This window comes from Hymenobacter sp. UYAg731 (assembly GCF_054061335.1).
Map to the genome: position 1 here is coordinate 1 of NZ_JBSSEC010000004.1, position 115,343 is coordinate 115,343.

General features: G+C 62.2%; 93 protein-coding genes and 1 tRNA gene (1 of these 94 running past the window's edge). 45 read left to right on the plus strand and 49 right to left on the minus strand.

Annotated features, from left to right (window positions below; translation table 11 throughout):
• Positions 1–169 precede the first annotated feature (169 nt).
• From ACVWYF_RS12045 to ACVWYF_RS12060, 4 genes are all read right to left on the minus strand, one after another.
• Complete coding sequence (locus tag ACVWYF_RS12045) at positions 170–505, minus strand: four-helix bundle copper-binding protein (RefSeq protein ID WP_457068230.1); 336 nt, start codon at positions 503–505, stop codon at positions 170–172.
• Positions 506–569: 64 nt separating this feature from the next.
• Positions 570–1,193 (minus strand): helix-turn-helix domain-containing protein, encoded by a 624-nt coding sequence (locus ACVWYF_RS12050; protein ID WP_457068233.1) that lies wholly within the window; start codon positions 1,191–1,193, stop codon positions 570–572.
• 186 nt (positions 1,194–1,379) lie between these two features.
• Positions 1,380–1,541, minus strand: a complete 162-nt coding sequence (locus tag ACVWYF_RS12055) for a hypothetical protein (RefSeq protein ID WP_457068236.1) — start codon at positions 1,539–1,541, stop codon at positions 1,380–1,382.
• A gap of 129 nt (positions 1,542–1,670) precedes the next feature.
• Positions 1,671–2,132: a hypothetical protein gene (locus ACVWYF_RS12060; protein ID WP_457068238.1), complete on the minus strand. Its 462-nt coding sequence runs from the start codon at positions 2,130–2,132 to the stop codon at positions 1,671–1,673.
• A gap of 424 nt (positions 2,133–2,556) precedes the next feature.
• Between ACVWYF_RS12060 and ACVWYF_RS12065 the strand changes: the two genes are divergently transcribed.
• The 9 genes from ACVWYF_RS12065 (at position 2,557) to bglX (ending at position 16,875) form a co-directional block, all read left to right on the plus strand.
• On the plus strand, positions 2,557–4,821 hold the full coding sequence (locus ACVWYF_RS12065) for a heavy metal translocating P-type ATPase (RefSeq protein WP_457068240.1): 2,265 nt from the start codon (positions 2,557–2,559) through the stop codon (positions 4,819–4,821).
• A 12-nt stretch (positions 4,822–4,833) separates the two neighbouring features.
• A complete protein-coding gene (locus ACVWYF_RS12070; protein ID WP_457068243.1) occupies positions 4,834–5,211 on the plus strand; it encodes a cupredoxin domain-containing protein in 378 nt (125 codons plus the stop codon).
• Positions 5,212–5,222: 11 nt separating this feature from the next.
• Complete coding sequence (locus tag ACVWYF_RS12075) at positions 5,223–5,846, plus strand: helix-turn-helix domain-containing protein (protein WP_457068245.1); 624 nt, start codon at positions 5,223–5,225, stop codon at positions 5,844–5,846.
• Positions 5,847–6,223: 377 nt separating this feature from the next.
• Positions 6,224–6,835, plus strand: a complete 612-nt coding sequence (locus ACVWYF_RS12080; protein WP_457068247.1) for a sigma-70 family RNA polymerase sigma factor — start codon at positions 6,224–6,226, stop codon at positions 6,833–6,835.
• A 140-nt stretch (positions 6,836–6,975) separates the two neighbouring features.
• Positions 6,976–8,019, plus strand: coding sequence for a FecR family protein (locus tag ACVWYF_RS12085; protein WP_457068249.1), 1,044 nt, complete (start codon positions 6,976–6,978; stop codon positions 8,017–8,019).
• A 131-nt stretch (positions 8,020–8,150) separates the two neighbouring features.
• Positions 8,151–11,450, plus strand: a complete 3,300-nt coding sequence (locus ACVWYF_RS12090) for a SusC/RagA family TonB-linked outer membrane protein (RefSeq protein WP_457068252.1) — start codon at positions 8,151–8,153, stop codon at positions 11,448–11,450.
• A 9-nt stretch (positions 11,451–11,459) separates the two neighbouring features.
• A complete protein-coding gene (locus ACVWYF_RS12095; protein ID WP_457068254.1) occupies positions 11,460–13,013 on the plus strand; it encodes a RagB/SusD family nutrient uptake outer membrane protein in 1,554 nt (517 codons plus the stop codon).
• Positions 13,014–13,149: 136 nt separating this feature from the next.
• Positions 13,150–14,502, plus strand: a complete 1,353-nt coding sequence (locus ACVWYF_RS12100) for a glucoamylase family protein (RefSeq protein ID WP_457068256.1) — start codon at positions 13,150–13,152, stop codon at positions 14,500–14,502.
• Between the two features lie 66 nt (positions 14,503–14,568).
• Positions 14,569–16,875 carry a beta-glucosidase BglX gene (gene bglX / locus ACVWYF_RS12105; protein WP_457068258.1) on the plus strand — a complete coding sequence of 769 codons (2,307 nt, stop codon included), beginning with the start codon at positions 14,569–14,571 and terminating at the stop codon, positions 16,873–16,875.
• 1 nt (position 16,876) lies between these two features.
• Here bglX and ACVWYF_RS12110 read toward each other — a convergent pair whose 3' ends face one another.
• The gene (locus tag ACVWYF_RS12110; protein ID WP_457068260.1) at positions 16,877–17,485 is read right to left on the minus strand and encodes an efflux RND transporter periplasmic adaptor subunit; all 609 of its coding nucleotides are present in this window, start codon (positions 17,483–17,485) and stop codon (positions 16,877–16,879) included.
• 198 nt (positions 17,486–17,683) lie between these two features.
• Between ACVWYF_RS12110 and ACVWYF_RS12115 the strand changes: the two genes are divergently transcribed.
• The gene (locus tag ACVWYF_RS12115) at positions 17,684–20,758 is read left to right on the plus strand and encodes an FG-GAP-like repeat-containing protein (protein WP_457068263.1); all 3,075 of its coding nucleotides are present in this window, start codon (positions 17,684–17,686) and stop codon (positions 20,756–20,758) included.
• 110 nt (positions 20,759–20,868) lie between these two features.
• On the opposite strand, the gene ACVWYF_RS12120 is transcribed toward ACVWYF_RS12115, so the two are convergent.
• Together ACVWYF_RS12120 and ACVWYF_RS12125 are read right to left on the minus strand one after the other, a co-directional pair.
• The gene (locus tag ACVWYF_RS12120) at positions 20,869–21,564 is read right to left on the minus strand and encodes a hypothetical protein (RefSeq protein WP_457068266.1); all 696 of its coding nucleotides are present in this window, start codon (positions 21,562–21,564) and stop codon (positions 20,869–20,871) included.
• A gap of 972 nt (positions 21,565–22,536) precedes the next feature.
• Positions 22,537–25,290 (minus strand): MGH1-like glycoside hydrolase domain-containing protein, encoded by a 2,754-nt coding sequence (locus tag ACVWYF_RS12125; RefSeq protein WP_457068268.1) that lies wholly within the window; start codon positions 25,288–25,290, stop codon positions 22,537–22,539.
• A gap of 96 nt (positions 25,291–25,386) precedes the next feature.
• Here ACVWYF_RS12125 and ACVWYF_RS12130 point away from each other — a divergent pair, with 96 nt between their 5' ends.
• Positions 25,387–25,824 carry a DUF4174 domain-containing protein gene (locus tag ACVWYF_RS12130; RefSeq protein WP_457068270.1) on the plus strand — a complete coding sequence of 146 codons (438 nt, stop codon included), beginning with the start codon at positions 25,387–25,389 and terminating at the stop codon, positions 25,822–25,824.
• Between the two features lie 11 nt (positions 25,825–25,835).
• Here the strand turns inward: ACVWYF_RS12130 and ACVWYF_RS12135 are convergent, their stop codons facing one another.
• The 5 genes from ACVWYF_RS12135 to galK form a co-directional block, all read right to left on the minus strand.
• On the minus strand, positions 25,836–27,749 hold the full coding sequence (locus ACVWYF_RS12135; RefSeq protein WP_457068273.1) for a DUF294 nucleotidyltransferase-like domain-containing protein: 1,914 nt from the start codon (positions 27,747–27,749) through the stop codon (positions 25,836–25,838).
• Positions 27,750–27,917: 168 nt separating this feature from the next.
• The gene (locus ACVWYF_RS12140) at positions 27,918–28,646 is read right to left on the minus strand and encodes a 3'-5' exonuclease (protein WP_457068276.1); all 729 of its coding nucleotides are present in this window, start codon (positions 28,644–28,646) and stop codon (positions 27,918–27,920) included.
• Between the two features lie 17 nt (positions 28,647–28,663).
• A complete protein-coding gene (locus ACVWYF_RS12145; protein ID WP_457068278.1) occupies positions 28,664–29,695 on the minus strand; it encodes a LacI family DNA-binding transcriptional regulator in 1,032 nt (343 codons plus the stop codon).
• A 193-nt stretch (positions 29,696–29,888) separates the two neighbouring features.
• On the minus strand, positions 29,889–30,941 hold the full coding sequence (locus tag ACVWYF_RS12150; protein WP_457068280.1) for a UDP-glucose--hexose-1-phosphate uridylyltransferase: 1,053 nt from the start codon (positions 30,939–30,941) through the stop codon (positions 29,889–29,891).
• A 147-nt stretch (positions 30,942–31,088) separates the two neighbouring features.
• Complete coding sequence (galK, locus tag ACVWYF_RS12155; protein WP_457068283.1) at positions 31,089–32,255, minus strand: galactokinase; 1,167 nt, start codon at positions 32,253–32,255, stop codon at positions 31,089–31,091.
• A 300-nt stretch (positions 32,256–32,555) separates the two neighbouring features.
• Here galK and ACVWYF_RS12160 point away from each other — a divergent pair, with 300 nt between their 5' ends.
• The 4 genes from ACVWYF_RS12160 (at position 32,556) to ACVWYF_RS12175 (ending at position 39,547) form a co-directional block, all read left to right on the plus strand.
• Complete coding sequence (locus ACVWYF_RS12160; protein WP_457068285.1) at positions 32,556–35,138, plus strand: cellulase family glycosylhydrolase; 2,583 nt, start codon at positions 32,556–32,558, stop codon at positions 35,136–35,138.
• A 163-nt stretch (positions 35,139–35,301) separates the two neighbouring features.
• Complete coding sequence (locus ACVWYF_RS12165) at positions 35,302–37,047, plus strand: glycosyl hydrolase 53 family protein (RefSeq protein WP_457068287.1); 1,746 nt, start codon at positions 35,302–35,304, stop codon at positions 37,045–37,047.
• 66 nt (positions 37,048–37,113) lie between these two features.
• A complete protein-coding gene (locus ACVWYF_RS12170; protein WP_457068290.1) occupies positions 37,114–38,220 on the plus strand; it encodes a T9SS type A sorting domain-containing protein in 1,107 nt (368 codons plus the stop codon).
• 202 nt (positions 38,221–38,422) lie between these two features.
• Positions 38,423–39,547: a T9SS type A sorting domain-containing protein gene (locus tag ACVWYF_RS12175; protein WP_457068292.1), complete on the plus strand. Its 1,125-nt coding sequence runs from the start codon at positions 38,423–38,425 to the stop codon at positions 39,545–39,547.
• A gap of 83 nt (positions 39,548–39,630) precedes the next feature.
• Here ACVWYF_RS12175 and ACVWYF_RS12180 read toward each other — a convergent pair whose 3' ends face one another.
• The 5 genes from ACVWYF_RS12180 to ACVWYF_RS12200 form a co-directional block, all read right to left on the minus strand.
• Positions 39,631–39,846 carry a heavy-metal-associated domain-containing protein gene (locus ACVWYF_RS12180; RefSeq protein ID WP_457068295.1) on the minus strand — a complete coding sequence of 72 codons (216 nt, stop codon included), beginning with the start codon at positions 39,844–39,846 and terminating at the stop codon, positions 39,631–39,633.
• Between the two features lie 138 nt (positions 39,847–39,984).
• A complete protein-coding gene (locus tag ACVWYF_RS12185) occupies positions 39,985–40,218 on the minus strand; it encodes a heavy metal-binding domain-containing protein (protein WP_457068298.1) in 234 nt (77 codons plus the stop codon).
• Between the two features lie 95 nt (positions 40,219–40,313).
• Positions 40,314–42,803: an outer membrane beta-barrel protein gene (locus ACVWYF_RS12190; protein ID WP_457068301.1), complete on the minus strand. Its 2,490-nt coding sequence runs from the start codon at positions 42,801–42,803 to the stop codon at positions 40,314–40,316.
• 145 nt (positions 42,804–42,948) lie between these two features.
• The gene (locus ACVWYF_RS12195; protein WP_457068304.1) at positions 42,949–44,094 is read right to left on the minus strand and encodes a cytochrome-c peroxidase; all 1,146 of its coding nucleotides are present in this window, start codon (positions 44,092–44,094) and stop codon (positions 42,949–42,951) included.
• A gap of 128 nt (positions 44,095–44,222) precedes the next feature.
• The gene (locus ACVWYF_RS12200) at positions 44,223–46,205 is read right to left on the minus strand and encodes a PAS domain-containing sensor histidine kinase (RefSeq protein ID WP_457068306.1); all 1,983 of its coding nucleotides are present in this window, start codon (positions 46,203–46,205) and stop codon (positions 44,223–44,225) included.
• Positions 46,206–46,304: 99 nt separating this feature from the next.
• Between ACVWYF_RS12200 and ACVWYF_RS12205 the strand changes: the two genes are divergently transcribed.
• A complete protein-coding gene (locus tag ACVWYF_RS12205) occupies positions 46,305–46,829 on the plus strand; it encodes a hypothetical protein (protein ID WP_457068308.1) in 525 nt (174 codons plus the stop codon).
• A gap of 260 nt (positions 46,830–47,089) precedes the next feature.
• On the opposite strand, the gene ACVWYF_RS12210 is transcribed toward ACVWYF_RS12205, so the two are convergent.
• Both ACVWYF_RS12210 and ACVWYF_RS12215 read right to left on the minus strand, forming a co-directional pair.
• Positions 47,090–47,509: a hypothetical protein gene (locus tag ACVWYF_RS12210; RefSeq protein WP_457068311.1), complete on the minus strand. Its 420-nt coding sequence runs from the start codon at positions 47,507–47,509 to the stop codon at positions 47,090–47,092.
• A gap of 40 nt (positions 47,510–47,549) precedes the next feature.
• Positions 47,550–50,324 carry a class I SAM-dependent DNA methyltransferase gene (locus ACVWYF_RS12215; RefSeq protein ID WP_457068313.1) on the minus strand — a complete coding sequence of 925 codons (2,775 nt, stop codon included), beginning with the start codon at positions 50,322–50,324 and terminating at the stop codon, positions 47,550–47,552.
• 201 nt (positions 50,325–50,525) lie between these two features.
• Here ACVWYF_RS12215 and ACVWYF_RS12220 point away from each other — a divergent pair, with 201 nt between their 5' ends.
• Positions 50,526–50,990, plus strand: a complete 465-nt coding sequence (locus ACVWYF_RS12220; RefSeq protein ID WP_457068316.1) for a BLUF domain-containing protein — start codon at positions 50,526–50,528, stop codon at positions 50,988–50,990.
• A 147-nt stretch (positions 50,991–51,137) separates the two neighbouring features.
• Positions 51,138–53,753 (plus strand): PAS domain-containing sensor histidine kinase, encoded by a 2,616-nt coding sequence (locus ACVWYF_RS12225; protein ID WP_457068319.1) that lies wholly within the window; start codon positions 51,138–51,140, stop codon positions 53,751–53,753.
• A gap of 111 nt (positions 53,754–53,864) precedes the next feature.
• On the opposite strand, the gene ACVWYF_RS12230 is transcribed toward ACVWYF_RS12225, so the two are convergent.
• Positions 53,865–56,906, minus strand: coding sequence for a CheR family methyltransferase (locus ACVWYF_RS12230; protein WP_457068322.1), 3,042 nt, complete (start codon positions 56,904–56,906; stop codon positions 53,865–53,867).
• A gap of 131 nt (positions 56,907–57,037) precedes the next feature.
• Here ACVWYF_RS12230 and ACVWYF_RS12235 point away from each other — a divergent pair, with 131 nt between their 5' ends.
• A complete protein-coding gene (locus ACVWYF_RS12235) occupies positions 57,038–58,054 on the plus strand; it encodes a chemotaxis protein CheB (protein ID WP_457068324.1) in 1,017 nt (338 codons plus the stop codon).
• Positions 58,055–58,087: 33 nt separating this feature from the next.
• Here the strand turns inward: ACVWYF_RS12235 and ACVWYF_RS12240 are convergent, their stop codons facing one another.
• Positions 58,088–58,450: a hypothetical protein gene (locus ACVWYF_RS12240; RefSeq protein WP_457068326.1), complete on the minus strand. Its 363-nt coding sequence runs from the start codon at positions 58,448–58,450 to the stop codon at positions 58,088–58,090.
• A gap of 448 nt (positions 58,451–58,898) precedes the next feature.
• Here ACVWYF_RS12240 and ACVWYF_RS12245 point away from each other — a divergent pair, with 448 nt between their 5' ends.
• From ACVWYF_RS12245 to ACVWYF_RS12255, 3 genes are all read left to right on the plus strand, one after another.
• The gene (locus ACVWYF_RS12245) at positions 58,899–59,270 is read left to right on the plus strand and encodes a DoxX family protein (RefSeq protein ID WP_457068328.1); all 372 of its coding nucleotides are present in this window, start codon (positions 58,899–58,901) and stop codon (positions 59,268–59,270) included.
• Positions 59,271–59,485: 215 nt separating this feature from the next.
• Entirely contained in the window at positions 59,486–61,276 is a 1,791-nt protein-coding gene (locus ACVWYF_RS12250) for an ABC transporter ATP-binding protein (protein WP_457068330.1), read from the plus strand.
• Positions 61,277–61,325: 49 nt separating this feature from the next.
• Positions 61,326–62,141, plus strand: a complete 816-nt coding sequence (locus tag ACVWYF_RS12255) for a hypothetical protein (RefSeq protein WP_457068332.1) — start codon at positions 61,326–61,328, stop codon at positions 62,139–62,141.
• Positions 62,142–62,162: 21 nt separating this feature from the next.
• Here the strand turns inward: ACVWYF_RS12255 and ACVWYF_RS12260 are convergent, their stop codons facing one another.
• Both ACVWYF_RS12260 and ACVWYF_RS12265 read right to left on the minus strand, forming a co-directional pair.
• Positions 62,163–62,993, minus strand: coding sequence for a polyphosphate kinase 2 family protein (locus tag ACVWYF_RS12260; RefSeq protein WP_457068334.1), 831 nt, complete (start codon positions 62,991–62,993; stop codon positions 62,163–62,165).
• A gap of 144 nt (positions 62,994–63,137) precedes the next feature.
• Positions 63,138–63,866 carry a VIT1/CCC1 transporter family protein gene (locus ACVWYF_RS12265; RefSeq protein WP_457068336.1) on the minus strand — a complete coding sequence of 243 codons (729 nt, stop codon included), beginning with the start codon at positions 63,864–63,866 and terminating at the stop codon, positions 63,138–63,140.
• A 117-nt stretch (positions 63,867–63,983) separates the two neighbouring features.
• Here ACVWYF_RS12265 and ACVWYF_RS12270 point away from each other — a divergent pair, with 117 nt between their 5' ends.
• A complete protein-coding gene (locus ACVWYF_RS12270; RefSeq protein ID WP_457068338.1) occupies positions 63,984–64,685 on the plus strand; it encodes a Dps family protein in 702 nt (233 codons plus the stop codon).
• Positions 64,686–64,763: 78 nt separating this feature from the next.
• Here the strand turns inward: ACVWYF_RS12270 and ACVWYF_RS12275 are convergent, their stop codons facing one another.
• A complete protein-coding gene (locus tag ACVWYF_RS12275) occupies positions 64,764–65,183 on the minus strand; it encodes a low affinity iron permease family protein (protein WP_457068340.1) in 420 nt (139 codons plus the stop codon).
• Between the two features lie 243 nt (positions 65,184–65,426).
• Here ACVWYF_RS12275 and ACVWYF_RS12280 point away from each other — a divergent pair.
• Positions 65,427–65,508: transfer RNA gene (locus tag ACVWYF_RS12280), tRNA-Leu, on the plus strand.
• 127 nt (positions 65,509–65,635) lie between these two features.
• On the opposite strand, the gene ACVWYF_RS12285 is transcribed toward ACVWYF_RS12280, so the two are convergent.
• The 4 genes from ACVWYF_RS12285 to ACVWYF_RS12300 form a co-directional block, all read right to left on the minus strand.
• On the minus strand, positions 65,636–67,237 hold the full coding sequence (locus ACVWYF_RS12285) for an NFACT RNA binding domain-containing protein (protein ID WP_457068342.1): 1,602 nt from the start codon (positions 67,235–67,237) through the stop codon (positions 65,636–65,638).
• Between the two features lie 89 nt (positions 67,238–67,326).
• On the minus strand, positions 67,327–68,094 hold the full coding sequence (locus tag ACVWYF_RS12290) for an MBL fold metallo-hydrolase (protein WP_457068344.1): 768 nt from the start codon (positions 68,092–68,094) through the stop codon (positions 67,327–67,329).
• Between the two features lie 116 nt (positions 68,095–68,210).
• Complete coding sequence (locus ACVWYF_RS12295) at positions 68,211–68,597, minus strand: response regulator (protein WP_457068346.1); 387 nt, start codon at positions 68,595–68,597, stop codon at positions 68,211–68,213.
• Between the two features lie 56 nt (positions 68,598–68,653).
• The gene (locus tag ACVWYF_RS12300; RefSeq protein WP_457068348.1) at positions 68,654–72,313 is read right to left on the minus strand and encodes a PAS domain S-box protein; all 3,660 of its coding nucleotides are present in this window, start codon (positions 72,311–72,313) and stop codon (positions 68,654–68,656) included.
• A gap of 132 nt (positions 72,314–72,445) precedes the next feature.
• On the opposite strand from ACVWYF_RS12300, the gene ACVWYF_RS12305 reads away from it, so the two are divergent.
• The 4 genes from ACVWYF_RS12305 to miaA all read left to right on the plus strand — a co-directional run bounded on the left by ACVWYF_RS12305 (position 72,446) and on the right by miaA (position 78,421).
• On the plus strand, positions 72,446–73,603 hold the full coding sequence (locus ACVWYF_RS12305) for a glycosyltransferase (RefSeq protein ID WP_457068350.1): 1,158 nt from the start codon (positions 72,446–72,448) through the stop codon (positions 73,601–73,603).
• Positions 73,600–75,279 (plus strand): amidase, encoded by a 1,680-nt coding sequence (locus ACVWYF_RS12310; RefSeq protein ID WP_457068352.1) that lies wholly within the window; start codon positions 73,600–73,602, stop codon positions 75,277–75,279. Before ACVWYF_RS12305 ends, ACVWYF_RS12310 begins: the two co-directional genes overlap by 4 nt.
• Positions 75,280–75,424: 145 nt before the next feature.
• Positions 75,425–77,392: an OmpA family protein gene (locus tag ACVWYF_RS12315; RefSeq protein ID WP_457068354.1), complete on the plus strand. Its 1,968-nt coding sequence runs from the start codon at positions 75,425–75,427 to the stop codon at positions 77,390–77,392.
• Between the two features lie 111 nt (positions 77,393–77,503).
• Positions 77,504–78,421, plus strand: a complete 918-nt coding sequence (gene miaA / locus ACVWYF_RS12320) for a tRNA (adenosine(37)-N6)-dimethylallyltransferase MiaA (protein ID WP_457068356.1) — start codon at positions 77,504–77,506, stop codon at positions 78,419–78,421.
• Between the two features lie 81 nt (positions 78,422–78,502).
• On the opposite strand, the gene pfkA is transcribed toward miaA, so the two are convergent.
• A complete protein-coding gene (pfkA, locus tag ACVWYF_RS12325) occupies positions 78,503–79,474 on the minus strand; it encodes a 6-phosphofructokinase (RefSeq protein WP_457068358.1) in 972 nt (323 codons plus the stop codon).
• 233 nt (positions 79,475–79,707) lie between these two features.
• Between pfkA and ACVWYF_RS12330 the strand changes: the two genes are divergently transcribed.
• On the plus strand, positions 79,708–80,166 hold the full coding sequence (locus ACVWYF_RS12330) for a tellurite resistance TerB family protein (RefSeq protein ID WP_457068359.1): 459 nt from the start codon (positions 79,708–79,710) through the stop codon (positions 80,164–80,166).
• A 130-nt stretch (positions 80,167–80,296) separates the two neighbouring features.
• Here the strand turns inward: ACVWYF_RS12330 and ACVWYF_RS12335 are convergent, their stop codons facing one another.
• From ACVWYF_RS12335 to ACVWYF_RS12350, 4 genes are all read right to left on the minus strand, one after another.
• Positions 80,297–81,514, minus strand: coding sequence for an aspartate aminotransferase family protein (locus tag ACVWYF_RS12335; protein WP_457068361.1), 1,218 nt, complete (start codon positions 81,512–81,514; stop codon positions 80,297–80,299).
• 160 nt (positions 81,515–81,674) lie between these two features.
• Positions 81,675–82,154 carry a hypothetical protein gene (locus tag ACVWYF_RS12340; protein ID WP_457068363.1) on the minus strand — a complete coding sequence of 160 codons (480 nt, stop codon included), beginning with the start codon at positions 82,152–82,154 and terminating at the stop codon, positions 81,675–81,677.
• Between the two features lie 24 nt (positions 82,155–82,178).
• Positions 82,179–82,646, minus strand: a complete 468-nt coding sequence (locus tag ACVWYF_RS12345; protein ID WP_457068365.1) for a hypothetical protein — start codon at positions 82,644–82,646, stop codon at positions 82,179–82,181.
• A gap of 65 nt (positions 82,647–82,711) precedes the next feature.
• A complete protein-coding gene (locus ACVWYF_RS12350) occupies positions 82,712–83,260 on the minus strand; it encodes an RNA polymerase sigma factor (RefSeq protein WP_457068367.1) in 549 nt (182 codons plus the stop codon).
• 126 nt (positions 83,261–83,386) lie between these two features.
• Between ACVWYF_RS12350 and ACVWYF_RS12355 the strand changes: the two genes are divergently transcribed.
• Both ACVWYF_RS12355 and ACVWYF_RS12360 read left to right on the plus strand, forming a co-directional pair.
• On the plus strand, positions 83,387–84,034 hold the full coding sequence (locus ACVWYF_RS12355) for a hypothetical protein (RefSeq protein WP_457068369.1): 648 nt from the start codon (positions 83,387–83,389) through the stop codon (positions 84,032–84,034).
• A gap of 72 nt (positions 84,035–84,106) precedes the next feature.
• Entirely contained in the window at positions 84,107–84,496 is a 390-nt protein-coding gene (locus tag ACVWYF_RS12360) for an RDD family protein (RefSeq protein WP_457068371.1), read from the plus strand.
• A gap of 64 nt (positions 84,497–84,560) precedes the next feature.
• On the opposite strand, the gene ACVWYF_RS12365 is transcribed toward ACVWYF_RS12360, so the two are convergent.
• The 7 genes from ACVWYF_RS12365 to ACVWYF_RS12395 all read right to left on the minus strand — a co-directional run bounded on the left by ACVWYF_RS12365 (position 84,561) and on the right by ACVWYF_RS12395 (position 92,244).
• Positions 84,561–85,517, minus strand: coding sequence for a transketolase family protein (locus tag ACVWYF_RS12365; RefSeq protein ID WP_457068373.1), 957 nt, complete (start codon positions 85,515–85,517; stop codon positions 84,561–84,563).
• A gap of 46 nt (positions 85,518–85,563) precedes the next feature.
• Complete coding sequence (locus ACVWYF_RS12370) at positions 85,564–86,199, minus strand: hypothetical protein (RefSeq protein WP_457068375.1); 636 nt, start codon at positions 86,197–86,199, stop codon at positions 85,564–85,566.
• A 2-nt stretch (positions 86,200–86,201) separates the two neighbouring features.
• Positions 86,202–87,611: a vWA domain-containing protein gene (locus ACVWYF_RS12375; RefSeq protein WP_457068377.1), complete on the minus strand. Its 1,410-nt coding sequence runs from the start codon at positions 87,609–87,611 to the stop codon at positions 86,202–86,204.
• A 16-nt stretch (positions 87,612–87,627) separates the two neighbouring features.
• Complete coding sequence (locus ACVWYF_RS12380; RefSeq protein WP_457068379.1) at positions 87,628–88,512, minus strand: transketolase; 885 nt, start codon at positions 88,510–88,512, stop codon at positions 87,628–87,630.
• Between the two features lie 310 nt (positions 88,513–88,822).
• Positions 88,823–89,272, minus strand: coding sequence for a thioredoxin-dependent thiol peroxidase (gene bcp, locus ACVWYF_RS12385; protein ID WP_457068381.1), 450 nt, complete (start codon positions 89,270–89,272; stop codon positions 88,823–88,825).
• 198 nt (positions 89,273–89,470) lie between these two features.
• Positions 89,471–91,474, minus strand: a complete 2,004-nt coding sequence (locus ACVWYF_RS12390; protein ID WP_457068383.1) for a M23 family metallopeptidase — start codon at positions 91,472–91,474, stop codon at positions 89,471–89,473.
• 155 nt (positions 91,475–91,629) lie between these two features.
• On the minus strand, positions 91,630–92,244 hold the full coding sequence (locus ACVWYF_RS12395) for a fumarylacetoacetate hydrolase family protein (protein ID WP_457068385.1): 615 nt from the start codon (positions 92,242–92,244) through the stop codon (positions 91,630–91,632).
• A gap of 211 nt (positions 92,245–92,455) precedes the next feature.
• Between ACVWYF_RS12395 and ACVWYF_RS12400 the strand changes: the two genes are divergently transcribed.
• Positions 92,456–93,253: a M48 family metallopeptidase gene (locus ACVWYF_RS12400; protein WP_457068387.1), complete on the plus strand. Its 798-nt coding sequence runs from the start codon at positions 92,456–92,458 to the stop codon at positions 93,251–93,253.
• Positions 93,254–93,339: 86 nt separating this feature from the next.
• Positions 93,340–93,900 carry a hypothetical protein gene (locus tag ACVWYF_RS12405; RefSeq protein WP_457068389.1) on the plus strand — a complete coding sequence of 187 codons (561 nt, stop codon included), beginning with the start codon at positions 93,340–93,342 and terminating at the stop codon, positions 93,898–93,900.
• Positions 93,901–94,076: 176 nt separating this feature from the next.
• Here ACVWYF_RS12405 and ACVWYF_RS12410 read toward each other — a convergent pair whose 3' ends face one another.
• The gene (locus tag ACVWYF_RS12410) at positions 94,077–95,489 is read right to left on the minus strand and encodes a UDP-N-acetylmuramate--L-alanine ligase (RefSeq protein ID WP_457068391.1); all 1,413 of its coding nucleotides are present in this window, start codon (positions 95,487–95,489) and stop codon (positions 94,077–94,079) included.
• A gap of 308 nt (positions 95,490–95,797) precedes the next feature.
• On the opposite strand from ACVWYF_RS12410, the gene dnaB reads away from it, so the two are divergent.
• Genes dnaB through ACVWYF_RS12425 form a run of 3 tightly spaced genes read left to right on the plus strand, consistent with a single transcriptional unit; the run spans position 95,798 to position 98,632 of the window.
• The gene (gene dnaB / locus ACVWYF_RS12415; RefSeq protein ID WP_457068393.1) at positions 95,798–97,408 is read left to right on the plus strand and encodes a replicative DNA helicase; all 1,611 of its coding nucleotides are present in this window, start codon (positions 95,798–95,800) and stop codon (positions 97,406–97,408) included.
• A gap of 3 nt (positions 97,409–97,411) precedes the next feature.
• Complete coding sequence (locus ACVWYF_RS12420) at positions 97,412–97,831, plus strand: hypothetical protein (protein WP_457068395.1); 420 nt, start codon at positions 97,412–97,414, stop codon at positions 97,829–97,831.
• A gap of 12 nt (positions 97,832–97,843) precedes the next feature.
• Complete coding sequence (locus ACVWYF_RS12425) at positions 97,844–98,632, plus strand: sulfite exporter TauE/SafE family protein (protein WP_457068397.1); 789 nt, start codon at positions 97,844–97,846, stop codon at positions 98,630–98,632.
• A gap of 38 nt (positions 98,633–98,670) precedes the next feature.
• Here ACVWYF_RS12425 and ACVWYF_RS12430 read toward each other — a convergent pair whose 3' ends face one another.
• From ACVWYF_RS12430 to ACVWYF_RS12440, 3 genes are all read right to left on the minus strand, one after another.
• Entirely contained in the window at positions 98,671–99,906 is a 1,236-nt protein-coding gene (locus ACVWYF_RS12430; protein ID WP_457068399.1) for a PepSY-associated TM helix domain-containing protein, read from the minus strand.
• A 47-nt stretch (positions 99,907–99,953) separates the two neighbouring features.
• Complete coding sequence (locus ACVWYF_RS12435) at positions 99,954–102,503, minus strand: TonB-dependent siderophore receptor (protein ID WP_457068401.1); 2,550 nt, start codon at positions 102,501–102,503, stop codon at positions 99,954–99,956.
• A gap of 303 nt (positions 102,504–102,806) precedes the next feature.
• Positions 102,807–103,856 carry an LLM class flavin-dependent oxidoreductase gene (locus ACVWYF_RS12440; protein WP_457068403.1) on the minus strand — a complete coding sequence of 350 codons (1,050 nt, stop codon included), beginning with the start codon at positions 103,854–103,856 and terminating at the stop codon, positions 102,807–102,809.
• A gap of 135 nt (positions 103,857–103,991) precedes the next feature.
• Between ACVWYF_RS12440 and ACVWYF_RS12445 the strand changes: the two genes are divergently transcribed.
• Complete coding sequence (locus ACVWYF_RS12445) at positions 103,992–104,705, plus strand: dienelactone hydrolase family protein (RefSeq protein ID WP_457068405.1); 714 nt, start codon at positions 103,992–103,994, stop codon at positions 104,703–104,705.
• Positions 104,706–104,833: 128 nt separating this feature from the next.
• Here ACVWYF_RS12445 and ACVWYF_RS12450 read toward each other — a convergent pair whose 3' ends face one another.
• Positions 104,834–105,877 carry a bile acid:sodium symporter family protein gene (locus ACVWYF_RS12450; RefSeq protein ID WP_457068407.1) on the minus strand — a complete coding sequence of 348 codons (1,044 nt, stop codon included), beginning with the start codon at positions 105,875–105,877 and terminating at the stop codon, positions 104,834–104,836.
• 194 nt (positions 105,878–106,071) lie between these two features.
• Positions 106,072–106,575: a hypothetical protein gene (locus ACVWYF_RS12455; protein ID WP_457068409.1), complete on the minus strand. Its 504-nt coding sequence runs from the start codon at positions 106,573–106,575 to the stop codon at positions 106,072–106,074.
• Positions 106,576–106,764: 189 nt separating this feature from the next.
• On the opposite strand from ACVWYF_RS12455, the gene ACVWYF_RS12460 reads away from it, so the two are divergent.
• From ACVWYF_RS12460 to ACVWYF_RS12495, 8 genes are all read left to right on the plus strand, one after another.
• Positions 106,765–107,808, plus strand: coding sequence for an SDR family NAD(P)-dependent oxidoreductase (locus ACVWYF_RS12460; protein ID WP_457068411.1), 1,044 nt, complete (start codon positions 106,765–106,767; stop codon positions 107,806–107,808).
• Positions 107,809–107,901: 93 nt separating this feature from the next.
• A complete protein-coding gene (locus tag ACVWYF_RS12465) occupies positions 107,902–108,678 on the plus strand; it encodes a prolipoprotein diacylglyceryl transferase (protein ID WP_457068413.1) in 777 nt (258 codons plus the stop codon).
• A 46-nt stretch (positions 108,679–108,724) separates the two neighbouring features.
• Positions 108,725–109,297, plus strand: a complete 573-nt coding sequence (locus ACVWYF_RS12470; protein WP_457068415.1) for a hypothetical protein — start codon at positions 108,725–108,727, stop codon at positions 109,295–109,297.
• Positions 109,269–110,165 (plus strand): tetratricopeptide repeat protein, encoded by an 897-nt coding sequence (locus tag ACVWYF_RS12475; protein ID WP_457068417.1) that lies wholly within the window; start codon positions 109,269–109,271, stop codon positions 110,163–110,165. Before ACVWYF_RS12470 ends, ACVWYF_RS12475 begins: the two co-directional genes overlap by 29 nt.
• 94 nt (positions 110,166–110,259) lie before the next feature.
• Entirely contained in the window at positions 110,260–111,666 is a 1,407-nt protein-coding gene (locus tag ACVWYF_RS12480; RefSeq protein ID WP_457068419.1) for a radical SAM protein, read from the plus strand.
• Positions 111,666–111,935, plus strand: coding sequence for a hypothetical protein (locus tag ACVWYF_RS12485; protein ID WP_457068421.1), 270 nt, complete (start codon positions 111,666–111,668; stop codon positions 111,933–111,935). The genes ACVWYF_RS12480 and ACVWYF_RS12485 overlap by 1 nt, the downstream gene beginning before the upstream one ends.
• A 53-nt stretch (positions 111,936–111,988) precedes the next feature.
• A complete protein-coding gene (locus ACVWYF_RS12490) occupies positions 111,989–112,306 on the plus strand; it encodes a hypothetical protein (protein ID WP_457068423.1) in 318 nt (105 codons plus the stop codon).
• Positions 112,307–112,409: 103 nt separating this feature from the next.
• Positions 112,410–112,706, plus strand: coding sequence for a hypothetical protein (locus tag ACVWYF_RS12495; protein ID WP_457068425.1), 297 nt, complete (start codon positions 112,410–112,412; stop codon positions 112,704–112,706).
• On the opposite strand, the gene mutM is transcribed toward ACVWYF_RS12495, so the two are convergent.
• The 3 genes from mutM to ACVWYF_RS12510 form a co-directional block, all read right to left on the minus strand.
• Positions 112,662–113,528 (minus strand): DNA-formamidopyrimidine glycosylase, encoded by an 867-nt coding sequence (gene mutM / locus ACVWYF_RS12500; protein ID WP_457068427.1) that lies wholly within the window; start codon positions 113,526–113,528, stop codon positions 112,662–112,664. The two genes, ACVWYF_RS12495 and mutM, sit on opposite strands and share 45 nt — an antisense overlap.
• A gap of 195 nt (positions 113,529–113,723) precedes the next feature.
• Positions 113,724–114,638, minus strand: coding sequence for a PhzF family phenazine biosynthesis protein (locus ACVWYF_RS12505; RefSeq protein ID WP_457068429.1), 915 nt, complete (start codon positions 114,636–114,638; stop codon positions 113,724–113,726).
• A 131-nt stretch (positions 114,639–114,769) separates the two neighbouring features.
• Positions 114,770–115,343, minus strand: the 3' portion of a protein-coding gene (locus ACVWYF_RS12510; RefSeq protein WP_457068431.1) for a membrane-binding protein. Its footprint extends 368 nt past the window's final position; the window shows 574 of its 942 coding nt (coding positions 369–942); its start codon lies beyond the right edge, outside the window; its stop codon occupies positions 114,770–114,772.

A 115,343-nucleotide genomic window follows, 5' to 3' on the forward strand; every position in this document is an offset into this window, starting at 1 on the left:
GCGTTCGGAAAGCCGAAAACGAGTCACTTCTTTGTCGAGAAATAGCTTTTTGCCTTGCATCTCCCTTCTACGACCCCGGGTTCTGCAACAGCCACCACCGTTAAAAACGACAGACAAAGCCCGGTCACTGAACGACCAAGCTTTGCTAAGCATGAAGGCGGGGCAGTAGCTAGGCGGCCATTCCGGCGCGGCAGGCTGCTTCGCAACGGCGGCAGGCCTCAGCGCACTCCTGGCAGTGCTGCATGTGGGCCCCGTGCTTGGCGCACTCATCACCGCAGGCTTTGCATATCTCGGCGCACTCTTTCAGCAAATGCGCGGCATGTTCCGAGCCGCGGGCCACGAAGCGGGCCGTGAGGGCGCAGATGTCGGCGCAGTCACGGTCGATGCTGATGCAGCGGGCCATCATTTTGACGTCATCTTCCTGGAGGCAGGCGGTGGCGCACTGCTCGCAGGCGGCGATGCAGGCATTGAGGGCGTCGAGCAGGGATTGGTTTTGAGCGTGCATGCGGGAAGGGGTTAAAAGTGAATAAGGGTTGAGCCTGAGCTACCCCTTCTTATACCCGTCGTGCTCAACCTGGTTTTACATCAATTTCTTCTGGGCTTGCATCATTTGGCGTTGCGGCTGCGGGCTGGGTCCGGGCTGCCTCCTGCTGGCGGTAGGCGGAGGGGGAGCACTGCGCAAACCGCCTAAACTGGGCAGAGAAGTGCGCCAGGCTGCCGTAACCCAGCTCCCGGGCAATGTGCCCGATGTCCAGCTTTGAGGTCAGTAGCAGCTCCTGCGCGTAGGCCAGCCGCTGCCCCGTGACGTAGCTAATGAGGGTGGCGTGGCCAGGCAGGCGGGCGAAGCTGGCGTGCAGGCGACGGCTATCCAGGCCCATTTCTCGGGCCAGGGTGGGAATAAAATCCCGGTGCCGGAGCGTATCGGCGCGGCGCAACAGGGCGGCGACTGTTTGCTGCACCTGGTCGGCCAGCGCTTGTTCGGGGCTTTCCAGCAGGGCAAAGCCCGCCACGGCCAGCACGTCCCGGATGCGCGCCCAATCCAACTGCGGCCCCGCTTCGGCCACGGTGGCAGCCCCCAAGCGCACGTCGAGTACCCGCAGGCCCAGGCTTTCCAGTTCCTGCCGCACCACCCGGACACCCCGCGCACAGACCATGTGCTTGATGTAAAGCACACAGCCGGCATTATTGGGCATAAGGGAGTGGTCTGAAGACATGGGTAATCTAGTAAATGCCTGGCCTACCGGGTTCTGGTCGGCGTGGTCACGGTGTTAATGGGGCTGCTATTTGACGTATCCGAAGAGCAGCTGGCAACGGTTAAAATATTGGCAACGGCCAGCCGCGGAACAAGAAAGCATTTCATAAAAACCGGTCATGGATGGTTAACACAGGCCCTGAAAGCCCAGTGGGGCCCACGCCTGCCACTGCTGCCAGCACACGAAGCCCCGCGCGGCAGCCAGCCCGGCGTAGAGCCGGTAGGACAGCCCGCGACGGCCCGGCCCAGGCGGGGACGACGCGCCAGCCTTCTGACCGCAATGCTGCATTGCGAGGGAGAAAAAAACCAGGAAGTTGGGTGGAAGGGGCGCAGTCTGGCCACGCAAACGAGCAACTGAAAAGGCCCGCCCCGGACATAGCAGCGCTATGCCGGCGCGAGCCCTAGCGCGTCGGAACAATCAGACAGTCAGTGACCGAATAAAAATACGGATGTCGGGTATTTTGGGCTTTAAGTGCCGGGGCGGCACCAGGACCACGGTAGCCATGCGGTCCCACTGGCTAGTCAGGGGCCGGAAGTGAAACGCTATTGCCATCGGTAGCACGGCCGGAGCAGCGATGAATAAATGCTTTTGCGCGGGCGCCGTCAGCGACGAGAGTAGCGCGGCCGACTTGTCCTTACAGCAGTCGTGGTTGCGGGTCGACTTGGCCGGGTGGCCATCGTGCCCGACCACGGCCCCGTGGCCATGACAGCCCGGATGCGCGGGCTTCTCTACTTCGTGGTGGCACCTAGCCGCCATCGATGGGGCTGCCGGTGCTGGGTTCACCGTCGCGCACCAGCACTGGCCCACGAACACGTTGACGAAGACGAGCAGGAAACTCGTCGCCAGCAAACGGCGGAAGGGGAACAGATTACGGAACATAACGGGCACTAAGCAGCCGCAAAAACAGGCTTATCTCCGGGAGAGAGTACGACTGTGTCTTTACCGCAAAAGCCCGCAAAGGGTTCCGGCGGCCGGCCATCCGGAGCGGCAAATCGAAAGGCAACGCGGCATTGCGGACTGTTTCAGGGCATTCTGCGAGGGAACAAAGCTATTATTACAGGTTAGTCACTGTCTGAATTATGCAAGTGCAGGGGGTAATTTCATAGACTCGTCCGGGATAGCAATGATGGAATGGCCCGGAATTTTGGCGGTTCTGAGCGGCAGCACCGTCTGTCAAATTATGCTATTTAGCGGCGGTATTTAGTACCAACTTCGCCCTTCGGTAGCCGTTCCTTTGTAAAGTGATTATGAACTTTTGCCAGTTGGCTAAACTGCTCAAAAATCACTTATTACGCCGATTTTTATGGAACCTGCCACCAAAACCGAAACCCTCGACATCGAAGGCATGACCTGCGCCTCGTGCGCGTCGGCCGTCGAAAAGTCGCTGAGCCGTACCCCCGGCGTGCAGAGCGCATTGGTCAATTTCGCCACCGAAAAGGCCACCGTGCAGTACCTGCCCGGCCAGGCCAGCACTGCTACCCTGAAAGAAGCCGTGGTCAACGCCGGCTACGGGGTGATGGAGCGCGCCCCCGATACCAGCGCCGCCGAGCGTGCCGCCGAAATCGACCTCCAGAAAGCCCTGGCTTATCAGAAGCTCAAGCGCCGCTTCTGGGTGGCCGTGGGCCTAGTCGTCATCATCATGCCCCTGAGTATGCTGATGCTCTGGCCTGCGATGATGCAGCGCATCAACGTGCAGTGGCTCAACTATGCCCTGCTGCTGCTCACGCTGCCAGTGCTGCTGTATAGCGGGCGCGAGTTTTACGTGTCGGCCTGGAACGGCTTCAAACACCGGTCGGCCAACATGGACACGCTCATTGCGGTGGGCACCGGCGCGGCCTTTTTGTATAGCTTGGCGGCGACGGTGGCACCCGGCTTTTTCACCAGCCGGGGCCTGATGCCGGAAGTATATTATGACACCACGGCCACCATCATTGCCCTGATTCTGCTGGGCAAGGTGATGGAGCTGCGGGCCAAAACCCAGACGTCGGCCGCCATGCGCAGCCTCATCGGCCTGCAAGCCAAAATGGCCCGCGTGGTGCGGTCTGACGGCGCGGAAGTGGACGTGCCCATCGAGCAGGTGCAGTTCGGCGACATCGTGGTGGTGCGGCCCGGCGAAAAGGTGGCCACCGATGGCCGCATTACAGAAGGTCAGTCGGCCGTGGACGAAGCCATGCTCACCGGCGAAAGCCTGCCCGTGGAGAAGAAAACCGGCGACCCGGTATTCGGGGCCACGCTCAACAAGACCGGTTCTTTTCGCTTTGAGGTAACCAAAGTTGGTTCCGATACCATGCTGTCGCAGATTGTGAAGCTGGTGGAAGACGCCCAGGGCAGCCGCGCCCCCATTCAGCGGCTGGCCGACAAGGTCAGCGCCATCTTCGTGCCTACGGTGGTCGTCATTGCCATTCTCACCTTTGTGATTTGGTTTGATTTGGCCCCGGCGAATACCCGCCTGCCGCTGGCGCTGGTCAACTTCGTGGCCGTGCTTATCATTGCCTGCCCCTGCGCGCTGGGGCTGGCCACGCCCACGGCCATCATGGTCAGCACCGGCAAGGGCGCGGAGCACGGCGTGCTGATTCGCAACGCCGAAGCGCTGGAAAAGGCCTACCAGGTGAACACCGTGTTGCTGGATAAAACCGGCACCATCACCAAGGGCGAGCCGGCCGTGACGGACTTCTTGCCCCCCGGTCAGGACAGCCCGCGCCTGTTGCAACTGGTAGCCGCCGTGGAGCGGCAGAGCGAGCACCCGCTGGCCGAGGCCGTGGTGCGCTACGCCGACGAGCAGGGCGGCGAGAAGCTGACGGCCAACGGCTTCCGGGCCGTGGAAGGCAAGGGCGCGGCCGCCACCGTGGACGGCCAGGCCGTGCTCATCGGCAACCGCCGCCTGCTCACGGACGAGGGCGTTACCCTCTCGCCCGAGCTGACGGCCCAGGCCGAACAATTGCTGAGCCAAGCCAAAACGGTGCTATACGTGGCCGTGGCCGGGCAGGCGGTGGGCCTGGTCGGTGTGGCCGACACGGTGCGCGACACGTCGGTGGCCGCCATCAAAAAGCTGCAGGCCCTGGGCATTGAGGTGGTGATGATGACGGGCGACAATCCGCAGACCGCCGCCCAGGTGGCCGGGCAGGTGGGCATCACGCGCTACTTTGCCGAGGTGCTCCCGGCCGATAAGGCCGGCAAGGTGAAGGAGCTGCAAGGCGAGGGCCGCATCGTGGCCATGGTGGGCGACGGCATCAACGACGCGCCGGCGCTGGCCCAGGCCGACATCGGCCTCGCCATCGGTTCGGGTACCGACGTGGCCATGGAAGCCGCCGGCATCACGCTCATGCGCTCGGATTTGAACGGCGTGGTGACGGCCATTGAGCTGAGCCGTCAGACCATCCGGACTATCAAGCAGAACCTGTTTTTCGCGTTCATTTACAACACGCTGGGCATTCCCGTGGCGGCCGGGTTGCTATATCCCTTCTTCGGCATTCTGCTCTCGCCCATGCTGGCGGCCGGCGCCATGGCCCTCAGCTCGGTGTCGGTGCTGAGCAACTCCCTGCGCCTGCGCTCTTTCGATAATCATTAATCATTGCTACCTATGGATACGACCGCCATCATTGTTACCGTCATCGGCCTGGGCCTGGCCGCCTTCGTGCTCTGGTACTTCTTCTTTTCGGCCCGCCAGACGGCCAGTGCCGTTTCCTCCTCCGGCGGCGTGCAGGAAGTGGCCATCACCGTGAAGGGCGGCTACTCGCCCGATATCATCGAGGTGGAACGCGGCAAGCCCGTGCAGCTGAGCTTTTACCGCGACGAGGAAAACAGCTGCTCGGAGGAGCTGCTGATGCCCGATTTCAACGTCCGCCGCGACCTGCCCGCTTTCAAAACCACCTTGGTGGAGCTGCTGCCGAAAGAAGCCGGCACATTTACGTTTACCTGCGGCATGGGCATGCTGCGGGGTAGTTTAGTGGTGAAATAATGGTGCATCCCATGAAAGCCGACGTCAGTATCGTTCATGTTCTGCCGCCGCCGGGCTCGCACCGGCTGCTGATTAAGAACATGGTCTGTCCCCAGTGCATCCGGGTGGTAGGCGAAGACCTGGCGGCGCTGGGCCTGGTGGTGCATCGCGTGGCACTGGGCGAAGCCGACGTGTCCATGCCCGATGGCGCGCCCCCCGATTTGGCCGCCGTCCGGAGCCGCTTGCACAACGCGGGTTTTGAGCTGCTGGAAGATGCGCGCGACCAACTCGTGGACCGCATCAAAACCTTGCTGGTCGCCCTGATTCACTACCCTCCGGACGGCCCGCGCCTGCTCAACTACTCCGATTACCTGGCCGAGCACCTCGGGAAGGACTACCACTACCTTTCCCACTTGTTCTCCGCTTCCGAAGGCCTGACGATTGAGAAGTTCATCATTCGCCAGAAGGTGGAGCGGGCCAAGGAGTTGATTGGCTACGGCGAGCTGCCCATGGCCGAGGTGGCGCAACGGCTAGGCTACAGCAGCCCGGCGCACCTCTCGCGGCAGTTCCGGCAGCTGACCGGCCTCACCCCGACCGAGTTTCAGCGCCTGGGGCCGGCCAGCCACGCCCGCCGCAGCCTGGATTCGCTGATTTGAGGAAGCGGCAGCAAATCTGCCGGTTTGCGCCCGGCACCAGCCGCGTGGCATCTTGCGCCTGACGAACTCAGCATTTTCGGGGCCGGAGACAAGACCTGAAAATCAACCTGCCTTAGCTCACTGTGGGTTTTGACTAGACCACCCCATGCTGCCGTGGCCTGCCCATACGCCACGGCCGAAGCTGGTTCCCGTGGCTTCGCTCCAGTTACCAGGCATGGCGGCTGCCGGCTCGGTTAAGGGAAAAATCGTTAATATTCCGCCCGGTCCGGCTTTAATCAAGCGCCCCCTTTTATCGTTGAGGGCGCTTGGCTCGTATCTGCTGTGGCGGTCAAGACAGCGCGGACTTTCGGCTGCGCTGTTATGCTTATTTGCTGACGATGCAATACTCTGACAACGAAACACCATCAAAGCCGAAACCCTGCACCAGCTGGGACGATGCGGCTTTGGTGCAGGCCTTGCGCGGCGGAAGTGAGCCGGCCTTTGCCGAGATATACCGGCGCTATGGCTTTGGCCTGATTGAGCAGGCCTACCGGAAAGTGGGTTCGCGCGAGGCGGCCGAGGAAATCGTGCAGGATTTGTTTGCCGCCCTCTGGCATAAGCGCGATGGAGTTGATATTCAGAAGCTGCCCGAATACCTGGGCACGGCCGTGAAATACCGCGTCATCAACCTCATTAAAACCAAGCTTACCCACGCCGACTACCTGACCTACTACCGCGCCCAAGGCCCTCGCGCCGACCACCGTACCGAGCAGGAACTGGCCGCCACCGACCTGGCCGGAGCCCTGCGGCGGGGCCTGACCCTGCTACCAACCCACACCCGGGAGATTTTTCAACTCAGCCGCTTGGAGCACCAAACCGTGCCGGAAATTGCCGGCCGGCTCAAGCTCTCCACCAAAGCCGTGGAGTACCACATCACCCGCGCCCTGAAGCAGCTGCGCGTTTCGCTGAAAGATTTTCTGGTGGTGCTGGCCTTGTTGATATTTTGTTAATTTATTGCTTGTCAATTTATTGTATGTTTAATAACTTAAAGCATTGGGACAAATAGCTGCCTGAATGCAGAATTATTTTTGGCGGGTTTAGGGGTGCGGGCGGGTTCGTTGACTACTGTTTCAAGCACCACTTCTGAGGTATGGCCACCGACAAATCCGAATTCCGCCAGCTGCTGCAACGTTACCAGGAAGGCAACTGCACTCCGGCGGAAGAGCAGCGCATTGAGGCCTGGTATCGCCACCTCGGGGCCGAGCAACAGTTCAACCTCTCCCCCACCGAAAAAGATGCGCTGATGGCCACGGTGTGGCAGCGCATCAGTCGGCAAACGGCTCCGGATGCGGGGCCGCAGAGGGCCCTACCGGGCGGGTGGCCGTCGTGGCCAGCCCGGGTGCGCTGGGCGGCGGCCGCCGCGCTAGTGCTGGGCGCTGGCTTGGTGGGCTTGCAGGTGGCGCACATGCCCGCGAAATGGGCCGCTCTTATCCCGACCCCACCCACTGCTACCACAGAGCAGACCGCATGGCAGGTTTACGCGAATCCGTCAGCTTACGAAAACCAGGTGGCCCTACCCGATGGCAGCGCCGTGATACTGGCTCCAGCCAGCACGCTCCGATACCGGCGGATGCTGCGGAGTGGCCGCCGCGAGGCCTACCTCACGGGCGCGGCTTTTTTCGATGTTTTTCATGACAGGCACCACCCCTTTTCGGTCTTTACCGATAAGGTGGTGACTACCGTGCTGGGTACGAGCTTCCGGGTGCAGGCGTATGGCGGGCCGGCCGATGTGCAGGTGCAGGTGCGGACTGGGGCCGTGCGGGTGAGCCAGCGCCGCGCCCCGGCCGGCGTGGCGGCGGCCACCGTCGTGGTGCTGCCCAACCAGCAGGCCGTGTACTCGGCGGGGGGGCAGCAACTGCGCCGCGAGCTGGTGGCGCAGCCGGCGCTGCTGGCCCCGCAGTCGTTCGTGTTCGCCGACCGGCCGGTGGCCGAGGTGCTGGCGGCCCTGGAAAAGGCGTATGGCGTGCCCATTGAGTACGATGCAACGGCGGTGCGCAACTGCACCCTCAACCTGAGCCTGGGTAACGAGCCCCTGTTTGCGAAGCTCGACATCATCTGCGAAACACTGGGCGCGACCTACGAAAAGGCCGGCGACCACCTCCGTTTTCACAGCCCAGCCTGCCAGGCCGAATAGCCCCTTCATCGTCCGCTAAATCAGCTGCCTATGCTTCCACCTTCCGCAATCGATTCCAGGACTGTTACGGAGCAGCTGCGCTGACGCCGCCGGACCGTCATTCACTAATTCCCACCAAACCATTTCCCTTTATGCCTACTCCCTTACAATTCCCACCGCTGCTGAGGCGTTGCCAGCGGTTTGCGCTGGTGCCCGGGCTGGCACTTTGCCTGCTGGCTAATGTCGGCACGGCGCAGGCCTCGCCGGGGCAGCCCCTCATGGAGCAGCCCATTACGCTACAGGCCCGTGGCGAGCGCATGGCCACCGTGCTCAGCAAGATTGAAACCCAGGCCAACGTGCATTTTCAGTACAGCCGGCAGCTCATCGGGGCCAGCCGGCGGGTGTCGGTCGATGCCGTGGGGCAGCCCCTGGCCCAACTGTTGGCGCAGCTGCTGGAGCCGCTGCACATCAGTTACAAGGTGATTGACGACGGCATTATTCTGCGGCCGGCGCTGGCGGCCACGGTCGATGAAACCCGGGCCGATGCGACCGTAACGGGCCGCGTGGTGGACGAGAAAGGCGCGGGCTTGCCCGGCGTGAACGTCGTCATCAAGGGCGGGACCAACGGGGCCCAGACGGATATTGACGGCAAGTTTACGCTGGCCGTGCCGGAGGGTTCCACGCTGGTATTCAGCTTTGTGGGCTACACACCGCAGGAGGTAGTGGTGGGCAGCCAGACGACCATCAACGTGGCGCTGGTGCCCGATACCAAGGCCCTGAGCGAAGTGGTAGTGGTGGGCTACGGCACCCAGCGCCGCCAGGACCTGACCGGGGCCGTGGCCCGCGTGGAGGGCACCGAAATCGTGAACCAGCCGGTGCAAACGGCCACCCAGGCCCTGCAAGGCAAGATTGCGGGGGTACAAATCATCAGCGACGGCACGCCGAACTCGCAGCCCAAGGTGCGCATCCGGGGCACGGGCACGCTGCTGGGCGGGGCCGAGCCGCTCTATGTGGTGGACGGGGTGCAAACCACCGACATCCGCAACCTGAGCAACGCTGACATTGCCACAATTGACGTGCTGAAAGACGCTTCGGCCGCCGCCATTTACGGCGTGCGCGGGGCCAACGGCGTGATTATCGTGACCACCAAGCAGGGCAAGCTGGGCAAACCGGTGCTGAGCTACAGCGGCACGGCGGGCTTCAAAGAAGCGGCGCATTTAGTGAAAATGGCCGATGCCGGCCAGTACGTAAGCTACCTGAAGGACACCGCGCCCACGACGGTGCTGCCGGACTATTCGGGCTCGACCAACTGGTACAATGAAATCCTGAAGCGCGGCACCTACCAGAACCACAACCTGGCCGTATCGGGGGCGTCGGAGAACGTGAAGTACTACTTCTCGGGCAACCTGTTGCAGGACGATGGCACGGTGATTAACAACAAGTTTCAGCGGCTGACCATTCGCTCGAACACGTCGTTTATGCTGTCGGACAAGGTCACGATTAGCTCGAACGCCTCGTTCAGCCACGCCGATACGCGGGACGTGAACATCGCCACGGCGTATGGCAACGCCTACCGGGCGGCCCCGATTATTCCGGCTAAGGTGGACGGATTGTACGGCAATACGTCGGCCTTTGGCGGCGTTGGCAACCCGGTGTTGGACATTGAGAACACCGACAACAAGTCGCTGGAAAACCGCTTGCAGGGCAACATCGGCATCGACGTGCGGCCCGTGGAGGGCCTGACGCTGCGTTCGGCCATCAACGTGGACCTGAACGCCGACAACCGCCGCGTGTACCAGTACCAGTTCGCCAACGACAATACCACTTTCCTCACTACCGGCGGGGCGCAGCGCAATCCGCAAAGCCAGTTGGCCGTGACCCAGGTGAACGGCTACCGCTACCTCTGGGAAAACACGGCCACCTACCAGCGCACCTTCAACGAGAAGCACAACCTGACGCTGCTGGCCGGCACTGTGACCGAGGAAGGCCTGCGCAACCAGTTTTCGGGCATCCGCAAGGACGTGCCCGCCGACCCCAACCTGTGGTACTTGAACACCGGCGACCCCAACTCGGCCACGAACGACGCCACCGCCGCCAAGGACCGCCGCCTCTCGCTGCTGGGCCGCATTAACTACGCCTACGACAACCGCTACCTCTTCACCACCAACCTGCGCTACGACGGCACTTCCAAGTTCAACAGCACGCAGCGCTGGGGCTTTTTCCCGTCATTGGGTCTGGGCTGGGTGATTTCGCAGGAGGACTTTCTGCGCGATAACAAGACGCTGAGCTTCCTGAAGCTACGCGCCAGCTACGGCCAGCTCGGCAACGACCAGATTCCGGCCGACACCTACATTCTGACCACGGATTCCAATATTCCCTACGTCTTCAACGGCAAGCCCGTGCTGGGCTCGGCCATCCGGCAGATTAAGGACCGCAACGTGCATTGGGAAACCACCACGGAGTACGACGCGGCCCTGGAGTTTGGCCTGCTCGACAACCACCTGACCGGCGAGGTGACGTACTACGACAAGCGCACGACCAACGCTCTGATTCCAGTGAACATCCAAGCCGTGTTTGGCGACCCTGATGGCCAGTACATTACCAACGCGGCCGACATCACGAACCGGGGCGTGGAAGCAGCCCTGAACTGGCGCGCCAGCATCGGCAGCAGCACCGACTGGAGCTACAACATTGGCGCGAACGTGACCTTCAACACCAACCGCATTGCCAACCTCAACGGCGGGCAGGCCCTGTTTGGGGGCGACAATCTGGTGACCAAATCCGACAACGGCGTGGCCGCCGGCAGCTTCTACCTGCTCAACGTGATTGGGGTGTACCAGAGCGCCGATGAAATTAAGAATTCGCCCACGTCCAACGTCGGCCCGCGCGAAATCGGCACCCTGAAATACCAAGACACCAACGGCGACGGCGTGATTGACCAGGATGACCGGCAGTTCTTCGGCTCATACCAGCCGCCGGTGTATTTCGGCATCAACGGCGGCCTGAATTTCCGCAACGTGGACTTCTCGTTCGTGTTCTCGGGCAACCTCAACAACAAGGTTTTCAATGCCAAGAAGCGGGTCCGCAACGATGTAAAGAACAACGTGGAGGCCAGCTTCGCCGCCGACCGCTGGACGGCCGCCAACCCGTCCAACACCAACCCCAAGTCGCTGGTTAGCGGCATGCCGAACTCGACGTACTTCCTGGAATCGGGCTCCTACCTGCGCCTCACCAACCTGGTGCTGGGCTACACCGTGCCCGGCACGGCCCTTGAGAAGGCCCACCTGGCCTCGGTGCGCGTGTTTGCGGCCGCCCAGAACGTGTTTACGGTCACGAAATACACCGGCTTTACGCCGGAGCTGCCCGGCGGCCCGCTCGATTCGGGCATCGAGCTGAGCTCCTACCCCACCAGCCGCACCGTGACCCTGGGGCTGAACGTTAACTTCAAATAAGCTACGCCGATGAAACCTCATTTCTCCGCCATTTCCCGCCGCGCCGGCACGGCCGCGCTGGCCCTGACGCTGGCCGTGGCCAGTGGTTGCAAAGATTACCTCGACGTGCCGCCCCAGGGCCAGCTCAGCGGTGATACCATTGACCCCGGCACGGCCCAGAAGCTGGTCGACGGCGTATATAACTCCATGTACCTGGGCGGTTTCGGCTCCGATGTACACGGGTTGCAATTCGTCATCCTCACCGATATTGCCTCCGACGATTCCGACAAAGGCAGCACGCCCACCGACTACGGCGACGCACTGGCCGTGGACAACCTCACGCTGACTTCGGCCAACGGCAACGTCAACAACAGCTGGAAGGGCTACTACCAGGCCATCTCCACCGCCAACCAGGCCCTCGATAAAATCCCTCTCAGCACCGCCCCCACCGCCACCAAGAACCGGCTGATTGGCGAGGTGCGTTTCCTGCGCGGCTACTTTTACTTCAACCTGGTGCGCCTGTTTGGCGGCGTGCCCAAGCTCGACCGCGTGCCGCTGCCCTCCGAAGCCAACAGCCCGGAGTTTAAGCAGCGCGCCACGGCGGCCGACATCTACGCCTTCATCATCGGCGACCTACAGTTTGCCGTGGACAACCTGCCCCTGAAAAGCGCCACCGACGTGGGCCGCGCCACCAAGGCCGCCGCGCAGGGTATGCTGGCCAAGGTGTACCTCTACCAGAAAAACTACCAGAAGGCCTACGACCTGACCGATGAAATCGTGAAGGGCAAGTCGGGCACCTACGGCCTGTTTACTCCCTACGCCGACATCTGGCGCACGGCCGGGGCCAACAGCGTCGAGTCGATATTCGAGGTGCAGACCGGCATCAACGCGGCGTGCAACAACTCGGCCGTGGAGCTCTACACCGTGAGCCAGGGGCCGCGCTCCGGCGGGCGCGGTGGCTGGGCCGATTTGGGCTTCGGCTTCAACAACCCGACCATCGAGTTGGCCAATGCCTACGAGCCCGGCGACGTGCGCAAGGCCGGCAGCATCATCTTCATTCAGCCCACGGCACCGGCCGGGCAGCGCTCCACGGGCACCGTGCTCTGGGACGGTTTCCGCATCCCGAGCAAGGACTCGGTGGAGAACTTCCGCTATAGCTACAAGGCCTACCACAGCCGCACCAAGGAAGCCAACTGCGGCAACAACGACTTCCTGCCCAAGAACATCCGCATCCTGCGCTACGGCGAGGTGCTGCTCATTCACGCCGAAGCCGCCGCCCAGCTGGGCAACGCCGCCGCCGCCCAAACCGACCTCGACGCCGTGCGCGTGCGGGCCGGGCTCACGGCCGGCTCGCGCATTGCTACCGTGCCCAACATCTGGCTGGAGCGCCGCGTGGAGCTGGCTTTGGAACACGACCGGTACTTCGACCTCGTGCGCCAGGAAAGCGTGACGCCGGGCCGCATCGTGCCGCTGTTTGCGGCCCAGGGCAAGACGTTTACCAAGGGCAAGAATGAGCTATTCCCCATTCCGCAGCCGCAGATTGACCTGAGCGGTGGCCTGCTGAAGCAGAACCCGGGGTACTAGGCGCTGGGGCTAATTCAAGAACGTCATGCTGAGCGTAGCCGAAGTATCTCGCGTGCAGTAGTAATCAAATACCATTGCAAAGAAGCGAGCGAGATGCTTCGGCTACGCTCAGCATGACGTTCAATCATGCTGACCTATGAACGCAAAAATCCTGCTCCTCGCGCTGCTTCTGCTGCCCGGCTACTGCCAGGCCCAGCAAAAGCCCGCGCCCAAAAAGCCCACCGCCTTCGACCCGCGCCAACGCCCCCGCACCCTCACCGACGACCAGCTGCTGGACCTCGTGCAGCGCCAGACCTTCCGCTACTTCTGGGATTTCGGCCACCCGGTTTCGGGCATGGCCCGCGAGCGCAGCAACGTGGCTTACGACTACGGCAACGAGGTGGTGACCACCGGCGGCACGGGCTTCGGCATCATGGCCATTGTGGTGGCCGCCGACCGCAAGTGGATTACCCGCGAGCAGGCCGCCACGCGCATCTACAAAATGGTGCGCTTCCTGGAAAAAGCCGACCAGTTCCACGGCGTATTTCCGCACTGGCTGAACGGGGAAACGGGCAAGGTCATCCGCTTCGGGGCGAAGGATGACGGCGGCGACATCGTGGAAACCTCTTTCCTGATGGAAGGCCTGATTTGCGCCCGCCAGTACTTCACCGGCGAAAGCGCCGTGGAGCGCGACCTGCGCAACCACATTGGCTGGATGTGGGAAAACGTGGAGTGGAGCTGGCAAACCCAGGGCGGCCAGAACGTAATCTACTGGCACTGGAGCCCCAACAACGGCTGGAGCATGAACCACCAGATTCACGGCTGGAACGAGTGCCTGATAACCTACGTGCTGGCCGCGTCGTCGCCGAAATACGCCATCGACAAGCCCGTGTATGACCAGGGCTGGGCCGTGGGGCCGGAGTTCAAGAACGGCAAGGAATACTACGGCATCAAGCTGCCGCTGGGGCCGGATTTGGGCGGCCCGCTGTTCTTCACGCACTACTCCTTCCTGGGCCTGAACCCCCACGGCCTCAAAGACCAGTACGCCGATTACTGGACGCAAAATCAGAACCACACGCTTATCAACTACCAGTACTGCGTCGAGAACCCCAAGCACTTCAAAGGCTACGGTCCCAACACCTGGGGCCTCACCGCCTCGGACAGCTACCAGGGCTACGCCGCCCACAACCCCAAGGAGGATTTGAGCGTGATTTCGCCCACCGCCGCGCTCTCGGCCTTCCCCTACACGCCCGAGCAATCGATGAAGGCGTTGAAGCATTTCTACTTCGACCTCGGCGATAAAATCTGGGGCGAATACGGCTTTGTCGACGGCTTCAGCGAGGAGCACGACTGGCAGGCGAAATCCTACCTGGCTATTGACCAAGGCCCCATCGTAGGCATGATTGAGAACTATCGGACGGGGCTTTTGTGGAAGCTCTTTATGAGCTCGCCCGACGTGCAGCGCGGCCTGGGCAAGCTAGGCTTTGAGAGCCCGGCGCTGAAGAAGTAGTTTTTTGAACATCTATAAAATACCCGGCTTATCCTGCTGAAAACTCCCATTACACCGCTCTTCCGCATGAAACGAATTCCCCTGCTCCTCCTCGCGCTCGCCCTGACTCCCGCCGCTCACGCCCAGAAAAAGCCCGCCCCTGCTGCCTCCACTTCCGACCAGAAGATGAAGCAGTACCTCGACGGCCTGATGGCGAAGATGACGACGGAGGAAAAAATCGGCCAGCTCAACCTTGTGTCCGTAGGGTTTGATGTGACCGGGCCGGTGGTGAGCAAGGACGTGGACGCCAACATCCGCAAGGGCTTAGTGGGCGGCGTGTTCAATACCTACACGCCAATTGCCGTGCGTAAGCTCCAGGAAATGGCCCTGAAGGAGTCGCGGCTGCATATTCCGCTCATGTTTGGGTACGATGTCATTCACGGGCACCGCACCATTTTTCCCACTGCGCTGGGCCTTTCGGCGAGCTGGGATTTGAAAGCCATTGAGCAGAGCGCCCGTATCGCGGCTGAAGAAGCCTCAGCTGACGGCCTGGACTGGGTGTTCTCGCCAATGGTGGACATTGCCCGCGACGCCCGCTGGGGCCGCATTTCGGAAGGTGCCGGCGAAGACCCCTACCTCGGCTCGCGCATTGCCGAAGCCATGGTGCGCGGCTACCAGGGCCCCGGCAACGACCTCACCAACGCCACCAGCGTCATGGCCTGCCTCAAGCACTTCGCCCTATATGGGGCCGCTGAGGCCGGCCGCGAATACAACACCACCGACATGAGCAAGCAGCGCATGTACAACGAGTACCTGCCGCCCTACAAAGCGGCGGTGGATGCCGGCGTGGGCTCCGTCATGTCGTCGTTCAACGACATCAACGGCACGCCCGCCACCGCCAACAAGTGGCTCATGACCGACCTGCTGCGCAAGCAATGGGGCTTCCAGGGCTTCGTGGCCACGGACTACACCGCCATCCCCGAGCTGATTGACCACGGCATGGGCAATGCCGAGCAAGTAGCGGCCCTGGCTCTGAACGCGGGCATCGACCAAGACATGGTGGGCGAGGAATTCTTGAAATACACCGCCCTGAACCTGAAATCCGGCGCGGTGGCCCCGGCCCAGCTCGATGCCGCCTGCCGCCGCATTCTGGAGGCCAAGTACAAGCTCGGCCTCTTCACCGACCCCTACCGCAAGGTGAGCGCCGAGCGCGCCACCAGCACCCTGATGAAGCCCGAATTCATCGCTGCCGCCCGCGACATTGCCCGCCGCAGCATGGTGCTCCTGAAGAATGAGCGCAGCGCCCTGCCACTGAAGAAAACCGGCAGCATCGCCCTCATCGGCCCGCTGGCCAACCGGCAGCGCGACGTAATCGGCAGCTGGAGCGGGGCCGGCGACTGGCACCAGGCTGTATCCGTGGAGCAGGGCCTGCGTGCCGCCGCGCCCGGCCTCAAAATCACCTACGCCAAGGGCGCTAACATCGCCGACGACCAGCAGATGCTGGACCGCCTGCAAGCCCACGGCGGCGAGCTGGAGCTGGATAAACGCAGCACCGAGGACATGATAAAAGAAGCCGTGCAGGTGGCCCAGGCCGCCGACGTGGTAGTGGCCGTGGTAGGCGAAAGCCAGGGCATGACCGGCGAGGCCGCCGCCCGCGCCGACATCGGCCTGCCCGGCCAGCAGCTGGCCCTGCTCAAGGCTCTGAAAGCCACCGGCAAGCCGCTGGTGTTGGTGCTCATGAACGGCCGCCCGCTGGCCCTGCCCTGGGAAAACCAGAACGCCGACGCCATCCTCGAAACGTGGTTTGCGGGCACGCAGGCGGGCAATGCCATCGCCGACGTGCTGTTTGGCGACTACAACCCGAGCGGTAAAATCACGGCCTCTTTCCCCTTGACTGTGGGTCAGGAGCCCATTTACTACAACCACAAAAACACTGGCCGGCCCTACGGCGGCGTGAAGCTCGACAAGTACAAGTCGCGCTACCTCGACGCGCCCAACGACCCGCTCTACCCCTTTGGCTTCGGCTTGAGCTACACCAGCTTCACCTACGGCAAGCCCACGGTAAGCAAAGCCACCATCGGCCCGGCCGAAACCCTGACCGTGAGCGTGACCGTGCAGAACACCGGAAACATGGACGGCGAGGAAGTGGCCCAGTTCTACCTGCGCGATATGGTAGGCTCTATCTCACGCCCGGTTTCGGAGCTGAAAGGCTTCCAGAAAGTGCTGCTGAAAAAGGGCGAGAGCAAAACCCTCACCTTCCGCCTCGCCCCCGACGCGCTCAAGTTCTACAACAACGACCTAAAATTCGCCGCCGAACCCGGCGACTTCCAGGTGATGGTGGGCGGCAACTCGCGCGACGTGCAGATGGCCACCTTCAAGCTGGCGGCGAAGTAGCCTAGCGTTTCAGTTGCACGCTGGCCACCTCGCCCAGGCGCAGCGGGGCGCGGGAGGGCAGCCGGATTTCGAGAGTGATGCCGCCGGTGGTGTCGGTGGCGGGCGCGGCCACGCCGGTCACCACACGGGTGGGCCGGCTGGTGGCCCACACGCGCACCGAGTCGCCGGGCTGCACGTGGGACGCTTTTTTGGCCATGATGCCCACCGGCACCTGCAGGTAGCCATGCTTCGAAATGGAGCTGACCACGGTGGCGGGCGTCACGTACTGGCCCACCGTTACCTGCCGCTCGCCCAGGAAGCCGTCGTGCGGGGCCGTCACAAAGTTGTAGTCGGCCAGCTTGGCCATCACGGCTCCCCGGCGCACGTACTCGCCGGGGCTGAAATACACGTTGCGGATGCGGCCGCGCTTATGGGCCAGCACCGGCTCGGTACCGCCAGCCCCCACGCGCCCCGTGAGTACGATAACCGTCGAATCGGGCACAACAGCGGCGGGCGCGGGGCCGGCGGCCAGGGCCGCAACCTCATCCGTGGATTTCCACCACCAGCGGCGGCTCACCACGGCGGCCACAATTAACAACAGGACCAGGGCAATGAGGAGTGGTTTTTTCATAAAGTGAACTGGACCATGAAGGCTGAAACGACGCAAAGAACGGACTCAGCGGGCTGGTGTTACTCTCATACGTAAAAGGAGGCCTTACCGCCAGGGCAGCCAAAACCACATGCTTCCTTGCGGCTCCTTGAACACGCTCACTGCGAGGGTGTGCTTTCTGCTACATTAGCGGAGATTTAGCTACTTCTTTTCCTTTTTATGACGCATTTGCTACCCTTTTCAATCCGTCGTCGCGGCCCCTTCCTGACAACGGCTTTTTGCCTGCTGAGTGCTGCGGTGGCCGCCCAGCCCACCGTCACCGGCCTGACGCCGACCCGCAATGGCCAGGTGGCCCGCGCCGCCGCCGTGGGTGCCACCTTCTCGCAGCCGCTGGATGCCCGCTCTGCGCGGGCGCTGCACGTTTTCAGCAGCCAGGCGGGCGGGAAGAAAGCGGGCACGGCCACGCTCAGCGGCAACGGGCTCGCCTTTGCCCCGGCCGCGGGCTTCAAGGCCGGCGAAACGGTGTGGGCCACCCTCGACACGGCCGCCCGCGACGCCAGCCGCCAGCGCCTGACCCGGCCCCAGGTGTGGCAACTCACGGCGGCCACCACGCCCAGCACGGGCGGGTTTAGCGGGGGCAGTGTTATCAGCGTGCCCACAGATGCGGTCAGTCTGGCGATGGGCGACGTGGACGGCGACGGCGACATTGACCTGCTCACCGGCCATGCGCGGGCGCTCAGCATTCGCCTGAACGACGGCACCGGCGAGTATTACAGCACAGCCGATATTCCGATAAGCAACAGCGTTAGAAATGCCAAGCTGGGGGATGTGGACGGCGACGGCGACCTGGACTTGGTGACGCTGGAAGCCACCGTGTCGTACACCACGCCAGGGTTCTACACCGTGCGCCGCAACGACAGCAGCGGCAGCTTTGGCAGCCCCGTGAGCGTGAGCGGGGGCAGCGTGGCCCCCGACGACTTTGTGCTGGTGGACGTGGATGGCGACAGCGACCTGGACCTGGTGGCCCAGGCCAAGCTCAGCGGCGTCGACATTCGCCTGAACAACGGCGCGGGCGTTTTTTCTACCGGGCCCTTTATTTCGGCGCAGTCGCTGGGCGTGGCCGCCATCGCGGTGGGCGACGTGGACGGCGACGGCGACCTGGACGTGCTGTATTCCAACATCACCAACAGCACCGTGGCGGTGCGCCTCAACAACGGCCCGGCCACCAGCTTTGCCACCGGCACCTCCGTGACTGGGGCGGGCACCCGGCCCTCGCGGGCGCTGCACCTTGCCGATGTGGACCAGGACGGCGACCTGGACCTGCTCTTCGTGGCCGACACCAACGGCACCACCTATTCGGTGGCCGTGTGCCTCAACAACGGCACCGGCGTCTTCGGCGCGAGCACGGCGCTGGCCGTGCCTTCCGAGCTAAGGGACATTGAAACCCGCGACGTGGACGGCGACGGCGACCTCGACCTGCTGGTGCTGCAGTTGTTCCCGGCCAAGGCCACGATATGGCTCAACAACGGCGCGGGCACCTTCGCGGCCAACCCCGTCCCGAGTCTGACGCTGGATGCCAACGCCGCCTTTATAGCCCTAGCTGACATTGAAGACGACGGCGATGCCGACCTGGTGGTGGTGAACGACCAGGGCGACGTAGTGCTGCTGCGCAACGGCGGCAATGCCCCGGCCCCGTATGCCGTAACGGCCGTGGCCCCGCTTCGCAATGCCCTCACGGCGGCCCGCACCAGCAGCGCCACGGCCACTTTCGGCACGCCCATGAGCGCGGCGGCCGGCACCACGGGGGCGCTGCGCGTGTTCAGCAGCCGCACGGGGGGCCGCAAGGCGGGGGCAGCTGCTGTGGCCGGCGCGGCGCTCAGCTTTGCGCCGGCCACAGCCTTTTTGCCCGGCGAAACCGTGAATGTTACCGTAACCAAAGCGGCGCGCAGCGCGGCCGGCATCCCCCTGGCGCGGCCCTACGTGTGGCAGTTCACCACGGCGGCCACGGGCACCGGCCAGTTCGGCCCCAGCGCCGACCTGAGCTACACGGGCTTCCCCTACACCCTGCGGCTGGTGGACATCGATGGCGACCGCGACCTGGATATGGTGACCAGCTTCGTTATGCCGACCGGGTACTGGTCCCCGCTGCTGGTGCGGCGCAACGACGGGAACGGGACCTTTGGGGCCCCCACGCCGCTGCTTGGGGCCACGGTTGGGGCGCCGTTCTTCGACCTGGCCGACGTGGACAACGACGGCGACCTGGATTTTGTGGGCAAAACTTACTCCACCGTCAACAACCTGGTGCTGGCCAACAATGTGTACCTGAACGATGGCACGGGCACGTTTGCCCCGGGCGGCGGCGTGGCCAACCTCATTGAAGGAGCCCTCACGCTCGGCGACGTGGACGGCGACGGCGACTTGGACGTGGTGAACGGCATGGTGCGCCTCAACGACGGGCACGGCAATTTCTACGGCTCCGCGATTTTTCATCCGGCCGTTACCAACTTTCCCGCGCCCATGTCGGGCGCGGCGCTGGCCGACCTGGACAACGACGGCGACCTGGATTTTGTGGGCAGCATTCGCAGCCGGTTCATCAAAGGGTTCAACGATGGGTTCGGCAACTTCACCACCGGCACCGATTTCAGCCCGGTTAGCAACCTGGACGATGTACTGCTGCACGATTTGGACGGCGACGGCGACGCGGACCTAGCCATCGGCGGCAGCATCTGGTTCAACAACGGGGCGGGGGAATTTGCGGCCGGTCCGGTCTTTGCCACCGGCTTTGCCGTGGCCCTGGGCGATGTGGACGGCGACGGCGATGCGGACTTGGTAACGGGTGGTCAATCGGGCGGCCAGCTGTTTCTGAACAATGGCCGGGGCGTGTTCACACTTGGCCCCGTGCTAGCGTTTGGCGCGGCCTACCAGGCCAGCTTTGGCGACCTCGACGGCGACGGCGACCTGGACCTGGTGACCGTTCGCCAAGCCCCCTTCGGGTGGCGCGTGACGTTCAACGGCACCACTACGGCTACGGCCGTGCCCCGGGCCGCCCAGCTCGGCTTCGCCACCTGGCCCAGCCCCGGCCCGGCCGGCGGGGTGTTGCATGTGGGCCTGGCCCAGCAGGCCTTGGCCGCCACCCTCACCCTGCGCACCCTACTGGGCCAGGCGCTGCGCACCCAAGCCTTCAGCGGCACGGATACCACGGTGCCCACCACAGGCCTGGCGGCGGGCGTGTACCTGCTGGTGGTGCAAGTGACAGGACAGCCGCCCATCACCCAGCGCGTGGTTATCGAGTAGCGACGCGCGGTGCTCAGTGGCGTCATTAAAAAAGGCCCTGCCGGAATTGGCAGGGCCTTTTTTAATGACTGCGGTGCGCTGAAACCCCATTCACAAACGCAGCCGCGCTCCTAGTTATACTCTTTCAGATAGCCCAACTCGCGGCGCTTGGCGGGCAGCTCGGCGGCGTCGTACTGGGCCTCCAGCAGCACCAGCATCTTGCTGAGCACCTTGTCGACCTGGGTTTCGAGGGTGTCTTTGGTGCCCATGAGGGTGCCCGTGGCCGACTCGTGGGCTTTGGCCTCCTGGGTGGCCGTGCGGTAAGCGGCTTCGATGGGCTGCCAGAAATCCAGGCCGTAGTCGCCGGCCGTGAGGACGTGGGTGGCGAGGGCCTTCACGAGCAGGCCCAGGGCATCGCGGCGCTCGGTCTGGCCCTTGGGCAGGTCGTAGCCCTTATTGCGGCTGATGATGCCGAACTGCGGGTACATGGCCTTGTCACTGCCCTTTTTGAATTTGGTGAGCAGGGCGGCTTTGAGGTAGGGCAGGCCTTCGGCGATTTTATCGTCGGCCTCGCCGAGGCTCAGCGTGAGGGCGGGGCGCAGCACGTCAACGGCCGCTTTGTCTAGAATAACCTTCTGGAAGGCTTTGGCCACGGCTTCGAAGGCCGCCTGCGTGGTCCAGATGAAGGTGAGCTGGGGGTTCAGCTTCCAGGCCTGGGCCAGGCGCACGGCTAGGTCGGCCTTCTCATTCTGGTCGCGGGGGATGAGTGGGGTGCGGTGTACAGCTGGTGCCGCAACGCTGGGAGTGGTGGTAGCAGTAGAATCCATTGTGGAAATCGAGAGGGGTTCGTGAGCCCCAAAGCTATTGATTTCCCGCAACATCCAAGCCCTGTCCCACCCCTGCCCGCAAAACTCCTCCGGCCCCGGAATCCGGATTCCGAAGCCGGGGGAATTTCCCCGAATAACGGAATCCGGATTCCGAAGCCGGAGGATTTCCCCGAATAACGGAATCCGGATTCCGAGCCTCGGGGAACCTCCCGTAAGGACGGAATGCGGATTCCGGGGCTCCGGGAGATTCCCCCAAGGGTGGAATTGGGATTCCGGGGCGGTGGGAGGCTTTTGTGGCTGGGGAAGCCAGATGCCGGCGCGAGTTTTCCCAATGCTGGCCGGCAATTTATACCTTCGTTTATCATCCAATCTGTTAAGATTGCAGCACTGCTTCCTTCACCCAATGAAAAAATGTCTGCTTTGGTTTTTTTACACTGTGTGGCTGGCCCAGCCCTGTTTAGCCCAGCGTCCCCTCCGCAAACAAGTCATTGTAGGCTCTATTAAGGATTCGGTAGCATCCACACTGACTTCTTTACAGCACAAGGCAGACGCCATTTTAACATTTCAGCGTTATTCTGGCTACGGAGAAACGCTATCGGCGACGGTTATATGGCAAGCAGCGGGAAAGAGTTACGCCAAAACCTTTCGAGGTCATAACCCCGCCTTACCAACATAAAACGTCAACAAAACTAGCCACGCTCTTCACTTTCTATCGGCAGGAACATATTGCCCTATTGCGAAAAGAAATGGTGCTCCCATCTAGCTGCCCTTATGACGGCTTGGCTTACAACATCGGGGTATATTTACCAGGTACGACCCGGTTCTATAACATTCGGGATTGTCAACGCCACTTGTTACTCAATTTCAATGGGGCTGAACTATTGCCAGGCGAAGGAACTTCCCACATTCTCGAAGACCCCCGTAGCATTTGGCTCGATTTATTCGAGAAAGCAGTACAGTAATTCCCCATTACTACTCCACCCGGCGCACGCGCAGGTAGTCCAGCATGGCCTCGTTTACCTCGATGTTCATGTTCTGGTTGGCGGGCTCGTAGGTCAGGGTGAGGGCGTGGGTGCCTTTTTCGAGGCGCACCATGATGGGGTTTGAGAAGCCCCAGCTGCTCCACTCCTGCACGCCGCGCTGGGGCAGCACCACGGTGCCCAGCAGCGCCGCCCCGCGCCGCAGCGTGCGGATGGCGCACTGGTTGTTGGTGTTGATGGGGCCGTTGCCATTGGCGTAGCGAAAATCGAGGGCGTAGAGGCCGCTTTCAGGCACGGTAACGGGGATGTTAAGAGTCAGGTTTTTGGTGGTTGAGATTTCCACGAAGCCCTTGCCGGAGTAGCCTTTGTAGGGCTGGGTGGCTTTGGGGGCCAGGGCTTCTAGCTGTATCTGCTGTTGAGCGGGATTACGGTCGTAATCAATCTCAATGGGTTCGCTGGCAAAAGACTCCTGACCGGCGGCATTCACCGCAACTACTTGATAAACCATCCCCATTCTTGGAGGAAAAGTCATAGCGGTGCCCTGTGACACTGTTTCTAATAAGGACCCATTTGCTAATACTTTATACTTCTGGGCACCTTCAATTTCATTCCAACCCAATAGTGATACATACCCAAGCATCATTCCAGCAACAGGCGTTTCGGGGGCCACGGCATCGGCCACGCGGTTCACCGGTTGGGCGGCCGGAACCTCGCTGCTGAGCACAATGCGCACCGCGTGCCGCCCGCTGAGGCCGGCCGGAACGGCGGCTTCGGCCAGCGGCTGGCCATCCAGCGTAATGCTTTTGATGACGTTGCCGAAGCCCGTCATCTCCACATCGAGCACGGCCCGGCGGTATTTGAAACCAGTGAGGCGGCGCTGCCCCGCAAACGCCTGCGGCACGAAGGGCCGGAACACCAGCCGGTCGCCCTCATACCGCATTCCAAACAGCACCTTATACACCAGCCCCAGGCTGCCGGAAAGGCTCCAGAGCATGTTGCTGGAGTTGATTTGGGTGCCCGCGTAGTCGCCGGTGCGGGCCACGAAGTTTTCTTTGTTGGTGAGGAACAGCGCCGCCGGCCGGTAGATGGCGGCCATGCTCTCGGTGAGCGACGCCTCGTTGCCGACCTGCGCGGCCGCCAGCGCCCAAAAGCTCTGCACAAAGGGCCACACGGCATCATTATGATACGGCGGGATGCCCGGAATCTGGGGGTAAATGCACGGCACGCCGAAGGGCACGGTGGGCGTTTTGCTCACCACCTGCTGCGCCCGTTCGCCCTCGGCAATGCCGAACAGCACGCACAGGGCCTCGCCCAGCGCCTCGGCTTTGGGCGAGAGCACCAGGGTGGTGCGGCCGTAGAGGTATTGGCCGTAGTAGCCCTTATCGGCCTGCCACAGGTGCAGGTTGATGGCGTCCTTGATGTTGGCGGCCTGGCGCTTGTACTGCGCCGCCACGCCGGGCTGGCCGAGGCGGGCGGCCATCTGGGCCAGCACGACGTTGCCCTGGTAATGCACGGCGTTGGTGCCTAGGTTTTCAGACTGGTAGATGTCCACGGGCTGCATCCAGCGGGGGTAGGTCTGCTCGCGCCAGTCGAGGAACGACGACTCGCCGCGCACCAGGCCGGTGGCCGGGTCGTAGGCGTTCTGCACGTCGTCGGCAATGCTTTGCTTGATGATGGGGTACACCTTGCGCAGCCAGGCCTCGTCGCCGGTGGCCTGGTAGATTTCCCAGGCCGCCGTGGCCCAGATAATGCGGTCGGTCGAGCACGGATAGGCCCCACCCGTGCCGGTATCCTGAATAATGCGGCCGGCGGGGCTCACCTTGCGCAGCAGGCTCTTCATGGCCACTTTCGGCTGCAAAGAAGCCTGCGCCAGGATGATGCTGTAGCTCACATCCCGGGTCCAGACGCCGGCCCACTCCTTGCCGGTGCGAAAGGTGCTATCTGGCTCCACGGCGCGGCGGGCTTCTTCCAGGGCCAGGTTGTAGAGGGCATCGGCCAGCGGGTAGTCGGAAGAATATTGCGGGAAGTCGGCGGTGTTAATGGTCTTTTTCCAGCTCGCGGCGGTAGTTTTGGCGGCGGCGGGTTGGTTCAGCGTCAGCGTGGTTTCGTAGATGCCGTCGCCGTCCGGGTCCTTCATTTCCAGTTCCGGCTTGTTGGTCAGGTTGTCGAAATCCCAGCTCAGCGGCGCGGTGCCCCCGGCCACGTAAACGTGTTTGAAATCCTCCTGGTACAGCTTCTCGCCCTTGAAGGTGGTGTAGAAACCCTGCTGCTTGAACGCCGCCAGCACCGGCCGCAAATCCAGCCGGATACGCACCGGCGTGTTGAGGGCCAGGTAAGTGTCGGCGGTGGCCGGCGTGGAATCCACGTAGCGCTGCCCGAACACGATGGTCGGCGTCTCAATGGCCCCGCCACCCGGCCGGGGCACGGCCACCAGCAGGTGGTTGAGGCCGGGGGCCATCTCATTATCCTTGCCGTTGAGGCTAAACTTGAACTCGATGCGCGGGTTCTGCCGGTTGTTGGCCGGGCTCACGTAGTTCGACACCAGCTCGGTAGCGGAGAGGGCGCGGGCCTCGTGCGGGCCCTGCACCACACGGTCGCGGTACAGGCTGTAGGCGTCAGATTGCCAGATGGGCGTTTGCACGGCGGGAGTAGAGGCGGTAGTAGCGGCCGGCCTGGTGGTCTGGCAAGCCGTGAGCAGGCCGAGAGTGAGCAGGAAGCCAGTGGCGAAGGAAATGGACTTTATCAAAACGAAAGGCAGCGAAAGTAGCGGGACGTGCAAATTACGGCACTTTTAACGCGTCCAGCCGTTATTATCAACGCGCCGCTTTTAAATCAACTCCCTATGAAACGACTGCTCTTTTTATTGCCTACTCCACTCCTGCTGCTCGGTTTTTTCCTGTCCACTGCCCAAACATCCAAACCCATGCCGCTGGAACAAACCCTGCGCGAATACCGCTGGAAAAACCGCGTGCTTCTGCTGGCCGCGCCCACGGCCGAACAAGCCGATTTTCAAACCCAAAAAGCCTTACTTGCTACCGAAAAGACCGAAATGGCGGCCCGCGATTTCGTCGTGCTGGAAATATTTTACAACCAGCTTTCCGCCGCTGACCAACAGTTTCTAACGAAGGAAATCGGGGTTTCGCCCCCGCAATTCGCGGCCGTGCTCATCGGCAAAGATGGCGGGGTGAAGGAGCAAAGCCGCCGCCCCATTCCGCCCGCCGACTTGTTCGGCACCGTGGATAAGATGCCCATGCGCCAAGCCGAAATGCGGAAGAAATAGCCGGTGGTTTTTTACCCCAACGACTTCGTGAAGCCCACCTTAATCTTCAACTGGAAATCAGCAATGACCTTAAAAATCTCCTTCAGCGTCACCTGCTCCACTTTGGTTAGCATTTTCGGGTCGAGGTAGTTATCGGGCGTCACGTTGTCGTTGATAATCTGGACGGCCTGCTTTTTTAGGCGCACGCCCATGAGGTAGTAGTAGGATTGCAGCAGTTCGTGGGCCTCCCGCTCGGTGAAGATGCCCAAGGCCTTGAGGGCCTCCAGCCGCTCGCCGGTATTGGTAGCGAAAATGCGGTGCTTGAGGGCGTACATCCGCACCAAATCGACGATGGGCGACATGGTTTTCTTCAGGTTGAACACTTGGTGCGCGCCGTGGGCGAAGGTGCGGATGTTGTTGAAAAACGTGAGCGGCGGCTCGTATTGCAGCGCGTTCACGGCCATGTGGTTGAAGAAGCGCTCCACCGGCTTTTGCAGCTCCCCGGCCAGAAAATCGTGTAGTTCGTCCATGATGGCGGGGTCGCCGTAGAGGTAGCGGCAGTCGAAAGAGGCGGCGAATTGCATGCCGGTTTCGGGGTTCGAGTCGGTCATCCACGCCACGTAGTTGCGCTTCCAGTGCGAGAGCGAATGCGTCCATTTCGGGTTTTTGGCCATGAAGCCGCCCTCGCAGTAGCTGAACCCGATTTCGTTGAGCTGGTCGCTCACCATTTCGGCGAATTTCAGGAAATAGTCGCGCACCAGCTCGCGCTGTTCGTTGGCCTTGTCTTCGTAGATAATGGCGTTGTCCTGGTCCGTGAGCAGGGTTTGCTCCTTGCGGCCCTCACTACCCAGCACCATGTATACGAACCGGGCCGGCGGCGGCCCCAGCTCGGCAATGGCCCCCTCAATGAGCTTCAGGGCAATGGCGTCCGACACGGTGGTAATGACCTGATTCACGATTTCGGGCTTCACGCCGCGGTTCAGGAGCTGGTACACCATTTCGGGCACCTGCTCCCAGCGGCGCTTCAGCTCGGGCACGGCCTGCGCCTGCTTCACCGACTGAATGAAGATGAACGGCGACTGCGCCTGGTCGTCGGTCAGCAGCTTGTTGCGGCTCAGGAAGCCCACGTACTCGCCATCGGTTTCCACCAGCAAATACCGCGTCTTGGTTCTGAACATCAACAAAATGGCCTCATACACAAACGCCCGCGAGCTAATGCTCACCACCGGCGCATCCACAATGGTTTCGACGGGTAGGTTAGCATCGGCGCAGGCCGCTACTACCTTGTCGCGCAGCGTGATATCCGTCACGTAGCCGATGATGTGGCCGTCCACATCGGCATTGGTGATGAAGTAGCAGCTGGTGCGGGCGGCGGCCATGCGCTGCGCCACTTCGAAAATAGGCGTGTAGGCGGCGCACACGTCAAGCGGGCGCAATTCCAGCGTCTCAATGCGGCGCGAAAACAGCTGGTCCGAAGCTAGGTAGCTGGAGCCGGCGCTGGTGGCCGGCCGCACAAAATGGGCGTACTCCTCATTCAGCATCCGCTGCCCATAGCGCGTGGTGAAGAAGTGGAAGAAGCTCTCGTAGCCCTGGCACAGGGCCAGAAACTCGCGCCGGTGCAGGAAGTACACGCGGGTATGGCGCTTGGCCACCACCGTGCGCAGCGATTTTTTCTTGTTGAGTAGCAGCGAGATGCCGCCGTAGCACTCGCCGCGCCGGGTGAGCTCCACCACGCGCCGGTTCTGCTGGCTGTCGTAGAAAAACGTCTCGTACTCGCCCTCCACAATGATGTCGAGGCCCCGCAGTTTCGTTTCGTCCTGGTAGTAGATGACGCCTTCGCGGGGGTGGCGCACTTCTTCCAGGCCCTCGGCCACTTCGGCCAGCACGTCTTCGGGCAGGCGGTCGAAGGGCTTCACGGTGCGCAGGAAATCGAGTTTTTCGCTCATGGGGCAGGGTGTCGAAGGGTTAGCAGGTATTCTGGAAGTTGGGGTAAAACTAGACCGTCATGCAGAGCGTAGCGAAGCATCTTTACCTCATTGGTAAACCAATCGATTGGATTGCATTGCGCGGTAAAAATGCTTCGCTGCGCTCTGCATGACGTTCTTCCGAATCTTTCACATCAATAAAAACACCGCCAGTAGCACCAGTGCCACGCCGGCCAGCAGCAGCCACGGCGCCACGCCAATGCGCAGCTTACGCTGCCGACGGCGCGCCAGCCGGGCCTGCGGCGTAGGCAGCCCGATGGGTATTTGCTGCGCAATGATTTCGTCGGTAATTATGCCCTGCGCCCGCATCTGGAAGAAGCAGCGGGCCGTGGCGCGGGCATCTACCAAGGCGTCGTGCTCACGGAGCAGCGGCTCCTGAAACAGGCGTTGGTGCAGCTCGCCCAGCCGCAAAAAGCCCTGAGTACCGTGGCGCAGCAGCGGCCCCGTGGCCCGCATGGTGCAGAACTGGGGCAGCCCGGGCAGTAGGTTTTTCAGCCCGGCCCGGTAGAAGCCCACGCCCAGCATGTGGAAGTCGAGTTGTATGAAATGGGCCACTACGCGGGGCTGGTAGTGCAGCAAATCGCGGTGTAGGCGCTGCATCACGGCGTGGCGCGAGCGGCCGTTGGCCTGCAAAAACTCCGACGTAAGGCCGTGGATTTTGCCCGACTCCGGGCTCAGGTCGTAGTCGCTGGGGCGGATGTAGTGGTTTTCGGCCTTCACTTCCTGGCCATTGGATGTACATATTACCCAGGCCAGCTGCACGATGTGCGGCCAGCTGTCGCGGCTGGCGTACGGCTGCGTCCAGTCGCGCGGAATGCCCGACGTTTCGGTATCGACGAACAGAAGGTAGTCCTTCACGGGGCCGGGTGCGGCGTTTATTTAGGCTGCTGCTGGTGCCAGAGCGACGACTCGCGCTTCATCAACCGGGGCTGAATCACGATTTTGCGGGGGGCCTGCTCGTGCTCCTGCACCATTTCGAGCAGCAGGCGCATGGCGGCCAGGCCCATTTCCTCGCAGCACTGGTCTACCGACGTCAGGTTGGGCTCGGTGAGCAAGGTGAAGCTTTCGTTGCTGAAACCCGACAGCGCAATGTCCTCGGGGATGCGCAGCTTGCGCTCCTTGAGCACGCGCATAGCCCCCGCCATGGAAAAGTCGCTGGCCGAGAACACGGCCTCGGGCGGCTCGGGCAGAGCCAGCAGCTGCTCCATGCCAGCGCGGCCGTCGGCCTCCCACATCTCGCTGAACAGCACCAGCTCTTCCTCAATCGGAATGCCGTACTCCAGCAAGGCCTGCCGGTAGCCCCCAAAACGGTTGATGTAAATATTGAGGTGCTGCGGCCCGCCGAAGTGGGCAATGCGCCGGCAGCCCTGCTCCAGCAGGTGCTTCGTGGACTGGTAGCCGCCCTGGAAATCATCGAGCTCCACAGCATTTACCTCCGGGCCGTCCAGAATGCGGTCGAAGAATACCAGCGGAATATCGCGCTTCTTAATTTTATCGAAGTGCTTGTAATCGTGCGTAGTACGTGCCACCGACACCATAATGCCGTCGACCTGCGCGTTAATCATCGTGTCCACGTTCTTCTGTTCCTGCACGTAGTCCTCGTTCGACTGGCACAGCAGCACGTTGAAGCCGGCCCGGTTGGCCACGGCCTCGGCCCCCTTCATCACCTGCGAAAAGAAGTGCCCGTCGATGTGCGGCACGATGACGCCCAGCGTGTTGCTGCGACCCTTGCGCAGAGCTGCCGCCAGGTGGTTGGGCTGGTAATTAAGCTGTTCGGCCAGTTTCCACACGCGCTTGCGGGTGGCTTCGCTGATGCGCGAGTGGCCACTGAGCGCCCGCGAAACCGTAGAAACGGCCAGGTTCAGCTCCTTGGCAATGTCCGAAATAGAGGCGCGTTTTTGAGCCAAAGCGGAAATGAGTTAGTGAGTGGGGGCTAAATGTAACCTACTGGTTCCATAACAGGGATGAAGTGCGGAACGTTAGCGGCAATTATCGAATCGGTTCAGGAAAATCCGGGCCGCTAAGTTGCCCGTCATGCTTCGGCTGCGCTCAGCATGACGTTCTCTTTCCAGTTATGATTTCTGAATACTTCCAGCAGCACTACTGAGCCGCCTTGTAATGCACCTCCGACTGCTCCCGCAGCCGCCCGGCGCTGAACTCCGGCGTGATGTCGCGCTGCGGGTCGCCCAGCATCTCGTAGCCCACCATAAACTTGCGCACCGTGGCCGAGCGCAGCAGCGGCGGGAAGAAGTGCATGTGCAGGTGCCATTCCGGGTGCTCCTGGCCATCGGTGGGGCACTGGTGCAGGCCGGCCGAATACGGGAAGCTGATGCTGAACAGGTTGTCGTAGCGAATGGTGAGGCGGCGCAGAATATCGGCCAGCGCGTCGCGCTCGTCATCAGTCAGCTGGATGATATCCTGCACCGGGCGGCGGGCGATGACGATGGTTTCGAACGGCCACACGGCCCAGAACGGCACCAGCACCACGAAATGCTCGTTTTCGATGACCACCCGCTCCTTCTGCTCCAGCTCGATTTTCAGGTAGTCGCTCAGCAGTGTGCGGCCATGCTCCTGGAAGTAGGCCAGCTGCTGCGTCGTCTCCTTGGCGGGCTCGCCGGGCACGGTGCGCTGCGCCCAAATCTGACCGTGCGGGTGCGGGTTCGAGCAGCCCATCATCGGGCCCTTGTTCTCGAAAATCTGCACGTAGTTGATGTCCGGCCGCGCCCCGAGCGTCGTGAATTCCTCCACCCAGAGGTCCACCACTTTGCGGATGGCGGGCGTTTCCATCTGGGGCAACGTCAGGTCGTGGCGCGGCGAGAAGCAGATGACGCGGCACACGCCCGACTCGGCTTCGGCCCGCAACAGGCCGCCTTCGTTGATGCCGCCGGTGGGCACGTCGGGGGTCAGCGCCCCGAAGTCATTGTTGAAAACAAAGGTGTCCGTGTACTGCGGGTTCACCTCGCCGCCCACGCGCACGTTGCCGGGGCAGAGGTAGCAGGTGGGGTCGTAGGCGGGACGCTGGTCCTGCTCCGTTTCCTCTTGCTGGCCCTGCCAGGGGCGCTTGGAGCGGTGCGGTGACACGAGCACCCACTCGCCCGAAAGGGCATTGAAACGACGGTGCGGGTGTTCGGTGGAATCGAAAGTGGCGGGCATGGACTGGTTTTTTAATGCTATTAATGGCCATCATGCAGAGCGCAGCGAAGCATCTTTACCTCAATAGTAAATCTGATTACTTCATAGGTAAAGACGCTTCGCTGCGCTCTGCATGACGGCCTTTTTGTTAGGTTCTGACTTAGGAATCTACACGGCCACCGCCCCTACCCCGCCCACAATCGTGGTCTGGTAGGTTTCCAGCGTCATTCCGAATTTTTCCTGATACGCCGCGCTCACGCTGGCGATGAATTCATCCACCTTATCGGGTGCAACCAGGTTGATGGTACAGCCGCCGAAACCGCCACCCATCATGCGCGAGCCGAATACGCCGGGCGCAGCTTTGGCGGCTTCCACCAGCACGTCGAGTTCGACGCAGCTTACTTCGTAGTCGTCGCGCAGGCCAGCGTGGCTGGCGTACATCTCCTGGCCGAAGGCGGCGAGGTCGCCGGCTTCGAGGTGGCGGCAGGCCTCCACTACGCGGGTATTTTCCTTCACCACGTAGGCGCAGCGGCGGAACACGGTGGGGCCCATCTCGTCGCGGTGGGCTTCGAGCTGGGCCAGTGTGGCATCGCGCAGGGCCATGATGTGCGGGTAATGCTGCTGGAGCGCCGCCACGCCGCGCTCGCACTCCTGGCGGCGGGTGTTGTAGGCCGAGCTGGCCAGGCTGTGCTTCACGCCCGAGTTGCAGAGCACGATGCGGCAGGCCGTGGTATCGAAGGGAAAATACGCGTAATCGAGCGAGCGGCAGTCGAGGCGCACGACGTGGCCGGGCCGCCCAAACGTGCTGGCAAACTGGTCCATGATGCCGCACTGCACGCCGGCATACGTATGCTCGGCCAGCTGCGCGATGCGGGCCAGCTCCATCTTATCGAGGTTGGTGCCCAGGAAATGATTGAGCGCAAAGGCCAGCCCGCACTCCACGGCGGCCGACGACGACATGCCCGCGCCCATGGGCACGGTGCCGGCAAACACGCAGTCGAAGCCCGGCACGGCGTGGCCGCGCAGCTGCAACTGGGCCGCCACGCCCAGTAGGTAGTTGGCCCAGTGCGTGGCGCTAGGGCTGATTTCGGCGGCGTTGGCCAGTTCAAATTCCTCGCCCAAATCATAGGCTACGAGGCGGATTTTCTCGGTTCCGTTCAGGCCCACGGCGAAGCTCATTTCCTTATCCACGGCGGCGGGCAGCACGAAACCGGCGTTATAGTCGGTGTGCTCGCCGATGAGGTTGACGCGGCCAGGGGCGCGCACCAGCAGCGGCGCGTAGCCAAAGCGTTGTTGAAAATCGGCCTGAACGGCCTGGATGAGCGGAGTGGGCATAGAAAAATCAGTGGAAAAACGACCAGACGAAAACCGAACGCAAGCGGCAACACAAGACTACGCAACTTCGGGCCAGTTGGCCAAGCCAGCACATTTGTGGCCCGAAAAGTACGGCGAAGGCGTTACATTTACGCAATCGTTTGTTTGAAAACAACGCCTCGCTTTCGCTTATGGTACTGGCTCTGACAGCAAAATACGGCGAAGCGGGACCGTTCATAATCGTACTTTAGATAAACGATAGCCTAATTCTTATTGATGCCCTTTTCGCTCGTGTTCTTCTCGCTTTTCCGCCATTCCCGCATGTCTTCACGGTATTTGTCTCTGGTATTGCTCAGCTTCTTTTTCCAGGTTTTTAATGCTTCACCGGCCAGCGCTCAAAAGGATGCCAAAGAGCCCGGCGGCGACGTTTTCGTGGATAAAAAAGGCGTGCTGCGCTGGCAGAACACCCGGCAGGAAGTGGCCCTTTTCGGGGTAAACTACACCGCCCCCTTTGCCTACTCCTACCGGGCGCACCAGAAGCTGGGCGTGAACCTGGAGCAGGCCATCCGGCAGGACGTGTACCACCTGGCCCGGCTGGGCGTCGATGCGTTTCGGGTACACGTCTGGGACGTGGAAATCACCGACACCACCGGCAATCTGCTCGAAAACGAGCACCTGCGCCTGTTTGATTTTCTGGTGAATGAGCTGAAGCAGCGCGGTATCAAGCTCATCCTCACACCCATTGCCTACTGGAACAACGGCTACCCCGAGAAGGACTCGGGCACCGGCTTTTCCAGCATCTATTCCAAGGGCGAGGCCTACACCAACCCGCGCGCCATCGCGGCCCAGGAGCGCTACCTCACGCAGTTTCTCAACCACCGCAACCCCTACACTAAAAACCTCAACCGCGAAGACCCGGACATTCTGGCCTTCGAGGTGTGCAACGAGCCGCGCTACCATAAGCCAGAGGTCCAGGTCACCAGCTTCGCCGACCGCATGGCCGCCGCCATTCGGGCCACAGGCTGCCGCAAGCCGGTGTTCTACAACATATCGGAAAACCCCGATGTGTACGAGGCCATTCTCAACGCCAAAGTCGACGGCCTAACCTACCAGTGGTACCCGCAGGGCCTGGTGAGCAACCACACGCTGCGCGGCAATTTCCTGCCCTACGTGGACCAGTACCCCATTCCGTACCGCACCGATGCCCGCTTCCTGAACAAGGCCAAGATGGTGTACGAGTTCGAGTCGGCCGATATTATTCAGCCGGTGATGTACCCGTTTATGGCCCGCAGCTTCCGCGAGGCGGGTATCCAGTGGGCTACGCAGTTTGCCTACGACCCGCTGGCCCTGGCCTATGCCAACACGGAATATCAAACCCATTACCTGAATCTGGCCTACACGCCGGCCAAGGCCCTGAGCCTGCTCATCGCGGGCAAGGCGTTTCGGAGCGTGGGGCGCGGGCAGTCGTTTGGGCGCTACCCGCAGGACTCGGTTTTCGGCGATTTCCACATCAGCTACCGGCTGGGACTGAGTGAGATGAACTCGCCCGAGGAATTTTATTACACCGCCAACACCAACACCGCGCCCCGGCAGCAAGCCAAGTTGCAGCACTTGGCGGGCGTGGGTTCGTCAGCAGTGGTGAGCTACGGCGGCACCGGCGCGTATTTTCTCGATAAGCTGGCTCCCGGTGTGTGGCGCTTGGAAGTAATGCCCGACGCCATAGCCATCCGCGACCCGTTTGAGAAAGCCTCGCTGAGCAAGCCGGTAACTCAGATTTCGTGGAATGACCAGCCGCTGGAAGTGTCGCTGAGTGACCTGGGCCGCAGCTTCACCCTCAAAGGCCTGAACGAGGGCAACGCCGCCCAAACCCAGGCCGCCGACGGCCGCGCCACCGTGCGCCCCGGCGTGTACCTGCTGGCCGCGCCCGGCAAATCCACGACCGCTTTCACGGCCCAAACGGCCTTTCAGCACATCAAGCTGGGCGAATTCGTGGCCCCGAAACCAACGGAGTTAGGTCCGCAGGTGCGGCACACCGCGCCGGCCCAGGCCACGGCGGGCCAGCCACTGCGTATCAGCGGCACTATCAGCGGCTTGGCTCCGACGGACAGCGTGTTCCTCGTGGCGCAGCACTACTACGGCCAGACGCGCACCCTGCCCATGACCACCCGCAGCTACTCCAATGTAGACGCTACCGTGCCCGCCGAGCTGCTCTATCCCGGCCAGCTTCGCTACTGGCTGGTGGTAAGAAAGGGCACGCAGACGCTTACATTCCCCGGCGGCTTCAGCGGCCAGCCGCGCGACTGGGACTTTGCCCACGCCGAGCATTACGAAGTGCCCATCGTGGCGGCCGGCGCGCCGTTGCCCCTCTTCAAGGCCAGCCGCGACCAGGAGCGCATCGAAGCCCACGGCCTTGCCCCCAACACCTGGACCGACTACGTGACCCTGCCAGACGGCGCGCTCGCCCTGCGCCTAATGCAAGGGCCACCCCGGCCCAACCAGCCCGCCGCCGCTAACGGCCCAGTCGCCAGCCTGCGGGCGTTTTTCGGCGATAAGCTGGCGGGCCGCGCCACCGATTTGGCCGGCTTTAAGGAAGTGGTGATACGCGCACGCAGCAGCCAGCCCGGTGCTAAAGTGAGCCTCACCCTGACCACGAAAGATGCTGTGGCCTACGCTGCGCCGCTGACGCTGAGTACGGAAGTACAGGAAATCCATCTGCCGCTCAACTCTTTCCAGATGGCGGCGCTGCTGCTGATGCCCCGGCCCTACCCCGGTTTTTTGCCCCTGCACTACCAGGCTCCCGGCGCGGGCAGCCTAAAAATTGCGGAGGCCGAAGTGCTGCACCTGACCTGGGAAGTCACCGGCAGCCCGGCCAGCGTGGACATCGAATCCATTTCGTTGCAATAGCCTCTAAGTATCTGATATTAGGCAGTAGTTGACGGACGAGCGGCTCCTACCGCGTAACGTCATGCTAATATTTCCCACAACAATTCTCTGACTGAATACTTTTCTTAAAAATTCCGTAATATCCCCTACTTATTCAATGCGCCCTTTGCCCTCCCCCGCCGAAATGATGAGAAGCTTACTATTGCTGTTGATAATGGGGACCGTCATCGGGCTGCCGCACCACGCCATGGCCCAGACCACGACGCCTTTTGCTAAAGGGGCCGATGTGAGTTGGGTGAGCCAGATGGAGGCTTCTAACTACCGCTTCTATAACGAGGCCGGCACCCAGCAGGACCTGTTTCAACTGCTGCACGACCACGACATGAACGCCATCCGGCTGCGGGTGTGGGTGAACCCGGCCGGCGGCTGGTGCGGTAAAAACGACGTCATCACCAAAGCCATCCGGGCGCACAGCCTGGGCTTCCGGCTCATGATTGACTTCCATTACAGTGATTCTTTCGCCGACCCCGGCAAACAAAACAAGCCCGCCGCCTGGGTTGGCCACACCCTCGCCCAGCTGCAAACCGATGTGTATGACCACACTTACGATGTATTGGACTCTCTAAAAGATAACAACATCGTGCCCGAATGGGTGCAGGTGGGCAACGAAACCAACGACGGCATGCTCTGGCCCGAAGGCCGCGCCTCAACCAACATGGCCAACTTCGCTAGTCTCGTCGACCGGGGTTACGCGGCCGTGAAGGCCGTGAACCCGACTAGCAAGGTCATCGTACATATTTCCAACGGTTTCAACAACGGCCTGTTTCGCTACCTGTTTGATGGGCTGCGGACCAACGGGGCTCGGTACGACGTCATTGGCATGTCGCTGTACCCCACGGCCGCCAACTGGCCCACGCTCACGGCGCAGTGCCTCGCCAACATGAACGACATGGTGAGCCGCTACCCCGGCAAGGAAGTGATGGTGGTGGAAACCGGGATGCCCGCCAACGTGCCCATTCCCGCCCAGCAAATGCTGCTCGACCTCATGGCCAAAACCCGCGCCGTGCCCAACAACAAAGGCCTCGGCGTGCTCTACTGGGAGCCCCAGGCGTATAACTGGATGGGTTACGGCCTGGGCATCTGGAACACCAGCGGCCAGCCCACCGTGGCCATCAACGCCTTTCTGAACAACCCGCCCAGCCCCGGCCTGGTCTACAACCCCGGTTTCGAGTATACCGCCGCCACCCAAACGCCGCTGGGCTGGAGCACCGCCTCCACCGCCGATGCCGATGCCGACCTAACGCAGTACTACGGCTACGCCAGCTCCTACCAGCTGGGCCACCAGAAGGCCACCGCCTATCAGGTACGCACCTACCAGCTGCTCGCCAACGTGCCCAACGGCACTTACACCCTGCGCGCCTGGGTGCAAAGCAGCGGCGGCCAGACCCAGTGCCAGCTCTACGCCAACAGCTTCGGCGGCACCGAGCTGGCCACCACCCTGCCCACCACCGGCACCTGGACGCGGGTGCAGGTGAGCGGCATTGTGGTGAGCAACGGGCAGTGCGAAATCGGGCTGCGCTCCAACGCCCACGCCGGCGAAACGGCTAGCATTGACGACGTAGAATTCGTATCTTCATCCGTAACTTCTTCCGTGCTTGGCGCTGGCGTATCGGGCTTCACGGCTCAAGTATTTCCGAACCCGGCCACGGGGGCCCGCACCATAGCCCTGGTGCTCGACCGCGACGAAACAGTGCAACTCGCGCTCTACACCCTCACGGGGCAGTTGGTGCGCACCCTGATGCCGGCCCAGCGCCTGACGCGGGGCGCGCATCAGCTTTCGACCGAAGCTACCAGCATTGCGCCCGGTACTTACCTGCTGAAAATTATGCATGGCGACCAGGTTGCCATGCGCCACTACGTGCAGCTGTAGCCACCGGCATTTCCCTCTGTTTCCCATTATTCCCATCATTCAACTCACTTTTCAAACTCCCCCAACATGAAAATCTTTACGCTCGCAGCCATGGGTGCCCTAACGGTCGCCTCGCTCACTGCCCACGCGCAGTTCACCGTTGACGGCCAGGCCTCAACCGCCGAAATCGGCACGGGCCCTGGCAAATATCAGCTGGCCGGCTCCTACACCGGCACCCACCTCGACCCCGACCGCGGCCTGAAATCGGTATACGTGGGCTACACCGCTACCACTCTGAATATCATGGTGGTAGGCTCGGCTGAATCGGCCACGACGGGGGCCTACCGCGCCCTCATCCTGTACCTGAACACGCCAGCGCGCTCCGGTGCCCCGGCCGGGATTCAGCTGGCCGGCGGCCTGGATACCGGTGGGTCGCCCTTCGCCCACCGCCCCACCATGGACCAGGAAGTGGATTACGGCTTCCGCGCCGTGGTGGGCCCCGGGCCCACCGATGTGTATTTCAGCGCCGTATCTTACGTAACGGGTGCAGGCACTCAGCCCGTGGGCACCGACCCCTACGTGGGCTCGGGCACCAAAACGGGAACCCCGGTGACCTCCACCACCGCCGTGCTGCCCGGCACCCGCTTCGCCTACACCGGCACGGTTTCACTGGCGGCCAATACCACTAACACGGGCTTTGAATTCGAGATTCCACTGTCGGTGCTCAACAGCACCACTATGGTCGGGGCCGGCAGCCGCCTCGACTTGTTCGCCGCTTTCATCGACAGCAACGGGCAGTTCAACTACGCCGACATCATTCCGCAGGTGGCGGGCCGCACCACCGCCTTTGGCACCGACCCGAACTTCGCCACCATTCCCGGTACGCAATCGGTCGCATTCGCGCTGGGCACGGGCGTGCTGGCCAGCCGCAGCGCCGTGGCCAACGGCTTCGATTTCCAGGTGTACCCCAACCCGGCCTCGGCCACGTCCACCATTGCCTACACCGTGCCGGCCGGCCGGCAGCCGGTGTCGCTGGCCGTGTACAACGCCCTGGGCCAGCGCGTGCGCGCCCTGGCCAGCACCGAGCAGGCCGGCAGCCAGCAGATTGCCCTGGGCAGCCTGCCCGCCGGGGCTTACCTGGTGCAGCTGCAAATCGGCGGCCAGCTTACCAGCCGCAAGGTGGTGGTGCAATAACCGATTCTGAAACCTCGCTCACAAGGCGGCTCCTCTCCGGAGCCGCCTTTTTTTTTGCTAGCAGCTACATAATCTAGCGGTTACGTATTTTTTGCAATATTCAAATGATAATTATGTATATATTAATTAACAATTTATTATTATGTACCAATTTTTATATATATTTAAATAATGATTTAAATCACTTTTATACATTAGTCTCATGAAACAGTTTTCTAAGCTCACTGCGATTGGTATACTAACCATCGCCTCGCTCACGGCCAGCGCCCAATTTATCGTGGACGGCAGTGCCACTGCGGCTGAAATCGGTACCGGCATGGGCAAGTACCAATTAGTCGCCACCTACACTGGCAACCACCTGGAAGCCGACCGGGGCCTCCAGGCACTCTACGTGGGCTATACCGCCACTACACTGAACATCATGCTGGTGGGCTCGGCCGAGTCGGCGATGACAGCGCCATCCGGCGGGTACCGTTCCTTCGTCGTGTACCTGAACACGCCCGCCCGGCCAGGTGCGCCGGCCGGCACGCCCCTGCCCGGCGGTAGCGACAACCAGTCGCCGCTCAAGCACCATCCCACCATGGACAACCCGACCGACTACGGCTTTCGGGTGTCGGTAGGCCCGAACTCAGCCACGGCCAACGATGTATACTTCAGCCGGGTATCCTACGTGACCGGCACGGCCGTGACGCCCGGCACCGATACGTTTATTGCGGCGGGCACCAAACCCGGCGGACAGGTAGTCGTTCCTACTACCCTGGATTTTGCCGGCAGCAAATTTGCCTACAATAACACCGCCACCCTCACCGCCAACACCACCAATTCTGGGTTTGAGTTGGAGATTCCATTAGCAGACCTGAGCACTACTACCGTGCCGATTACAACCGGGACCAACCTGGAGCTGGTGGCGGCCTACACCGACGGCGACGGCGTTTTCTTCAGCGACCTACTGCCGCCAATTACCGGCCGCACCACTACGCTGGGCAGCGACCCAGACTTTTCAGCTATCCCGGACAATCAATTTCTCACGGTGGAGTTGGGCACGGGCGTGCTGGCCAGCCGCAGCGCCGTGGCCAACGGCTTCGATTTCCAAGTGTACCCCAACCCGGCCTCGGCCACGTCCACCATTGCCTACACCGTGCCGGCCGGCCGGCAGCCGGTGTCGCTGGCCGTGTACAACGCCCTGGGCCAGCGCGTGCGCGCCCTGGCCAGCACCGAGCAGGCCGGCAGCCAGCAGATTGCCCTGGGCAGCCTGCCCGCCGGGGCTTACCTGGTGCAGCTGCAAATCGGCGGCCAGCTTACCAGCCGCAAGGTGGTGGTGCAATAGCACTGACAGCGCCAAAAAGGCCCATAAAAAAGGCGGCTCCATTGTGGAGTCGCCTTTTTTATGGGCCTTTTTGGCGGCGCGGATTAGGCCGCCAGCGGCTGAATCTCGAACCCGGCATCCTGCACGGCTTTCACTACCTGGGCGGCCGTGGCCGTGGCCGAGCTCACGGTGAGGACTTTATCGGCGTTGGCGGTATCGACCTGCCAGTTATTGGCTCCAACTTCCTGGTTGAGCGCGGGCGTGACGGCCTTGATGCAGCCGCCGCAGTTGATGGTGGTTTTGAAACGAAGCGTTGACATGGAATTAACCGATGAAGTAAATGGAATGCGCCCGGCCCCTAACCGGGGGCGGCACTGTAAAATTACCACCGCGCCCGCCACTGGCCGACACAGAATTTCTGCGCAAACCTGTAGAATTCTGACGCTATCGGCTTGCGGCTACGACTTCTTCACCAGCTCCATCTCGCAGGTGGGGCACTTGCCGGGCTTGCTGCTTTGGCTACCGGCGCAGCCCATCGGGCATTGGTAGCGCGCCTCGGCCACGGGCGTGGCGGCGGGCGCTGCAGCAGATGGAGGCATGGCCGCCGCAGGCTTCTGGCCTTCGCAGCCGCTCAGCAGCAGGATGACCGCGCACAGCGGCAACAGCAGAAAAGCGTGGGGGGTCGGGAACATGAGCAGATTTAAAAGAAGAGGCACTGGAACCACGGCTGAGCCAGCGCCAGCAGCCGAACGGCAAATTTAGCTGGCGCGCCTGCGGCAGCGGTGACTTACTCGAACCCGCGCCCGCCGGCATCGTCGGGCTGGTCGTCCTTGCGCTTGTTGCGGGGCGTATCGCCCGCGTTGCCGAAGCGGTAGGTGAAGCCCAGGTACACGATGCGCGACTCGCGCTTGTTGCGGGCCAGCGACTCGAAGCCCGGGCCGTAGGCGTTGAAGTTGAATTGCAGCGTGTTGAAGATATCGGACACCCGTAGCGTGATGTTGCCCTTGTCCTTGAGCACGCTTTGCTTGGCGGCAAAATCGGCGCTGAACTGGGTGAGGCGCTGGCCCTGGGCCGATACCACCGGCGAGCGGTAGTTGGCCGAAAGCTGCAAATCGAGCTTTTTGGTGGGCGATACGGTGGTGTTGAGCCGGCCCGTGTACACAATGTTGCTGTTGTTAAAATCCAGGTTGGTGGGCACCGAGCCTTTGATGATGCGCCGGAACGCCGAGGCATTGGCGCTCATCTTCCAGATGCTGGTGACGGGGGCCGAGGCCACCAGTTCCAAGCCGTAGTTGGTTTCCTGGCCCACGTTGAGGCGCGTGGTGTTCGTGACGAGGGCGTTGGTGACGGGGTCGCGGAAAAACGGGTCGCGGATGTTGGTAATCGTATTTTCTTCGAGCCGGTAAAACGCGGTGGCGCTCACCGAGCTGCTGGCCCCGAAATACCGCTGGTCGCCCAGCTCCAGCGAATGCACGAATTCGGGGAACAGCAGCGGGTTGCCGGTGCGCAGGTTCAGCGGGTCCGAGCGGTCGGTGAAGGGGTTAAGCTCATCGGCACCGGGGCGCTGCACGCGGCGCGAGTAGCTGAGCTGCACCCGGTTCTCCTTGCTCACGTCGTAGGCCAGCACGGCGCTCGGAAACAGGCTGAGGTAGCTGCGCGTGAAGTGGCCGCCGGGCACGTCCGTCGACTGGTCGCCCCGGGTGTTGGTCTGCTCCAGGCGCAGGCCAAACTGGTAGCTGAAGTCGCCGGCCGCGTTGGCATACGTACCGTATGCGGCCTGAATGAATTCGTGGTAGATGAAGCGGTTGGAGGGGTCGAAGGCCAGCGCGGGCTGGCTGCGGTACTGGTAGTCGTTGTCGGAGCGGCGCGAAATGCTTTTGGCCCCCAATTCGTAGCGGCCCTTCTCGCCCACCGGCATCACGTAGTCGATTTGGGCCGAGGCCAGGTCGTTCTGGGTATCGCACTGCTGGTGCTGGGAGCCGGCGGTCTGGTCACGGTAGTTCACATCTGAATTCACCCCGATGTTGTACTGCACGGGCGTGTAGATGGCGTTGGCCGTCAGCTCGCGGCGCTTTTGCGCGGGCCAGAGGCGGCGGTAGTCCAGGCTGAAATCGGCCTGCTTGGCGGTGCCGGCGTTGGTGACGTAGCGGGTGCTGTTGCCCAGCGGCGGCGTAGCGCCGGTTATCAGGTTGGTCTGGGTCGATATGATGTTTTCCCGGTTGTCCTGCGTGTTGAAGCGTGGCTGCACGGTCAGGGTCAGGGTCTGGTCGGGGGTGAGGGCGTAGTCCAGGCCCAGGCGCACAGCGTGGGAAAAGCCCTGCGATACGCTGGTGCGGTCCTGGTTCAGCACCACGGTGGTATCGGCGCGGGTGGTGCGCTGGCGCACCGAGCCGTAGCCCGTGCGCCGGTCATCCCGAAAATCATAGGAGCCGAACACGTTCACCTTGCCCTTGTGGTAGTTCAGGCCCAGCGAGGTAGTATACTTCTGGCCGGTGCCGGCGGTTGCGCTGGCCTGGCCGTTCCAGCCGTCCTGGCGCTCCTTCTTCAGCACAATGTTGATGATGCCGGCCGAGCCCTCCGCGTCGTAGCGCGAGGAGGGGTTGGTCACCACTTCAATGGTCTGGATGGAGCTGGCCGGCAGCTGGTCCAGCGTGACGCCGGTGGGCTTGCCGTCCACGAATATTTTCACGTTGGTGGAGCCGCGCAGGCTCACCGCGCCGCTCTGGTCCACCGTCACGGAGGGCACGTTCTGGAGCACGTCCACGGCGGTACCGCCGGTGGCGGTCAGGTCCTTGGTCACGTCGATGACCTTTTTATCGAGGTTGTCGGTCACGATGGCGCGTTCGCCTTTCACCACTACTTCGGCCAGCTTGGTGGCGGCCACGCGCAGCCGCAGCGGCCCCATTGCCAGGGCGGGCGCGGCGGCCGAAACGGCCACGGCGCGCTGCCCGGTGCGGTAGCCCACCACCGAGGCCCGCAGCACGTAGCTGCCAAACGGCACTTTCTCAATGGCGAATGCGCCGGTTTCCAGCGTCTGGGCACCGGCCACGAAGCTGGAGTCCGAGGCGCGCAGCAGCACCACGCCCGCGAAGGGCAGCGGCTCGTTGGTGGCAGCATCGAGCAGCTTCCCGCTCACGCTGCCTTGGGCTTGGGCCTGGGCGGCTGCCGGGCCGGCCAGCACGGCCACCAACAACATCCCGCCCGCCACCTGCATCTGGCCCCGCCCAATGGCGCGGGCACTAAAAAACCGCACAAGGGCGGTGAGTAGAAGTTTCATATCCCTAAAAATCATCAATTCACTACCGCAAACGACACCATTTCCCCGCACTAGCTGCTTGCAGCCCCAAAATTGCAGCCCGAACCTGTGGTAATTCTGTGCCGTGCCGCTGTACCGCGCACTCGCAGAGCCCGCGGTACGGCGGCTACGGCCGGGCGAAGCGCCGGTCGTGGGTGAAGGTGGTATCGGTGAGGGTGCGCAGGAAGGCGACGATTTTGGCCTTTTCGTCCTTGGTCAGGCCAAGGGGGTGGCCGGCCCCGAGCTTGTTGTTGCTGCCGTTCAGGATGAGCGGGTCGAGGTTGGGGCTGGCCGTGGCAATGTGCTCGTTGTAGTGGCTCAGCACGCTGTCGAGGTTGGGGAAGCGGCCGTCGTGCATGTAGGGAGCCGTGAGGGCAATGTTGCGCAGCGAGGGCACGCGGAACTTGCCGTTGTCGGTGGGCTTGCCGGTTTGCGAGCCCAGGCCCAGGTCGGTGAGCGTAGCGTCGAGGCCGTTGTTGCGGAAGGCCTGGTCGGTTTGCAGGGGGCCGCCGTGGCAGTCCTGGCAGTTGCCGCCCCGGATGCCGGCCGGCCCGTCGGGGTGCGTCACGAACAGGAGCAGCCCCTGCACCTCATAGCTGCTCAGGGCCGTGCGGTTGCCGCGCTGGTACTGGTCGTAGCGCGAGTTGCCCGAAATCAGGGTGCGCTCGAACTGGGCCAGGGCCTTGAGCGTGTTGTCCTCCGTAATCGTGCTGCTGCCAAAGGCCTTGCGGAACAATGGCGGATACGCCACCGTGGCTTGCAGGCGGGCCACGCCGGCGGCCAGCATCTGGTGCATCTCCAGCGGGTTTTCGAGGGGAATGCGGGCCTGGGCTTCGAGGCTGCCGGCGGCCCCGTCCCAGGTCAGCCGGGGTTCCCAGACCAGGTTGGCCAGCGACATGGCGCTGCGCGGCGTGGTGCCGCCGTTCACGCCCTGCGCGTGGGCCAGCCCGTCGGAGAAAGCCAGCTCCTGGCGGTGGCAGCTGGCGCAAGCCACCGTGCTGTTCACCGACAAGCCTTTTTCGTAAAACAGCTGCCGGCCCAGGGCCACCCCTTCCACCGTCAGGGGGTTGTCGGCGGGCGGGGCGGGCAGGGGCGGGAAGTTGGCGGGCACCGTCAGGTTATAGGCCGTGGGCGGCACTACGGGGCCTTCCGGGTCCACGGTGTCGCGGTCGTGCTGGCAGCCAGCCAGAGCCAGCAGGCCGGCACTCAGCCACAGAGCAGTGGTTTTGGTGGCCTTCCGCATACGGGCCGTCCGGGGTGAAGAGTGGGTCATGGGCAAGGGGGGTACTGGCAAAAGCGCGGCCGCGCAACATGAGGGGAGTTAGGAGTTGAGAGTTGGAAGTTAAGGCTGAAAGATTCAGCTTTCGCGTTCTACTTAACTCCTAACTCTTAACTCCTCCTTCACACGTTTAGCTCGAAGCTGACGATGGTGCCCCGGCCCAGGCGCGAGTGGATGGCCAGCCGGCCGTCCAGCAGGGCCACGCGGTTGCGCACCCCGGCCAGGCCGATGCCCGCCAGCGGCTCCCCGGCCAGCGCGGCCGGCTCGAAGCCGCAGCCATTGTCCTCCACGCTTACTTCGAGGCGGCCGTTTTCGTGGGCTACGTGTACCACGGCTTCGGTGGCGTGGGCGTGCTTCATCACGTTGTTGAGCAGCTCCTGCACCGTGCGGTACACCCCGATTTCGACCTGGGGGCTGAGGCGGTGGCCGAGGCCGAGCAGGTGCAGCCGAATGGGCAGGCCGGCCGGCGCAATGCGCTTCACCAACTCTTGCAGGGCGGTTTGCAGGCCAAAGTCTTCGAGCACGCCGGGCGTGAGCTCGAAGGAGATGGTGCGCGTGGCCCGGATGGCCTCGTCCAGCAGCTTCAGCCCTCCGCCCGCCGGCTCCGGCACCCCGTTCCGGCCCGCCAGGTTGAGCTTGGTGGCGTAGAGGAGCTGGCCCAGGCCGTTGTGCAGGGCCTCGGCAATGCGCTTGCGCTCGGTTTCCTGGGTGGCCAGAATGGCGGCCAGCACTTCCTGCTGCCGGCGCAGGCGCTGCTGGGTGGCGTCTTCGGCCAGGCGCTCGCGCTCGGTCACGTCGCGCACCACGGTGAGCACGCCGCTGGGCTGGCCGGCACCACCGTGGTAGAGGGGCACTACGTGGGCATCGTAGCGGCCGGGGCGCGCCTGAAACACGCGCCCGAACAGGTCGGTGCGCTCGCCGGCCAGCGCCCGGCTCACCATCCCGTGCGATTCCTCGTCGAGGTAGGGCAGCACCTCGGCCAGGGGGCGGCCCAGCACGGCGGCGGCGGCGTGCCCAAAATAGTTGGTGGCCTGGGCATTCCAGGCCGTGATGCACCGCTGGCCGTCGACGGCGATGATGCCGTCCACGGTGTTATCGAGCAGGCTTTCGGTGAAATCCTTGCTCTGCTGGAGCTGCTGCCGGGCCTGCTGGGCGGCCGTGATGTCGCGCCACAGCACATGGACCACCGGCGTGGCACCGTCCAGCTCGATGGGCGTGAGCACAGCCTCGACCCAGATGGGCTCGCCCGTGAGCCGGTGCATCAGGGCTTCGCAGCGCGTGGAGCCGGTGCGCAGGGCCTCGGTCATGGCTTCGTGAAACAGCTCGATGGTGCGGCGGCCGTTGGGCTGGTGCTCGGGGGTATGCGCCCAGGCGGGCCGGCCCACCAGCTGCCGCCGGTCGGTGGTGCCCAGCAGGCGCAGGGCGGCGGCGTTGCAATCCACAAGCAAATGCCCCTGGATGAGCACCACGGGCGTGTGGCTTTCGGTGAACAGCTTGCGGAAGCGGGCCTCGCTGCTGGCCAGGGCGGCCGTGGCCTGCTGGCGGGCGGTGGTGTCGAGCACGGCCAGGCGGCACTGGGGGCCGGCGGGCGTGTCCACCCGCAGGCCTTCGAGCTGGCCGAAGAACGGGGTGCCGTCTTCCTGCTGCAACTGCAATTCCAGGCTCTGGGCGCTGTCGGTGCTGAACACGCGGGCCAGAAACTGCCCGAAATCCTGGCGCTGGGGCGGGGCCACAAACAGCGCGAACCGCCGCTGCGCCAGCCGCTGGCGCACGGTGCCCAGCAGCCGGGCCGCGCAGAAGTTGAGCTGCTCGATGAGGCCAACTTCGGTGAGGCTGAAGTAGCCCACCGGGGCGTAGTCGTAGAGGTCGACGTACTGGCTGCGGGCGGCTTCGGCTTCGGCCTGGGTCAGCAGCAGCTCTTCGTACTGCATTTCCAGCTCTATCTGGTGTACTTGCAGTTCCTGCACCAGGCGCTGCATTTCTTCGGGGGTGTGCTGCCCGGTGGCCTGCGTCACCAGGCGCCGGCGCTGTTCGGCGCGGGCGCGCAACTCCAGCAGCGAGGCGTGCAGGTCGGTGAGGGGCAAGGGAGTACCGGGAAACAGCATGGGTGGAAGCGCGTGGTGTGCAGTGAAGATAAGCAGGCCGGCGCGCCGGGCCGGCGCGGGGCGGCCAATCCGCAAAAAACCCTACCTTCCGGCCGCCAAGTGGCACCCGTGTTTCACCCCAACAACAACCCCGTCAGCAGTATGCCCAACGAGTTCCATTCCGACATCCCCGCCAAGGTTATTACCGATGTGCAGGGCCACTTCGATGCCATCCGGGCCGCCCTGGCGCCCTACCTCCTTTCCCTCACCCCGGACGAGCGCAAAACCATGCTGCGCATGGGCGATAAAACGGTGGCCTTCGTGACCAAAACCACCGACTACGCCACCACCACCCCCGCCTTCGTGCCGGCCTTCGTGGACCTGGCCGAGCTGAAGCAGGACACGGCCGGCATGGCCGCCCTCACGCCCCTTCGCCAGCAGTGCGAGCAGCTGGCCCTCGACCTCGACTCGACGGTGATGATTGCCGGCTCCGAGGCCTACGGCAACGCCCTCACCGTGTACGGCAACATCAAGTTCCTGGCCAAGAACAACCAGCCCGGGGCCCAGGCCGCCTACGACGAGCTGAGCGTGCGCTTCCCCGGCAACTCCGGGGCCGGCCGCAAGACCGGCCCGGCCAAGGGCTAGCCCCCGCTTATTGACCCCAAAAGGCCCGATTTCGACCCAGCCTGGTTCGGAATCGGGCCTTTTGGGGTCGAAATCGGGCCGCGCTGGGCCGAAATCGGGCCTTTTTGGCGCGAAATAGAACCGCGCTGGCCCGATTTCGGGCTAATCGGGTACGAAATCGGGCTAATCGGGTACGAAATCGGGCCTCGGTGGACCGTAATCGGGGGTCGGACCCTCGATTTCGGGGGTTCGACCGTCGTAATCGAGGGTCCGACCCCCGATTACGGGGTGGGCAGCGCGGTGAGCCAGTGCACGGCGGGGCCTTCGTCGTGAAAGAGCTGGATGGTGTAGGGCTCGGGGCGGACCAGGATGGTTTGCACGGTGGCCGCAATGGCGGGGTCGGCGCGCTGGAACTCGTCGCGCTGCGGCGTGAGCAGGAAGGCCATGCGCAGGCCGGCCGGGGCCTGGGCGGCCACGCGGGGCAGCCAGTCGTTGGTGACCCAGTGGGCCAGCACGAGCTGCACCGTGGGGCGGCGGCGCAGGTCGAGCAGCCAGCGGGCGGTGCCGTGGGCCAGGCCGGCGGCCAGCAGGTCCTCGTAGTCCTGGCGGAGCTGGGCGGGGGCGGGGTCGAAGGACCAGCGGGCGGTGAGCACGTCGAGGTCGGGGCGGTAGGCGAGTTGAAGCGAGGGAGTATCGGACATGGTAGCGGGCCAATGGGCCAGTGGGGAACAAAGATGCACCTTATCGGCCCGGCCCGGCCGGGGCCGCCTTGCGGGGCCGCCCCTTGGCCGGGGGCGGCAGCAGCGGGGCCTGCAAGCTGCGGTAGGCCGCGAACAGAAACTCGAGCCGCGCCAGCTCGGTGGCGAAGGCGGCCGGGCGGTAGCACAGGTCCACGGCCCTATCGAGGGCGGCGTGGGCGCGCACGAGGGCCGGCGGCATGGTGAGGGGGTCGTAGAGGGTGGCCAGGCTTTCGGTGGGGAACGCGGCCCGGGCGGCCAGCACCTGCGCGGCGGCGGCTTCTACGGCGGCCACTTGCTTCGGGCTGGGCGACGGGGGGAAGGGGAAGTTGTTGTAGACGATACCGACTGAGTAGCTATAATCACTCTTCATTCTCCCTCCCACATAGCGCATCCAAGCCATGTGCATTACCGAAGTCAGTACGCCAAATATGTAAGGGGTTGCGGCAGGTATTAGCCGCAGCTTGTTGCTGGCAAGATTTTCAGGTGTCAAGAATCCCATTGGGATATACATGCGCCTTTCCGACGACACTTCTGGAATCACCATGAATGATTCGGTCGGAATAAATTCGACGTGGAAACGAGTTGGCGTAGCTGCTAGTTTTTGTGTGGGCGCACTCTTACTGGCAAGGCGAGAGTTACGCACCGCTTCTACCCGTTTCATAGCTTCGGGCATCTGCCGCAACTCACTCGGTGGGCAGTCGCCCAACCATAAGCACCACCGCTCCACATTATTGATAAACTCATCAGCTCCCAGCCACCGCCGAAACCACTTAACAGCCTGCGGCTCTCTAGCTACAAAAGCGTCCTTTTCTTCTGGAGTGAACAGGTAATGGCCGCCATCAATAGGCTTATTCCCAATCCCAATTTTGGGCACTGGGCTAATGGGTTGGCTGCGATTAGCTAGAAATACATCCGGCGCATCTACCAAATAGGCGTTGATGTGTTTGGCGGGAAGCGCATGCGGAACTGATTGCGGCGTGGGATAATCGTAGATGGTTTTTTGGGCGGGATTTTGCTCCCCAAAACCAATGATAACGCAGTGAACTCCGGCATTTCCGCGCGCTTCATTACTCCATTTGAAGGTGCGGTGCGCGAATTGAATTATCATCCTTTGACGGTCCAGCAATTCACTCCACAATACGCCCACCTGTTCGCCCTGCGTGATAGAATTTGTCGATACGAAGGCCGCTTTAACTGTGGTGCCTTTCACATACAGCGCGGCTTTCATGTACCAAGCAGACACATAATCCAACAAGCCATAGCTTGGCACACCTTTGAAAATGGTTGCCATCTCAATACGCTGCTGGTCGTCCATCACCTTCGCCCCCACGAACGGCGGATTGCCCAGAATGTAGCTCAGCTGGTCCTTGGGGCACACGGATTCCCAGTCGGTGGTGAGGGCGTTGCCATGCACGATTTTGGCGGTGCGGGTGAGGGGCAGGCGCAGGTAGAGGTTGCCGAAGGCTTCGGAGAGGCGCAGGTTGAGCTGGTGGTCCATGAGCCACATGGCCACCTCGGCAATGCGGGCCGGGAATTCCTCCACCTCGATGCCGTAGGCCTGGTCCACCTGCACGCGGGCGTAGAGGGCCAGGTCCACGGTTTGGCCGGTGGCGCGCTGGCTCACAAACAGGCGTTCGAGGATTTCCTGCTCCAGCAGGCGCAATTCGCGGTAGGTCACCACCAGGAAGTTGCCGCAGCCGCAGCTCGGGTCTAGAAACCGCAGCTGCTCCAGCCGCCGGTGCAGGGCATCGAGGCGGGGGCGGCTCTGGCCTGCCGTGGCCAGCTCCTGCCGCAGCTCATCCAGAAACAGCCCCTGAATCACCTTCAGAATATTGGCCTCCGAGGTGTAGTGCGCCCCCAGGTTGCGCCGCTTCACGGGGTCCGTCACGCTCTGAAACAGCGAGCCGAAAATGGCCGGCGAAATCCGCGACCAGTCGAAGTACGTGCAGCGAATGAGCCGCTCGCGCAGGGCCGCGTCGAAGCTCGGGAAGGGGAAATACTCCGTGAACAAGGCCCCGTTCACGTAGGGCAGCTGGGCCAGGTAGTCGGGCAGGTGGCGCTGGCGCTCGGCGGGCGGCTGGTCCAGTATCGAGAACCACTCGGCCAGGCGCGTGCCCACGTCGGCCCCATCGGGCCGGGTCTGGGCTTCGAGGAACTCCTGAAAGGCATTCTTCTCAAAAATGGCCGTGTCCTCGGCAAACAGGCAGAACAGGATGCGGACCAGCAGCACTTCCAGCTTGTGGCCGTGGTAGCCGCCGGCCAGCAGGGCATCGTGCAGCTCGCCCATCAGCTCGGCCGCCCGGATGTTGGCGGGGTCTTCGGGCCGGTACTCGCGCTTCTGGTAGCCCGTGAGGAAGGCGAACAGGTGCAGGTGCGAATGGAGCTCGGCCAGCCCGAATTCGTGCTCCGTGCCCTCGTCGAGGTCGTAGAGGCGGAAGCGGGCGAAGTCCGACACCAGAATGTACTTGGGCAGTTCGTGGTCCTTCAGGCCGGGGAAGTAGTCGCGGGCCTGCTGGCCGGCGCGGTCCAGGTCGCGGCCCCGGCTCTTGTGCTCCACCAGCAGGGTGCCCTTCCAGAGCAGGTCGATGAAGCCCTGCCGCCCGTCGGCCTTCTTGATGGGCACCTCAAACGAGGCCACCCGGCGGCGCTTGATGTCGAAGACGTGGAAGAAGTCAATCCAGAACGCCTGGGCGTCGGCGCGCTCGTCGGTAGCGCCCTGCCACTCCTGGGCGAAGCGAATGGCGCGGTCTTTTAACTCGGAAAGGGAAAGGGGCATAAAAAAATAACGGGGGTAGAAATGGGGCCGGAAGATAGCGCCCGGCGGGCGTTGGGCGGCGCGGCGCGGGCGGTACGCGGCCGGGTGTTGACAATCAATAGGAATTATTATATATTAGCCATCCCTTCCCCCCCCCGCAATCGACGGCGGGCCTCCTCCTCCTACCGGCTTCCCGATGTTCCCACCTTACCCCTTCGGACCATGAGGCTATACCAACTCATTTACCAAAGCCAGGCCATGGTGCCCTTCGAGGCCCCCGAGCTGCTGGCCCTGCAACAGCAGGCCGAGGCCTACAACCAAGCCCACGGCATCACGGGCGCGCTGCTGCACACCACCGACGGCCGGTTTCTGGAGCTGCTTGAGGGCGACGAGGCGGCGGTGCGCCACCTCTATTACCACCACATTCTGCGCGACCCACGCCACCGCGACTGCCACATTCTGGCCGAAGGCCCCTGCCTGGAGGCCAGCTTTGCCGGCCGGGCCATACTGTTTCACTTCGCGCAGCCCAACGAGGTGCGCGCCCTGCTGGCCCACGTACCGGCCGGCAACCAGGCGCTGCGCGTGCCGCGCGCCCGCACCGGGCCCGAGCTGGCGGCGGCGCTGCGCGCCTTCCTCGCCCCCGGCCAGGCCGGGGCCACCGAGGTGACCGTGCGGCAGCTGGCGTAGGGCCGGTGGCCGGGCGGGGCCGGGCACGTCCACGAAGGGCGGCCTCCGGCCCATTACCCCCGCTATTGGGCGTACCTTTCCCTGGCCGGGCTATGCGAGCCGGGGTTTTTATATCCTGCCCGTTCGGCACAGGCTTTTCCCACCGCCATGTCCTCCCTGTTGCCCCCGTGGCTTCCCAACCCGGCCGGGGCCGGCTCCTCCCCCTTGGCCGAAACGCCGGCCGAAGCCCAGGCCCGTGAGGTATTCGAGCAGGTATTTGCCCATACCCCGGCCGCCATTTGCGTGCTGCGCGGGCCGGCGCACCACTACGTGTACGTGAACGCGGCCTACCAGCAGCTATTTCCCGACCGCGCCCTGCTGGGTCATTCCGTGGCCGAGGCCCTGCCCGAAACCGTGGGCGGCGGCTTCGTGGCCCGGCTCGATGCCGTGTACCGCACCGGCGAACCCTACTTCGGCCACGAGGAACCCCTGCTGATGCCCGCCCCCGACGGCGGCCCGCCGCAGGAATTGTTTTTCACCTTCACCTGCCAGGCCTACCGCGAGCAGGGTGCCATCGTGGGCATCTCCGTCTTTGGCTACGAGGTGAGCGAGCAGGTGCGGGACCGGCGGCGGCTCGAAGCGCAGCAGCAGCGGTTCGGGGCGCTGGTGGAGCAGGCCCCGGTGGCCATTGCCGTGTTTCGGGGGCCGCGCTACGTCATCGAGCTGGCCAACCCGGCCGTGTGCGGCCTCTGGGGCCGCACACTGGCCCAAACCCTGGGTACGCCCCTGTTCGAGCTGCTGCCCGAGGCGGCCGGCCAGGGCTTTGAAGAGCTGCTGGACGGGGTGATGACCACCGGCGTGCCCTACGTGGCGCACGAGCTGCCTTCGTTCATCGACCGGGCCGGCCGCCGCGACACCGTGTACTGGAATTTCGTGTACCACCCGCTGCGCGAGGCCGACGGCCATATCAGCGGCGTGACGGTGGTGGCCACCGAGGTGAGCGAGCAGGTGCAGGCCCGCCAGCAGGTGCAGGCCCTGAACCAGCAACTGGCCACGGCCAACGACGCCCTGCTGGCCACCAACGCCGAGCTGCACGCCCACAATTCCGAGCTGCGGCGCACCCAGCGGCAGCTCCACAAGCTCAACCAGACCCTGGACGCCCGCGTGGCCGAGCGTACCGCCGCCGCCCACGCCGCCCGCGCCGACGCCGACCGCCACCGCATACGTCTGGAACGGCTGTTCATGGCCGCGCCGGCCGCCATCTGCATCCTGGCCGGGCCAATGCTGGTGTACGAGTTGGTGAACCCCGCCTACCAGGCACTGCTGCCGGGCCGCGACCTGCTGGAGCGGCCCCTGCTGGTGGCCCTGCCCGAGCTGGCCGACCAGCCCGTCTACGGGATGCTACGGCGGGCCTACGAAACCGGGCTCACCTGCCGGGAATATGGCCTGCTGGTACCCTTGTCGCCGGCCAACGGAGCCGCCCTAGAAGACCGGTACTTCGACCTCACCTACCAAGCCCGGCACGACGAGTACGGGCGCATCGACGGGGTGCTGGTGTTTGCCTTCGATGTGAGCGAGCAGGTGCTGGCCCGCGAGGCCCGCGAGGCCAGCGCCAAGCAGCTGCGGCTGCTGACGGATGCCCTGCCCGTGCTCATCGGCTACGTCGACCACGAGCACCGCTACCAGTTCAACAACTTCGCTTACGAAGTCTGGTTCAATCAGCCGGCGGCGGCGCTGCGGGGCCAGCTTGTGCGCGAGGTGGTGGGCGAGGCCGCCTACCGGGGCGTGCTGCCCTATTTCGAGCGGGCGCTGGCCGGCGAGCGGGTCGATTTCGAGGCCCGGATGCCCTACCGCACCGATTTTGTGAAGCACATCCGCACCAGTTTCGTGCCCGACGTGCAGGCCGGGCGGGTGGCCGGCTTCTATTCGCTGGTCACGGACGTGACGCAGGAAGTGACAGCCCGCCAGCAGGTGCAGGTGCTGAACCAGCAGCTGGCCGCCGTCAACGACAAGCTCTACGCCGCCAACGAGGCCCTGGCCGAAACCAACGTGGAGCTGGGGGCTTCCATCGACGAGCTCGACGACTCGAACCAGCAGCTCACCCACGCCAACGTGGACCTGTCGACGTTCGTGTACGCGGCCTCGCACGATTTGCGCGGCCCCATCACCAATATCACCGGCCTGCTGCACGCCCTGCGCGACGAGCTGCCCCCGGCCAGCCTGGTGGGCCAGTCGGCCTACATCCTGGGCCGGATGCAGGACGCGGCCGACCGGTTCCTGCAAACCATTACCCAGCTCGGCGACATCGGCCATTTGCAGCCGGAAACGGGCCAGGTGCTGGCCCCCGTGCTGCTGGCCAACGTCATCCGCGACGTGCGCCTCGACCTCTCGCCCCAGATTGACGCCCTGGGCGCACAGGTGCTAGTGACCCTGGAAGGCTTCCCCACCTTCCCCTTCGCCGAGAAAAACCTGCGCTCCGTGGTCTACAACCTGCTCAGCAACGCCCTCAAGTACCACCACCCCGGCCGGGTGCCGGTGGTACACCTGCGCTGCCACCTCGAAACGCCCTACTGGGTGCTGGAGGTGCAGGACAACGGCCTGGGCCTGGCCCTCTCGCCCGACCGGCAGCTGTTCGGGCTGTTTCAGCGCTACCACACCCACGTCGAAGGCTCGGGCGTGGGCCTTTACATGGTGAAGAAGATGGTGGAGAATGCCGGCGGCCACGTCACGGTGCAGAGCGAGCTGGGCGTGGGCTCCACGTTCACGGTGTATTTCCGGCACTAGCGGCTGCTTCGGAGTTAAGAGTTGAGGGTTAAAATCAGCGGAGCAAGAACGAACGTCATGCTTCGCTGCGCTCTGCATGACGTTCGTTCTTGCTCCGCTTCGGATAGACTCCTACCCCGCCGTCACGTCCTCCACGCCCAGCAGCAGGCGGCCGGTACGCGCCCCGCCGCTGGTGAGGGGCCGCCCAAACAGGCGTAGCGTGCGCAGCCCGGCCCCGGGAAACTCGGCCGTGTAGGGAAAGTCCAGGAAAGGCTGCTCCGGGTGGCGCAGGGTGATTTCGAGGCGCTCGCGTAGCGCAGACTGCTGCCAGGCCCCACCATCGAGCTCGCGTAGCAGTTGGCCCTTGCTGCCCTCCCTATCGAGCCCGAATAGCGCGGCAAAGGCCGCGCTGATGGCCAGCACGCGCTGCTCAGTATCGAGCACGAGCAGGGGCTCGCGCAGGGTTTCGGCAATGCTTTCGGCAAAGCGGGCGCTTTCCTGCAGCTGGGCCTCCAGGGTTTTGAGGGCCGTGATGTCGGTGAAGGTGATGACGGCCCCACTGATGTAATTGTCGAGGGTGCGGTAGGGCAATATCCGCATCACGTACCACTGCCCCTGAGTGGTCTGGATGTTGGCCTCCACGGTCACCAGCCGGTCCAGCACCTGGCGCACGTCCTCAGCCAGGGTTTCGTGGCGCAGGGTGGTGGCAAAATGCACGATGGGGCGGCCCACGTCGCTGGGCAGCAGGCTCACGATGCGATGCACGGGCGGCGTGAAGCGCTTTATCACCATGTCGTTGTCCAGGAAAATGGTGGCAATTTCCGTGGCATCGAGCAGGTTCTTCATGTCGTTGGCGGCCTGGCTCAGCTCCTCGGTTTTGCTGAGGTACTGCATGTTGAGGGTCATCAGCTCCTCGTTCAGGCTCTGCATTTCCTCCTTGTTGGTCATGGCCTCCTCGTTGGTGCTTTGCAGCTCCTCGTTGGCGCTTTGCAACTCCTCGTTGGTGCTTTTCAGCTCTTCCACGCTGCTTTCCATCTCCTCGATGGTGGTCTGGAGGCGGTGCTTGGTGTACTGCAGCTCCTTTTGCAGGGTTTGCACCTGGGCATTGTGGTCGGGAACCAGGGTGGCCTTGCCCAGGCGCACGCGGCGGGGCGTGGGCTGCTCCTCAAACACTACCAGCAGTAGGCCGGCCAAAGCTTCGCCTTCGGCCAGCACCTTCACCGTGAGGCGCAGCAGCTGCACACCGGCTTCGAGGTGCAGCTTTACACCCTCGGCCACCACGTCCTGGCCAGTGGCCACGGCCTGATGCACGGCCTCGCTCAACTCGTAGTTGAGTTCCTCGCGGGCCATGTCGAACACATTCATAGCGCCCAGGCCGGGGGCGGGCTCCAGGTAGCGGCCGGTGCGGCCATTCACGAACAGGATTTCGCCTTTGGGGTTGATGACCACGGCGGGTGGCGTGTACTGGCGCAGCAGCACGCGCTGCACCAGCGCGGCAAACGGGCCTTCTTTGCGGGCAGCGTGCGAAATCATGGAGCCGGAGGGAGCAGTGGATGGGGCCTGGGCGTGCTGCCGGGCCAGGGCAAACGGAAAGTTGACCAGCCGCGTGAGCGACGACGGCGAATCGGTGCGGCGCGAAATCTTCCACTTCACGTCCAGCGACTGGAACAGGTCCTGAAAGCCGGTGAGGTTTTCGCTCGGCCCCAGAAACAGCACCCCGCCCACGTTCAGGGCATAATGGAAGATGGGAATGAGGTTTTTCTGGAGCTCGGCGCTGAGGTAAATGAGCAGGTTGCGGCACACCAGCAAGTCGAGCTTGGTGAAGGGCGCGTCCTTGTTCAGGTCATGCACGGCAAACACCACCACGTCGCGCACCTCTTTCTTGATGCGGTAGCCGTCCTCGGTTTTCACGAAGAAGCGCCGCAGCCGCTCGGGGCTCACGTCCGCCACCACGTTGTCGGGATACACCCCCGCGCGGGCAAATTCGATGGCCTCGGGGTTGATATCGGTGGCAAAAATCTGGAGCTTGAGGTAGCTGGCCGGCCCCATTTCGCCCAGGCATTCGAGCAGGGTAATGGCCAGGCTGTAGGCCTCCTCGCCCGTGGAGCAGCCCGGCGCCCACACCCGCACGGTGCTGTCGGCGGGCTTGGCGCGCAGCAGCGGCAGCAGGCGCGCCTTGAGCTGCTCAAACGCCTCGCGGTCCCGGAAGAACTTGGTCACGCCAATCAGCAGCTCCTTGAACAGAGCATCCACCTCGGCCGGGTTTTCCTGGAGAAAGCGCACGTACTGCGTAAACTCCCGAATCTGGTGCGAGTTCATGCGCCGCTCAATGCGCCGAAACACCGTGTTGCGCTTGTAGAAGCTGAAGTCGTGGCCCGTCTTGGCCCTTATGAGGTGAAAAATCTTTTGCAGGGCGTGGGCCGGGCGGGCGCTGCTGTCGGCTTCCTCGCGGCGGGGGCGGGTGTCGGGGTGGCGCACGTAGTCCAGCAGCTTGGCCGGCAGCTGCGCGGCGGGCAGCACAAAATCCACGAACTCGGTGGCCATCGCCGAGCGCGGCATCGAGTCGAACTCGGCCGTTTCGGGGGCCTGCACCATCACCATCCCGAAGTTTTCCATCACCATTTTCAGGCCCAGCGTGCCATCCGAGCCCAGCCCCGAGCAGATGATGCACACCGCCCGGGCGCGCGCATCCTTGGCCAGGCTCTGGAAAAAGAAGTCGATGGGCAGCCGGTGGCCCGCCGGCTGGGTGGGCGCAAACAGCAGCAGCATGCCGTGCAGGATGCTCATGTCGCGGTTGGGCGGAATCACGTACACGTTATTGGGGCGCACCCGCAGGCCGTCGCTGGCCTCGCGCACCGGCATGGCGGTGAAGTGCTGGAGCACCTGCGCCAGCTCCGATTCCTGGGTGGGCATGAGGTGCGTCACTACCATGAAGGCCATCCCGCTATCGGCCGGCATGGCCCGAAAAAATGCCTCGAATGCCGCCAGCGACCCCGCCGAGCCGCCCAGTGCCACCAGCGGAAACTTGTCGGCCGAGTAATCAGGGTGCCGGGCCTCGCGGGCCAGAGTGCCGGTGATGGGCTCGTCGCCGTCGCGGGGCATTTCGGCGGGCGGCGTAATGAGCAGGCCGGGTTCGTCGGGCGCAGATGCCGGGGCCAAGTCGGGGGAGGTCATAGGGCAACGGTGTTGAAACGGCCTCATTCCCCCAAAGGGCGGGTCCAGAGCAAATTTACTGGAAAAAGCCCGGGACCTTCGCCACGCCCGGGTTTTTGCCGTAGTAAACAGCCTTTCCCTGTCCCATTCCCATGCCCACTCCTGCTTATCTCGTTGTAGTTGGCACTTCGGCCGGCGGCATGCCCGCCCTGGTCGAATTTGTGGCCCAACTCCCGGCTACCCTTCCCGCTGCCGTCCTGGTGGTGCAGCATTTCGCGCCCGATGCCGATGGCCAGCACCTCGTGGACCGGCTGGCCCGCCACACCGCCCTGCCCTGCCGCCTGCCCACCGACGGCGAAGTGCTGGCCGCTGGCACCCTGTACCTGGCCCCGCCCGACCGCCACCTGCTGGCCAAGGACGGTAGCGTGCCCCACCTGCTGGTGACCAAAGGCCCGCGCGAAAACCACTACCGCCCCGCCGCCGACGCCCTGTTCCGCTCGGCGGCGGTGGCATACGGGGCGCGCACGGTGGGCGTGGTGCTCACCGGCATGCTGCACGACGGCACTGCCGGCCTGGAGTTCATCAAGCGCTGCGGCGGCATTGCCATCGTGCAGGACCCCGGCGAGGCCGAATTCCCGAGCATGCCCGAATCGGCCCTGCACAACGTGGACGTAGACTACGTGGTGCCCCTGGGCCAGATGGCGGCCCTGCTGGACGAAATCACTAACAGTCCCGCGCCCCCGCGCCAGCCCGTCATTCCCGAGGACCTTAAACAGGAGGCCGCCATTGCGGAAAGAGTGGTGGGCGATACGAATGAAGTTGCCAGCATTGGGCACCTCGTGCCCCTCACCTGCCCCGACTGCGGCGGCAACCTCTGGGAAGTGAACCAGGGCAAGGTACTGCGCTACCGCTGCCACACCGGCCACGCCTTCACCGCCAACAGCCTGCTGCACAACTCCCAGCAACGCCTCGAAGAAACGCTGTGGGTGGCCCTGCGCATGATGGAAGAGCGCAAAAACCTGCTCACCGGTATGGCCGTGCGCGGCGCAGGGTCCTACTCCGTGCAGCAGGAAGAGAAGCTGGACGAAATCAAAAAGCATATCGACCGCCTGCGCGAGTTCCTGCTCAACGGCAGCAGCCCCAACACCATTGCCACGCCCGAGGACTAGCCGGGCGCGATGGCGGCGTGGCGGGTGGCGGGCCTATGCCACCAGGCCCCAGTCGTGCCAGTTGGCCTGGCGGGCGGCATCCAGCAGCGTGGGCACCATGCAGGGCGCGGGGCCCAGCTCCTGCTCCAGCAGTTCGCGCTTCACGCGCTCGGGCACATGCACCAGCACCAGCTGCGCGTGCTGCTCCTGGAGCTGGAAGTGCGAGTTCCACAGCAGCCGCGCCGCCTCGGCCGATAGCGAGTTCAACATGCCGCAATCGACCCACACCGAGGGCTTGCCGCTGCGCTGCGCCCGGCGCAGCCAGCGCGCCAGCACCGATTCCGGCTCGCCCGCCCGGCCCGGAGCCAGAATGAGCAGGTAGCTCTCCGGCAGCAATTCATGGTATATAACATGCATAACAAATAGGATTTAAGCAGCAGGTAAAAATATATAAACGGGATATTCTGATACTAAGCGGTAATTATCGCGTAATGGTGATACAAATTTCACCAATATTATAAATTAATACTAGGGGATAAGTACGGGTTCTACTCCGGACAAATACTTAAACTATTGCGGCTATAAATTTAATTGTTTGCCTCACACCCCTTCATTATCTTGGGAAAGTGATATCTGGCACGCAGGCAAAAAAGTTGAACTGTCGACTAAAATAAAGTTAAACATATATTTATAACAATGCAATTGCCGGGCATTAAAATTCCATTACAATCCCGACTGGCTAAAATATCGTGTCACCAAAACCGTCTGCATTATGCCGACCTTGGCGGCACGACGGGCGCTGTCCGGGAGCCTTAGTAGCCGTAAATTGCCTTGCAACCCTTATTTCACCTTTTTTCCCTTCACTATGAGTCCTTCCGTACGCAACATCATCGCCTGGATTTTGCAGGCGCTATTAGCTGCCATGTTCATCTTCTCCGGCGTTCACAAGCTCATGGACCTGCCTGGCACCATGAAAATGTTTGGCGGCCTGGGCCTGCCGGGCTGGTTTGCCGGCCTTATCGGCGGGGCTGAGGTGCTGGGCGGCCTTGGACTGCTGGTGCCGCGTACGGTGCGCCCGGCGGCCGTGGGCCTCATCATCATCATGGTTGGGGCGGTGTTTATGCACGCCACCAAAATCCCCGGCGGCCTGGCCAAGGGCATGCCGGCCATTGTGGCGCTGCTATTGCTGGTGGTGGTACTCGTGCTGCGCAGCCGCACCGAGGCGCGTGCGGTATAGGCCTATTACAATATCGGTTTGTCATTCCGGCGAAGGAAGAATCCGGGAGAAGACGGCGAACGACACCCCCCAGATTTCTCCTTCGCCGGAATGACAAACCGGCTGCTGAACCCTTGCTCCTCCCCGGCCGTTAGCCGGGTCTTACCCCAAACCATTGCTGCCCGGCTGGGTTGCTTGCCTTCTGGCCGGCCCGGCCGGGCTACTTGTGTGCTCTCATGAAAATCCTTTATAGCTACCTGCGCAACTACTGGCCGCTGCTGGTGCTGGCCCTCGGGCTGGCCGCCGTGAACCAGGTGTTCTCGCTGCTCGACCCGTATTTCTTCCGCAAGCTTATCGACCACTTTGCGCCCAAGGGCAGCGAGCTGGCGGCCGTGCGGCTGGTGCCGTTCGGACCGTTTCTGCGCGAGGCCCTGCCCTACATCGGGCTGATGCTGGGCGCGGCCATGGTGTCGCGCATTGCCAAGAACTTCCAGGATTATTACGTCAACGTCATCACCCAGCGGCTGGGCGCGAAGATGTATTCTGACGGCCTGCGCCATTCGCTGGAGCTGCCCTACCAGGTGTTTGAGGACCAACGCTCGGGCGAGACGCTGGGCAAGCTCCAGAAGGTGCGGCTTGATGTGGAGAAGCTAATTCAGAGCTTTGTGAATGTGCTGTTTACGGCGCTGGTGGGCATTATTTTCGTGATGTGGTACGCCATCACGGTGTACTGGCCCATCGCACTGGGGTATTTTCTCACCATTCCGCTGCTGGGTATTCTGAGTTTTTTCCTGAGCAAGAAAATCAAGGTTATCCAGAAAACCATCGTGGCCGAAACCACGGCCCTGGCGGGCTCCACCACCGAAAGCCTGCGCAACATCGAGCTCATCAAAAGCCTGGGCCTGGCCCAGCAGGAAACCGAGCGCCTGAATGCCACCACCACCAAAATCCTGAAGCTGGAGCTGCGCAAGGTGCGCTACCTGCGCTCGCTGAGCTTCGTGCAGGGCACCTTCGTGAACCTGCTCCGCAACGTGATTGTGCTGCTGCTGCTGTATCTGCTGGTGCAGCGCCACATAAGCCTGGGGCAGTTTTTCTCGTTCTTCATCTACTCGTTCTCCATTTTTGGGCCATTGCAGGAGTTGGGCAACATCATTGGCGTGTACCGCGAAACCGAGATTTCGCTGGGCAACTTCCAGACGATTCTCGACACGCCGAAGGACGTGAAGCCGGCGCACCCCAAGTCCGTGGCGCACATCGACAACCTGGCCTTCGACCACGTCAGCTTCCAGCACCTCACGGCCAAGGGCAAGGCGCTGACCAATATTTCCTTCGGGGTAAAACTCGGCGAAACCATTGCCTTCGTGGGACCGTCGGGCTCGGGCAAAACCACGCTGGTGAAGCTGCTGGTGGGCCTCTACCCGCCCCTGGCCGGCCAGATTCTCTACAACGGCATCCCCGGCTCGGAAATCGACCTCGATGAGCTGCGCGAGCAAATCGGCTTCGTGACGCAGGATACGCAGCTTTTTTCCGGCACTATCCGCGAGAACCTGCGCTTCGTGGCCCCCCAGGCCACCGACGAGGAATGCCTGATGGCCCTGCACCAGGCGGCGGCCGACACGCTGCTGGCCCGCGCCCCGCTTGGCCTTGATACCGTGATTGGCGAGGGCGGCGTGAAAGTGAGCGGCGGCGAAAAGCAGCGCCTCAGCATTGCCCGCGCCCTGCTGCGCAAGCCCACGCTCATGGTGTTCGACGAAGCCACCTCGGCCCTTGACTCCCTCACCGAAGAGGAAATCGGCAAGACGGTGCGGAAGCTTTCGGGCTCGCGCCAGCACATGACCATCCTCATTGCCCACCGCCTGAGCACCATTTTGCACGCCGACCGCATCTTCGTTTTAGAGCGCGGCCACATTGCCGAACACGGCGGCCACGCCGAGCTGCTGGCCCAAAAAGGCCTCTACTACGCCATGTGGCGCCAGCAAATTGGCGAGCGCAAGGAGGAGGACGCGACCAGCGCCGTGGCCGTTTAGGCCCATCTGGCTGCACTTTGCCGCCTGAAATCTCTCGCCTGCCGCGAGTTTGGCCAAAGCGAAGTTCTTTCAAAAAAACCCGACAATGGGACTATTCGATTTCCTGAAACCGAAAGAATCACCCGCACCTTCACCATCAGCACCGGAGCCCGTGGCGGCACCCTACTTGGGCGACTTGGCGAAGACTGGGGTGCTCTACGAACTGACGTCGGTTCCCAAACCAGACCGGGATGATGACTGGAACGCGGCTTTTCTGGCCAATTTGTCGGCGGCCAGCTTTCGGTGTGGCAACCCGCAAATTATTCAGGGGCCAGATGGGTTTCCGTATTTCCAGCTCTTTCTGCCCGAGGCCGGCGTCAGCTTTCAGTGCTATGTTATTGATAGAATGAAGGATGATTTTCTCCTGGAGCGAGGCCTGGGGGTCGTAATCAACCCCACCAACACGGGTCCGGATTGGGTGTTATCGTACGGAGACATCCTCAATTTCCAGCTACAGGGCCAGTTCTACACAACCGGAGAAACGCCGTTTTCGAAACAGCTCACCGACGAGGTACTTGAATCGAAAGAGGAAGTCATGATTGGGCAGCCAAGTGAGCTTCTGCTTCCGCAGCCGACGCGCAATATCCTGCGGGAATACCTCACCAACAACGGCGTTGCGTCGCCCAAGGTCCTGCTCATGATGCGGCACCTTGCTAACGGACCCGGTATTTCTCAGAATTTGGTGTTCAACATTACGCCTCAGCATTTCGACAGCGAGGAGGCGTACCGAAGCGTTATGCAACGCCTGCCCTGGTTCTTGCCAAGGCATTATTCCATTGTGGGGATGCGGGAGGAAAGTCTTGAAAACGGCTTTATGCCGCTCTAGAAAACCAATAAAAACTGTCCCCTACTCAATTATCTGCGCTTTCGGGTCAAAATCGACGGTGGGCGGTTGGGGGTTCATGTCCTCCAGGGCGGCCACCACAATTTCGGTGATGGCCAGGTCGCGGCCCCATTTATGGTTGGCGGGAATCACAAACCACGGCGCATCGGCAGCGGAACATTGCCGCATAGCCTCCTGGTAGGCGGCCTGGTAGTCGTCCCAATGGGCACGTTCCTTGAGGTCGTTGGGGTCGAATTTCCAGTTTTTAGTAGGGTCATCGAGGCGGGCCTGCAGGCGCTGGGCCTGCTCCTCTTTGGAAATGTGCAGGAAGAACTTGAGGATGCGCGTGCCGTTGTTCAGCAACAGCTGCTCGAAGTTATTGATGTCGGCATAATGCTCCTGGCAGGTTTTTTCGTCAATCAGGCCGTGTACGCGGGTGATGAGCACGTCCTCGTAGTGCGAACGGTTGAACACGCCGATGTGGCCCCTTTTGGGCGTCTGAGCATGAATACGCCAGAGAAAATCGTGCTTCAGCTCCTCCGAAGTGGGCGCTTTGAAAGAGGCTATCTGCACGCCGGCCGGATTCACGCCCGTGAGCAGGTTCTGGATGGCTCCGTCCTTGCCACCCGTATCCATGGCCTGCAACACGATGAGCAGGCTGCGCGAGTGCTCGGCATAGAGCAGCTCCTGGAGCTCGCTCAGGCGCTGGCGCAGCTTGAGCAGGCGCGGGCTGGCCTCCTGCTTGTCGTCGGGCTGGTGCGCGAAGGGCGTGAGGTCGGCCGGGTCCACGTCGGCCAGGCGAAAGGACTTGCTTTTGACGAAAACGGCGGGGGTTTCGGGGAGCTTGAATTTCATGTCGAAAAGTGCCTTTTGAGGCTGTTTAGAAAAAACCGTCATGCAGAGCGCAACGAAGCAACTTTACCGCGCAACGCAATTATTTACTTCAGCAGTAAAGATGCTTCGCTGCGCTCTGCATGACGGTCTAACTGGTTTGAAATCCTACGCGCCGCCCACCAGCCGCGCAATGCCGAACGCCGCCGCCGCCGCCAGCGCGCCCACCACAGCCATTTTTACGGCTCCGGCCACGGGCGGCTGCCCGGTCATGCGGCTCTTGAAATAGCCAAACGTGAACAGGCACACCAGCGTGATGGCCGCCGACCACGCCAGCCCGCGCTGGGGCGTGTCGGTCACGAAATAGGCGCTGAGCGGAATCAGCCCACCCACGGCGTAGGCCATGCTAATGGTTACGGCACTTTTGGGGGCCTGCCTGGGGTCGGGTTCCTCCAGGCCCAGCTCGTACTTCATCATGAACTTCACCCACTGCTCGGGGTCGGCGGTGAGTTCGGCCACGGCCTGGCGGCGGGTGGTTTCCGAGAGGCCCATGTCGGCCAGCAGCTCGTCCACTTCGGCGCGCTCTTTATCGGGCACCTCCTGCACCTCACGGTGCTCACGGCCCAGCTCCGAGGCGTAGTGCTCTACTTCGGTGCGGCCGGCCAGATAGCCGCCCAGGCCCATGGCAATGCTGCCGGCCACAATTTCGGCCAGCCCCGCCGTGATAACCAGCCCCGAGGACGACACGGCCCCGCTCAGCCCCGCCGCCAGCGCAAAGGGCACGGTCAGGCCATCGCTCAGGCCAATTACTACATCCTGCAACATGGCCGAACTGGTAAGGTGGTGCTCGGGATGCACGTCGTGGGGCAGTTGGGTGGTCGTAGTTGGCTCGGTCATAAAGGGAAAATTAAGAATGTAGCCTGAACCCGGCTGGGCGCTTTACGTACGCAGAAATAGAACTTTCGCTGCCGAAATGTTTCGGCGGCCTCCCTCACTTCACTCGTTTTTATCCTTATGGCTGCTCCCGCCAAAACTGCCGCTCCTAAAACCGCCGCACCCAAAAAAGCTGCCGCCCCGGCCGCCAAAAAAGCCCCCGCTAGAGCCACTACCGCCAACACCGGCAAAGGGGCCGGCTCCAACGCCGCCGTCGATATTCAGCCCATCCTCAACCAGCAAAACCACGCCCCTGCGCCCACCCAGCGCTTCGGCACCGTGAGCCAGCGCCTGCCCATCGGCCTCGATGAGGCCACCCGCCAAAGCAGCGTTACCATGCTCAACCAGCTCCTGGCCGATACCATTACGCTGCGCGATATGTACAAGAAGCACCATTGGCAGGTGGTAGGCCCCACGTTCTACCAGCTGCACCTGCTCTACGACAAGCACTACGAAGAGCAGGCCGAGCTGGTGGATACCATCGCTGAGCGCATCCAGATTCTGGGCGGCGTGGCCGTGGCCATGGCCCACGACGTGGCCGAGCTTACCAGCCTGCCCCGCGTACCCCGCGACCGTGAGGAGGCTCCCGTGCAGGTATCGCGCCTGCTGAGCGCCCACCAGTCCATCCTCAAAAACTGCCACGACTATGCCAAGAAGGCCGATGAGTCGGGCGACGATGGCACCAACGACCTTGTGGTAAGCAACCTCATGCGTACCAACGAGCTGCAAGTGTGGTTTGTATCGGAGCACGTAGTCGAGTCGCCCCTCACCCGCGCAGAATAGTAGTGATTCGTTCGCAAAAGCAACCAAAAAAGGCTGCCGCAGATAATGCGGCAGCCTTTTTTGGTTTGACTCCAGTCGTCAATCAACCTGCGCGGCCAGCTTTTCGCTGTGGTTGTCTTCGGCCTCTTCCACCGAATGGGTTTTGCCCAGGTCGTTATCCTTTTTGGCCAGCTCGGCCAGCAGGCAGTAGAAATCGTGCAGGGTCTTAATTTCTTCTTCCGAAAAATCCTGGGCGTTGATGAGGCGGTTGCTGGCTCCCTGCGTGGCCGCAATCAGCTCGTTCAGCTTCAGGTGCAGCACCAGCGAATCTTTGTTCTGCGCCCGCTGAATGAGAAACACCATCAGAAACGTAATAATGGTGGTGCCCGTGTTGATGACCAATTGCCAGGTTTCGGAATAATGAAACAGTGGCCCCGTAATGCCCCACACAATCACAATTCCCGCCGCGCCAACAAAGGCGGCCGTGGAACCTGAAAAGGTAGTAATGGCCCCGGCCATGCGGCCAAAAAAGGAGTTCCTAGCGGTCAATGGAGATGAATTCATGGCGTATTTTCTGAGAAAGAGGCGAAAAGCAACCTTAAGCTTCTACGAAACCACAAGATAACCAGTTGAATGATGGATGGTTGGTGAAAAAGGGGGCTGAAAGGTTGTGCGGCCCAAATACTCCGGCTATCTTTGCACCCGCTTCGCCACCTCAGCGACGCCGGCCTCGGCCGAATACCCGGTTTAGTTGCTCTATTTGCGCACGTGGTGAAACTGGTAGACACGCCATCTTGAGGGGGTGGTGCCTTCGGGTGTGGGAGTTCGAATCTCCCCGCGCGCACGCAAATCGAAAGCCCGTTGCAAGCAATTGCAGCGGGCTTTTTCGTGTCGTAGCGTGGACTCTGTGAGTCCGCGCACAAGAGCACATACTCATGTGCGAACGAATATGCGGACTCACAGAGTCCACGCTACTCCCGCTCAAACGGGTTGCCGGGCTTCACCAGCACCACCCGCTCGCGCTCCACCACCACCTGGCCGGGTAGCGCGCCCTTGGGCTTGCGCACAAACTTCTTAGGCGTGACCGTGACCGGGCATAATGTATCATGCTGGCGGCGCGAGTACCAGCCGGCCAGCATGGCGGCGTGCTCCACCACGGGCTCGGGCACCGGCTGCCCCGCCTTGTGGCGGATAACGACGTGCGAGCCCGTCACGTCTTTGGCGTGTAGCCAGAGGTCGTCCTTATGGGCGTATTTCTGGGTGAGCAGGTCATTGTTCGCCGCGTTACGGCCGACGAGGATGGTGAAACCCCGGTCCTCAAAAACCTTAAAGGGCAGCTCTGTAGCCGCTTTGGCCGCCGTGGGCGTGGGGTCGAGGCCGTGCTGCTTGCGCCAGGTGCGCAGGCCGCGCAGCTCGGCCAGGGCGGGCTGGGTATCCATTTCTTCGAGGCGCTCCAGGGCGGTGAAAGCGGTGGCCTCATGGCGGGCAATGCGCTCGGTGAGCTGGCGCTCTTCAATTTGCTGGTTTTTGCCCTTGCGGTATAGGTTTTCGGCAGTAAGCTGGGGCTTTTCGGTACGCTTCAGCTTGATGGTTTTGGGCAGATTGGTGTAAAAATCAATGACCTCAATCTGAGTAGAACCGGCCGGAATATCGTGCAGATTGGCCATTATCAGGTCGGCGGTGTGGCGGTATCCAGCTTCGTGGGCCAAGGCGTGGAGGCGCTGGCGGGCGTGGGCGGCGGCGGTGTCGGATTCGGCGGCGCGGCGCTCCAGCAACTGGCGCAGCTGCTTGGTTTCAGTTTCGAGGGCGCGACGGCCTAGGGCCATGGGCACGAAGCGGCGCAGGGCAGCCACCGGGTCATCGCCGGCGAAGGTTTCCAGCACTTCCCCCAGCGGCAGCAGGCTAAGACGCGTGCGGCCGTCGAGCTGGATGAGGTAGTAGTGCGCGGGCTTTTCGAGTTGGGCCAGCACCTGGTTTACCAGGCGAGTTTTGGTTTCGGGCGGGGCGGGGTCGTAGCCGTTCAGACGCAGGTAGCGCAGGGGCAGGTCGGCCAGGGGTGGCGGGAGTTTCTGGACCGCAGATTCAATGGATTTTACAGATTCCGCAGATTCGGACGGGCTTGGGGTCTCTGATGGTGGTACGGGTTGTGGGCGCAACTCCGCATCGGCCAGCAGCTTTTGATGGAAAAGCTGGGCTTTGCCGTCGGGTGCCGTGCGGAAAATGGCGTTTGGGCGCGGGCCATAAAGCTTGAATACGAGGCGGGCGCCACTGCGGAAATTGAGCTGCACCACCCGGTCCTGGGGCCAGGCGGCTACGGTTTCAATCTGCTGGCCCAGCATATCTGGGAACAAGTCGACGGAATTGGCGCGGGCGCGCTGGAAGGTTTCGGGCAGGGCCAGGGCCGGGAAATTAGCCCCCAGCTGCGCTTTCAGCCAGAACTCGGCCGTGCCGTTGGTGAGGCCAATAACTAGCTCGTCCTTTTCCTGCGTGAAGCACACGGCCACGCGGTAGCCCCGCAGCCGCTCGGTGAGCGCGGGGGCCAGCTGGCGCAGGAAGTAGTAATTGGTGTGCATAAGATGTAGCGCGGACTTTGAGAGTCCGCGAGTGCGCCGTTAATTCAACTGTTCAATTCGCGGACTCTCAAAGTCCGCGCTACATTGCCTTACACCTCCACCTTCAGCCCATCATACGCCAACCGAATCCAAGGCGGCAGTTCGGCTTCTACCTCGCGGTGCAGGCCCAGCTGGTGGCTGATGTGGGTGAGGTAGGCGCGTTTGGGCGCGGCTTCTTCGAGCACGGCCACGGCCTGGGCCAGGGTGAAGTGCGAGATGTGCTCCTCGCGGCGTAGGGCGTTGAGCACGATAACGTCGGCGTCGCGGAGCTGGGCGCGGGTTTCGGGGCCGAGGTGGTTGGCATCCGTCAGGTAGCAGAAGCCGCCGATGCGGAAGCCCAGCACTGGCAGCCGGTGGTGCATTGCCCGCAGCGGTAGCACGGGCACGCCCAGCACGTCGAACGGCACATCGTCGCGCTCGATGGGGTGCAGCACCACGCGGGGCACGCCGGGGTACTTGTGCTCGGCAAAAATGTAGGCGAACTCCTGCCGTAGCTGCTGAAGCACGCGAGGCTCGGCAAAAACCGGCATGTCGGTCTTTTGCCGGAAGTTGAAGGCCCGGATGTCGTCGAGGCCGGCGGTATGGTCCTTGTGCTCGTGGGTGAAGAGTAGGGCGTCGAGGTGCGTAACGCGGGCGCGCAGCATCTGCTGACGGAAATCGGGTCCGGAATCGACCACAAAGCTGCGGCCATCCACTTCCAGATGCACGGACACGCGCAGACGGTGGTCGCGGTGGTCGAGCGAGCGGCACACCGTGCAGGTGCAGCCAATCATGGGTACGCCCGAGGACGTGCCCGTACCTAAAAACGTTACAGTCATTCAGTTAAGAGTTATGAGTTAAAGGTTATGAGTTTAGCTGATGGCCCTAAGTGGGCACGAACCGCAAAGCTTTGCTGTGCCAACTCCTAACTTTTAACTCATAACTCTTAACTCCCTTACCCTACGTATTGCTTCACAACGCGCACCAAGGCATCGAAATCGAGCGGCTTGGGCAGGTAATCGGTCACGCCGGCCTCGCGGAACTGGTCCATTGAGTAGTTATTGGCGTTGCCGGTGATGGCGATGATGGGGAGCTTGTTGATTTTGGGGTCGGCGTGGGCGCGGATTTCGCGGGTGCATTGCATGCCGTCTTTCACGGGGATGTTGATGTCCATCAGCACGCAATCCACCGCGTTGCTTTCCAACTGCTTCAGTACTTCGCCGCCGTTTTTAGCCAGCACGATTTTATACTTCTGCAATTCCAGGATTTTGCGGGTAAGATTGAGAATTACCGAGCTGTCCTCAGCAATTAGGATGGTTTTCTGTACGGGTTCGGCGGACATTTGCGAAGGGTTTTGGGTTGGGTTCATAGGGTAGAGTAATAAGAGATTTGCCGCGTTCAGGCGGCTGAAGAGTCGGCAGCGCGCTCAACTGCGCCGGGGTATTCGGCAACGAACTGTGCAAAGTAATGTTCCAGAAGTTGAAAACCCACGGCACCTTCATCCAGCCGGCCCTCTTTGAACTGACTCTCAAGGTGCCGGGCCTGCGCAGCCAGGGCCACCCCGCCCAGCGTGGCGGCCGTGCCCTTGAGCTGGTGCAGCATGGGCAGCAGCTCGCGGAAGTTGGCGTCGGCCACGGCGGGGGCGGCATCGCGCAGCAAATCGCCGGCTTCCTGCTCGAACTCCTGGTAGAGGTCGGACGTGAATTCGGAACCGCCCAGCTCTATCAGCTGGTGCATGATGTTCACATCAAGCGTGGGCTCCCGGGGCTCGGCGGGCACCGAAACAGATAGCGCGGCGGGCACCAAAGCGGGGGCGGTGCCATTGGTCCCGAGGGCCATGGCCGGGGGCGTGACGGGCGTGGTACGCGGCCGCAGCCAACGGTGCAGCACTTCGTAGAGGTGCCGGCTTTTCACGGGCTTGCCCACGTAGTCATCCAGGCCCTGGCTCATGAAGCGGCCGGCGTCTTCCTGCATGGAGTAGGCCGTCATGGCCACCACGGGCGGGCAGGCGGCCCCCAGCAAGCGCCGGATTGCGGCGGTGGCGGCCACCCCGTCCATGTCCGGCATCTGGATGTCCATGAAAATAATGTTGTAAACGATGCCCGGCGTGCTGACCAGGGCAATAGCCTCGGGGCCGCCGCCGGCGATGGTGACGTCGCAGCCCAGCTTGGTGAGCAGGCGCTGGCCCACCTTCTGGTTGATGGCGTTGTCATCGACGAGCAGCACCATGGGGGCGGCCTCGAAGGGCTGGAACGCGGCCTCGCGCACCGGAGCTACGGTGAGCGGCTCGACGTGCTGGGCCTCGCGGGCGCTGATGGTGAACCAGAACACGGAGCCCTCGCCCTCGTCGGACAACACGCCAATCTCGCCGCCCAGCAGCTCGGCCAGCTGCCGGCTGATGCTCAGGCCCAGGCCCGTGCCGCCGTAGGCCTTGCTGGGCGTGGTGTCGAGCTGGGTGAAATTAGTAAAGAGCAGGCTGGCGTTGTCGCTCGAAATACCGATGCCCGAGTCCTGCACCGCGAAGCGCAGGGTGTGCAGCTCGCCGTCGGTACTCACGCTGCTCACCACGATGCCCACCGTGCCTTCGTTGGTGAACTTGATGGCGTTGGCCACCAGGTTGGACAAGATTTGGAGCAGGCGCACCTCGTCGGTTATCACGTAGCGCGGGGTGTGCGGCGTGATGTGGTAGGTGAAGCGGATGTGCTTCTGCTCGGCCCGGTAGATGAATAGGGCGCGGATGCGCTCCATCACAGCCTGCAGCTCGATGGGGGTTTCGTGAATCTGGAGCTTGCCGGCCTGGATTTTCGACAGGTCCAGAATGTCATTCAGGATGGTGAGCAGGGCGTCGGAGCTCTTGCGCAGGGTGTCCACGTAGTCGAGCTGCTCGTCGGTTTCCACGGTCTGGTCGAGCAGGTCAATCATGCCGATGATGCCGTTCATGGGCGTGCGCAGCTCGTGGCTCATGTTGGCCAAAAACTGCGTTTTGGCCTCCAGGGCGGCTTCGGCCTCGTCTTTGGCATGGCGCAGGTCGTCCTGCATCTGCTTGATTTCGGTCACGTCGCGGGCAATGCCCTGGGTACCTATCAGGCCTTCGCCCACAATGCGCGCATTCACGAGCACGCTCACGGGGTAACCTTCCTTGTGCCAGAGCTGGGTTTCGAAGTTGCGCAGGCCGCCGCTGCGCTCCACTTCCTCATTGGCCCGGGGCCGGTCAATGGTTTCGACGTAAAAATCGGCCACAGGCTTGCCCAGCACTTCCTCGGGCGCATAGCCCAGCACGTCGCGCACCGAAGGGCTGACGATGGTGAGCAGGCCCTCCTCGTCGGTGCGGTAATAGATGTCCTGAAACGACTCGAAGATGGAGCGAAATTTCTCTTCCTGCCCTTCCAGGGCCAGTTGGGCGCGCTTCTGCTCGGTGATGTCGTGGGCAATAGCCGAAATTTCCTCAAACGAGCCGTCGCCCAGGTAAATCGGGTTCAGGTAAATATCGGTCCACACATCGTAGCCCCGGGCATCGCGCAGGCGCATCTCGAAGCGCTGGGCTTGGCCCTTGGCGGCCGCGTCGTAGTGCTCCACAAAGGTGTTGCGCTCGTTGGCGGGCATCTGCTCCAGGTCGGCTTTCCAGAGGTTGAGGCCGCGTACCGGGTAGGTGCCGTTGCGCCGCAGGAACAGGGCCGCGTAGTTGCGGTTGAAGTTCATGAGGTTGGCGCGGGTGTCCACCGTCCACATGACGTGCGAGCCGCTCTCGAAAATAGCGTTGAGACGGGCGGTTTGCTTGCCAATCTGCTCCTCGTTGCGCTTGCGTTCAATGGCCAGCGCCACCTGGTTCGAGATGAAGTGCAGCACGTCGAGGTCGCCGGGCGTGTAGGCATCGGCGCGGCTGTAGTCCTGCACGGCCAGCACCCCGATGATGCGGTCGCCGATGCTCAGCGGGGAGGCCAGCATCACCTCCGGGGCCTGCCCAAAGGCCGTGACGGCCCCGCTGCGTACCAGCTGCTGGTAGTCGGTATGGGTGAGGTAGCGCGGCTGCCCGCCGGCAATGATGTACTCCGACACGCCCGCCGAAAACGGCCGCGTGCCCTGCTGCCGGGCCTGCGGATACTGGTCGACGTGGTACACGAACTGCAGCTGCGTGCGGGCATCGTCACACAGGGCGATGAACAGGTTGCTGGTTTCGATAATCTTGCTCAGCTCGCGGTGAATGGCCCCGTAGAGGCTGGGCAAGTCCTTGGCCGAGATGGCCAGGTTGGCGATGCTGTAGTAGACCTTTTGCAGGCGCTCGGCCTTGATGCGGTCCGTGATGTCGTGCAGAATGGCGCGGCTGCTCACCGGCTGGCCTTCCTCGCGCACCACGTTCATGCTCCCGATGAGGTGTACGGGCTTGCCCTGGCTGGTCAGAAACACGGTTTCAACCTTGTTCACCGGTTCGCCGTCGTAGAGGTTGCGCAGCTGGTAGAGCAGCTTGGCCTTGTAGTACGGATGCACCACATCGGCCAGGGTGCGGGTGGCCAGCTCAGCATCGGTGTAGCCCAGCTTTTCCTTCCAGGCCTTGTTCACAAACAGGAAGCCGTTGTCGGCCCCGAGGTGCTGCACCAGGTCCTGGGCATTGTCGAGGAAGTCCTGGAGGTGGGTGCTGTCGCCGGCCAGGGCCGGGCTCACCACGCTACGGCTGGCCAGTTCGTGCCCGGCCATCCACAAGCCGGTCGCTCTCCCGGCGGCATCGTGGGTGAAGCCAAACTGCCACGTCACGTAGCGCAACTGGCCCGTGCGCGTGAGCACCGACCGCTCGTAGCTGGCCGCCAAGGTCTGATGCTCGATGATTTCCAAAAACTCGCGCCGCCGCGATTCGCGCTCGGCGGGCGGGGCAAACAGCTGGTAGCAGTGCTGGCCCAGCACTTTGTCGCGGGTGTAGCCCGTGAGGGCCAGCATCGCCTCGTTGACTTCAACGATGATGCCCTTCAAATCGGCCAGCATATACACCTGACCAAGCTGGTCGAGCAGCGCCGCCAGGGGCGGGGCCACGGGGCGGGCAGTGGAAGTAGCCGAAAAAGAAGCCATAAACGACACGTACTACCGGTTGATATTTCCGGCTAAGATAAGCCACCGCGCTGCGAGGCGGCGGTGTAAATTTGGCCAAAATAAATTAACCTCCGCCCGGCTCTGCCCGCCCGGCCCTCGCCCCACCCGTCCTTGTCGCTCCCAACCAAGCAGCTGCTGTTTACCGTCACCACCGATTTGTGCTTCGACCAGCGGATGCAGCGCATCTGCGGCAGCCTGGCCGCCGCCGGCTACCGGGTGCAGCTGGTGGGCTGGCAGCGGCCGGCCTCGCCCCCGCTCACGCCGCAGTCCTACCAGCAGCACCGCCTGCGCGGCTGGTTTCAGCAGGGCAAGCTTTTTTACCTCGAATACAACCTGCGGCTTTTCATTTACCTACTGGGCCAGCGCGCCGCCGCTTGGTGCGCCTGCGACCTCGACACCGCCCTGCCCGTGTGGCTGCGCGCCCGCCTGGGCGGCCAGCCCTTCGTATACGACGCCCATGAGCTATTCACGGAAGTGCCCGAAGTGGTGGCCCGGCCCGCCGTGCAGCGCATCTGGCGCTGGGTGGAGGGCTTCATCGTGCCGCGCGCCCGGCTGGCCTACACCGTAGGCCCGGCCCTGGCGCGGGTGTTTGAGCAGCGCTACGGGCGGCCCTTCGCCGTGGTGCGCAACGTGAGCCGCCTGCGTACCGACGAGGTGCTACCACCCGCGCCGGATGCCGCGCCGCCCGCTGGCTACATCCTCTACCAGGGCGCGCTGAACGTAGGCCGGGGTCTGGAAAGCCTCATTGATGCCATGCCGCAGGTGGCGGGCCGGCTGGTGATTTGCGGCGAGGGCGACCTTTCGGCGGCATTGCGCGAGCGGGCGGAGCGGCTGGGTTTGCTGGCTTCGCGGTCGTACCCGGAGGGCAAAGTTGAATTTCGGGGCTTTGTGCTGCCCGAGGCGTTACGCGAAGTCACACGGTACGCGGCGGTGGGCATTATGCTGCTGGAAAACATCGGCCTGAGCTACTATTATTCGCTGGCCAATAAATTCTTCGATTACGTGCATGCCGGCATCCCGCAGGTGCTCATCGACTTCCCCGAATACCGCGCCCTCAACGACCAGTTCGACGTGGCCGAGTTGGTGACCGACCTGGCCCCCGCTACCCTGGCCGCCGCCCTCAACCGCCTGCTGCGCGACGAACCCGCCCGCTACCAGCACCTGGCCGAAAACTGCCGCCGCGCCGCCCCCCAGCTCAGCTGGCAGCACGAAGAACAAGTGCTGCTGAAACTATTTGCTGAATTATTTGCTAGCCCCACTCCAGCATGAAAAAACTTCTTCCCTCATTACTCCTTGGCGGTGCCTGCTTTGTGGCCGGAGCCTTTGTGGCCCGCCCCACCGCGCCCAACGAAATTACGGTGCCCATCCTACGCGCCGCGCAGCAGGTTTTCGGGCTGAATTTCAACGATGCCCAGCTCGATTCGACCCGCCGCAACCTGAATGGCTACCGCGACAGCTACGAGGCGCTGCGCAAAATTCCGCTGCCCAACAGCGTGGCTCCGTCCGTGGTATTCGACCCGCGCCCGCTGCGGATGCGACAGGCGCAGCTCTCCGCCACGAACAGCAATGCGGGCAAGCTGCCCGAAACCGCCAAAGTAAAGCTGCCCGCCAACCGAGACGACCTAGCCTTCTACACCGTGCGGCAGCTGGGCGAGCTGCTGCGCACCCGGCAGGTCACTTCCGAGGAGCTCACCACCTTTTTCCTGGCCCGCCTGAAGAAGTACGACCCGCGCCTGCACTGCGTCATCACCCTCACCGAAGACTTGGCCCTGCAACAGGCCCGGCAGGCCGACCAGGAAATCAAAGCCGGCAAATACCGCGGCCCGCTGCACGGCATTCCGTACGGAGCGAAGGACTTATTCAGCGCCAAAGGCTACAAAACCACCTGGGGCTCGGTGCCTTACAAAGACCAGACGCTGGACGAGGACGCGGCCGTGGTGGAGCGCCTGCGCGCCGCCGGGGCCGTGCTGTGCGCCAAGCTCACGCTGGGCGAGCTGGCCCAGGGCGACGTGTGGTTTGGCGAGAAAACCCGCACGCCGTGGGACGTAACCAAGGGTTCGAGCGGGTCGTCGGCAGGCTCCGCTTCGGCGGTGGCGGCGGGGCTGCTGCCGTTTGCCATGGGCACCGAAACGCTGGGCTCCATCATCAGCCCCAGCACGGCCTGCGGCGTGACCGGCCTGCGCCCCACCTACGGCCGCGTGAGCCGCGCCGGGGCCATGGCCCTGAGCTGGACCATGGACAAGGCCGGCCCCCTCACCCGCTCGGCCGAGGACTGTGCCATAGTGCTGGCCGCCCTGTGCGCCGCCGGCCCCGATGCCCGCGACCCCGCCACCCTGCTGGCTCCCAACCGCTTCCAGTACGCATTCGGCACCAACATCAAAAAGCTGCGCGTCGGCTACCTCAAAGCGGCTTTCGACCAGAATTATCCTACCAAGGCCAACGACCAGGCCACCCTGGACGTGCTGCGCAAGCTGGGCGTGGAGCTGGTGCCGCTGGAGCTGCCGGCCATCTCGCCCGGCGCGTTGCGCTTCGTGCTCACGGCCGAGGGCGCGGCGGCCTTCGACGACCTCACCCGCTCGGGCCGCGACGGCCAGATGGTGCTCCAGAACCGCTCGGCCTGGCCCAACAGCTTCCGCTCGGCCCGCTTCATTCCGGCCGTGGAATACCTCCAGGCCCAGCGCGTACGCAGCCTGCTCATCGAGCAGATGGACGCCCAGCTCAAAGGCTTCGATTGCTATATCGCGCCCTCGTTCAGCGCCAACCTCGTGCTCACCAATCTCACCGGCCAGCCCGCCGTGGCGGTACCCAACGGCTTTACGGCCGCCGGCCTGCCCACCACCATCACCTTCATGGGCCAGCTTTACGAAGAAGGCACCCTGCTGGCCCTTGCCAAGGCCTATCAGGACGCTACTGATTTCGACGAAAAGCACCCGCCGATGCCGTAGATGTTGGCGTATTCATGCCGACTCCACGGCCGCTTTCCGCCCGGAAGGCGGCCGTGGGCACTATCTTGCCGGTCTGATGGATAGCACTACACGCCGAAATTATTGCTTCGTGGCTGCTTACCCTCGTTTCCCGTTGCTCCGGCCAATGAAGATTTTTCTGATGCTGGTCTTGCTGAGCTGCAGGCTGGAGCTGAGCGCGCAGCCCACGCCGCCCGCCACCCAGTACACTGACGCGCAGGACCGCTACCGGCTGACTTATGCGCCGGGCTGGGTACCGCCCCGGGCGGTAGGCGGTGCGGTAGCCACGTTCACGGCCGGCGCGCCCGCCACCAACGCCACGGTAAAAGTGAGCCAGCAGCCCCTGCCCGACGACCGGCGCGACCTGCGCCTGCTGGGCGCGGGCCGGCCCGATTCGGTGGTGCAGCGTATTCAGCGGCTGCCGCGCGTGCAGGTGCTACGCCTGGACCAGCACAGCGCCGGCCCCACCGATGAGATTGACTACGAATACACGTACGCTTCGGCCACCCCGGCCCTGCGCACGCACGTAGTGGGCCGGCAGCTGTGGCGCGGCGGCTACGAGTTCCGGGTAGAATACCGGGCCGGCACCGACCAGGACGGTCGCTACCTGGCCGAGGGGCGGCAGTTGGTTGAGTCGTTCGCCTTCACCAACGCGCCCTGGCCCAGCCGCCGCTACGTTGACCAGATTTGCGACGGTAAAATGTACGGCATCGCTGCCCTGCGCTACCACGACGGGCAGTGGGAAGACGACTGCCGCACCATCCACGAGTTTTCGACCGCTGACCCCTCCGCCACGCCCAAGACGCACCGCCAGGTGCTGCCATTTCAGTCCTACGCCTTGGCCAAGGGGTTCGATAACTGCCTGTATTCCGTCACGAAAGCGCCCACCAATGCCCCCGAGCGCGTGTACCGCTACGACCCCGCCGCCCGACGCGGGGCCTACACCGACTGGCAGCTGCCCGCCCAAGGCCCCGAAAACGTCTGGATTTCGGCCGCCACCGACGACCACGGCGACCTGTATTTCATGACCTCCGACGCCAACCAGCTAGTGCGCGTGAGCCCCCACGAGGGCCGCGTGAGCGTGGTATGGGCCTCCGACCCCATCCGCAAAGCGCCGTATTATCCCCTCATTGGGTTTGCCAGCGCGGGCACGCACGGCAACTTTTGCCTCGACGATGCCAGCACCATGTACATGGTGTACAGCACCGACGGCTCGCTGCTAAAAGTGAATATGAACACCAAACAGCCCGCGCCCGAGCGCATTGCCCTGGACGGCCTGCCCGTGCGCGGCGGCTACAGCGACCTGCTGATGCAGAACGATGCCGCCGGCCGCCGCCGCCTCTACCTGGCCGGGCCGCACGGGCTCTACCAGGTTGATTTGGCACGCCGCCAGGCCACCCGCGTGCGCGGGGGCACCTACACCGACCTGGCCGGCTGCAATCTGTTTGGCGTGGTGCCGCCCGCCCCGCCCCTGCCGCCACCCACGCCCACCACCGCCACTTGGGAAGGCCGCGTGCTCGACGCCACCACTTCCCTGCCCCTGCCGCAGGCCCAGCTGCGCCTCGACCGCGACGAAGTGGGCACGGCCGTGCTGCTGTCGGTGCGGGGCAGCTTCACCTATACCACCGCGCCAGGACGTGCCTGCCAATACCACGCCCAGCACCCCGGCTATTTCCCCACTGATAGCACCTGGGCCGCCACGCCCGGCCCGCTGGTGCGCGACATCCTGCTGCGCCCGCTGGCCGTGGGAGCTACCCAGCAACTCGCCAATGTGCAGTTCGAGCAGGGAAAAGCCACGATGCTGCCAGCATCGGCCGCCGCCCTCAACAAGCTGGTGCGGCTGATGATTGACAACCCCGGCCTCACCATCGAGCTACGCGGCCACACCGACAACGTGGGCCCCCCCGAAAAAAACGTGGTGCTCAGCCAGCAGCGTGTGGCCGCCGTGAAAGCCTACCTTGCCGACCACGGCGTGGCCGACACCCGCATTACCGGCCTGGGCCTGGGCGGGGCCGAGCCCCTCGCCAGCAACGACCAGGAAGCCACCCGCCGCCTTAATCGCCGCGTAGAGTTTCGCATCGTCGGGCTGCAATAGATTGTAGCGCGACGTAGCGCGAACTTTGTAGTTCGCGTCCCCACGCCATTAAAGCCACTCCACCGGCGCGGGGACGCGAACTACAAAGTTCGCGCTACTTTTAACGCCATCGTGTCCGCACTTCCCCCCGAAATCCTCGCCCAACTGGCCCCCACCGCCGCCGACCCGCGCCCCGCGCTGCTCACCATTGCCGGCCCCACGGCCGTGGGCAAAACGGCCCTCTGCGTGCAATTGGCGCAGCAGTTCCATACCGAAATAGTCTCGGCCGATTCGCGCCAGTTTTTCCGCGAGCTCAGCATCGGCACGGCCAAGCCCACGCCGGCCGAAATGCAAGGCGTGCCCCACCATTTCATCGATAGCCACAGCATCAGCGAGGATTACAGCGCCGGCCGGTTTGCTACCGATTGCCTGGCCGTGCTCACCGACTTGTTCCGAAAGTACCCACTGGTCATACTCACCGGCGGGTCGGGCCTCTACGTGCAGGCCGTAACCGACGGGCTGGACGAATTGCCCAGCGTGCCGCCCGAAGTGCGCGCCCAGCTCCACGCTGAGCTGGCCGCCCAAGGCCTCCCCCACCTCGTGGCCGAGCTGGCCGAAACCGACCCCGTTGCCCACGCCCGCATCGACCAGCAAAACCCCCAGCGCGTAGTGCGGGCCCTGGAAATCACCCGCGCCACCGGCCGGCCGTTCTCCAGCTTCCACACCGATGGCCCGCCGCCCGAAAACCCGCTGTTCCGCAACGTCAAAGTGGCCCTCACCCGCGAGCGGGAGGAGCTCTACCAGCGCATCAACCTGCGCGTAGAGCACATGCTGGCTGTCGGCCTGCTGGCCGAAGTAGAAGCAGTGCTGCCCTACCGCCACCACCACGCCCTGCAAACCGTGGGCTACCAAGAAATTTTCGGTTTTCTGGACGGCGAGTACGACTGGGCCGAAGCCGTGCGCCTGCTCCAGCGTAACACCCGCCGCTACGCCAAGCGCCAGATGTCCTGGCTACGGCGCGACCCCGGCTACGCCTGGGTCGAATTGTAAATTTTGAATTATAAATGGCCCTACAGTAGCCGCACGGACATTTTACTCAGCCATTTATAATCTATAAATCAAAATTTACAATTAAACACTGAGAATCTCCACCATCCGCATGAAGCTCTGGTTGATGATTTTTTTCTTGTTAATCGTGTCCGTGAACGGCGTATAAACCAGCTTTTTATCTACAATCCCGGCCATTACGTTGCGCATGCCGTTCATGAGGCCTTCCACGGCGGCGATGCCGATTTGGGAGCCCAGCAGGCGGTCGGCGGCCGTGGGGGAACCACCGCGCTGAATGTGCCCAATAACCGTAACGCGGGTATCGAGCTGCGGGATGGCTTCCTTCACGCGGGCCGCCGTGTTGGTGGCGTTGCCTTCCTCCTCGCCCTCGGCCACGATAACGATGAACGAGGTTTTGGAGCGCTGCCAGCCCGTTTGCAGGGTGTCAATCACCACGTCCACGCTCATTTGCGTTTCAGGAATCATCACAATTTCGGCCCCGCCGCCGATAGCGCACGGAATAGCGATGTAGCCCGAGTCGCGGCCCATCACCTCCACAAAGAAGCAGCGGTCGTGTGAGTCGGCCGTATCCCGGATTTTGTCGATGCACTCCAGCGCTGTGTTCACGGCTGTATCGTAGCCGATGGTGTAGTCCGTGCCGTACAGGTCGTTGTCAATCGTGCCCGGCGCGCCCACCGTCGGGATACCGAACTCTTCCTCAAAAATCATGGCTCCGGTGAAGGTGCCGTTGCCACCAATGGCCACGAGGCCTTCAATGCCGTTGTTAACCAGCTGGTCGAAAGCCTGCTGGCGGCCTTCCTTGGTCATGAATTTCTGGCTGCGGGCCGATTTCAGAATGGTGCCGCCCTTCTGCACTGTATTGGATACCGAAGCCGAATCAAGACGTACAAATTCGCCCTTAATCATGCCGCTGTAGCCCCGCATAATGCCGTAAACCTCAATGCCGTGGTACGTGGCCGTACGCACCACTGCCCGGATGGCGGCGTTCATGCCCGGCGAATCGCCTCCACTCGTAAAAACCGCTATTCTCTTCATCTGACCTGTCATAAATGCAACAGGGCGCGCAAATGGCACCCAAACCGCGCAAAGTTGGCGAAATGAATGCAAACCCTCAACCCTGCCATAGAAATTGGCGTTATGGAAACGATTGTTATTTTCCTTAGCAGAACAATAATTTGACAACAAAAAGCCGATTTTACGTGTATCTTACCCCTGAAATCACGGTTCTGTTCCCAAAATCATCTTCCACTTCTTAATTCCCACGTTTTATGTTCGGTTTTTTCGAAAATGAGCAGGCTAAAAAAATCAAAAGCCACCTGTTGAATCTCGCGGCGCTGGCTAAAGCCGACGGCCATATCGACGCCCGGGAGATGAACTTCATCCTTGCGGTGGGCAAAAAGAACGGTATCAGCACTTCCGAAGTGCAGGCACTGGTTTCGGGCTCGAAAGGCAGCACCAATGACCTGCCCACCACCGATTCGGAGCGGTTCGACCAGATTTTCGACCTCGTGGATATGATGCTGGCCGACGGCATTGTGGACGAAACCGAGATGGATTTCTGCATCATGATGGCCGAGAAGCTGGGCTTCCGCAAAGCCATTGTGGGCGTGCTGGTACGCAAGATTTCGCAGGGTGTCAAAGATGGCCTGCCCCGTGAGCGCATAAAAGAAGAAAGCACGTCTTTCCTGAACTACAACGAGTTGCCCCGACCCAACGTGGCAGTATAATAGATGTTTTCGGGTTTTCCGAAACAGTGATGGCCCGTTGGCAATCCGAAATCGGGCTGCCAACGGGCCGCTTTGTTTGTGAGTGCGCCGAGCTGGCCAGCGGCCGGTTCCTCAGTCGTTCTGGTTGGTCCTACCGGGTATGGTCCACGCCCCCACCGGCAATGTGCTCGATGGCGCGCAGCAGGGCGGCGCAGGCCTCGTCAATCTCGGCTTCGCTGATGGTAAGCGGCGGGGCCAGCCGTAGCGAGTTGTCGCAGAACAGGAACCAGTCGGTGAGGATGCCTTCGTGCGCCAGCGCGTAGTCGATGATGGGCTTGAGCATGGCGAAGGAGTCGAACTCCACGGCCATGAGCAGGCCGCAGCCGCGCACCGCCCGGATGGCCGGGTGCCGCAGCTGCTCCCGGAACCGCGCCGCTTTGGCGGCTACGCCTTCGGCCAGTTTCTCGTCCTGCATCACTTGCAGCGTGGCCAGAGCCGCCGCGCAGCTTACCGGGTGCCCGCCGAAAGTGGTGCAGTGCCCTAGAATAGGGTTGGTTTTGAAGCCGGACATAATTTCCATGCTCGAAATGAAGGCTCCGATGGGCATGCCGCCGCCCATGCCCTTGGCGCACACCAGGATATCGGGCTCGATGCCGAACTGCTCGAACGCCCACATAGTACCGGTGCGCCCGTAGCCGCACTGGATTTCGTCGAGAATGAGCAGGGCGCCCACTTCGCGGCAGCGGCGGCGCAGGGCCGGCAGGTAATAAGGCGAGGGCACGCGCACGCCGGCCTCGCCCTGAACGGTTTCGATGACGACGGCGGCCGTGCGCTCGGTAATCAGCATCAGGTCGGCAAAGTCGTTGTGGCGAATGTGGCGCACGTCGGGCAGCAGTGGGCGGAAGCTATTTTTGAAGTCTTCGGAGCCGGTGATGGACAGCGCGCCATGCGTGGAGCCGTGGTAGGCGTTGAGGCAGGAAACGAGCTCGGTGCGGCCGGTGTGGCGCTTGGCCAGCTTCAGCGCCCCCTCGATGGCTTCGGTGCCGGAGTTGGTGAAAAACACCGAATCCAGGTGGGCGGGCAGGGTTTGGTGGATGGCCTCGGCCAGCTGGGCGGGCACGGCCTGCACCAGCTCGCCATACACCATCAGGTGCAGGTACTTATCGAGCTGGGCCTGAATGCCGGCCAGCACGCGCGGGTGGCGGTGGCCCACGTTGCTTACGCCGATGCCCGAAATGAGGTCGAGGTAGCGGCGGCCATCGGGGCCGTACATGTACACGCCTTCGGCCCGCTCGATTTCCAGCAGCAGCGGAAAATCGGAGGTTTGGGCCTGGTGGCGCAGGAATAATTGGCGGGGGGTGAGGACCACAGATTTAACGGATTTGACGGATTTTTCGGATTTCGGAGACGACTGCGCGGCCGCTTTGTGGCGTTACAAACAAGAGTGGCCGAGCTTTCGATTATTCCGCAAAAGTAAAGAGGCCGCTGCGGGGCAGCGGCCTCTCGGCATAGCTCAAAAAGAAACTGACTCAGTTGGTGTCAATGGCGGGCTGAGTACCCGCCCCAGCCACGCGTTTGATAACCTCCTTGGTGAAGTCGCGCTCGGCCTGAAACAACTGGGCCACCTGGCGCAGGGAAATGACTTTTTGAAACTTGTCGAAATACTCCTTTTCGAGGTTCAGTTCCTGCTGGCGCATGTTGAAGGCTTGGGTGAAGTTGTCGCGGATTTGCGGGTCGGTCATGCCCTCGGTTACGTCGCGGCGCAGCAGGCGGCCGCTGCGGTTGAGCTCGCGCCGGCGGTCGGAAAATTCGTTGTAGAGCGGCCAGAACTTCTGAGCCTGGTCCTGGGTGAGCGAAACGCGGTTGGTGATAAAGGCAATTTTGGCGTTTTCGAGCTGGCCCAGGCGCTGGCCTCGGCGGCCACCGCCCTGGGCATGCGCGGCCGGGGCCAGCAACAGCAACAAAGCGGCCAAGCTCAGCAAACGAAACATGGATGATAAAACGGACATGATAGCGAGGTAGGAATACAGAAATTATAGGTACGTAGAATCGTCGGAAGGTTGCGCGTCCAGCGCATCATCCAGCTCAGCTTCCGAAGCGTGCAGGAAGCCTTTAGTGATGGCCGGATTAGCGGCGGTGAGCACGGCGAGGTCGGAGTTTTCGACGCGGGCGCCGCTCGTGAGCAGGTAGCCCACCAGCTCGGTACGCGGCACGGCATCGAGCGAGGCCGTGGCGGCCGTGGCCGGCACCAGCGGCGCGCTGCCGCTCATGTAGAACGAGGCGGCAAAGCCGCCCAGCACGGCCACCGAGGCCAACCCGGTGCGCAGCGCCGGCGACAGGAAGCTGAGCCAGCGCCAGCCCGGCGCGGTTTCGCGGGCCTCGGCCTGGGGTAGGCGGGCCATTATCTGCATCGGCAGTTTATCGAAGTAGCCTGCGGGCGGCTCGCTCAGCAGCGGGCGGGGCCGCCGGGGGTGCGCGTCAAGCTTGAAAGCAGTTTTCATGATGGTTGGATGAAATGGCGGGGGCAGCGTTTAATTCCGCCAGTAAAAAATTGTGCGGGACGGAGTTAGTCGTCGGTATTGCGGGTTACGTAGTCTTCCACTTTTTTCACGGCGTGGTGGTAGCTGGCTTTCAGGGCGCCCACGCTGGTGCCGGTTACTTCGGCCATTTGCTCGTAGGGCATTTCGTCGTAATAGCGCAGGTTGAACACGAGACGCTGCTTGTCGGGCAGGCGCAGAATAGCTTGTTGGAGCTTCAGCTCAATGGCATCGCCGGCAATGGCAGGGTCGGCTTCGATTTTGGCAGCCAGCTCGGCACCCACGTCCGTGAGCGGCAGCAGGAACTTGCGCCGCTTGCTGCTCAGGAAATTCAGGCACTCATTGGTGGCGATGCGGTAAATCCAGGTGAAGAGTTGGGAGTCCTGGCGGAAGTTTTCGAGGTGCTTCCACACCTTGATGAAGACGTCCTGGGTGAGGTCGTCGGCGTCGTCGTGGTCCACCACCATCTTGCGCACGTGCCAGTACACCTTGCTCTGGTACTTGCGCACGAGTTGGTTGAACGCCAGATTGCGGCTGGCGGGGTCCTGGAACTTGAGGAGAATTTCGTGGTCTTCCAAACGCGCGATACTGGCAAAAACGACCCATTGGAGCGCTTAAGGTCGGCATTGTTTAATCGGCCAGGAAAATATTCCCCATATTTAACGTCGGTTTCCACTAAATCCTTCATTCCTCCAGTCTGTTAGATGCCCACCAAAACCTATTACCTCGACGACGCCCGCACCGATGCCATTACCGCCAGCTGGGGTCTCTTCTATCGAAATTTCACCGTCCGCTACGCTGATACCGTGCTGCCCGCCACCAACCCAGAAGCGGCAATTGCCAAAGGCCGTCAATACCGTTTGCCCGATGGCCGCATCTTCTCGGCACAGCTCAAAGAAAATACCTATCCCCAGGAACTGGAATTGCTTATCAGCGGCCAGCCCGTGCCCGGCAGCGGCACCCACCCCCAAGAGCGCATCAGGCAAGCGTGGTACACGCTGCTATTTCTTGGGGTATTGAACATTGGCCTGGGTTTGCTGGCCGAGTTTGGCCGGATGGATATGCTACGGCAATACGGATTAGACTGGGGCTCGCTGGTTGAGGGTGTGGCCTTCCTGGCGTTGGGGTGGCTGGGCTACTTCCGGCTTTCGGTGCCAGCGCTCACCACCGCCTTCGTGCTACTAGTGTTGGATGGCATCCTGAGCATCGGCAATTCGTTGATGATGGCCCAAAGCGCGGCATTGGGAGGCATTTTTATGCGTCTATTTTTCTGCCTGACAGTGTTTCGCGGAATAAAAGCCGCCCGACAATTACGTGAGGAGCAAAGAACTTTGGTTGCGGAAGAATTCTAATTATTCCACGTTGACCGGATTCTCCAATTTTATCTAACATTCAAAAACTAACCATCCCTAATTAGAAAACCCATGGAAGAAAAATACCCTCTACTAACTGAGCGGATTCAATCTAGCTTTATTGATATGATTCTGATAATATTTTCGATGTTTGTATTCGCCAGCATTCTGGATAAATTCGAAAACGTGCCTGATTGGCTAAGAATCACCCTTTTTGTGGGCCTTTTTGTTATCTACGAACCGGTTTGCATGGCTTTCGGCTGCACAGCGGGCAATTATCTAAAACGTATTCGAGTCAGAAAATATGCTGACACCAGCAAGCGAATTAATCTGTTTCAATCAATAATCAGATATCCGATAAAAGTGGGCTTAGGCTGGCTTTCATTTCTAACAATTAATAGCAACCCCAAAAGAAGAGCAGTCCACGACCTCGTTTCTGGAAGCGTAATGGTAAAAGTATAAGCTGTTATAAAACAACAAAGGCCAAGCAAATTACCTGGCCTTTGTTGTTAATAAAATCCGGGAATTACTTTTTCCGCTTCATCACCGCTTCCGCGGCAATCACGATGTCGCCCTCCAGCAAATGGTATTTCTCCATCAACTGGTCGGGGGTGCCGCTTTCGCCGAAGCTGTCGTGTACGGCCACCATTTCCAGGGGCAGGGGCTCTTCGCGGGCCAGCAGCTGGGCGATGCTGTCGCCAAGGCCACCGTTCATCTGGTGCTCTTCGGCGGTTACCACGCAACGGGTTTTGCGCACCGATTTCAGGATGGCCTCCGCATCAAGCGGCTTGATGGTGTGGATGTTGATGATTTCGGCGTTGATGCCTTTCTCGGCCAGGAGCTTGCCGGCCAGCACGGCTTTCCACACGAGGTGGCCGGTGGCGAAGATGCTCACGTCGGGGCCTTCGTTCATCAGCCAGGCTTTGCCGATTTCGAATTTCTGGTCGGCGGGCGTGAAGTTGGGCACCACGGGGCGGCCGAAGCGCAGGTACACGGGGCCTTCGTAGTCGGCGATGGCGAGGGTGGCGGCTTTGGTCTGGTTGTAGTCGCAGGGGTTGATGACGGTCATGCCGGGCAGCATTTTCATCATGCCGAGGTCTTCCAGAATCTGGTGGGTGGCCCCGTCTTCGCCCAGCGTGAGGCCGGCGTGGGAGGCGCAGATTTTCACGTTCTTGCCCGAATAGGCGATGCTCTGGCGAATCTGGTCATACACGCGGCCGGTGCTGAAGTTGGCGAAGGTGCCCGTGAAGGGGATTTTGCCACCAATGGTCATGCCGGCGGCCACGCCCATCATGTTGGCCTCGGCAATGCCCACCTGGAAAAACCGCTCGGGGAAGGCCTTTTTGAAGGCGTCCATCTTGAGTGAGCCGGTGAGGTCGGCGCAGAGGGCCACGACGTTGGGGTGGGTGGTACCCAGCTCGGCCAGGGCAGCGCCGAAGCCGCTGCGGGTGTCTTTGGATTCGGTGTAGGGGAAGTCTTTCATTGGGAGTTTGGGTTGAGGGCCGTGAGCGGCTTGGCGTTACAAATGTTTATCGCTTGTACCGGTAGTTATGCATTTGCTTTTGATAAGCTTCCAGAGCAATTCGGTCGTGCGGATGATGAATTTGATTAACTATTGCTTCGACCAGTTGTGGGTCGTCGCGGTAAAGCTGGCGCATCAGCGTTTCGGAAGAAACTGATAGCATCAGCCCACCGATTAACGCCACTAGAACTGTCCGACGGTTTATGCGCTGACTTAGCGCGCAGGCTATGACAAAGAAAACCAAGAGTGGCACTGTCGCAATAAGCATAGTGTTGCCTCCGGTCCAAAACATAAGCTTGAACAGCACACCGACCAGTATACAGGCGCTGCTGATGTACATCACTTTCGGAGCTAATGAATCCAGCAAGAAAGAGCGGGTTTCGTTAACTGAAAATTGATTTTCGAAGTTGTTGGAATACTGCAGTGGGAAATTTATTTCATCAATCGCCTTCTGCGGCTCGAACGCTTTTAGATAGTATACAACGGATAAACCACCCAAGCCAACAAGCAATAGCGTTTCGCCTCGGCCCCAATGGTTCCAGAACATTATTCCACCTAGTATACTGACTAATACATACAATACTTCCAGCTTGGGCAGCAAAACATCAAACAGAAAGCTTTTTCTTGGTACTGTCTTTTCCATAATTACTTCCCGAAAATGGCCACTGAAGTCGTCTGCCCACTCCGAATACTGAAATTGCGCACATCCGTAAACTTGCTACCATTGCTGGTGCCCGTACGGAACACCAGCCGGTACGCGCCCGGCTGCATGGGCAGGTTGATTTTGCTGCTGCCGCCCTGCGGCAAGTCATAAATCCAGGTTTGCGACTCGTCGTCATTCAACTGATAGATGCTGCCGTAGCCTTTCAGGTCGGAGGTGATGTTGAGGGTACCGGGGGCGTCGTAGGTGAAGGTGTATTCCTGGCCCTGCTTGATGGCGAGGCGGCGCACGGTGCGCGGCAGGGTTAGCGCTTCCACTTCGTAGTTGCCGGCCAGCAGCTTCTGGCGAGTGCCGAAGGTGCCGGCCGTGACGGTAGCCCCCGCCGGGGTGCGCACTACGGCGCGGATGGTGCCGTAGGGGTTGGGCGTGAGGGGCGGGTTTTGCAGCCAGAGGGTGCCTTGCGGGGTTTTGTAGGTGAGAACGTTCGCTTTGCCGGGGGAGATGGGGATGTTGGCCTGGCGCACGGGCGGCACGGTATTTATCACGAGGTCGTAGCTCTGGAGGGCGTCGATGTCGAGCACGTCGGCCTTGCCCTGGGCGTCGCGGTAATGCACGTAGTTGTACTCCGGCTGCTCGGTCACGTTGTTGACGAAGGTCATGTTGACGTTGCTTTCCACGGGCTTGCCGTTGGCGTCGGTGAGGTTGACCGAGACGGTAGTCTTGCTTAGCGTTTTGGCGATGACGTCGTTCATCACCGTGCGGAAGGTCTTTACCTCGGCGGCGTTGTAGTACTGACCGAGGCATTCGAGCTGCTTGCCAAAATCGCGCTCGGCCCCGATGCCGATGACGAAGGGTTTCAGAAAAACGTGCTTGCGCTGCAAGGCGATGGAAGCCGCGCAGGGGTCGCGGTTGCACGATTCGAGGCCGTCGGTTATCAGCAGCAGGACGTTGCGGGAGGACTTATCGGTGGGGAAATCGTTGGCCGATTGTTCCAGCGAATACGTGATGGGCGTGTTGCCTTGCGCCTTGAGAGTAGTCAGCTTCTTTTTGATGGCAGCGGCATTGCGGGGCGCGAAGGCCACTTCCAGCTTCGAGTCCTGGCAGTTTTTCTCGGAATTTGGAAACTGGTGGCCGTACACACGCAGGCCCAGCTCCAGATTGGGGTAGGCGTTGAGCGAGTCGACCATTTTGCTGAGCATGCGCTTGGCCACTTCCCAGCGGGGCTGGCCTTCCCAGGGTGCCATCATCGAGCCCGAGGCATCGAGCAGGAAGAGAATGCGCGTGACCTTGGGCTTTTCGGGCGGGGCGTTTTGGGCGCGCGCTTGCAGTGCTGGCAGCCCGAGCAGGGCCACCAGCAACAGCAAGTAAATCGCACGAAACGAACGCAGCAGCATGGGCGACAGCGGCGGCCTAATAGTCGCCTTCGGTGCCGGTTTTCAGCTCGCTGAGGGCGGTAGCCAACTGCGCATCGTTGGGTGCGACGCCGTGCCATTTGTGGCCGTCCATCATGAAATCGACGCCAAAGCCCATTTTCGTGTCCATGATGAACATGACGGGCTTGGCTTTGCCGGCGGCGGCTACGCAGTTTTCGAGCAGGGGAATGAGGGCATCAAAGTGGTTGCCGTCGCCTTCGATGACGTGCCAGCCGAAGGCTTTGAACTTCGCGGCCACGTCGCCGAGGCCGCCGATTTCGTCGGTCGAGCCGTCAATCTGCTGGCCGTTGCGGTCCACGATGGCAATGAGGTTGTCGATTTTGTGGTGGCTGGCGTAGAGGGCGGCCTCCCAGTTTTGGCCTTCTTCGAGTTCGCCGTCGCCCATCAGGACGAATACGCGCTGCTTGTCGCCGTTCATCTTTTTGGCCTGGGCCGCGCCGCAGGCCACGCTCAGGCCCTGGCCCAGCGAGCCCGAGGCCACGCGGATGCCCGGCAGGCCCTCATGCGTGGTGGGGTGGCCCTGGAGGCGCGAGTTGAGCTTGCGGAACGTGCTCAGCTCGCTAATCGGGAAGTAGCCCGAACGCGCCAAACACGAGTACATTGTGGCCGAGGTGTGGCCATTGGACAGGAAAAACAGGTCCTGGTCCTTGCCGTCCATGTCAAAAGGCTCGGGTTGGTGCTTCATCACCTTGAAGTAGAGCGCCACCAGCAAATCGGTGATGCCGAGCGAGCCGCCGGGGTGGCCCGAGTTCACGGCGTGGACCATGCGCACAATGTCGCGGCGCACCTGGGTGGCGATTTCCTTGAGCTCCTCGTTCGTCTTTTCGGGTTTTTCGACGGTCTTGGCGGTGGTTTCGGTCATGGGTCGGGAATGGTTGGGTTCGGTGGGTAAAGGTAGTAAACGGCGGGATGGGCACTGTACGCACGTACCAACGCCTCCGCCGGCCGGAAATAAGCACGGTACGCGCGTACCGAAGGCTTTTCCGACCAGAAATGGCCGCAGTACGCGCGTACCAAAGGCTTCGCCGGGCGGAAATGGCCTCGGTACGCGCGTACCAAGGGTTTCGACGTGCGGAAACGGCCTTGGTACGCGCGTACCATGCGCTTCGCCGGACAATAACGGCCGTGGTACGCGCGTACCGGGTGTTTTTACAGAAATAGCGCTGCTACCGCTACTTCAGCAACTGGGCGGCGTGCTCCTTTGTGTCCACTTTCTTGATAACCTGCTCAATCAGGCCGTTTTCGTCAATCAGGAAAGTCGTGCGGACGGTGCCCATGTAGGTCTTGCCGTAGTTTTTCTTTTCCTGCCACACGCCGTAGGCCTGCACGATGGTCTTGTCGGTATCGACTAGCAGCGGGAAGGGCAGGTCGTACTTGAGGGCGAATTTCTTGTGGGCCGCCTCGCCATCGGTGCTCACGCCGATGACTTTAATGTTGCTCGCTTTGAGCTCCGCCTGGTGGTCGCGCAGGTTGCAGGCCTGAGCGGTGCAGCCGGGGGTGTCGTCCTTGGGATAAAAGTAGAGGGCGACTTTCTGGCCGCGCAGACCGTGCAGGCTGACGGTGTTGCCGTCCTGGTCCTGGGCGGTGAAATCGGGGGCTGGTTGGCCGGGTTCGAGGGGCATGGTATTAGGAGGGTTGAGTGCTGTGGGTTGAGTGCTGTGGGTTGAGTGCTGAATTAAAAAGAACGTCATGCTGAGCGTAGCCGAAGCATCTCGCGTGGGGTAGTAATCCAATCGCGAGAAAAAGGTTAGTGGTAGCACGCGAGATGCTTCGACTACGCTCAGCATGACGTTCTTTTACCACTTACTCCTCTCCCGCTCCTACAAGCTCAGCGGAATCACCCGCTCATTCCCCGCCTGGTCCGTCAAACGCAATTCGGCGGGGCCTTTCAAGCGAGCCCCCAGCGTATCGGTCGCCACTGAAAACAGCGTGGAATTCTTGTGCTCGAAGCGCAGCATCCGGAACCGCCCGCCTACCAGCAGGCGGTAGGTGGCCAGGCCAGAAAGGTCGTCGCCCACGCGGAAGAGCACCTGCCCGCCGGGCCGCCCGATGAGGCTGCCTTTGGGGGCCACGGTATCGGTGAGGATGCGGTAGGAGGCAAACTGGCGGATGTTGGCCGTGATGTTGCCTTGCTCGTCCCACTTGCCGCCGAGGTAAGCCTTGCCACCCTTCAGCGTGGCCGCGTAGATGGCGGTACGCGCCGGGTCGGTGGGCGGGGTGGTGGGCTTGAGTGTAAGCACGGCCGTGTGGTAGAGCGGTAGCAGCGGCGAGCCCACCGTCCAGAAGCCGCTGCCGATGAGTTCGGGCTTGTAGCTGGTGCTGAGGTAGAGGTTGCCAAACAGCGTTTCCTTACCGAACATGACGTTTAGCTTGGCCGTGGCGTAGGTGGTTTCCTGGCCCGCCGGAATCATCACCTGCCGGTCGAACTTCTTGGTGATGGGGCCGAAGCGGATGGAATCGGGCAGGCCGGCGCGCAGGTCGTAGAGGTACACGTTTTCGCTGTTCTGGGTGTAGCTCGGGCGGATTTCGAGGCGGCGGTTGCCGCGCAGCAGCACTAGGTTGGCCCCCACGGAGTCGGCGCTGGGGTCAGCTGATACGGCTTTCAGCAGGTTGCGGGTCACCTCGAAGCGCAGGGCCGGCTTCTTCACCACGGCCGCGCGGGTTTTGAAGTAGGCGGGCTGCTCGCCGCGCAACACCAGGTGCAGGGCCGTCTGGTTATTGTAGGAGTCGGCCAAGGTAATGTCGACGTTGTAGATTTTGCCGGCCTCCACGGTCAGGCGGCCCTTGGTGGGGCTGGTGGTGGCGTAAATCAGCAGGTCGTTGCCATCATCTACCCACAGCTTTTGCAGGGTGCGGCCTTGGGTGTTCTGGTACAGGAAATCGACGAAGTTGCCCACCTGCCGGGTACCCGTCGGGAAAGGAATCGCGTCGATGTTGTGCTGGTAAAACGGCTGCCCGTTCACCGTCACAGCTACTCGCTGGATGCCGTTGCGGTTCCAAGCATTATCAAACCTATCGAAGCCCTGCACCAACACGCCCACCGTACCGAAGGCGCTAATGGTATCGGCCCAGGTAGTGGCCACGCCCGGCCCCGGCTGCACCTTGGGCACGAACAGGGCTTTGGCAAACACGTTTTTCACCCGCGCCTCAATCCCCAATGGTTCCAGCGCAAACGCCTGCAACGTGGGGGCCACATGGTCCTGAATCTCGGGGAAGCCGCCCCATTGCAGCGGGTTGTACTGCCGGTCCTGGGCGTCGCGCACCTCCCAGTGCAGGTGCGGGCCGGCCGAGCCGCCGGTGTTGCCGCTCAGCGCCACCAGCTCGCCCTTCTTCACCGGAAACCGGTCCTTCTCGAAGAAGGCTTCCAGTTCGTAGCTCTGCTTCTCGTACTGCCGGCGCAGCAGCTCCGCCGCAAACGCGCCCTTGAACTCGTTAAGGTGGCCGTACACGGTGGTCAGGCCATTGGGGTGCGTGATGTAGAGCACGTTGCCGTAGCCGAACGACGACTGCTTGAGGCGCGACACGTAGCCATCGGCGGCGGCGTACACGGGTTGGTTCACCCCGCCGCCGGTCTTGATGTCGAGGCCGCCGTGGAAGTGGTTGGGCCGCAACTCGCCCATGCTCCCGGCCAGGAAACCCGGCTTACCCGGCGCAATCGGGAACATGAAATAGCCCGGGGCCACGGTGGGCCGCCCGGCCTTCAGCAGCTCGCCGGGGGCGCGGTCGCGGTCGGAAGTATCGGCCTCCTGCCCCCCTACTCGCCACGCCAGCAGCACCAAAAACACACTCAATATCAACCGCACAGTCAGCTTTCCCTTTTGCACAATAACGCTTCTTTTAATTCAGCTAATTCTTTGTTTTGATGAATGGGTGTAGAGAAGCATAATTGCGTCTCGGCGTTCGCGCCGCCTAGCATCGGCCGGATAGCACCGTTCAACGCCGAGACGCAATTATGCTTCTCTACACCCGTTCCTAATTCCTACCGAATGCCCAATTCCAGCAGCTTCTCCCCTTCCAGGAAGCCTTCCAGTTGGTCGCTCACCTGCACCGGACCCACGCCAGCGGGCGTGCCGGTGAAAATCAGGTCGCCCATTTTCAGGGTGATGTATTTCGAGACGAAGGCAATGATTTTGGCGAACGGGTGCAGCATCAGGCCGGAGTTGCCGGTCTGGCGGGTTTCGCCGTTCACTTCGAGGTGAAAGTTGATGTTGGCCAGGTCGGCAAAGTCGGCCACGGGCTTGAAAGTGGACGAAATCGGGGCCGAGCCGTCGAAGGCCTTTGCCAGCTCCCAGGGCAGGCCTTTCTGCTTAAGTTCGGCTTGCAGGTCGCGGGCCGTGAAGTCGATGCCCAGGCCGATGGCGTCGAAATAATTGAAGGCAAACGACTCATCGATGTGGCGGCCGTTCTTGCTCACGCGCAGCACCAGTTCTATTTCGTGGTGAATGTCCTGCGAGAATTCGGGGATAAAAAACGGCTGGCCGCGTTGCAGCAGGGCCGTTTCGGGCTTCATAAAGATGACGGGCGCGCTGGGCACCTCGTTGTGCAGCTCGGCAATGTGGTCGGCATAGTTACGGCCGATGCAGATGATTTTCATGACGACGGGGAAGCGGGTCGGAGATAGGTCAAAACTACGGCTCCCCGCTGGCTTACGGCAATCGGCCGGCCGGTTTTTCCGGGCCGGTAGCCGTATAAAGCCAAAACTTTACCCCGCCCTGCTGCCGTATAGGCCGCAACGGGAGCCCGCGTCGGGGCCTACTACGTACGGCCCGGGCCCAGCGCTTTCTTCCATTTTCTTACTTATGCTCATGCTCAAAAAACTCACCCTCGTTGCCAGCCTGGCCTTGCTTTCCGCCTGCTCCACGGTGCCCATTACGGGCCGCCGCCAGCTCAGCCTCGTGAGCGACAGCGAAATCAACATCCTAGCCGCCACGCAGTACCGCGACGTTATTGCCAAAGGCCCACTTTCCACTAACTCGCAGCAGGTGGCCATGGTCCGCACCGTAGGCCAGCGCATTCAGGCGGCGGTAGAAATGTATTTCCGCCAGCAAAACGCCGCCGACCAACTGGCCGGCTACCAGTGGGAGTTCAACGTTATCAAGGACGATGCCCAGCAGAACGCCTGGTGCATGCCCGGCGGCAAAGTGGCCGTGTACACCGGCATTCTGCCCATCACGCAGGACGATAACGGCCTGGCCGTGGTGATGTCGCACGAAATTGCACACGCCGTGGCCAAGCACGGCTCTGAGCGTATGAGCCAGGGCCTGCTGCAACAGGCGGGCGGCCAGGCGCTGTCGGCCGCACTCTCCACCAATAGCGCGGCTACGCAGCAGCTGGCGTTGCAGGCGTTTGGCGTGGGCTCGCAGGTGGGCCTGCTGAAGTACGGCCGCAACCAGGAATCGGAGGCCGACCATCTGGGCCTGATTTTCATGGCCATGGCCGGGTACAATCCCGACGGCGCAATTACGTTCTGGCAGCGCATGGATGCCCGCGAAAACCAGGCGTCGCCGCCCGAATTCCTCTCCACTCACCCCTCCAACGGTACCCGCATCGCGGATATTCAGCGCGAATTGCCGGAAGCCCGTAAGTACTACAAACCCCGCTAGAACGCTGCGCTTAACTGGCAATGAGGAATGAAGAATTACCGTTCGAATAATTCTTCATTCCTCATTCTTCATTCCTCATTGCACCTATGAAATACCTTCCGCGCTTGCTTGGATTGGGCCTGTTGAGCATTCTGGTAATGCTACTGGCGATGTCGTGCGAAAGCACCAAGCAGGCCACCAACGAGTTCGGCAGCCCCAACCGCATCAAGGGCGAGGCCATTTCCAAGCCGGAAAGCCGGCAAATCGTGCATTTCACCGACAGCTCGACGGAGTATACCACGCCGCGCAGCGAGCTGGCCAAAGCCTTCATCCGGCAGTTTGCCGACGGCACGGTGGTTGATAAAATTCAGGTGCGCAAAGCCCCCGTGGGCCCCGATGAGCCGGTGAGCTACTACCTCATCGGCATGGGCCTGCGCAATGGCATGTTTCGGGCCATGGCCCTGCCGCTCACCGGCGGCGGCGACAATACCTACTACCTGCGCCCCACCGCCGAGCGCTACACCATCACCGGCCAGGGCTGCCCCATGTGCTTCTTCAACTTTGAGAATGGCCGCATCGTGGGCACCACCTGCGGCGAAAAAGTGGGCGGCAGCACCTGCGACCTGAAAGTGGACATCAACAACTCCCTCTTCTCCGCAGCCCAATGAACACGCGCAATAAATGGCTGCTCCGGGCCGCCCTCACGGCCCTGGCCCTGCTCATCACCACCGATAAGAAACGGCCCGCCGTGCCCCAAACGCCAAAAAAGCCCGCTGCATAGCGGGCTTTTTTGTGTGGTAAGCTGTGGTTTGTTGACGGGTGCATACTCAAGGCAAGCTAAAGCTTACCGCACAATTTCCGCCGCCAGGCCGTTCAAATCCAGCCCGTCGAACGCACCCGAGGACATGAGCAGCAGGTTGGCATTGCCCCAGGCCTGGCTTCTTAGAAACGCGGCCAGCTCGGCGCTGTCGGTAATAACTTTGATATCGGGCCGCTGAAAGGCCTCGGCCACGGTGGCGGCGGCCAGCGGCGGCAGGCGCTTGTGCTCCAGTACGTGAGGGTTGAAGTAGACCACCGCCACGTCGGGCGCATCGAAGCAGTGCGCGTACTGCGGCAGAAAGGCCGGGTTGAGGCTGCTGAACGTGTGCAGTTCCAGGCAGGCCACCAGGCGGCGCTGCGGGAACTGCTTTTTCAGGGCGTTAGCAGTGGCCTTGAGCTTGCTGGGGGCGTGGGCAAAATCCTTGTATACCACCGAGGTAGCGCCTTCGCGCACCAGCTCCAGCCGCCGCGCCGCGCCGGGGAACGTGGCCACCGCCCGGAAGAAATCCTTGCCCTTGATGCCCAGCTGCTTACACACCTCCTTGGCGGCCGAGATGTTGCGCAGGTTGTGCTCGCCAAATACCTGCACGGGCACTTCTTCGTCCTTTTTGTTGAGCAGGTACGTGCGGCCGTCGCGGATAACGTTTTCGTGCGGGCCGTAGCCGATGTAGGTCACGTCGGGGTTGGTGGGCACGGCGATGAGCTGGGTCTGTTCGTCGTCGCGGTCGTAGATGAGCACGCCGGCCTTGGGCGTCATGTCGGCGAAGATGCGAAACTGCTCGCGGTAAATTTCCTCGGTCGGAAACACGTTGATGTGGTCCCAGCTGATGCCCGAAATCACGCCAATGTGGTGCTGGTAGAGGTGGAACTTGGGCCGCCGGTCCACCGGCGACGACAGGTATTCATCGCCCTCAATAATGATGATGGGCGCATCATCCGTCAGCTGCACCATCAAGTCGAAGCCCGCCAGCTGCGCACCTACCGCGTAATCGAACTTGCGCCCGTGGAACCGCAAAACGTGCAGAATGCAGGCCGTGATGCTGGTTTTGCCGTGCGAGCCGCCAATGACGATGCGCTGCTTGTCGCGGCTGGCCTCGTAAATATACTCGGGAAAAGAGTAAACTTTCAGGCCCAATTCCTGGGCGCGGAGCAGCTCGGGGTTGTCGGGCCGAGCATGCATGCCCACGATGACGGCCGACAAATCGGGCGTGATGCGGGCGGCATCCCAGCCTTCCTGGGCGGGCAGCAGGCCGGCGGCGGCGAGGCGGCCTTTGGCGGGCTCAAAAATTTCGTCGTCGGAGCCCGTGACGTGGGCACCCCGGCGGTGCAGGGCCAGCGCCAGGTTGTGCATGATGCTGCCGCCCACCGCGATGAGGTGAATGGCTTGGCTTGCGCCGACGTTCCGTTCGGGCTGGGCGGGGCTGGTGGTGGATTCCAAATGGAGAAGTTGTTAGGTGTTCGTTGTCAGTGCGCAGGGAACTAGCGCCGGGTGGGCTACGGAGAAATTCCTCCCCAACATCTGCCCCCGGCAACTCAGAATTACCGACTGACAACCAGAAAGCAAGGGCGCGAAAGTACAAAGGCCGGGCCGCCGCCGCCATTGCCGGCCCGAAAGAATCGGGAGCGCGGGCCAATCTTTTCTGTGCCGTCGGGGTTAGCTTTGTGTATATCGTGGCCGGCTCGGTTTTTTCCGGGCCGGCCTCGTTGTCCCCGCTATTTCGTTACCTTAGCTAGCCACCTTTCCCTATGCCCGACCAAATGGATGACCGCCTGAAGCAATCCGCCGCCCGTGCCAAAGCGGCCTGGGCCAATCGGGGCGGCATAGTGGTCCCCCAGAATGCCAGTGCGGCCGGCAAGCTGCCGCCCCAGGCCCCCGAGCTCGAAATGGCCGTGCTCGGTGCCCTGATGCTGGAAAAAGATGCCCTCACCTCGGTCATTGACCTGCTCAAGCCCGAGAGCTTTTACAAACCCTCGCACAAGCTTGTTTACGAAGCCGTTATCCGGCTGTTTGATAAGTCTGAACCCATCGACCAGATTACGGTGGTGCAGGAGTTGCGCGAAATGGGCGCGCTCGAAGCCGCTGGCGGCGCCTTTGGTGTGGCCAACCTCACGATGAAAGTGAACTCGGCGGCCAACGTGGAATACCACGCCCGCATCATCACCGAAACCGCCATCAAGCGCGAGTTGATTCGGATTTCGACCGAAATTCAGCGTGATGCCTACGAAGACACCACCGACGTATTCAAGCTGCTTGATGATACGGAGTCGGCCCTGTTCGAAGTGTCGGAATCGAACATTCGTAAGAACTTTGATGATATGCGGAGCCTGATGGGCAAGGCTATCAAGGAGCTGGAAGAAAAGAAGAACCAGGCCGATGGCCTGACGGGCGTACCCACTGGTTTCACGGCGCTGGACCGCGTCACGAGCGGCTGGCAACCCTCTGACCTGGTGATTATTGCAGCTCGGCCCGGCATGGGAAAAACGGCTTTCGTAGTATCGGCCATGCGCAACGCGGCCGTGGATTTCAAGAAAGCCGTGGCCATCTTCTCGCTGGAAATGTCCTCGCTGCAGCTCGTCAATCGTCTGATTTCGGCCGAGGCAGAACTGGACTCCGAAAAAATCAAGAAAGGCAGCCTGGCCGACCACGAGTGGCAGCAGCTCAATCACAAAATTACGGCCCTCTCGGCCGCGCCGATTTACATTGATGACACGCCCGGTCTGAGCATCCGCGAGCTGCGCACCAAGTGCCGCCGCCTGCGCTCGCAGAAGGATGTGCAGATGATTATCGTCGACTATTTGCAGCTGATGAGCGGCAACACCGACGGCCGCGGCGGCAACCGCGAGCAGGAAATCGCCAGCATCTCGCGGGCCCTCAAGGGCATTGCCAAGGAGCTGAACATCCCTGTATTGGCCCTGTCGCAGCTTTCGCGCTCGGTGGAAACGCGGGGCGGCGACAAGAAGCCGCAGCTGAGTGACCTGCGGGAATCGGGCTCCATCGAGCAGGATGCCGACATGGTTATCTTCCTCTATCGGCCGGAGTATTACGGCCTCGACCAGGATGCCGAGGGCAACTCGACCCAGGGCGTGGGCGAAGTAATCATTGCTAAGCACCGGAACGGCTCGCTCGAAACCGTGCAACTCAAGTTCATCGGCAAGTTTACCAAGTTTGCCGACCTCGACGGTGTGGGCGGCGGCTTCGACAGCAGCGGCTACCAGCCCATGGCCCTGCCCGCCAGCAACTTCGACAGCGAGCCGAGTCCCTTTGCGCCGACGACTATTCGCCTGGGCTCGAAAATTAACGAGTCGCCGGTGCCTTTCCCAAAAAGCAACAGTTTCGGCGAGGAGCCGCCGTTCTAAGCAATGCAGTCTGAGAATCAATCGCCAGGTTTTGCCGCCAGCCTTCCGCTCTATTCGGCTCGGGCGGTTCGGGCGTTTTCCATGTTGTTCAGCGCCATCGCCGGTGGAGTGATGACCGCGCAGAATCTAAAAGATGTTGGCCAGCCCGAAGCGGCTCGCAAGGCCCTTTGGGGCGGCATTGGCTACACCGTGGCCATGACCTGGCTGATGACGTACGTGCCCACCAGCTCCACCAGCAGCGTTTTCCCAATCGTGGTTGGCTACCTCGGGTCGATGGGCCTGGAGGCATACGCAAAGAAATTCATTGCGAACCGCGACGAGCTTCCGGCCAAAAGCATTGTGAAACCGCTACTGATTTGCCTGGCCATTACGGTGCCGATTCTTGCCTTGATTTTTTACAGCCTGACGCATCCTGCTGCCTGAGCCGTTTTCTGTATGGCTTACGCTGTTGATGCTTCCACAATTGCCGGACTGGGTTTTTTCGCCTTTCTGGCCGGGTTTATTGATGCGATGGTGGGCGGCGGCGGGCTGATTCAGTTGCCGGCCATGCTGCTGCTGCTGCCGAAGGACACGCCGGTGGCTACCGTGCTGGGCACGGGCAAAGTGGCTAGCCTGGCGGGCACGTCGGCGTCGGCATTTCGGTATTTGCGGGGCCTCACCGGCGTGCCCATTCGCTGGCGCACGGTGGCGGTGGCGGCCGTGGTGGCGGGCTGCTTCGCGCTGCTGGGGGCCCGCGCCGTGAGCGGCCTGAACAAGGACCTAGTGAAGCCACTGGTGCTGGCCCTGCTTGTCCTCATGGCGGCTTACACCTTCTGGCGCAAGGACTTTGGCAGCCTACACGCGCCGCGCCTGCACGGCCGGCGCGAGCTGTGGACGGGCGTGGCGCTGGGGGCCAGCATTGGGTTCTACGACGGTTTTTTTGGGCCGGGCACGGGCAGCTTGCTGCTGTTTGCCTTCGTCGGGCTGTTTGGCTATGATTTTCTGGCAGCCTCGGCCTCGGCCAAAGTGGTGAATGTGGCCACCAACATTGCCGGGCTGGCCTACTTCATCTCAACCGGCCAGGTGCTGTACCAGGTGGCGCTGCCCATGGCCGTGTGCAACGTGCTGGGCTCCATGCTGGGGGCGCGGGTGGCCATGCGGCAGGGCACAGGCTTCGTCCGGGTGCTGTTTTTGGTGGTGGTCAGCGTATTTATTCTGAAGCTGGGCTGGGAGACGTTTGCCTGAAAACCGATAGCCCAAGCCTAAGCTTGCGCTGCTAGTTTTCAGGCCACTTGCAGCTGCGCTTTGCGCTGGCTTTTGCGCCGCCGGTTCAGCCACATAACGGTGCCAGTGATGGGAAAAGTGGCCCCCAATAGACCGATAATAAAAGCCAGAATCTTGGTAGGCAGGCCAAAAATGGCCCCGGTATGCACCGGTTTGAACAAGCCGCGAATGCGCTGGCCCACGGGCCGCTGCGCATAGGCCTGGCTACTAATGACGCGGCCGGAATACTGGTCGAGATACACTTCATCCGTGGCATTGTCGGCAACGGCACCCGGGCGCAAAACGGCCACGCGAATGCTGCCGGTGGGCTCCTTCGGCATTTGCAAGCTGAATGACTCGGCATCCGGGGCTTGCTGACGGGCCAGGACCAGCACGGCATCGGCCGCGAAGGGGGCCGTGCCTACCACGGCGGGCGCGGCCGAGGTGGGTGGCTCGGGGCGTTTCAGGGGTGAGTGGGTGAGTTTGTTGATGCCCGCGCCCACCCAATCGAACGACATACCTACGCCCGTGAGGGCCATGATGAACAGGAATACGGAGGCGTAGAAGCCCAGTGAAATGTGAAAATCGTGGTTCAGGCGCTTCCAGCCGCTGCCCCATTTCACCTTCAGGCGCGGCGTGAGGGCCTTGCGGGCCGTGGGCCACCACAGCACCAGCCCGGTGCCGAGGATGAACAGGAACACCGTGGCACTCACGCCCATCACCAGCTTGCCAATTTTGCCGGCCACCAGGCCACGGTGCAGCTGTTCCACCGTTTTGAAGAAACTGTCGCGCGGGTTCAGCTCGCCCGTGATGGCGGCCGTGTAGGGGTTCACGAAGATGCGGGCACCGCCGCTTTCGCCTTTGCCACCCTTGCCGCCTTTGCCGAGGCCAGCGCCGGGCCGGCCTTCGCTGGGCAGCTGGCCAGCGCCGCCACGGGCACCACCTTTGCCCTCCTTGCCACCGGCATCGCCACCGGCCAGGCTCACTTCCACGGTGCGGCCGGGGTCGGCGTAGAGTTTGAAGCCGCCGATTTTGGCTTTGGGCTGGTGGGCTTTCACGGCCTCGGCCAGCTGCGCCAGCGGCAGGCGCGGCGTGGTGGCGGGGGCCACAAAGTAGCGCGCCGGGTGCCACGCCTGCTCAATTTCCTGCTCGAAAGCCAGCACGCTGCCCGTCAGGCATACAAAGACGATAATGAGCCCCGAGGCCAGGCCCAGCCAGAGGTGAACGGTGCGGAAAGCAGATTTAACCGGGGTCATAAGCTCGGGCAGATAATTTGTTTTTGAAGCGTAGCCGACGGCAATGCTTACAGCTTGTAGGTGAGCGTGGCCGCAAAGCTGCGGGGCGCAATGGGGCTGATGCTGTTGTCATCGTGTACGTTGTAGCTCAGCTCATTGAGCAAATTAGCGAGCTTCACGCGCACCGAGAACCGCTCGTAGGAGTAGCCCAGTGAGGCATCGAAGAGCAGGTAGTTGGGCAGGGCAATTAGCTTAAAGGCATCGGCCACCGGGTTGTTGCTGGCATCAACCCAGGGTTTGCCGGTGGCGGGGTTCAGGGTGCGGCTATTGCGGCCGGCCAGGCGGTCGCCCACGTAGTAGGCCGTCACGCCGGCGTTCAGGCCGCGCAGCACGCTGTTGGCAAACACGTTGCCGAAGCTGTAGTACAGGCTGGCGTTAGCCGTGTGGGCGGGGTTGTAGCGCAGGCGGCTACCGTCTTCGTAGATGTTGCTTTTGGTGTAGGCCGTCTGGTTGTAGCTGTAGCCCGCGATGAGCGAGATGCCGTTGATGGGCCGGCTTTGCACGTCTACTTCCACGCCCTTGCTGGTGACCTGGCCGGCCAGCTCCATGGGGCTGGCGGTGGCGGCGGTGGTAAAGCGCGGGTCGGTGGGCAGCACGGCCTGGGCCTGGTTGCTGTTCACGATGCGGTAGGCCGTCACGTTGGCCGAGATGGCCCCTTTGAACAGCTCGTTTTTGATGCCTGCTTCGTACTGGTCAATGAGCGAAGGGGCCAGCGAATTGCCCTGCAAATCAATCCCGGTATTGGGCGCAAAAGAATTGGCGTAAGACGCAAACAGCGAGGTCGTTTTGATGGGCTGGTATACCAGGCCCAGGCGCGGCGAAAAGGCGTTGTCGTAGCGGCGGTTTTCCACGTAGGTGTTGGCCGTTTTGGCCACCACGCTGGCAATCGTGTTGTAAGTGTACACGTTGCTGGGCGTTTCCTGGTAGCTCCAGCGCAGGCCGGCCAGCACCTTCACCTTATCCGAAAGGCTGAGCAAATCCTGGGCGTAGAAGCCGGCCCGGCGCGTGTTACCCAGCGTCAGGGCGTTGCGCACCAGGCTGTTAAAATCGGTGAGGCGCTCGGCGGGCTGGGTAATTACTTTGCTGGGGTCGAGGATATTAATAACATCGTAGGCCGCGACGGCGGTAGTGGGCCGCGTGGCCGAGGCCGGGTTGGTGTAGGCCAGCGTGTTGGTGTCGTACTGGTCGGCATCGGTCCCTACCAGCAAGGTGTGGCCCACCGGGCCGGTGCGGAAATTACCGGTCAGGTCCAGCTGGGCCAGGAAGTAGTTTTCGGTGGTTTCGGTGCGTTGCAGGCCGCGCGTCCAGTTGCCATACGCAACGCCCGGCGTGGCAATGATGCCGGTGGGGCGGGCGGCACTTTTCAGGGCGTTGTCGTAGCGCTGGAACGAGCCCACGGCCCGCACCTGCCAGGTGCTGTTGAGGCGCGAGGTGAGCGTGGCGGTGGCGCTGGTCTGGTTGGTGGCATTGCTGGCCCCGGCCACGTTGAGGAAGCGGCTGCGCGAGTCCTGAATCTGATAATCAATGGCTCCGATGCCGTAGTCCGGCGTGCGGTTGTCGCGCAGGTAATCGCCTTCGATGATGAGGTCGGTTTTGGGCGTGAGGCGGAACAGCAGCGAAGGGTTGACATACACGCGGTTGCTGCTCACACCGTCGCGGTAGCTGTCGCCGCGCTCGTAGGTGCCGTTCAGGCGGAACGCCACTTTGCTGCTCTGGCCCATGGCACCGTACACGTCAAACTGGGGCTTCACAAACCCAAAGCTGCCCACCCGCAGCCCCACCGAGCCGCCGCGCTGAAACTGCGGCTTCTTGGTCACCAGGTTCAGCACGCCGCCGGCCGCCACGTTGCCGTAGAGGATGGCCGCGCTGCCCTTCAGCACTTCCATGCGCTCCAGGGAGCTTACTTCGGGAATGATGCCGTTGTTGAAGCGCACGCCGTTTTTAAAGGTATTGGCGCTGGTGTAGGCAAAGCCCCGGCTGGCAATTTCCTCCTGCGTGCCGCCGGTGGTGCCCATTACGTACACACCGGCCACGTTGGCCAGCACGTCGCTCAGGCGCAGGGCCTGCTGCTGCTCCAGCACCGGCCGTTCGATGGTGAGCGTGGCCTGCGGGTTGTCAAGGGGCGCGATGGGCATCTTGCCCACGCTGGGCGTGCGCTGGTTCAGGCTTTTAGCGCCCGTCACGGTCACTTCCTGCAATTCCTGCTCGCCCCGGGCCAACGTGAAGGACGGCAGGGCCGTGGTCTGGCCGGGCTGTACCTCCACGGCTACTTCCTGGGCCTGGCAGCCCAGGCAGCTCACCACGAATGCCTGCCAGCCCGCCGGCACTTTCAGCGTGAAGCTGCCATCGGCGGCCGTCGCGGTGCCGCGCTCGCCGCCTTTGAGGCGCACCGAAACCTGCTCGGCCGGCTGGCCGTCGGCCAGTAGCACGCGGCCCGTCACGGTGCCACTATTATCGTTGCCGTACTGCTTGTGATGCCGCATCGGCATGTTTTGGGCAAACCCGCTGGCAGGTAGCAGGGCAATGGAAAGCGACAGAAGCGGGGCGAAGTACCTCATGAGGTTATTTAGACAGATTCAAAATAGAGTACAAAGGTGCTCGCTATTTAGAATTGTTCCAAATAAACTTTTACTGAAAAACGGAATGCCTTCAGAATTGATGCGACATCAACCCATTAATCAACTATCCAACCACCTGATTTACAACAAAAATACCCGACTATCGAGCCGGGCATTTTGTTGTAAATCAATTATGCTGGAGATTCAGCCGCTGCTTTATAGACGCAAGGAGGCATCTATACGCCGTTCGGGCGAGGTTCTGAGCAGCTCGGCAGATTTGTCAGGCGTCAATATTCATCCCAATCAGGCCAGCAGGGCTTCCTGCTCGGCCGCTACCGGCGTTAGCTCGAAGGCCTCGGCCAGCAGCTCGTAGGAGCGCAGACGGTCCTCGAAATCGGTGGTGATGGTGACGGCCGTGATTTCATCCACATCGTAGTCGGCCGCCAGCTGGGTAAACTGGGCGTGGACCTGCTCGGGCGTGCCGCTCACCACGCGGTTGCGGTTGAAGGCGAGGTGGGCCTGGTCTTCGGCGGAGAAACGGTGGTTGCGCACTTCCTCAGTTGAGGGAAAGATGCGGAATTCGCCCCGGTTGAAGCGAATCAGCTGCATGTCCATGGCTTTACGCAGCTCCTGGGCCTTCTCATCGGTATCAGCGCAAAATGTGAACACGGCCACGTTGGCCAGCGGCGCGGCCAGCTCGCGGCTGGGACGGAACCGCTCGCGGTACTGGCGCACGGCCGCCGGGCCACCCGCGCCATTGATGAACTGGGCAAAGGAAAACGCCATGCCCAGGTGCGCGGCAAACAGCCCGCTCTGGCCACTGGAGCTCAGCAGCCAGAGCTCCGGCGCGGTGGGCGTTTGGGGAGCGGCCATTACCCGCTCATGGATGGTATCGGGCACTTTTTCGTCGCGCAGGTAGGCTTGCAGGTCCATGAGTTGCTCCACAAAATCCTGCTCGCTAAAGGTGTTGCTGGGGTTGAGGGCGTGGGCGGTGAGGCGGTCGGCACCGGGGGCGCGGCCCATGCCCAGGTCGATGCGGCCGGGAAACAGGGCTTCGAGCAGGCGGAAGTTTTCGGCCACTTTCAGGGCCGAGTAGTGCGGCAGCATCACGCCGCCCGAGCCCAGCCGGATGTGCTGCGTCTGGCTGCCGAGGTGGGCAATAAGCACCTCGGGCGTGGAGCCGGCCAGGGTATTGGTGTTGTGGTGCTCGCTCACCCAGAAGCGGGTGTAGCCGAGGCGGTCGGCGAGCTTTGCCAACTGCACGGTCTCAAGCAGGGCCTCGCGGGCGGTGCTGCCGGGCCGGATGGGCGACTGGTCGAGGACGTTGAGACGAATTTTGGGGGTGGCGTTCATAGCTGGAAGATTGGAACAAGGTGGTAAACCACCGGCGGCACCATCCGGTTCGGAACCGCTGCGAACCGGGCCGCCGCGATGAACAATTGCCGGTTCAGCTGTTAAGGGCCGAAACAACTCTTATTTCCTCTTATAATGAGCGACCAAAACTTCGTGACCCTCACCGTGGCCGATGGCACCGAAATGCGGGCCTACACGGCTTTTCCCAACGGCACTGGCCCCGTGCCCGGCATCATCCTGCTCCAGGAAGCCTTTGGTGTGAACCATCACATCCGCAGCGTGGCCGACCGGCTGGCGGCGGCCGGCTACGCCGTGGTAGCCCCCGAGCTGTTCCACCGCACCGCCGCGCCGGGCCTCGAAATCGAGTACGCCAATTTTGGCACCGAGGCCATGCCCCACTACATCGCCATCAACAACGACGACCTGACTGCGGACCTGCACGCGGCCTTCGACTGGCTGCAAACCCAGCCGCTGGTGATGGCCGATAAAATCGGCAGCATCGGCTTTTGCCTGGGCGGCCGGGTGTCGTTTCTGGCCAATGCCGTGCTGCCACTGGCGGCGGGCGTGTCGTACTACGGCGGCGGCACCCACACCATTGCCGACCGCGCCAAGGACCTGCACGCTACGCACCTCTTTTTCTGGGGCGGGCTCGATGAGCACATCGGCAAAGCCGATATTAACCAGGTAATTGAGGCCGTGGAAGCGGCCAAAAAGCTCTACATCAACACCGTGATTTCCTACGCCGACCACGGCTTCCACTGCGACGCGCGGCCCAGCTACCACCCCGAAGCCGCGAAGGAGGCCTGGGCGCTGACGCTGGCGTTTTTCGGCGAGAAGCTGGGGGCGTAGCGCTGATAGCGTGTGACCGTAAAACGTCATGCTGAGCTGGCCGAAGCAGCTCTACCGCGGTAGTAATTGATTTACTCTTGCGGTAGAGCTGCTTCGGCCAGTTCAGCATGACGTTTTTATTTATTCCGCTACGACCCAACGGCTACCCGCGCCGGTTCGGCCGCTACCTGCCGGCCCAGGTACTGCGCCATGCTGCTGGCCAGGATAATCTGGAGGGCGTGGTACAGCATGAGCGGCAGGAGAATAAGCCCGGTGGCGGCACTGGCCGGAAACAGCAGGCTGGCCATCACGCTGCCGTGAACCAGTGATTTTTTTGAGCCGCAGAACACGGCCACAATCTGGTCGGCGCGGGGAAATTTCAGGGCGCGGCTCAGCCCCCAGATGCTAGCAAACACCACCAGGTACAGCACTACCATGCCCGCGCCCAGCTTAAAAACATCGACCGGGCGGTAGCGGCCGAAAATGCCATCGGCGAAGGAATCGCAGAAGGCGGTGAAGACGATGAGCAGAATGGTGACTTGGTCGAAAACGCGCAGACCGGCCTTGTGACGCTCGGCGAAGGCGTGGAAGCGGGAGTTGAGCAGTACCCCCGCCCCCACCGGCAGCACCACCTGCCACAGCAGTTGCAAGCCGAGGCTCCAAAGCTGGATGCCACCGGTGCCGGTGTGCAAAAACAGGCTGCACAGCAGCGGCGTGACCACAATGCCCAACAGGCTGGAAATGCTGGCGTTGAAAATGGCTGCTGGCAGGTTGCCGCCCGCAATGCTCACCATCACCACCGACGTGGAAACCGTGCTGGGCAGCGCGCACAGAAAGAAGATGCTCTGCCAGAGCAGCTCGCCACCCTCGGCCCCCAAAAACGGCCGCGCCAGCAGCGCCAGCGCCGGAAACAGCACGAACGTGCTCAGCTGCACCAGCGCGTGCAGCCGCCAGTTGCGCATGCCATCGCGCAGCTTTTCAAAGCTCAGCTTCAGGCCATAGAAGAAGAAAACCAGCGCTACGCCCACCGTGGTAATGCGGTGCCACGGCACGGGACTGGCCTTGCTGCCAAGACCGGGCGCGAAGTAAGCCAGCGCCACCACACCCAGCAGCGCCAGCAAAAACCAGTCGAGCCCGGCACGGGATAAGAGGGCGGCAAAGCGGTTTGGGGCAGGCGGCAGAACGGGAGTCATAGCGCAAGAATACGCCGGACGGGCTGGGTTGATGCGGCCACAACACAAAAAAGCGCCGAATTCAGGCAAATCCGGCGCTTTTTGTAAAGGCTCGACCCATCGCGTCTCAGCATTGAACGATGACAGGGCGGAGACCTAAGCTTGCCCAATCGGCGCAAACGCCGAGACGAAAACAGGCGTTTCTACACCGTTGCTTACTCATTAGGAACTCCGCCGCCCAGACCGGGCGCGGCGTTGCCCTGCACGCCCTGCACGTTGGGCACGCCCATCTTCTCCTCGCGCTTGCGCTGGTATTTGCCAAACTGGGCGGGGTTGAGCACGTCTTTGAGGGCTTCGAGGCGCGAGCGACCGGCGCTTTCTACCACGCCGGCCAGCTTGCGGGGGTCGGCCTTGTAGCGCAGCCGGCTGATTTCGACCTGCTCCACGGCGCGCCGGTTGATGACGCGCACCTTCTCGGTTTGCTGGGGCGTGAGGCCCAGGTTCTGCTGCATGTTGGTGGTGAGGGCGTTGGCCTTGGCATCGATAACGGCATCGGGGGGTGTTGCCACGAGGGACTCAGCCGGCACGGTGGTTTTGGTTTTCACGCTGGGCTGGCCGGCGGGCTTCACCTTGGTTTTGACGGTGGCTTGCGCGTGGGCGGCCGGAGCCGCCGACAACAGAGCCAGGGCCAGCAGCGGCGAGAGCAACAAGAGTTTCATAGAAAAGCGGAAAAGCAAAAAACAGTGCCCGTAAACATAGGGCTATGACGGAGTAAATATCGGCCGAAAGCCCGGCTCATTTCGTGCCGAACGCCCTGCCACGCATCTTTTGTGCCAGCGCACCCCGAAAATTCGGGCCTCCCCGGCTCAGCTTGCAACCTTTGGGCCGCTTTTTCCATACTACTGACCATGAAACACGCCAAACGCTCTAAATCCAACTGGCTGCTGGCCGCCAGCCTCGGCGCGGCCACCCTGGCCCTTACCCTGTGGGGCAACCGCCGGGGCTCCTACGACCTGAGCGGCCGCGTGGTGCTCATCACCGGGGGCTCGCGCGGGCTGGGCCTGGTGCTGGCCCGCCAGGCGGTGGCCGAGGGTGCCCGCGTGGCCATCTGCGCCCGCGACGAAGCCGAGCTGGCCCGCGCGCGCCAAGACCTGCTCATGGCCGGCGCGGCCGAGGCCGACGTGCTGACGCTCTCGCGCGACATCACCAACGAAGTGGAAGTGCGCACTATGGTAGCCGAGGTTGAAACCCGCCTCGGGCCGGTCGATGTACTCATCAACAACGCTGGCATCATCACCGCCGGCCCACTGGATAACATGGACGTGCGCGATTTCGAGGACTCGATGGCCGTGCATTTCTGGGCTCCGCTGCACGCCATGCAGGCCGTGCTGCCCAGCATGCGGCGGCGCGGCGCGGGCCGCATCGTGAATATTTCGTCGCTGGGCGGCAAGGTGGCGCTGCCCCACATGGCTCCGTACAGCGCTAGCAAGTTTGCGCTGGTGGGCCTGTCCGAAGGCTTCCGGGCCGAGTTGCACCAGCACGGCATCTCGGTCACCACCGTGTGCCCGGGCCTGTTGCGCACCGGCAGCCCCGACCACGCCGAGTTCAAGGGCCAGCAGCAGAAGGAATTTGCCTGGTTTAGCATTGCCGATTCGCTGCCCGGCTTCACGCTCAGCGCCGAGCAGGCCGCCCGCCAAATCTGGAATGCCTGCCGACGGGGCGATGGCGAGGTCATTCTCTCGCTGCCCGCCAAATTCCTGGCCGCTTTCCACGGCCTGCTGCCCGGCACCACCACCGACATCCTGAGCTGGATGAACCGTGCCCTGCCCGCCACCGGCGAAAGCCCGGCCGCCAACGTGCGCCGCACCGGCTTCGAGAGCGAGTCGGAAACCACCCGTTCGCCACTCACGACGCTGACGCGCAAAGCTGCCGCGAAGAATAACGAGTTGTAGAGACGCATATTTGCGTCTCGTCGTTTGCGCCGCACTGCTTCTATTCGTGCCGGCCTCGTTCAACGACGAGACGCAATTATGCGTCTCTACCTCATGCATTTCCCCGTTGAGCTAGCCTTGGGTTCCGCGCGCCTGCCCGTACACTTGCTGTGCGAAGTGCTGGCCTACTCGCTGGGCTTCCGCCTCTATCAGCGCCTGCGCACCACCCACGCCGACCGCATCAGCGACACCCACCGGCAGTGGATTTTTGTGGGTGCCGCCGCCGGCGCACTCCTCGGTTCGCGCTTGCTGGGCCTGCTGGAGCACCCCGAGCTGCTGGCGCACCCGCCCGGCGGCTGGCTCTACTACTTCACCAATAAAACCATTGTGGGCGGCTTCCTGGGTGGCCTCATCGGCGTGGAGCTCACCAAAAAGCGCTTGGGCGTGACGGCCAGTAGCGGCGACCTCATGGTGTTTCCCATTCTGCTGGGCTTGGCCATCGGCCGGCTAGGCTGCTTCTTCAGCGGCCTGGAAGATGGCACCTTCGGCACCGCCACGGCCCTGCCCTGGGGCATCAATTTCGGCGATGGCGTGCGCCGCCACCCCACCAACCTCTACGAAATCCTGTTTCTGGCGGCGCTGGGGCTGCTGCTCTGGCTGCTGACGCGGCGCGGGAGGCTGGCCGATGGCCGGCGGTTCGAGCTGTTTCTGAGCAGCTATTTGCTGTTCCGACTGCTGGTGGAGTTTATCAAGCCTACTACGGCGCTGCCGGGGCTCGGGCTCACGGCGATACAGTGGGCGTGCGTGGCGGGGCTGGGGTATTATGTTTGGGGGTGGCTCAAGCTGCTAAATACATATAACGACCAGCCTGCAACTAACTCATCATGTTAGAAAAAATCATGAATGATACATTAATTCCGTCCCACCTCATGTCCGAATGACCCTTTCCACCACAACTTTTCCCTCAGCCTGTGCCCGCACCTCATCATACCAGAGCCACTTCGGCAACAACAGCGGCTGCGTGAAACACCCGCTTCTAATCTGGCTACTGCTGCTTATTGCCAGCCTCCCCGCCCGAGCCCAGTACCTCACGTTCCACGAAGGCGAATACCTAGACACCACCACCACCCGCAACCCGGCCTGTGCGAAGACCATGACGCTGCCATATTTCGCCGTGGATGGGAAATACCCGCGCAGCTCGCCTACGCTGGTGCGGGAAGCCACCACCTTTTTACTGCGCGGCAACCGCAGATTCAGCGGCAGCGGATACGTCACGTTTCGGTTTGTGGTCGATTGCGCGGGGTTCCGGCAGCCGATGACGCAGGTGCTGCAAACCGATGCGAACTACGTGGCCATTCACTTCCGCCCGGAGCTGGTGAGTGAGCTGTACGCCTTTCTGAAAACGCTGAAAGACTGGCGGATAGCAACGTGTAGCAGCCACGCCGTTAGTTACTTCACTTATTTAACGTTCAAAATCACCGATGGGAAAGTCGTGGCCGTTATTCCTTAGCCTGCTGCTGGCCCTGGCGCGGCCGGGGCACTGCCAGCAGGCCATCACCCCCAAAGTGGTGGCCGGCGACTGCGGCAGCAAAGCGTACCAGGACAGCCTCGTGGCCCGGTACCTGGACCGGGGCGCGCACCGTACCAGCTACCTCAGTCCGCAGTGGGGACAGTATTGTGACAGCCTGATTGCGGCCTGCCCCAACATCGCCCAGGCCTACCAGCAAAAGGCCATGCCGCTGATTGACTGCGGCGATTATGCGAAAGCAATGCCCCTCATGGACCAGGCCGTGGCGCTGGATGCCAACCGCTACCTGGCCTACCGAGGCTTCCTCAAATGCATTTTTACGAAGGACTACGCGGGTGCGCTGGCTGATTTCCGGCGCGCGGCCAAGCTCAATCCCAACGGCCGCGAACAGGACCACACCTATGCGTTTTTCGAGGGAGCCTGCGAGTTGGAGCTGGGCCATTATAAGCTGGCCGAGATGGCATTTGCCCAAGATATGGCCTTGCAGCGCGGCCCCACCGGGCAGGGTGAGATTCACTTCAACACCCTGCTGTACACCGGCGTGGTGGCCGCCCGCCTCAAACAGTACGCGCCGGCCCAGACGTACCTGCAACAGTGCCTCAAAGCATATCCGCAGCATCCGGAGGCCAATTATTACCTGGCGCTTACCTATCGGGCGCAGGGGCAAACGGCCCTGGCCCGGCAGCATCTGGAAGCCGCACAGCGGGCGCTGATTGGTGGCTACCGGCTGAATGAGGACAGTATTTTTTATGCCAACTACCCGGAGCAGATAACGGAATACGAAGTGACGCAGGCGATGAAGGAAGCAGGAAATGATGTAGGGGTGGGGCCTGTCCCCGCCCATCGTTGAACGGAATCGTTGTGTCGGTGCAAGCGTCCGGGCGGGGGCAAGCCCCGCCCCTACTATCTTACGCCACCTATTTCCTCCTTTCTCAGCCTCCGCCATGCCCGAACGGCCCTACACCTACTACGACTTCACGCTCAGCCTGTGCCCGACGTGCCTGCGTCGCATCGAGGCCAAAATCGTGTTTGAAGACGGCAACGTATTCATGCTCAAGCGCTGCCCGGAGCACGGGCGGCAGAAGGTGCGTATTGCCACCGATATTGAGTATTACAAAAGCATCCGCAACTACGTGAAGCCCAGCGAAACGCCCCGCCGCTTCAACATGGCCACGCATTTTGGCTGCCCGTACGACTGCGGCCTCTGCACCGACCACGAGCAGCACAGCTGCCTCACCGTCATCGAGATAACCGACCGCTGCAACCTCACCTGCCCCACCTGCTACGCCGAAAGCAGCCCCACCCACGGCCGGCACCGCACCCTGGAGGAAGTGGAAGCCATGGTGGACCTGGTGGTGGCCAACGAGGGCGAGCCCGACGTCATCCAGATATCCGGCGGCGAGCCGACGCTGCACCCGCAGTTCTGGGAAATTCTGGACATGTGCAAAAGCAAGCCCATCAAGCACCTGATGGTGAACACCAACGGCGTGCGTCTGGCCAAGGACGAAGCGTTTGTGGCGCGGCTGGCCACCTACTCGGGCGCGTTCGAAGTGTATCTGCAGTTCGACTCGTTCCGCGAAAACGTGCTGCTGACCATGCGCGGCCGCGACCTGCGCGAGGTGCGCAAGCAAGCCATTGAGCATCTGAATAAATATAATCTCAGCACCACGCTGGTGGTGACCTTGCAAAAGGGCCTGAATGATGACGAGATGGGCGACATTATCGACTACGCACTGAAGCAAAAGTGCATTCGCGGCGTCACGTTTCAGCCCACGCAGGCGGCCGGGCGACTCGATAATTTCAACCCCGAAACCGACTCGTTTTCGCTCACCGAAGTGCGCCAGGGCATCATCGACCAGAGCCCGGTTTTCACGGCCGCCGACCTGCTGCCCGTGCCCTGCAACCCCGATGCTTTGGCAATGGCTTATGCGCTAAAACTAGACGGCGAAGTCTTCCCCCTCACCCGCTACGTGGACCCCGCCGAGCTGCTCCAAAGCGGCGGCAACACCATTGTGTATGAGCGCGACCCGCGCCTGCGCCAGCACATGCTCAAGCTCTTCAGCACCGCCAATACGGTGGATACGGTGGTGCCCGAAATCAATCAGCTGCTGTGCTGCCTGCCGCAGGTGTCGGCCCCCAACCTGGGCTATGATAATTTGTTCCGCATCATCATCCTGCAATTCATGGATGCGTATAATTTCGACGTGCGGGCGGTGAAAAAATCCTGCGTCCACATCGTGAGCAAAGACTTGAAAATCATTCCCTTTGAAACGATGAACATTTTCTACCGCGACCCCGAGAAGCTGGCGCGGCTGGAGGAGTTGCGGGCCGAGCGGGTGGGAATCATTTGATGGAGCCTCTTCCAACGCCCCCGCCCGAGGAAAAGAAGCCCATTAATTGGCCCATTGCGGTGAATCTGCTGCTGCTGCTGGCCGCAATCGTATACGAACGGGGCGAAGTCGGCTCTATGGTGGTGGTCATCATCGCACTGGTGCTCATCAATGGCTCTGCGGCGGTGCTAACGCGCTTGTTTGGCCGTTTGCATTGGGTAGCGGCCTTCGTGTTGTCGGCCCTTTTGGTGCCGCTGATTGGGTTTGGCCTGTGTGCCCTCTACATCTAACGGCGGCCTGCACGGCGGCCACTGACCAGCCGTTTCCTTCACCTGATTGTACGATGTCGCCTGAATCTGCCCCCCAACCGCCAAAAGACCCCGGCAGCGTGCGCCCGCCGCTATTGCTCAATGCGGCCCTGATGCTGGTGCTCTATCTGGTGGCTTTCGCGGCGGGCGATGGCAAGCCGAGTGAAACCGCTTATGCTTATTTTTTCGCGTTGGCGGGCCTTTTTGGCCTTAATGTATTAGCGGCCATTATTCTGGCATTTATGGGCCGCCGCCAAACAGTGATGGGCTGCATTTATTCCGGCATCGGCATATTCCTGATTGGGTTGGGCAGCTGCGCCTACTCGCTGGCCCACATGGGCGGTGGGCACTGAGCAGAGGCTTATTTTCACCCAGGTAATACCAAGCGGCGGGCTGGAAGCATATCGTTTACGGTATATATTGCACCGTCAGTCATTAACCAACCAGCCACTTATTATGCCTCCTACGTTTGGCAGTATCGTGCGCAACAACCTGCTGGCCCTGCTGGCAGCAGCTGTCGTGCTGGGGCTGGCCGCGAAATTTATCGACCAGTCGGCGGCTTTCATTTTTGGGTTGGCCTATTTGGGCCAAGCATTGTTCAACCTGATTCTGGGCTTCGCGCACCTTGGCCGGGGGCCGCAGGAGGTGGGGGCCGCGCCCTATTTCCTGAGCATGCTGCTGGTGCTGATTATCGGATTTGGAGCGTGCTCAGGCATTTTTATGCTCAGTGGCGGCCTCGGCAACATGCACTGATTCGGGCGCGGGCTGGCACTTCGGGCAGGTATAGGTAGCGCGGCCACCCACGTATTCTTTCTCGATTTTCACCTTCGGGTGGCGCGGGCAGAAGGTATGCGCGTCGGAGCCAGGCGTGGCCGAATCATCCCACTCGCGGGCATGGATGAGGAAGGACTTGGGGAAATATTTGTAGTTGGCCTCGTGGCTGATGGCCGTGGTGAGGACTAGCTGAATGGCGGCGTGCAGGGCCTTGAACTCCTTCTCGGTGAGCGAAGTCCCCAGCCGCTCGGGGTTGATTTTGGCCTGAAACAGCACTTCGTCCACAATCCAGTTGCCGAGGCCGGCGGTGATGCTTTGGTCGAGCAGCAGCGGCTTGAGTAGCGTTTTGCGGCGGCTGAGTTTCGCCTGCAACTCGGCGGTGGTGATGGCGAGGGCATCGGGGCCGATTTTTTTGGCGGCCTGGTGGGCAGCGGCGCTTTCAGCCAGGCGGATGCGGCCGAATTTGCGCGGGTCAATGAAGGCGAGGCGCAGGCCGGAGTCTTCCAGGTGCAGGGCCACGCGGGTGAAGCGCGGAGCGTCGGGCTCGTCGCGGTAGGCCCCGATGTCGCCGGTCATGCCAAAGTGCAGCACGAGCACCTGGCCGTTATCGAGTTCCAGAAAGCAGTTTTTGCCCAGACGCGAGGTGCCGCTGATGGTGCGGCCCACGAGGCCGGCGCGGAGCTGGTCTTCGGGCGTGGCCAGTACGTGGGCATCGTTCACCTGCACGGCGGCGATGGTCTGGCCCACGGCCAGCTCGTCAATAAAGCGGCGGTAGGTTTCGACTTCAGGTAGTTCGGGCACTTGAGAAGTATTGAGGGTTGGGGGCTGATGCGCTATAGAACGTCATGCTGAGCGCAGTCGAAGCATCTCTACCGCAATAGCAAACCCAATCAACAGGTTTAGTTACGCGGTAGAGATGCTTCGACTGCGCTCAGCATGACGTTCTGTTTCTAGCCCGTTAACAGAAATAAACCCCTTCCGGTTGCCTGCCACCCCCTACAAATCGCCGCGCAGCCCGCCCTCCAGCACCACCACACCGGTGCCGCCAATCTGTACCGCTTCAATGGCTTCGCGGGGGCCGCTGATGCGCACCTGCACCGCGCCGGCCCGGCCCATATCGTGCCCCTGCTCGGCAATAAAATCAGGCGAATTGATATAATTGTGATGCCACAAATAGGCTGCCATGCCGCCGGTGGCCGAACCCGTTACGGGGTCTTCCGACACGTCGGGCGGGGTGCCGAAGTGGCGGGCGAAGGTGTGGCCCGCCGGCGTGGCCCCGCCCAGGCAAAAAAGGTGCGGGCTGAAAAAGTCACTTTCGGCGCGGTAGCGGCCCAGGGCGGCAGCATCGGCGACGTGGGCGCGGCGCAGGGCAGCGTGGTCGCGCAGCAGTATCATGAGCTGCGGGGTGCCGGTGCTCACCGTCTGGATGGGTGCGCCGGGCAGCAGGTCGTCGGGCGTGAGGCCGAAGAGCGGCAGCACCGTTTCCAGCGCGTGCGTGGCTCCAAAAATGGGCTGGCGTTGCGTCATCCAGACCATTGCCGGTGCATTGTCCGCGCCGGGTAGCACATCGACGCGAATGGGGCCGTGCAACAGGTGCAGCGTGAGGGTCAGCGCTTTGCCGGAGGCGGGCTGCGCCACCCGGCCCGCGTGCAGCAGCGCCGTGACGGTGGCAATGGTGGGATGCCCGGCCAGCGGAATTTCCTCGGCCGGCGTGAAGAAGCGCACCGTGAACTCGGTGCTGCCGGGCGCGGCGCGGTTCACAAAAGCCGTTTCCGACTGGTTGAACTCGCGGGCCAGGCGCTGGCGCAGGGCTGGGTTGAAGGCGTCAGCATCAAGCACCACGGCGCAGGGATTGCCGCGCAGGGGCTCGGTGGTGAAAGCATCAATCAGCAGAAAAGGCAGTTGGGACATAAGCAGTGGGCCGGGGAGATGAGCAACCGACCACGAAGGAACGACAGTCCAGCAAAACCAAACCCGTCAATTCACAAAAAAGCCGGTTCGCTTACGGGCGAGCCGGCTTTCCATTGCCTGAAAATGGCTCACTACATTGTGTCGTGCAGCTTGGCTACGCGTTGGCCGGCTTTGTCGTACACGTCGCCGCGGGCGGTGATGAACAGGCGGCGCTGCTGGCCGTCGGTGAGCACGAAGGGGAAGGTTTCGCTGGTGGTACGCGTCACGCGGCCCACTACTTCGGCGTTGTCCTCGTCATCCACGCGCACCACTTTCAGGGCGTTGGTAAGGTAGTAGCGCTGGCTGGGGTCGTTGCGAAAAGTGAGCTGGCCCACCAGGCGCACGGCAGCGCCGGTGTTCTGGCTCACGGCCACCATTTCGCCGGCATCATCATCATCGGCCGATGCAGTGGGATATTGGCGGGTCGGCTGCGCCATTGGCGCGGCGGCTATCACGGCCGGGGCAGCCGAGGGCGACGCGGTGCGGGCGCTGGCCACAAGCTGGCCATTGGCCCGCTGCCAGCCCTGGCCGATAGCCGCAAGGCGCGGCGCGCGGCCGGGGTGCGTGGCTGAGCCTTCGTCATCGGCCACGGTGGCCATGGCGGCTTGTGCCTGGGCCAGGCTGGCCCCCAGCTTGCGCAGCACGAAGCCAGAAAACTCATCGGCT

Bases quoted from the DNA above. Each gene is read 5' to 3' on its own strand.
- ACVWYF_RS12045 (WP_457068230.1), bottom strand. From the start codon at position 505: ATGCACGCTCAAAACCAATCCCTGCTCGACGCCCTCAATGCCTGCATC.
- ACVWYF_RS12050 (WP_457068233.1), bottom strand. From the start codon at position 1,193: ATGCCCAATAATGCCGGCTGTGTGCTTTACATCAAGCACATGGTCTGT.
- ACVWYF_RS12055 (WP_457068236.1), bottom strand. From the start codon at position 1,541: ATGCAGCATTGCGGTCAGAAGGCTGGCGCGTCGTCCCCGCCTGGGCCG.
- ACVWYF_RS12060 (WP_457068238.1), bottom strand. From the start codon at position 2,132: ATGTTCCGTAATCTGTTCCCCTTCCGCCGTTTGCTGGCGACGAGTTTC.
- ACVWYF_RS12065 (WP_457068240.1), top strand. From the start codon at position 2,557: ATGGAACCTGCCACCAAAACCGAAACCCTCGACATCGAAGGCATGACC.
- ACVWYF_RS12070 (WP_457068243.1), top strand. From the start codon at position 4,834: ATGGATACGACCGCCATCATTGTTACCGTCATCGGCCTGGGCCTGGCC.
- ACVWYF_RS12075 (WP_457068245.1), top strand. From the start codon at position 5,223: ATGAAAGCCGACGTCAGTATCGTTCATGTTCTGCCGCCGCCGGGCTCG.
- ACVWYF_RS12080 (WP_457068247.1), top strand. From the start codon at position 6,224: ATGCAATACTCTGACAACGAAACACCATCAAAGCCGAAACCCTGCACC.
- ACVWYF_RS12085 (WP_457068249.1), top strand. From the start codon at position 6,976: ATGGCCACCGACAAATCCGAATTCCGCCAGCTGCTGCAACGTTACCAG.
- ACVWYF_RS12090 (WP_457068252.1), top strand. From the start codon at position 8,151: ATGCCTACTCCCTTACAATTCCCACCGCTGCTGAGGCGTTGCCAGCGG.
- ACVWYF_RS12095 (WP_457068254.1), top strand. From the start codon at position 11,460: ATGAAACCTCATTTCTCCGCCATTTCCCGCCGCGCCGGCACGGCCGCG.
- ACVWYF_RS12100 (WP_457068256.1), top strand. From the start codon at position 13,150: ATGAACGCAAAAATCCTGCTCCTCGCGCTGCTTCTGCTGCCCGGCTAC.
- bglX (WP_457068258.1), top strand. From the start codon at position 14,569: ATGAAACGAATTCCCCTGCTCCTCCTCGCGCTCGCCCTGACTCCCGCC.
- ACVWYF_RS12110 (WP_457068260.1), bottom strand. From the start codon at position 17,485: ATGAAAAAACCACTCCTCATTGCCCTGGTCCTGTTGTTAATTGTGGCC.
- ACVWYF_RS12115 (WP_457068263.1), top strand. From the start codon at position 17,684: ATGACGCATTTGCTACCCTTTTCAATCCGTCGTCGCGGCCCCTTCCTG.
- ACVWYF_RS12120 (WP_457068266.1), bottom strand. From the start codon at position 21,564: ATGGATTCTACTGCTACCACCACTCCCAGCGTTGCGGCACCAGCTGTA.
- ACVWYF_RS12130 (WP_457068270.1), top strand. From the start codon at position 25,387: ATGAAACGACTGCTCTTTTTATTGCCTACTCCACTCCTGCTGCTCGGT.
- ACVWYF_RS12135 (WP_457068273.1), bottom strand. From the start codon at position 27,749: ATGAGCGAAAAACTCGATTTCCTGCGCACCGTGAAGCCCTTCGACCGC.
- ACVWYF_RS12150 (WP_457068280.1), bottom strand. From the start codon at position 30,941: ATGCCCGCCACTTTCGATTCCACCGAACACCCGCACCGTCGTTTCAAT.
- galK (WP_457068283.1), bottom strand. From the start codon at position 32,255: ATGCCCACTCCGCTCATCCAGGCCGTTCAGGCCGATTTTCAACAACGC.
- ACVWYF_RS12160 (WP_457068285.1), top strand. From the start codon at position 32,556: ATGTCTTCACGGTATTTGTCTCTGGTATTGCTCAGCTTCTTTTTCCAG.
- ACVWYF_RS12165 (WP_457068287.1), top strand. From the start codon at position 35,302: ATGATGAGAAGCTTACTATTGCTGTTGATAATGGGGACCGTCATCGGG.
- ACVWYF_RS12170 (WP_457068290.1), top strand. From the start codon at position 37,114: ATGAAAATCTTTACGCTCGCAGCCATGGGTGCCCTAACGGTCGCCTCG.
- ACVWYF_RS12175 (WP_457068292.1), top strand. From the start codon at position 38,423: ATGAAACAGTTTTCTAAGCTCACTGCGATTGGTATACTAACCATCGCC.
- ACVWYF_RS12180 (WP_457068295.1), bottom strand. From the start codon at position 39,846: ATGTCAACGCTTCGTTTCAAAACCACCATCAACTGCGGCGGCTGCATC.
- ACVWYF_RS12185 (WP_457068298.1), bottom strand. From the start codon at position 40,218: ATGTTCCCGACCCCCCACGCTTTTCTGCTGTTGCCGCTGTGCGCGGTC.
- ACVWYF_RS12190 (WP_457068301.1), bottom strand. From the start codon at position 42,803: ATGAAACTTCTACTCACCGCCCTTGTGCGGTTTTTTAGTGCCCGCGCC.
- ACVWYF_RS12195 (WP_457068304.1), bottom strand. From the start codon at position 44,094: ATGACCCACTCTTCACCCCGGACGGCCCGTATGCGGAAGGCCACCAAA.
- ACVWYF_RS12200 (WP_457068306.1), bottom strand. From the start codon at position 46,205: ATGCTGTTTCCCGGTACTCCCTTGCCCCTCACCGACCTGCACGCCTCG.
- ACVWYF_RS12210 (WP_457068311.1), bottom strand. From the start codon at position 47,509: ATGTCCGATACTCCCTCGCTTCAACTCGCCTACCGCCCCGACCTCGAC.
- ACVWYF_RS12215 (WP_457068313.1), bottom strand. From the start codon at position 50,324: ATGCCCCTTTCCCTTTCCGAGTTAAAAGACCGCGCCATTCGCTTCGCC.
- ACVWYF_RS12220 (WP_457068316.1), top strand. From the start codon at position 50,526: ATGAGGCTATACCAACTCATTTACCAAAGCCAGGCCATGGTGCCCTTC.
- ACVWYF_RS12225 (WP_457068319.1), top strand. From the start codon at position 51,138: ATGTCCTCCCTGTTGCCCCCGTGGCTTCCCAACCCGGCCGGGGCCGGC.
- ACVWYF_RS12230 (WP_457068322.1), bottom strand. From the start codon at position 56,906: ATGACCTCCCCCGACTTGGCCCCGGCATCTGCGCCCGACGAACCCGGC.
- ACVWYF_RS12235 (WP_457068324.1), top strand. From the start codon at position 57,038: ATGCCCACTCCTGCTTATCTCGTTGTAGTTGGCACTTCGGCCGGCGGC.
- ACVWYF_RS12240 (WP_457068326.1), bottom strand. From the start codon at position 58,450: ATGCATGTTATATACCATGAATTGCTGCCGGAGAGCTACCTGCTCATT.
- ACVWYF_RS12245 (WP_457068328.1), top strand. From the start codon at position 58,899: ATGAGTCCTTCCGTACGCAACATCATCGCCTGGATTTTGCAGGCGCTA.
- ACVWYF_RS12250 (WP_457068330.1), top strand. From the start codon at position 59,486: ATGAAAATCCTTTATAGCTACCTGCGCAACTACTGGCCGCTGCTGGTG.
- ACVWYF_RS12260 (WP_457068334.1), bottom strand. From the start codon at position 62,993: ATGAAATTCAAGCTCCCCGAAACCCCCGCCGTTTTCGTCAAAAGCAAG.
- ACVWYF_RS12265 (WP_457068336.1), bottom strand. From the start codon at position 63,866: ATGACCGAGCCAACTACGACCACCCAACTGCCCCACGACGTGCATCCC.
- ACVWYF_RS12270 (WP_457068338.1), top strand. From the start codon at position 63,984: ATGGCTGCTCCCGCCAAAACTGCCGCTCCTAAAACCGCCGCACCCAAA.
- ACVWYF_RS12275 (WP_457068340.1), bottom strand. From the start codon at position 65,183: ATGGCCGGGGCCATTACTACCTTTTCAGGTTCCACGGCCGCCTTTGTT.
- ACVWYF_RS12285 (WP_457068342.1), bottom strand. From the start codon at position 67,237: ATGCACACCAATTACTACTTCCTGCGCCAGCTGGCCCCCGCGCTCACC.
- ACVWYF_RS12290 (WP_457068344.1), bottom strand. From the start codon at position 68,094: ATGACTGTAACGTTTTTAGGTACGGGCACGTCCTCGGGCGTACCCATG.
- ACVWYF_RS12295 (WP_457068346.1), bottom strand. From the start codon at position 68,597: ATGTCCGCCGAACCCGTACAGAAAACCATCCTAATTGCTGAGGACAGC.
- ACVWYF_RS12300 (WP_457068348.1), bottom strand. From the start codon at position 72,313: ATGGCTTCTTTTTCGGCTACTTCCACTGCCCGCCCCGTGGCCCCGCCC.
- ACVWYF_RS12310 (WP_457068352.1), top strand. From the start codon at position 73,600: ATGAAAAAACTTCTTCCCTCATTACTCCTTGGCGGTGCCTGCTTTGTG.
- ACVWYF_RS12315 (WP_457068354.1), top strand. From the start codon at position 75,425: ATGAAGATTTTTCTGATGCTGGTCTTGCTGAGCTGCAGGCTGGAGCTG.
- pfkA (WP_457068358.1), bottom strand. From the start codon at position 79,474: ATGAAGAGAATAGCGGTTTTTACGAGTGGAGGCGATTCGCCGGGCATG.
- ACVWYF_RS12330 (WP_457068359.1), top strand. From the start codon at position 79,708: ATGTTCGGTTTTTTCGAAAATGAGCAGGCTAAAAAAATCAAAAGCCAC.
- ACVWYF_RS12340 (WP_457068363.1), bottom strand. From the start codon at position 82,154: ATGTCCGTTTTATCATCCATGTTTCGTTTGCTGAGCTTGGCCGCTTTG.
- ACVWYF_RS12345 (WP_457068365.1), bottom strand. From the start codon at position 82,646: ATGAAAACTGCTTTCAAGCTTGACGCGCACCCCCGGCGGCCCCGCCCG.
- ACVWYF_RS12355 (WP_457068369.1), top strand. From the start codon at position 83,387: ATGCCCACCAAAACCTATTACCTCGACGACGCCCGCACCGATGCCATT.
- ACVWYF_RS12360 (WP_457068371.1), top strand. From the start codon at position 84,107: ATGGAAGAAAAATACCCTCTACTAACTGAGCGGATTCAATCTAGCTTT.
- ACVWYF_RS12365 (WP_457068373.1), bottom strand. From the start codon at position 85,517: ATGAAAGACTTCCCCTACACCGAATCCAAAGACACCCGCAGCGGCTTC.
- ACVWYF_RS12370 (WP_457068375.1), bottom strand. From the start codon at position 86,199: ATGGAAAAGACAGTACCAAGAAAAAGCTTTCTGTTTGATGTTTTGCTG.
- ACVWYF_RS12375 (WP_457068377.1), bottom strand. From the start codon at position 87,611: ATGCTGCTGCGTTCGTTTCGTGCGATTTACTTGCTGTTGCTGGTGGCC.
- ACVWYF_RS12380 (WP_457068379.1), bottom strand. From the start codon at position 88,512: ATGACCGAAACCACCGCCAAGACCGTCGAAAAACCCGAAAAGACGAAC.
- bcp (WP_457068381.1), bottom strand. From the start codon at position 89,272: ATGCCCCTCGAACCCGGCCAACCAGCCCCCGATTTCACCGCCCAGGAC.
- ACVWYF_RS12395 (WP_457068385.1), bottom strand. From the start codon at position 92,244: ATGAAAATCATCTGCATCGGCCGTAACTATGCCGACCACATTGCCGAG.
- ACVWYF_RS12400 (WP_457068387.1), top strand. From the start codon at position 92,456: ATGCTCAAAAAACTCACCCTCGTTGCCAGCCTGGCCTTGCTTTCCGCC.
- ACVWYF_RS12405 (WP_457068389.1), top strand. From the start codon at position 93,340: ATGAAATACCTTCCGCGCTTGCTTGGATTGGGCCTGTTGAGCATTCTG.
- dnaB (WP_457068393.1), top strand. From the start codon at position 95,798: ATGCCCGACCAAATGGATGACCGCCTGAAGCAATCCGCCGCCCGTGCC.
- ACVWYF_RS12420 (WP_457068395.1), top strand. From the start codon at position 97,412: ATGCAGTCTGAGAATCAATCGCCAGGTTTTGCCGCCAGCCTTCCGCTC.
- ACVWYF_RS12425 (WP_457068397.1), top strand. From the start codon at position 97,844: ATGGCTTACGCTGTTGATGCTTCCACAATTGCCGGACTGGGTTTTTTC.
- ACVWYF_RS12430 (WP_457068399.1), bottom strand. From the start codon at position 99,906: ATGACCCCGGTTAAATCTGCTTTCCGCACCGTTCACCTCTGGCTGGGC.
- ACVWYF_RS12435 (WP_457068401.1), bottom strand. From the start codon at position 102,503: ATGAGGTACTTCGCCCCGCTTCTGTCGCTTTCCATTGCCCTGCTACCT.
- ACVWYF_RS12440 (WP_457068403.1), bottom strand. From the start codon at position 103,856: ATGAACGCCACCCCCAAAATTCGTCTCAACGTCCTCGACCAGTCGCCC.
- ACVWYF_RS12445 (WP_457068405.1), top strand. From the start codon at position 103,992: ATGAGCGACCAAAACTTCGTGACCCTCACCGTGGCCGATGGCACCGAA.
- ACVWYF_RS12450 (WP_457068407.1), bottom strand. From the start codon at position 105,877: ATGACTCCCGTTCTGCCGCCTGCCCCAAACCGCTTTGCCGCCCTCTTA.
- ACVWYF_RS12455 (WP_457068409.1), bottom strand. From the start codon at position 106,575: ATGAAACTCTTGTTGCTCTCGCCGCTGCTGGCCCTGGCTCTGTTGTCG.
- ACVWYF_RS12460 (WP_457068411.1), top strand. From the start codon at position 106,765: ATGAAACACGCCAAACGCTCTAAATCCAACTGGCTGCTGGCCGCCAGC.
- ACVWYF_RS12465 (WP_457068413.1), top strand. From the start codon at position 107,902: ATGCATTTCCCCGTTGAGCTAGCCTTGGGTTCCGCGCGCCTGCCCGTA.
- ACVWYF_RS12470 (WP_457068415.1), top strand. From the start codon at position 108,725: ATGACCCTTTCCACCACAACTTTTCCCTCAGCCTGTGCCCGCACCTCA.
- ACVWYF_RS12475 (WP_457068417.1), top strand. From the start codon at position 109,269: ATGGGAAAGTCGTGGCCGTTATTCCTTAGCCTGCTGCTGGCCCTGGCG.
- ACVWYF_RS12480 (WP_457068419.1), top strand. From the start codon at position 110,260: ATGCCCGAACGGCCCTACACCTACTACGACTTCACGCTCAGCCTGTGC.
- ACVWYF_RS12485 (WP_457068421.1), top strand. From the start codon at position 111,666: ATGGAGCCTCTTCCAACGCCCCCGCCCGAGGAAAAGAAGCCCATTAAT.
- ACVWYF_RS12490 (WP_457068423.1), top strand. From the start codon at position 111,989: ATGTCGCCTGAATCTGCCCCCCAACCGCCAAAAGACCCCGGCAGCGTG.
- ACVWYF_RS12495 (WP_457068425.1), top strand. From the start codon at position 112,410: ATGCCTCCTACGTTTGGCAGTATCGTGCGCAACAACCTGCTGGCCCTG.
- ACVWYF_RS12505 (WP_457068429.1), bottom strand. From the start codon at position 114,638: ATGTCCCAACTGCCTTTTCTGCTGATTGATGCTTTCACCACCGAGCCC.